Origin of the sequence: Thauera sp. K11, assembly GCF_002354895.1 — a bacterium.
GTDB lineage: Bacteria > Pseudomonadota > Gammaproteobacteria > Burkholderiales > Rhodocyclaceae > Thauera > Thauera sinica.
Genome location: NZ_CP023439.1, coordinates 2,751,700 through 2,867,042, shown reverse-complemented (window position 1 = coordinate 2,867,042; position 115,343 = coordinate 2,751,700). Strand labels below are relative to the sequence as shown.

At 63.9% G+C, this 115,343-nt stretch carries 88 protein-coding genes, 3 tRNA genes, 3 rRNA genes, 2 pseudogenes and 1 riboswitch (2 of these 97 only partly in view); of the genes and pseudogenes, 58 read left to right on the top strand and 38 right to left on the bottom strand.

Annotation, left to right across the window (positions count from 1 at the left end):
• From CCZ27_RS12360 to CCZ27_RS12345, 4 genes are all read right to left on the bottom strand, one after another.
• Positions 1–130, bottom strand: partial view of a pseudouridine synthase gene (locus CCZ27_RS12360; RefSeq protein WP_096448565.1) — the start only. The gene continues 647 nt to the left of window position 1, outside the view; only the first 130 of its 777 coding nucleotides appear in the window; the start codon lies at positions 128–130; its stop codon lies beyond the left edge, outside the window.
• A gap of 12 nt (positions 131–142) precedes the next feature.
• Positions 143–3,436: a bifunctional diguanylate cyclase/phosphodiesterase gene (locus tag CCZ27_RS12355; RefSeq protein WP_096448563.1), complete on the bottom strand. Its 3,294-nt coding sequence runs from the start codon at positions 3,434–3,436 to the stop codon at positions 143–145.
• 954 nt (positions 3,437–4,390) lie between these two features.
• A complete protein-coding gene (locus CCZ27_RS12350; RefSeq protein WP_096448561.1) occupies positions 4,391–5,023 on the bottom strand; it encodes a tyrosine-type recombinase/integrase in 633 nt (210 codons plus the stop codon).
• Between the two features lie 145 nt (positions 5,024–5,168).
• The gene (locus tag CCZ27_RS12345) at positions 5,169–6,065 is read right to left on the bottom strand and encodes a LysR family transcriptional regulator (protein ID WP_096448559.1); all 897 of its coding nucleotides are present in this window, start codon (positions 6,063–6,065) and stop codon (positions 5,169–5,171) included.
• 104 nt (positions 6,066–6,169) lie between these two features.
• Between CCZ27_RS12345 and CCZ27_RS12340 the strand changes: the two genes are divergently transcribed.
• Positions 6,170–7,240, top strand: a complete 1,071-nt coding sequence (locus tag CCZ27_RS12340) for an alkene reductase (protein WP_096452501.1) — start codon at positions 6,170–6,172, stop codon at positions 7,238–7,240.
• 65 nt (positions 7,241–7,305) lie between these two features.
• On the opposite strand, the pseudogene CCZ27_RS12330 reads toward CCZ27_RS12340, so the two are convergent.
• Positions 7,306–7,545 (bottom strand): annotated as a pseudogene (locus CCZ27_RS12330) (Tn3 family transposase); the annotation flags it as partial.
• Between the two features lie 143 nt (positions 7,546–7,688).
• The gene (locus CCZ27_RS12325; protein WP_003049965.1) at positions 7,689–10,604 is read right to left on the bottom strand and encodes a Tn3-like element IS1071 family transposase; all 2,916 of its coding nucleotides are present in this window, start codon (positions 10,602–10,604) and stop codon (positions 7,689–7,691) included.
• A gap of 163 nt (positions 10,605–10,767) precedes the next feature.
• On the opposite strand from CCZ27_RS12325, the gene CCZ27_RS12320 reads away from it, so the two are divergent.
• The 5 genes from CCZ27_RS12320 to CCZ27_RS12300 all read left to right on the top strand — a co-directional run bounded on the left by CCZ27_RS12320 (position 10,768) and on the right by CCZ27_RS12300 (position 14,633).
• The gene (locus CCZ27_RS12320; protein WP_443081559.1) at positions 10,768–11,076 is read left to right on the top strand and encodes a MerR family DNA-binding protein; all 309 of its coding nucleotides are present in this window, start codon (positions 10,768–10,770) and stop codon (positions 11,074–11,076) included.
• 44 nt (positions 11,077–11,120) lie between these two features.
• On the top strand, positions 11,121–11,921 hold the full coding sequence (locus CCZ27_RS12315) for a pirin family protein (protein WP_096448556.1): 801 nt from the start codon (positions 11,121–11,123) through the stop codon (positions 11,919–11,921).
• 69 nt (positions 11,922–11,990) lie between these two features.
• The gene (locus tag CCZ27_RS12310) at positions 11,991–12,575 is read left to right on the top strand and encodes an isochorismatase family protein (protein WP_096448554.1); all 585 of its coding nucleotides are present in this window, start codon (positions 11,991–11,993) and stop codon (positions 12,573–12,575) included.
• A gap of 27 nt (positions 12,576–12,602) precedes the next feature.
• Entirely contained in the window at positions 12,603–13,208 is a 606-nt protein-coding gene (locus tag CCZ27_RS12305; protein WP_096448552.1) for an antibiotic biosynthesis monooxygenase, read from the top strand.
• 690 nt (positions 13,209–13,898) lie between these two features.
• Entirely contained in the window at positions 13,899–14,633 is a 735-nt protein-coding gene (locus CCZ27_RS12300) for a tetratricopeptide repeat protein (RefSeq protein ID WP_232516367.1), read from the top strand.
• 209 nt (positions 14,634–14,842) lie between these two features.
• Here CCZ27_RS12300 and CCZ27_RS12295 read toward each other — a convergent pair whose 3' ends face one another.
• Positions 14,843–16,528, bottom strand: coding sequence for an IS1634 family transposase (locus tag CCZ27_RS12295; protein WP_096448550.1), 1,686 nt, complete (start codon positions 16,526–16,528; stop codon positions 14,843–14,845).
• 110 nt (positions 16,529–16,638) lie between these two features.
• Here CCZ27_RS12295 and CCZ27_RS12290 point away from each other — a divergent pair, with 110 nt between their 5' ends.
• The gene (locus CCZ27_RS12290; protein ID WP_232516365.1) at positions 16,639–16,908 is read left to right on the top strand and encodes a hypothetical protein; all 270 of its coding nucleotides are present in this window, start codon (positions 16,639–16,641) and stop codon (positions 16,906–16,908) included.
• 19 nt (positions 16,909–16,927) lie between these two features.
• Positions 16,928–17,458 carry a hypothetical protein gene (locus tag CCZ27_RS12285; RefSeq protein ID WP_096448548.1) on the top strand — a complete coding sequence of 177 codons (531 nt, stop codon included), beginning with the start codon at positions 16,928–16,930 and terminating at the stop codon, positions 17,456–17,458.
• Between the two features lie 146 nt (positions 17,459–17,604).
• Here the strand turns inward: CCZ27_RS12285 and CCZ27_RS12280 are convergent, their stop codons facing one another.
• Positions 17,605–18,204 carry a hypothetical protein gene (locus CCZ27_RS12280; protein WP_157748573.1) on the bottom strand — a complete coding sequence of 200 codons (600 nt, stop codon included), beginning with the start codon at positions 18,202–18,204 and terminating at the stop codon, positions 17,605–17,607.
• A gap of 721 nt (positions 18,205–18,925) precedes the next feature.
• Between CCZ27_RS12280 and CCZ27_RS12275 the strand changes: the two genes are divergently transcribed.
• The 19 genes from CCZ27_RS12275 to CCZ27_RS12185 all read left to right on the top strand — a co-directional run bounded on the left by CCZ27_RS12275 (position 18,926) and on the right by CCZ27_RS12185 (position 48,622).
• Positions 18,926–19,606: an SOS response-associated peptidase gene (locus CCZ27_RS12275; RefSeq protein ID WP_096448544.1), complete on the top strand. Its 681-nt coding sequence runs from the start codon at positions 18,926–18,928 to the stop codon at positions 19,604–19,606.
• 232 nt (positions 19,607–19,838) lie between these two features.
• Complete coding sequence (locus tag CCZ27_RS12270) at positions 19,839–20,051, top strand: type II toxin-antitoxin system antitoxin (RefSeq protein WP_096448542.1); 213 nt, start codon at positions 19,839–19,841, stop codon at positions 20,049–20,051.
• Positions 20,048–20,827, top strand: a complete 780-nt coding sequence (locus CCZ27_RS12265; protein ID WP_198363115.1) for a hypothetical protein — start codon at positions 20,048–20,050, stop codon at positions 20,825–20,827. Before CCZ27_RS12270 ends, CCZ27_RS12265 begins: the two co-directional genes overlap by 4 nt.
• Entirely contained in the window at positions 20,820–21,386 is a 567-nt protein-coding gene (locus tag CCZ27_RS12260) for a BREX protein BrxB domain-containing protein (RefSeq protein WP_043743643.1), read from the top strand. The genes CCZ27_RS12265 and CCZ27_RS12260 overlap by 8 nt, the downstream gene beginning before the upstream one ends.
• A gap of 42 nt (positions 21,387–21,428) precedes the next feature.
• Positions 21,429–24,890 carry a BREX system P-loop protein BrxC gene (gene brxC / locus CCZ27_RS12255; protein ID WP_096448538.1) on the top strand — a complete coding sequence of 1,154 codons (3,462 nt, stop codon included), beginning with the start codon at positions 21,429–21,431 and terminating at the stop codon, positions 24,888–24,890.
• Positions 24,887–25,582 (top strand): hypothetical protein, encoded by a 696-nt coding sequence (locus CCZ27_RS23555; RefSeq protein WP_157748572.1) that lies wholly within the window; start codon positions 24,887–24,889, stop codon positions 25,580–25,582. The genes brxC and CCZ27_RS23555 overlap by 4 nt, the downstream gene beginning before the upstream one ends.
• Positions 25,534–28,968, top strand: coding sequence for an Eco57I restriction-modification methylase domain-containing protein (locus CCZ27_RS12245; RefSeq protein WP_198363114.1), 3,435 nt, complete (start codon positions 25,534–25,536; stop codon positions 28,966–28,968). Before CCZ27_RS23555 ends, CCZ27_RS12245 begins: the two co-directional genes overlap by 49 nt.
• Before the next feature lie 2 nt (positions 28,969–28,970).
• Entirely contained in the window at positions 28,971–30,101 is a 1,131-nt protein-coding gene (locus CCZ27_RS12240) for a hypothetical protein (protein WP_157748571.1), read from the top strand.
• The gene (locus CCZ27_RS12235; RefSeq protein WP_096448530.1) at positions 30,094–31,365 is read left to right on the top strand and encodes a coiled-coil domain-containing protein; all 1,272 of its coding nucleotides are present in this window, start codon (positions 30,094–30,096) and stop codon (positions 31,363–31,365) included. Before CCZ27_RS12240 ends, CCZ27_RS12235 begins: the two co-directional genes overlap by 8 nt.
• Positions 31,366–31,368: 3 nt before the next feature.
• Positions 31,369–33,201: an Hsp70 family protein gene (locus CCZ27_RS12230; RefSeq protein WP_096448528.1), complete on the top strand. Its 1,833-nt coding sequence runs from the start codon at positions 31,369–31,371 to the stop codon at positions 33,199–33,201.
• Positions 33,202–33,236: 35 nt separating this feature from the next.
• Positions 33,237–35,564, top strand: a complete 2,328-nt coding sequence (locus tag CCZ27_RS12225) for an Eco57I restriction-modification methylase domain-containing protein (protein WP_096448526.1) — start codon at positions 33,237–33,239, stop codon at positions 35,562–35,564.
• A gap of 82 nt (positions 35,565–35,646) precedes the next feature.
• Positions 35,647–36,452, top strand: a protein-coding gene (locus tag CCZ27_RS12220) for an IS5 family transposase (RefSeq protein ID WP_096452499.1) whose coding sequence is annotated in 2 segments (ribosomal slippage) — positions 35,647–35,995 and positions 35,995–36,452 — 807 coding nt in all. Because the reading frame shifts where the segments join, the coding sequence is not laid out codon by codon here.
• Positions 36,453–36,645: 193 nt separating this feature from the next.
• Positions 36,646–37,389 (top strand): hypothetical protein, encoded by a 744-nt coding sequence (locus tag CCZ27_RS12215; protein ID WP_198363113.1) that lies wholly within the window; start codon positions 36,646–36,648, stop codon positions 37,387–37,389.
• 10 nt (positions 37,390–37,399) lie between these two features.
• Positions 37,400–40,252 (top strand): TrlF family AAA-like ATPase, encoded by a 2,853-nt coding sequence (locus CCZ27_RS12210; protein ID WP_385961716.1) that lies wholly within the window; start codon positions 37,400–37,402, stop codon positions 40,250–40,252.
• 34 nt (positions 40,253–40,286) lie between these two features.
• Positions 40,287–41,972 (top strand): DUF262 domain-containing protein, encoded by a 1,686-nt coding sequence (locus tag CCZ27_RS12205; protein WP_096448522.1) that lies wholly within the window; start codon positions 40,287–40,289, stop codon positions 41,970–41,972.
• 148 nt (positions 41,973–42,120) lie between these two features.
• Positions 42,121–44,430 (top strand): BREX-1 system phosphatase PglZ type B, encoded by a 2,310-nt coding sequence (gene pglZ, locus CCZ27_RS12200; RefSeq protein ID WP_198363112.1) that lies wholly within the window; start codon positions 42,121–42,123, stop codon positions 44,428–44,430.
• A gap of 57 nt (positions 44,431–44,487) precedes the next feature.
• Positions 44,488–46,533, top strand: coding sequence for a protease Lon-related BREX system protein BrxL (gene brxL / locus CCZ27_RS12195; RefSeq protein ID WP_096448520.1), 2,046 nt, complete (start codon positions 44,488–44,490; stop codon positions 46,531–46,533).
• Complete coding sequence (locus CCZ27_RS12190; protein WP_052484401.1) at positions 46,533–47,972, top strand: DUF6880 family protein; 1,440 nt, start codon at positions 46,533–46,535, stop codon at positions 47,970–47,972. The genes brxL and CCZ27_RS12190 overlap by 1 nt, the downstream gene beginning before the upstream one ends.
• Before the next feature lie 83 nt (positions 47,973–48,055).
• Positions 48,056–48,622, top strand: a complete 567-nt coding sequence (locus tag CCZ27_RS12185) for a plasmid pRiA4b ORF-3 family protein (protein ID WP_232516363.1) — start codon at positions 48,056–48,058, stop codon at positions 48,620–48,622.
• Positions 48,623–48,662: 40 nt separating this feature from the next.
• Here the strand turns inward: CCZ27_RS12185 and CCZ27_RS12180 are convergent, their stop codons facing one another.
• Positions 48,663–49,589 (bottom strand): DUF2726 domain-containing protein, encoded by a 927-nt coding sequence (locus tag CCZ27_RS12180; RefSeq protein ID WP_096448516.1) that lies wholly within the window; start codon positions 49,587–49,589, stop codon positions 48,663–48,665.
• Positions 49,590–49,721: 132 nt separating this feature from the next.
• Here CCZ27_RS12180 and CCZ27_RS12175 point away from each other — a divergent pair, with 132 nt between their 5' ends.
• Positions 49,722–49,976: a helix-turn-helix domain-containing protein gene (locus CCZ27_RS12175; RefSeq protein WP_082047735.1), complete on the top strand. Its 255-nt coding sequence runs from the start codon at positions 49,722–49,724 to the stop codon at positions 49,974–49,976.
• 83 nt (positions 49,977–50,059) lie between these two features.
• Here the strand turns inward: CCZ27_RS12175 and CCZ27_RS24755 are convergent, their stop codons facing one another.
• The 3 genes from CCZ27_RS24755 to CCZ27_RS12165 all read right to left on the bottom strand — a co-directional run bounded on the left by CCZ27_RS24755 (position 50,060) and on the right by CCZ27_RS12165 (position 51,533).
• Positions 50,060–50,272 (bottom strand): tyrosine-type recombinase/integrase, encoded by a 213-nt coding sequence (locus CCZ27_RS24755; protein ID WP_157748568.1) that lies wholly within the window; start codon positions 50,270–50,272, stop codon positions 50,060–50,062.
• A 169-nt stretch (positions 50,273–50,441) separates the two neighbouring features.
• Positions 50,442–50,609: a hypothetical protein gene (locus tag CCZ27_RS24005; RefSeq protein ID WP_197068762.1), complete on the bottom strand. Its 168-nt coding sequence runs from the start codon at positions 50,607–50,609 to the stop codon at positions 50,442–50,444.
• A gap of 405 nt (positions 50,610–51,014) precedes the next feature.
• Positions 51,015–51,533, bottom strand: coding sequence for a retropepsin-like aspartic protease family protein (locus tag CCZ27_RS12165; RefSeq protein WP_068803121.1), 519 nt, complete (start codon positions 51,531–51,533; stop codon positions 51,015–51,017).
• Between the two features lie 195 nt (positions 51,534–51,728).
• Between CCZ27_RS12165 and CCZ27_RS12160 the strand changes: the two genes are divergently transcribed.
• Genes CCZ27_RS12160 through CCZ27_RS12150 form a run of 3 tightly spaced genes read left to right on the top strand, consistent with a single transcriptional unit; the run spans position 51,729 to position 55,927 of the window.
• A complete protein-coding gene (locus tag CCZ27_RS12160; protein ID WP_096448512.1) occupies positions 51,729–52,205 on the top strand; it encodes a helix-turn-helix domain-containing protein in 477 nt (158 codons plus the stop codon).
• Positions 52,202–54,682, top strand: a complete 2,481-nt coding sequence (locus tag CCZ27_RS12155) for a VIT and vWA domain-containing protein (protein ID WP_198363111.1) — start codon at positions 52,202–52,204, stop codon at positions 54,680–54,682. The genes CCZ27_RS12160 and CCZ27_RS12155 overlap by 4 nt, the downstream gene beginning before the upstream one ends.
• 48 nt (positions 54,683–54,730) lie before the next feature.
• Positions 54,731–55,927, top strand: a complete 1,197-nt coding sequence (locus CCZ27_RS12150; protein WP_043743597.1) for an RtcB family protein — start codon at positions 54,731–54,733, stop codon at positions 55,925–55,927.
• Positions 55,928–56,170: 243 nt separating this feature from the next.
• On the opposite strand, the gene CCZ27_RS12145 is transcribed toward CCZ27_RS12150, so the two are convergent.
• The 6 genes from CCZ27_RS12145 to CCZ27_RS23535 form a co-directional block, all read right to left on the bottom strand.
• Positions 56,171–57,469, bottom strand: a complete 1,299-nt coding sequence (locus CCZ27_RS12145; protein WP_157748567.1) for a TniQ family protein — start codon at positions 57,467–57,469, stop codon at positions 56,171–56,173.
• Positions 57,466–57,759, bottom strand: coding sequence for a helix-turn-helix domain-containing protein (locus CCZ27_RS24830; protein ID WP_503660839.1), 294 nt, complete (start codon positions 57,757–57,759; stop codon positions 57,466–57,468). Before CCZ27_RS24830 ends, CCZ27_RS12145 begins: the two co-directional genes overlap by 4 nt.
• Before the next feature lie 455 nt (positions 57,760–58,214).
• Positions 58,215–60,008, bottom strand: a complete 1,794-nt coding sequence (locus CCZ27_RS12140) for a TnsD family Tn7-like transposition protein (RefSeq protein ID WP_083200207.1) — start codon at positions 60,006–60,008, stop codon at positions 58,215–58,217.
• Positions 59,941–61,464 carry an AAA family ATPase gene (locus CCZ27_RS23545; protein WP_157748565.1) on the bottom strand — a complete coding sequence of 508 codons (1,524 nt, stop codon included), beginning with the start codon at positions 61,462–61,464 and terminating at the stop codon, positions 59,941–59,943. The genes CCZ27_RS12140 and CCZ27_RS23545 overlap by 68 nt, the downstream gene beginning before the upstream one ends.
• Entirely contained in the window at positions 61,457–63,895 is a 2,439-nt protein-coding gene (locus CCZ27_RS23540) for a TnsB C-terminal domain-containing protein (protein WP_157748564.1), read from the bottom strand. Before CCZ27_RS23540 ends, CCZ27_RS23545 begins: the two co-directional genes overlap by 8 nt.
• Positions 63,892–64,755, bottom strand: a complete 864-nt coding sequence (locus CCZ27_RS23535) for a PDDEXK family nuclease (RefSeq protein ID WP_157748563.1) — start codon at positions 64,753–64,755, stop codon at positions 63,892–63,894. Before CCZ27_RS23535 ends, CCZ27_RS23540 begins: the two co-directional genes overlap by 4 nt.
• A 409-nt stretch (positions 64,756–65,164) precedes the next feature.
• On the opposite strand from CCZ27_RS23535, the gene CCZ27_RS12130 reads away from it, so the two are divergent.
• Positions 65,165–65,602, top strand: coding sequence for a helix-turn-helix domain-containing protein (locus tag CCZ27_RS12130; protein WP_157748562.1), 438 nt, complete (start codon positions 65,165–65,167; stop codon positions 65,600–65,602).
• Complete coding sequence (locus tag CCZ27_RS12125) at positions 65,599–66,198, top strand: hypothetical protein (protein ID WP_096448502.1); 600 nt, start codon at positions 65,599–65,601, stop codon at positions 66,196–66,198. The genes CCZ27_RS12130 and CCZ27_RS12125 overlap by 4 nt, the downstream gene beginning before the upstream one ends.
• 464 nt (positions 66,199–66,662) lie before the next feature.
• Here the strand turns inward: CCZ27_RS12125 and CCZ27_RS12120 are convergent, their stop codons facing one another.
• Positions 66,663–67,247, bottom strand: coding sequence for a superoxide dismutase (locus tag CCZ27_RS12120; protein WP_096448500.1), 585 nt, complete (start codon positions 67,245–67,247; stop codon positions 66,663–66,665).
• 159 nt (positions 67,248–67,406) lie between these two features.
• Positions 67,407–68,789 carry an exodeoxyribonuclease VII large subunit gene (xseA, locus tag CCZ27_RS12115; protein ID WP_096448498.1) on the bottom strand — a complete coding sequence of 461 codons (1,383 nt, stop codon included), beginning with the start codon at positions 68,787–68,789 and terminating at the stop codon, positions 67,407–67,409.
• A gap of 281 nt (positions 68,790–69,070) precedes the next feature.
• Between xseA and CCZ27_RS12110 the strand changes: the two genes are divergently transcribed.
• The 8 genes from CCZ27_RS12110 to CCZ27_RS12075 all read left to right on the top strand — a co-directional run bounded on the left by CCZ27_RS12110 (position 69,071) and on the right by CCZ27_RS12075 (position 76,007).
• On the top strand, positions 69,071–69,679 hold the full coding sequence (locus tag CCZ27_RS12110) for a MotA/TolQ/ExbB proton channel family protein (RefSeq protein WP_096448496.1): 609 nt from the start codon (positions 69,071–69,073) through the stop codon (positions 69,677–69,679).
• An 11-nt stretch (positions 69,680–69,690) separates the two neighbouring features.
• Positions 69,691–70,113 (top strand): ExbD/TolR family protein, encoded by a 423-nt coding sequence (locus tag CCZ27_RS12105; RefSeq protein ID WP_096452495.1) that lies wholly within the window; start codon positions 69,691–69,693, stop codon positions 70,111–70,113.
• A 10-nt stretch (positions 70,114–70,123) separates the two neighbouring features.
• Positions 70,124–71,137 (top strand): tetraacyldisaccharide 4'-kinase, encoded by a 1,014-nt coding sequence (gene lpxK, locus CCZ27_RS12100; protein WP_096448494.1) that lies wholly within the window; start codon positions 70,124–70,126, stop codon positions 71,135–71,137.
• Positions 71,118–71,312 (top strand): Trm112 family protein, encoded by a 195-nt coding sequence (locus CCZ27_RS12095; protein WP_096448492.1) that lies wholly within the window; start codon positions 71,118–71,120, stop codon positions 71,310–71,312. Before lpxK ends, CCZ27_RS12095 begins: the two co-directional genes overlap by 20 nt.
• A 2-nt stretch (positions 71,313–71,314) precedes the next feature.
• Entirely contained in the window at positions 71,315–72,094 is a 780-nt protein-coding gene (gene kdsB, locus CCZ27_RS12090; RefSeq protein WP_096448490.1) for a 3-deoxy-manno-octulosonate cytidylyltransferase, read from the top strand.
• Between the two features lie 113 nt (positions 72,095–72,207).
• The gene (gene adk / locus CCZ27_RS12085) at positions 72,208–72,861 is read left to right on the top strand and encodes an adenylate kinase (protein ID WP_096448488.1); all 654 of its coding nucleotides are present in this window, start codon (positions 72,208–72,210) and stop codon (positions 72,859–72,861) included.
• Positions 72,862–72,984: 123 nt separating this feature from the next.
• Complete coding sequence (locus tag CCZ27_RS12080; protein WP_096448486.1) at positions 72,985–74,235, top strand: 6-phosphofructokinase; 1,251 nt, start codon at positions 72,985–72,987, stop codon at positions 74,233–74,235.
• Complete coding sequence (locus tag CCZ27_RS12075; protein WP_096448484.1) at positions 74,232–76,007, top strand: gamma-glutamyltransferase family protein; 1,776 nt, start codon at positions 74,232–74,234, stop codon at positions 76,005–76,007. The genes CCZ27_RS12080 and CCZ27_RS12075 overlap by 4 nt, the downstream gene beginning before the upstream one ends.
• A gap of 134 nt (positions 76,008–76,141) precedes the next feature.
• Here the strand turns inward: CCZ27_RS12075 and CCZ27_RS12070 are convergent, their stop codons facing one another.
• The gene (locus CCZ27_RS12070; RefSeq protein ID WP_096448482.1) at positions 76,142–78,751 is read right to left on the bottom strand and encodes a glycosyltransferase; all 2,610 of its coding nucleotides are present in this window, start codon (positions 78,749–78,751) and stop codon (positions 76,142–76,144) included.
• Positions 78,752–79,014: 263 nt separating this feature from the next.
• Here CCZ27_RS12070 and CCZ27_RS12065 point away from each other — a divergent pair, with 263 nt between their 5' ends.
• Positions 79,015–79,395: a hypothetical protein gene (locus CCZ27_RS12065; RefSeq protein ID WP_232516360.1), complete on the top strand. Its 381-nt coding sequence runs from the start codon at positions 79,015–79,017 to the stop codon at positions 79,393–79,395.
• Here CCZ27_RS12065 and CCZ27_RS12060 read toward each other — a convergent pair.
• The 3 genes from CCZ27_RS12060 to gcvH all read right to left on the bottom strand — a co-directional run bounded on the left by CCZ27_RS12060 (position 79,348) and on the right by gcvH (position 84,502).
• Positions 79,348–80,961 (bottom strand): glycoside hydrolase family 17 protein, encoded by a 1,614-nt coding sequence (locus tag CCZ27_RS12060; protein WP_096448480.1) that lies wholly within the window; start codon positions 80,959–80,961, stop codon positions 79,348–79,350. The two genes, CCZ27_RS12065 and CCZ27_RS12060, sit on opposite strands and share 48 nt — an antisense overlap.
• Before the next feature lie 138 nt (positions 80,962–81,099).
• Positions 81,100–83,991 (bottom strand): aminomethyl-transferring glycine dehydrogenase, encoded by a 2,892-nt coding sequence (gcvP, locus tag CCZ27_RS12055; protein WP_096448479.1) that lies wholly within the window; start codon positions 83,989–83,991, stop codon positions 81,100–81,102.
• A gap of 130 nt (positions 83,992–84,121) precedes the next feature.
• Complete coding sequence (gene gcvH / locus CCZ27_RS12050; protein WP_096448477.1) at positions 84,122–84,502, bottom strand: glycine cleavage system protein GcvH; 381 nt, start codon at positions 84,500–84,502, stop codon at positions 84,122–84,124.
• 376 nt (positions 84,503–84,878) lie between these two features.
• Positions 84,879–84,964, bottom strand: a riboswitch (glycine riboswitch).
• A gap of 410 nt (positions 84,965–85,374) precedes the next feature.
• Here gcvH and CCZ27_RS12045 point away from each other — a divergent pair.
• From CCZ27_RS12045 to rrf, 5 genes are all read left to right on the top strand, one after another.
• Positions 85,375–86,909 (top strand): 16S ribosomal RNA (locus CCZ27_RS12045).
• A 77-nt stretch (positions 86,910–86,986) separates the two neighbouring features.
• Positions 86,987–87,063 (top strand) — tRNA-Ile (locus tag CCZ27_RS12040).
• Between the two features lie 21 nt (positions 87,064–87,084).
• Positions 87,085–87,160, top strand: a tRNA-Ala gene (locus tag CCZ27_RS12035).
• A 254-nt stretch (positions 87,161–87,414) separates the two neighbouring features.
• A 23S ribosomal RNA gene (locus CCZ27_RS12030) occupies positions 87,415–90,298 on the top strand.
• 119 nt (positions 90,299–90,417) lie between these two features.
• Positions 90,418–90,531 (top strand): 5S ribosomal RNA (rrf, locus tag CCZ27_RS12025).
• The 16S, 23S and 5S rRNA genes sit together here with 2 tRNA genes alongside, the layout of an rRNA operon.
• A 275-nt stretch (positions 90,532–90,806) precedes the next feature.
• On the opposite strand, the gene lpdA is transcribed toward rrf, so the two are convergent.
• From lpdA to aceE, 3 genes are read right to left on the bottom strand one after another with little or no spacing between them, the layout of a single operon-like run.
• Entirely contained in the window at positions 90,807–92,582 is a 1,776-nt protein-coding gene (lpdA, locus tag CCZ27_RS12020) for a dihydrolipoyl dehydrogenase (RefSeq protein ID WP_096448475.1), read from the bottom strand.
• A 10-nt stretch (positions 92,583–92,592) separates the two neighbouring features.
• Entirely contained in the window at positions 92,593–94,272 is a 1,680-nt protein-coding gene (gene aceF / locus CCZ27_RS12015; RefSeq protein WP_096448472.1) for a dihydrolipoyllysine-residue acetyltransferase, read from the bottom strand.
• 20 nt (positions 94,273–94,292) lie between these two features.
• The gene (gene aceE, locus CCZ27_RS12010; protein ID WP_096448470.1) at positions 94,293–96,974 is read right to left on the bottom strand and encodes a pyruvate dehydrogenase (acetyl-transferring), homodimeric type; all 2,682 of its coding nucleotides are present in this window, start codon (positions 96,972–96,974) and stop codon (positions 94,293–94,295) included.
• 426 nt (positions 96,975–97,400) lie between these two features.
• Between aceE and CCZ27_RS12005 the strand changes: the two are divergent.
• The 11 genes and pseudogenes from CCZ27_RS12005 to CCZ27_RS23525 all read left to right on the top strand — a co-directional run.
• A pseudogene (locus CCZ27_RS12005) lies at positions 97,401–99,356 on the top strand (PAS domain-containing sensor histidine kinase); the annotation flags it as partial.
• Positions 99,331–99,969: a response regulator transcription factor gene (locus tag CCZ27_RS12000; RefSeq protein WP_096448468.1), complete on the top strand. Its 639-nt coding sequence runs from the start codon at positions 99,331–99,333 to the stop codon at positions 99,967–99,969. The pseudogene CCZ27_RS12005 and the gene CCZ27_RS12000, both read left to right, overlap by 26 nt.
• 109 nt (positions 99,970–100,078) lie before the next feature.
• Positions 100,079–101,950: a thiamine pyrophosphate-dependent enzyme gene (locus CCZ27_RS11995; protein WP_096448466.1), complete on the top strand. Its 1,872-nt coding sequence runs from the start codon at positions 100,079–100,081 to the stop codon at positions 101,948–101,950.
• 9 nt (positions 101,951–101,959) lie between these two features.
• On the top strand, positions 101,960–102,574 hold the full coding sequence (locus CCZ27_RS11990) for an indolepyruvate oxidoreductase subunit beta (protein ID WP_096448464.1): 615 nt from the start codon (positions 101,960–101,962) through the stop codon (positions 102,572–102,574).
• A gap of 358 nt (positions 102,575–102,932) precedes the next feature.
• Positions 102,933–103,799 carry a bifunctional methylenetetrahydrofolate dehydrogenase/methenyltetrahydrofolate cyclohydrolase FolD gene (gene folD / locus CCZ27_RS11985; protein WP_096448462.1) on the top strand — a complete coding sequence of 289 codons (867 nt, stop codon included), beginning with the start codon at positions 102,933–102,935 and terminating at the stop codon, positions 103,797–103,799.
• A gap of 9 nt (positions 103,800–103,808) precedes the next feature.
• On the top strand, positions 103,809–104,300 hold the full coding sequence (purE, locus tag CCZ27_RS11980; RefSeq protein ID WP_096448460.1) for a 5-(carboxyamino)imidazole ribonucleotide mutase: 492 nt from the start codon (positions 103,809–103,811) through the stop codon (positions 104,298–104,300).
• 10 nt (positions 104,301–104,310) lie between these two features.
• A complete protein-coding gene (locus tag CCZ27_RS11975; protein ID WP_096448458.1) occupies positions 104,311–105,465 on the top strand; it encodes a 5-(carboxyamino)imidazole ribonucleotide synthase in 1,155 nt (384 codons plus the stop codon).
• Entirely contained in the window at positions 105,462–106,556 is a 1,095-nt protein-coding gene (locus CCZ27_RS11970; RefSeq protein WP_443081510.1) for an L-threonylcarbamoyladenylate synthase, read from the top strand. Before CCZ27_RS11975 ends, CCZ27_RS11970 begins: the two co-directional genes overlap by 4 nt.
• A gap of 51 nt (positions 106,557–106,607) precedes the next feature.
• Positions 106,608–106,683, top strand: a tRNA-Ala gene (locus CCZ27_RS11965).
• A 164-nt stretch (positions 106,684–106,847) separates the two neighbouring features.
• Positions 106,848–106,973, top strand: a complete 126-nt coding sequence (locus CCZ27_RS23530; protein WP_157748561.1) for an Arm DNA-binding domain-containing protein — start codon at positions 106,848–106,850, stop codon at positions 106,971–106,973.
• A gap of 3 nt (positions 106,974–106,976) precedes the next feature.
• A complete protein-coding gene (locus tag CCZ27_RS23525) occupies positions 106,977–107,480 on the top strand; it encodes a tyrosine-type recombinase/integrase (RefSeq protein ID WP_198363110.1) in 504 nt (167 codons plus the stop codon).
• A gap of 20 nt (positions 107,481–107,500) precedes the next feature.
• On the opposite strand, the gene CCZ27_RS11955 is transcribed toward CCZ27_RS23525, so the two are convergent.
• The 11 genes from CCZ27_RS11955 to CCZ27_RS11905 form a co-directional block, all read right to left on the bottom strand.
• Positions 107,501–107,905, bottom strand: a complete 405-nt coding sequence (locus CCZ27_RS11955; protein WP_096448454.1) for a nuclear transport factor 2 family protein — start codon at positions 107,903–107,905, stop codon at positions 107,501–107,503.
• A 135-nt stretch (positions 107,906–108,040) separates the two neighbouring features.
• Positions 108,041–108,367, bottom strand: coding sequence for a type II toxin-antitoxin system RelE/ParE family toxin (locus CCZ27_RS11950; protein WP_096448452.1), 327 nt, complete (start codon positions 108,365–108,367; stop codon positions 108,041–108,043).
• On the bottom strand, positions 108,367–108,639 hold the full coding sequence (locus CCZ27_RS11945) for a type II toxin-antitoxin system Phd/YefM family antitoxin (RefSeq protein ID WP_096448450.1): 273 nt from the start codon (positions 108,637–108,639) through the stop codon (positions 108,367–108,369). The genes CCZ27_RS11950 and CCZ27_RS11945 overlap by 1 nt, the downstream gene beginning before the upstream one ends.
• A 114-nt stretch (positions 108,640–108,753) precedes the next feature.
• Positions 108,754–109,815, bottom strand: a complete 1,062-nt coding sequence (locus CCZ27_RS11940) for an endonuclease/exonuclease/phosphatase family protein (protein WP_096448448.1) — start codon at positions 109,813–109,815, stop codon at positions 108,754–108,756.
• Positions 109,816–109,962: 147 nt separating this feature from the next.
• Positions 109,963–110,142 carry a transposase gene (locus tag CCZ27_RS24745; protein WP_157748560.1) on the bottom strand — a complete coding sequence of 60 codons (180 nt, stop codon included), beginning with the start codon at positions 110,140–110,142 and terminating at the stop codon, positions 109,963–109,965.
• Complete coding sequence (locus CCZ27_RS11930) at positions 110,123–110,476, bottom strand: carboxymuconolactone decarboxylase family protein (RefSeq protein ID WP_232516358.1); 354 nt, start codon at positions 110,474–110,476, stop codon at positions 110,123–110,125. Before CCZ27_RS11930 ends, CCZ27_RS24745 begins: the two co-directional genes overlap by 20 nt.
• 141 nt (positions 110,477–110,617) lie before the next feature.
• Positions 110,618–112,234 (bottom strand): MFS transporter, encoded by a 1,617-nt coding sequence (locus CCZ27_RS11925; protein ID WP_096448444.1) that lies wholly within the window; start codon positions 112,232–112,234, stop codon positions 110,618–110,620.
• Positions 112,231–112,671: a DoxX family protein gene (locus CCZ27_RS11920; RefSeq protein ID WP_096448442.1), complete on the bottom strand. Its 441-nt coding sequence runs from the start codon at positions 112,669–112,671 to the stop codon at positions 112,231–112,233. Before CCZ27_RS11920 ends, CCZ27_RS11925 begins: the two co-directional genes overlap by 4 nt.
• 13 nt (positions 112,672–112,684) lie before the next feature.
• Positions 112,685–114,580, bottom strand: a complete 1,896-nt coding sequence (locus CCZ27_RS11915) for an amidohydrolase (protein WP_232516357.1) — start codon at positions 114,578–114,580, stop codon at positions 112,685–112,687.
• A gap of 205 nt (positions 114,581–114,785) precedes the next feature.
• Positions 114,786–115,058 carry a XapX domain-containing protein gene (locus CCZ27_RS11910; RefSeq protein ID WP_096448439.1) on the bottom strand — a complete coding sequence of 91 codons (273 nt, stop codon included), beginning with the start codon at positions 115,056–115,058 and terminating at the stop codon, positions 114,786–114,788.
• A gap of 113 nt (positions 115,059–115,171) precedes the next feature.
• Positions 115,172–115,343 carry the 3' portion of a hydrolase gene (locus CCZ27_RS11905; RefSeq protein WP_096452489.1) on the bottom strand. 509 nt of this gene lie beyond the right edge of the window, so 172 of the gene's 681 nt are visible here — the last part of the coding sequence; its start codon lies off the right edge, out of view — the gene reads right to left on this strand; its stop codon occupies positions 115,172–115,174.

Here is a 115,343-nt window from a genome sequence, read left to right as displayed (position 1 = left end):
CGATCTGGTCGCGCAACAGTTGCACCGCGAAGCGTTCGTCGTGCGCGGCGATCAGGCTGCGATGGACGAGCAGCCCCGAGGGCTTGTGGATGGCGATCAGATGGTCGTCGCGGTAGAGGATGTCGAGCATGGACGGGCCGCTTCAGCGCCTTTCGGCGGAATCGAGCCGCAGGGGAAGTTGCCTGCCGTCGCGGAGCATCGCTTCGAGTTCCGCGGCCGTCACCGGTTTGCTGAAATAGTAGCCCTGGATCTCGTCGCACCCGTTCAGTTGCAGGAAGCGGCAGTGCTGCTCGGTTTCCACGCCCTCGGCGATCACCCTGAACTTGAGGTTGTGCGCAAGGGAGATGACTGCCAGGACGATGGTTTCGTCCTCGATGTCGGACAGCATGTTGCGCACGAAGGACTGATCGATCTTCAGCGTATCCACGCGGAAGCGTTTCAGGTAGCTCAGGCTCGAATACCCGGTGCCGAAATCGTCGATGGACAGTTTCACCCCCATGCTCTTGAGCTGGTTGGTGGTCGCCGTCACCTGCTCGATGTCCTCGGCGATCAGGCTCTCGGTGAGTTCGAGTTCCAGCCACGCCGGCGGCAGGCCCGTTTCCTGGAGCGTCCGCGCCACCCAGGCCACCACATCCTGCTGCAGGAACTGGCGCACCGAAATGTTGACCGCGACGCAGAGGGGCGGCAGCCCGGCATCCATCCAGGCCCTGGCCTGCATGCAGGCGGTGCGCAGCACCCAGTCGCCGATCGGCACGATCAGGCCGGAATCTTCCGCGATCGGAATGAACTGGCCGGGAGAGACGACCCCCAGCTCCGGATGATGCCAGCGCAGCAGTGCTTCGCAGCCGCTGATGCAGCCGTCCTTCAGGCTTACCTTGGGCTGGTAGGCGAGCTGCAGTTGTCCCGCCGACGCCGCGCCGCGAAGCTTGATCTCCAGGTCGACGCGGCGCTGGATCTCCTGGCTCATCTCGCGCGTGAAGAACTGGTAGGTATTGCGGCCAAGCTCCTTGGCCCGGTACATCGCCATGTCGGCGTTGTCGATCAGGGTGTCGGCGGCTTCGCCATCGAATGGGAACACGCTCACGCCGATGCTGCCGGACAGGTGGATCTTCCGGCCCTGCACGACGATCGGGCTGTCCAGGCTCTCGACGATCTTGCGGGCGACGACGTCGGCATCGGCCGGATGGTTCAGGTCGGCCAGGAGGATCAGGAACTCGTCGCCGCCCAGGCGAGCCACCGTGTCGCTGTCACGCACCGATTCCACCAGCCGGTGGCCGGTGGCCTTCAGCACGGCATCGCCGAACAGATGCCCGTAGCCGTCGTTGACGACCTTGAAACGATCCAGATCGAGGTAGAGCAATGCGAGCAGGCGGCCGGTACGGTGGGAATGCGCAATGGCCTGCGCGATGCGGTCCTGGATCAGGTTGCGGTTCGGCAGGTCGGTGAGATCGTCGTGCATCGCCAGATGGCGTATCCGCTTCTCGGCCTGCTTGCGTTCGGTGATGTCGTAGCCGACACCGACGAAACCGCGGCGGCCGTCGTACTCGAAGCGCACGCCGGTGAACAGATAGGGAATCCGGCGGCCGTCCTTGAGTACGTAATCCGCCTCGACCGAGGATTCGCCCTTCTCGAAGACCTCGCCGATCCGGTCCGCGACCAGCGCCTTCTCCTCGTCGGCAAAGAAGAGCATCGGGTCCGCACCCGCAAGCTCCTCCGCCGTATAGCCGGAGATGCGTTCGAGATTCCTGTTCCACCGCGTCAGGTGCACGTTTTCGTCGTAGTGATAGAAGACGCCCGGCAGGCTGTTGAGCACCGCGTCGGCGTAGTCGCGCTCCTGCCGCAATTGCCGCTCGATCTGCTTGCGCTCCGAGACGTCGTTGAGGATGAGCGTGCGGACCTCGCGGCCCTCCTGGATGAACGTCACCAGCCGCAGGTCCGCGTCGAACGGGCCATGGGCACCGAGGAACCGAAACGAGCCGGTTCCCGCCGTGCCCTGGATCGCGGCCCAGTCGGCGGAGCCGTCCGGGGTGGCCACCACGTCGCCGACGGCCCTGCCGAGCACCTCGTCCCGCTCCTTGCCGAACAGGCGCTCCGCGGCGGCATTCCACTCGATGACGTTCAATTGGCGGTCGAGGCTGAAGATCGCCGCGGAGCTGAAGTCGAAAATCGCGCCTTTCAGCGCGAGCGAGGCCACCTGCTGCTCCTTGGCAAGGGCCTGCTGGCTGATGGCGACCTCCATGCGATCGAGGGCTTCGCCCAGAAGCTGGGTCTCGCGGAAACCATCCGTGGTGGAAGCGGGGCTTGCCGCCGGCGTGCCCGGCTCATGCTGCCCGATGGCGGCGAGGCGCTGTTCCAGCTCGGCGAGCGGCCTGCCGAAACGGCGGGCTATGCGAACCGAAGCCAGTACCAGGCCCAGAGCGATCGCCAGGCCCATGCCCAGCACCTGGAGCAACTGGCGACGCAGCGGGGCCTCGATGAAGGTCGCGGTGCGCGAGGCGATGACCAGCCACGACAGGCCGCCCTTGAGATCCATGCGGCGCGCGGCAACCCATCGGCGCTCGCCTTCCAGTTCCATCCGGTCGACGAAGGTGTCGCCGGAGAGTCCGGCCAGCGGAGCGAGGTCCGCGGGGAGCGGAAGCGGTTCCCGGTCCACGCCGGGAGCGCCGATCAGGTGGGGGGATGCTCCCAGTTCCACGATGTGGAGCCGGACGCGGTATTCGGCGGCGAGGGACTGCAGGAAACCGTTCAGGGCCGGGACGTCGAAGTCGGCGTCGAGTACGCTCATCAATCTTCCGGCGTCGTCGCGCAGCGCCTTCACGTAGCTGAATCCCCAGAGAGGCGTCCCATCCGAGGAATGGAGGATCCACTGGTATGCCGGCATCCACGTGCCGCCGGGCGGGCCCTGCAACGCCGCCTGGTAGAACGGCCGGCTGCGCGGATCATAGCCGTCGGTGGGATACGCCTCGCGCTGGACGAAGCCTTCGTCCGTCAGGAGAAAACTGCGCACGATCGGATCGTCGGCCCGATTCCCGGGAAACAGCCAGAGCAGGGTTTTGCCCGCAGCGGTCCGTTCCAGGTTGCCATATTCGCCCGTCTCGGGCAGGACGATGCCCAGGTAGCTCAGTTCCGGCCGCTGTTCGAACGCGGCCAGCAGATTCTCCAGGGTCGGGCGTAGCGTGGGCCCCTTCACGTCGGTGGTGCGCGCGACGCGTTCGGCCGATTCCGCGGTCATCTCGGCGGCATGGACCAGGATCTGCAGCCGCCCCACCGCACGGTTGAGCGTCTCGCCGATCTCCTGCCGCGCCGCTTCCTCGGTACTGGCCGCGCTTTGCCAGATCATCGCAACCAGCAGGGCCAGCCCGAGAGCGATCACCAGCCCGGCGACATTGGAAACCAGGGCACGGGTAAACGAAGCAGGGCTACCGCAGCTACGCATATGTCGTCGACCTGTATTGCCTTGCGCGAGCGCCCGCGAGACCTGCCGCTCCACATGGGCCCGGACCTGCCCGTCGGGGCTCAGGTGGTCGAAAGCGAGGCGGCAGATGGCAGAGCCCGGGCCTCCCCCCGGGACGCTCGACGCAGGTCTTCACGAGTCCGGCCTTGCGGACCGGGCGTCCGTCGCCGGGCACGAAAACCGGCTTGCCGGCACCGGAAGCGCATCATCGCGAATGACGATCGATCGGACGAGCGTTCGCATTGCATCCGCGTATCGCTTTATGTTTAGACAATATCCTTCAAAAGGCCAGTGTCGTGACCCTGCGAGCCGTCGATTGCCCGCGATGGCGAAGGAAAAGATCCGGCTTGCGTCCGCCGGGAACGCAGAGGGCGCCCCGCAGGCGCCCTCCGTGTGTTACCGACAGGTCCGGAAGATCATGAATCCCGCTCTTCCGGAACATATCGCTGTTTCTGCACAATATATTCGTAACAGGCAACCCAGCATTCATGCGGCTTCTGCGACGCCACTTTTCCGGATTATCCTCGAAATTATCGTAACACAGGACCCCCGTTAGGCCTTCAATAGAACGCGAGTGGCAATATATTCGTAACACCACGTGCCGTGATTCCGAACTCCGATGGCACACGCAACGACAGCGAGGGACATGCTTCATCGGTTGGACTTTCGCTCTTGGCTTCACCTCTGACGTCGCGATGATGTGGGGCTCCTACTCGGCCGGTGCGCTCATCCGGCCCGCAGCACCATTACCCATATGGGATGACCGTTTCCGCGGGTTCCCGACTTCCGTTAGCGACCCACAAGAGACGTTCGTCATCTCGGTGGCCCTGCGGCAGGTTTCAAAGCTGACCGGTCGGTCGTTCGCGAACTTCGGTCTGTAGCGTCTGGCGGGTGAGCGACCGCCGGCTTGGCGGCCGTCACTCACCCATTACCGGATCACACCTCGGTGCGCTCCGCCATTTCCAGCGCGTCATCGACCTCGATCCCGAGGTATCGCACGGTACTCTCAATCTTCGTGTGACCAAGTAGCAACTGGACCGCACGGAGGTTCCCCGTGCGACGGTAGATCAACGAAGCCTTCGTCCGCCGCATCGAGTGGGTCCCGTAGGCGCTCGGGTCCAGACCGATTGACGTGACCCAGCCGTTGACGATTCTTCCGTACTGGCGGGTCGACAGATGTTCGGACTTATGCAGCCGGCTCGGAAACAGGAAGCTCTCGGAACGAAGCTTCGCCGCGCCGATCCAGTTCTTCAGCGCGCCTCGCGTCTGCTCGGTGATCTCGAACTGCACAGGACGCTGGGTCTTCTGCTGCATAACCATTGCCCGCGAGGCAACCTGCTCGCCATGAGCGACATCACGTACCCGCAGTTTGACCAGATCGCAGCCGCGCAGCTTGCTGTCGATTGCCAGGTCGAAGAGCGCGAGGTCGCGCAGGTTCTCTGACAGTTGCAGGCGGACGCGGATCGCCCAGATCTCCTTGAGCTTCAAGGGCGCCTTCTGGCCAACGAGCTTGCCCCGGTTCCAGGGTTCACGCGTCGCAGCCGGCGGTGTGTTCGTCGTGGTGTTCATGATGAACTCCTCTTCTCGGTTGAAGGGAGTTCCAGTGTGGAACGTAGAGCTTCTCCAGGAGAGTAGTCCGGTGTTGGTCGAGCGGTTGCTGAAAGACCCATAGCTGCCTGATGACCTTTCCTTGTGCGAAGGCGGCTTTCCGACCCTAACGCTGCCGCCCGTCAGAATCAGTCAGGCGTTCTCGCAGAAAATCGATGAAGCGTTGTGTCTTTGCCGGTATCAGGCGCGTTTCGGTCATCGCATAGACCGGGGTTGCCGGCCCCTCCCAATCTGGAAGAACGCGACGTAGCCGCCCCTGAGCCAGGTCCTCCGCAACGATTTCAGCGGGCAGGAGGGCGACTCCTTGATCAAGCGTGCTCAGCCGCCGGATCAAGCCAACGCTATTGAGTTGAAACCGTCCGCCGACAGCAATCTCCATCGACTGATCTGCCTTGTGCAAGGCCCACACATTGCCCTTAGCCGTGCGGAAACCGAGGCATTCGTGCTGCGCCAAGTCGGCAGGATCGGAGGGTTCGCCAAATTGCTCCAGATAGCGTGGCGAGGCGTAGAGGTAGCACGCCAAATTGGCTAACTGCCGCGCAATCAAATTCGAATTCGGTGGGTTACCCATCCGGATGGCAACATCGAAGGGCTCAGACACCAAATCGACCAGGCGCGGCGTTAGGTCAAGATCGAAGCTGATGCCGGGATAGCGACGCGCGAATTCCGCGATCAGGGGCGCCAGATAGATATTCGCAAAATCCACCGGCAATGAAGCGCGCAACACGCCACTCGGTTGCGCCAGCAACTCCCCAAGTTGCTCATGCGCCAATTTGGCCTCATCGACGATGCGTTTGCAGCGCTGGAAATAGATCTGGCCCGCCTCCGTCAGCTCGATCTTGCGCGTTGTCCGGTGCAGCAAACGCAGTCCGATGGCCTTTTCCAGCGAACTGATGCGGCGTGACACCGTGGAATTGGGTATCCCGACCGCCTCGGCCGCACGGCGGAAACCCCGCGCCTTGACCACTTCGACGAACAAGGCCATGTCATTCAAGAGTTCCATTCCAAGTGCTCCACCAATGGATCAATAATTTCCATCTTAGCGGCTTTATCTCGAATTCACGTTGGAAGAAGATGCTTGCACACCAAACCACCGAGGATCGCACCATGAGCCAACTCTTCACGCCCGTTCAAATCGGCCGCTACACCTTGCCCAATCGCCTGGTGATGGCGCCGATGACCCGTTCGCGCTCCGACGACGACGGCGTCCCGAGCGACCTCGTTGTCACCTACTACGCCCAGCGCGCCGGCGCCGGTCTGATCATCAGCGAAGGGGTCTTCCCGTCGGCGATGGGCAAGGGCTATGTGCGCACGCCGGGGATCGCGACCGATGCCCAGGTTGCCGTCTGGAAGAAGGTCACCGAGGCCGTCCATGCCAAGGGCGGCCGGATCTTTATGCAGGTCATGCACTGCGGTCGCATCTCGCATCCGTCGCTGCTGCCGAATGAAGCGCAACCGGTTGCTCCTTCCGCCATCAAGCCGGCCGGGCAGACGTGGACCGGCAGCGGCATGCAGGCGTTCGTCACGCCCCGCGCACTCAGCCTCGACGAGATCGCAGGCGTGATCGACGACTACCGTATGGCTACCCGCCGTGCCCTGGAAGCCGGTTTTGACGGCGTGGAACTGCACGCCGCCTCGGGTTATCTGCCGGAACAGTTCCTGTCCTCCGCCAGCAACCAGCGCCAGGATCAATATGGTGGCTCGGTGGAGAATCGCGCCCGCTTCGTATTGGAGGTGCTGGCAGCGATGGTTGCCGAGGCCGGCGGGGATCGTGTCGGGATCAAGATTTCCCCGGAAATGAACTTCAACGACATCGTCGATGCGAATCCGCAAGAAACCTACAGCTACCTGGTCGAGCAGTTGCATGGCTTCAATCTGGCTTATCTGCACGTCGCGCTGTTCGGCGCCAAGGTGGACTACCACGCGCTATTGCGCCCGCGTTTCAACGGTGCCTACCTGATGGGGAGCGGCCTTGACCAGCAGAGTGCCGAGGCTGCGCTGGCCAATGGTCGGGCCGATGCGACGGTATTCGGCGGCGCCTTCCTGGCCAACCCCGATCTGCCGGAACGTTTCCGCCAAGGTAGCCCGCTCAATACCCCGGACAAGAACACCTTCTATTCGCCGGGTCCCCAGGGCTATACCGACTATCCGTTGTTGAGCGGCCTGAGCGCCAACTGAGGTATAGAGTCATGAGCGATATCGCCCAGTTAGGGGTCGCCTCAGAAAACGGAAAATAAAGCACGCTAAGCCGGTTGCAGCGGTCGTAGCGGCCTGAACTTGCCCGCGCCGATCTTGGCGCTGCTGCGCCAGAGGTAATCGCCGGTGAGGTTGATGTGCTCCCAACCGAGCGGCGACAGGTACTGCAACAGCGCGTCATCAACGGCATGGCCGTTGCCACGCAGCGCGTGCGCAGCCCGTTCCAGATAGACCGTGTTCCACAACACGACGGCAGCCGTTACCAGATTGAGGCCGCTAGCCCGGTAGGGGTCTCCTCGTTTTCAGTGCAATAAGTGACGGTACGAAAAGCTAGCACTGGCGCGGAGGTGGTGTTGGTAGATCGTTGATTTCATTGACTTTCCTGTTCACTTTCAAATCTGCGATTCGTGGCGTCAAACCGTGGTCGGTTTCATCCATTGGTGCCAGTTATCGATGCATTTGGCCGCGAAGGCAGGATTTGGTCAGCATAGCGGTCAACCGGGAAGCGAAACACACCCCGCAAGTTGATGCTCTCCAGCCTGGTGGGCGCAATCTTCCCGATCAGTTCCGGTGGAATGACCTGGCGGCGGTTCGACCAGCGATCCAGGACCGCCTGCATCTGTGAGGTATTCCACGCCATCACGATGTTGGCCATCAGGCTCAACGCATCGGCCACAGCCTGCATTTCATCGACACGTTTGGCCTGCGCCGGGCTGATCCGGCCGGTATAAATGGCGCGCTTGAGGGCGTTAACAGCCTCGCCCCGATTGAGCACCCGGCGCAACTCGTTCCTGAAAGCGTCCTTGACAAAGTAGTCAGCCAAAAACGCCGTACGCAGCAACCGCCCCAATTGCACGCCAGCCTCATAGATTGGATCGCCCTGGGCGGCAGAACCGAACCGCGCAAGAGCTGCCACCGCACTGGCATGTCCGCTCATGACCGAGGCTGCCAGGTGCACCAGACTATCCCAATGCTTTTCGATCAAAGCGACGTCGACATTGGCTTCGCACACCGCAGCGATTTCTGCGGGCACTTTGGTGCCGCGTGGCACAAAGAGGTGGCGCTGTTTGAGTTCCTTCAACCGCGGGCAAAGATCAAAACCAAGCAAACGGGCATGTGACATGGCAAAGTCGGTGTAGCCATGGGTATCCACAGCAAGCTGGCTGGTCTCCAGCTTTTCTTGGCGGATGACACCTTCAATGGCCACGCCCGCCTGGCGCTCATTGAGCACAAAGGGCTGCGCATGGAAGATGCCCCACCGGTCTTTTACATGGGAGTAGATTCCAATGGAAGGTGTGTTGCGCCGAGGATCAAGCCGGGCTTGCCACACCCGTTTGGTGGTCTCCATGCTCATCATGTCAGAAGATGCCAAATCGGACCGCCCCCAGGTGGCGGCAATCGGGTGTCGCTGCATGAATTCCAGCACAGCCTGGCAGGCCTGGCTCAGACGCCGTTCGTCCCGCGCCCAGCGCATGGCCTGGCGAATGCTGGTGGCAGACAATTGCGGAATCATGCGCGCGCATTCGACCGCAGTCAGACTGGTGCCGTGGGCCATGATGCCGGCATAGACCATCAGCAGCTCGTCGGTAGAGCGCGGCTCACGTCCGAGCATGATCCAGCTAAAGCGCACCTGGGCGTCAACGGCCAGAATCACTTCCGGCAATTGAACCTCACCGATGCGGTGATCCAAAGCCGCGCGCAGCTTGGTCACTTCTGGGTCTTCGTCCTCTGCGGGCAATGGCGACAAATGGAGTTCATCATCCACGCGCAGTACGCCACTGCGGGCTGCAGCGGCCACCGCATCGACACCGGCAGTTACTCTGGCCAGCAAAGGCTTCAAGAAAGTGGCAGCCTTGCTGGGTAACGATAGACGGGCATAGTGTTTCTTGGACTCTGCCTGCCAACGCTCGTCCGTGAAGAACAAGCGCGCACGACCCCGAAAGCTCAGGCTGTGCTCAATCCAGACCGAGCCATTGCGCACCGCGCGGCGCAGGGCAAACAGGGTGGCCACCTCCAACGCCTGAAACGCCCGTTCCCGGTCTGGGCTGGAGATCGAAACCTGCCAGATCATTCCCAGACTTGGTGCCACCACTTCAACTGGCAGCTTTCTGGATCCTTTGAGATATAAAGCTTGCAGCTTGGCAAGGTACTCGATGGCAGGATGCTCGCCGGTGGCCTGCCAGGGCAGCTTTGCAATGGCGACGAGCAACGACCGCACGGGGCGAATTCCATCAATCAATCCCTCGCGGACCAGGGAGGCCCTGCTCGGTGGTTTGCGTTTCTGGGTTTCGGTGATCAAGGCTTCAAGACGGGCACGCAACTCAGCATCTGGCACCGCACCTTGCGCGCTCAAGGCAACAAGTTCGCCGAGCAGCGTTTTGTACATTGCGGCCCAATTGACGGTAGCGGGGACATCGGCGGCAGCCTGACGCCACAGATCGGCGATCCGGCGCTGCACCATAAGGATCAACTGGTCTGTGGTGGTGAACAGGCAATACCGAAGAAAGCATGCGACCTCCACGGTGCGCGCTGGCTCTTTGATCTTGGCTCCGGCTGAGGGCGGCCTGGAGACAAGTCGGCGCGCGTAGCGGCGCAAGATGAGATCGGGGATGTCTGCCAGGTGCTTATGAACGTCCAGCGTGTAAAGCAGGTCGATGCGCTCCAGTACCTCGCTGATTTGGCGGGTTGAGTGTTTCGCCGGTGCAGCCCATAGCCAACTCTGCTGGGTTTGTCCATCTGGGCGCAGCTCTGAAACTGAGGCTCGCCAGCGATCAAGTGTTGCTGGATCAACGCTGGCGGCGATGGCGGTGCCTGTTTCAACTTCAAGCTGGGCAAGTGCCGCCGCAATCAGTGTCCGAATTGCCCGCTCGTGCACGATCACCAGCTTGTTCTTGTACAGCCATTGACGCGCCCGCACGAGTAGCTGATCGCGGTCGGCGCAGCGCGCCACTTCGTCGCGCAGTTCACGTACCAGTGAGCGGCGCTGGTGCTCGCTCATCCACTGGAATCCAAGGACCGTGCAGGCTACTTGTTGGTGATCGAATAGCGTGCGCCCGCGTTCATACATGGCTCTCAGCGAGGCGACTTCTGGTGCTGCAATGCCAAGCTCGTTGCCAAGGTGGCGCCACAAGGCTACTGGAATTACCCGAAAGGCACCGAGCAAACGCCCACTCATGCGCAGGAAACCAATATGGAGCGCCAGACCAAGCTTGTGGGAATCACCTCGGCGTGCATTGATTGCGTCGCGCTCGGCACCATCGAAGGTGAAAAATGCCTTCATCTCGAAGTCGCTGATATCGCGGGGGAGCCCACGCATCCCCAAAAACGTTGTGTGCCAACCCTGCATCGTGAACCTCAAAAGTGGGAGGCCACCATACCCGTTTACAAAGCGAACAGGAAAGTCAATGAAATCAACGGTCTACCCAGACCACCCCCGCGCCAGTGCTAGCTTTGCGTACCGTCACTTATTGCACTGAAAACGAGGAGACCCCGACAAGCCCTATGGCAGCATCCGCCGCTATGGCGAGGCGGATGTAACGCGGGTGCGCTTCGTGAAATCAGCCCAGCGGCTGGGCTTCAGCCTGGATGAGATCGCCGAGCTGCTGCGGCTGGAGGATGGCACCCATTGCGAGGAAGCCAGCAGTCTGGCCGAGCACAAGCTCAAGGACGTGCGCGAGAAAATGGCTGACCTGGCGCGCATGGAGGCCGTGCTGTCTGAGTTGGTGTGCGCCTGCCATGCGCGAAGGGGGAACGTTTCCTGCCCGCTGATCGCGTCACTACAGGGTGGAGCAAGCTTGGCAGGTTCGGCTATGCCTTAGCGTGCTTTATTTTCCGTTTTCTGAGACGACCCCAGTTACACCGCATGAACATCGGCAGCGGCTTTCGCGCGTACTCCCTGCGGGGTGGCGAGATGGCCGCACCGATCGATCCTTTCCTCGGTGTCGATCATGCCTGGATGAGTGCGGCGACCTTCCCGACGCATCCGCATGCCGGGTTCTCGGCGGTGTCCTATCTCTTTCTCGATTCGGAAAGCGGCGTCAACAACCGGGATTCTCTCGGTACGCGCAACCTTATCCAGCCCGGGGGCCTGCACTGGACAGCTGCCGGTCGGGGCGTCGTGCACAGCGAGGTGCCGGCCGAAAGCGGCAAGACCGTGCATATGCTGCAAATCTTCGTGAATCTGGCGGTTGAACGGCAGGGTGCTGAAGCTTTTGCGCTCAGCCTTGAACCGCAGGATGTGCCGGTGGTGCATCTGCCGGGGATTAAGGTTCGCGTTCCCCTCGGCGCTTTTGGTGAAGCACGCTCCCCGCTGCGTCCGCCGACGGAGGTTTGCCTGCTCGATATCTCGCTGGATGAGGGCGCCAGTCTGTCCGTGCCGATTCCTGACGGTCACAGCGTTTTCATCATGCCGATCTTTGGCACGCTGGTGATTGATGGTCAAAGCTTTGCTGCCAATGAACCACGCTTGCCCGTGTTCCCGGCACAGGCCACGTTGCGTGAAATTGCGCTCCAGGCGAAGGACGGCAATGCCAAGGTGGTCGTATTTTCCGGAACGCCGCTACGTCAGCCGGTGCATTGGCAAGGGCCGATGGCGCTGGCGTCCGCTGAAACTCTCGCTGACCGGATTGCCGCTTACCAACGCGGTGAATTTGGCTCGATTTAAGTCATTGGGACTGCTTGCCAGTCCCGGTTGAAGGGGCGTACTGCCTCTAATTTCCCCAAGGAGAAAGCAATGAGCTACGAAAAATTTAGTGCCGACAACGCCGCCATGCTGCTGATCGATCATCAGGTTGGCACCATGAGCTGGGTCCATTCGATTTCGTTCGACGACATGAAAATGAATGCCTTGATGCTGGCGCAATCGGCCCGCATCCTGAAAATGCCGGTCGTGCTGACCTCCAGCATGGAAGAGTACGCCCAGGGGCCGTTGCTGAGCGAACTGGAAAGCATCCTGCCCGCTGAATTTGCTGCGCGCATCAAGCGCTTCGGCATTGTGAACGCCATGGACGACGGGAACTTCGCTGCAGCAGTCAAGGCGACTGGTCGCAAGAAGCTGATCATCGCGGGCGTCACCAATGACGTATGTACGGTCTATCCGGCACTGAGCCTGGTGCGTGATGGTTTCGAGGTGCAGGTCGTTGCCGATGCGGGCGGATCTCCCACCAAAATGGCTGACGATATCGCTTTGCGCCGAATGGAGCGCGCAGGCGTCACGCTGACCACGACCAACCAATTGATCGCCGAGCTTGCCGGTAGCTGGACAACGCCTGAAGGTGAGCAACTGATTCAGGTGCTGATACCTTCGCTCAAAGCTTGAATGCGCCAAGCCGAATAGATTTCGATCATGAGCGAACCGCAAACCCACCCCGTTCTGCTGCTGGTCAGCCGCCGTGCGAAACCCGGGCATGAGGCCGAGTTTGAATGGCTGATGGCCGAGTTCATTACTGCGGCAAAGGTCTTTCCCGGCTGCCTCGGCGCCCAACTGGTACACCCAGGCGACGACGAGGCGGTGGAGGATACGCTGTACCACGCCCTGATGGCGTTCAAGGACGCCGGCAGTCTTGAAGCTTGGCAGCAATCGGCTGAGCGGGCCGCCGGCACCGCCAGCATTGCCCCCTATATCGATGGCCCGGCAGTGGTGCGCGGCATTTCAGGACTGGCGCACTGGTTTCAGCCTCAGCCCGGCCCCAAACAGGGCCAGCCGCCGCGCTGGAAAGTGGCGGTCGTCACCTGGTTGGGAATATTTCCGACGGTGTATCTGCTCTTTCTGCTGCTAGGGGAAGTGCTCGCGCCCTGGTCTCTATTCGCCCGAATTTTTCTCTTGACGGTGCTGGTCGTGATCATCATGACTTGGGGGGTTGCGCCACAGTTGACCCGCTTGCTCAGGCCTTGGCTTTTTCCTTCAGCGACGCCCAAACTCAAAGGCGCTTCGGTTAACCGATCTCCTTAGAGTGTTTCAGCGTCTGCAATCTGCGCGGCACCCATCATTCAATTGAACCAGCATCATCGGCAGTTCAGACCGCGTTGTGTGAATTGCCCCTACGGCAGGTTTCGGAGTGCAGCCGCCGTTTCAATGGAAGCTATCTGTACGTGGTGAGTTTCCGCTCCTGGCCGAATGTGTGAGGTCGGGCTGAGTGTCCCAGAGCTGTCGTTGGCGATCAGGCGGAGGTCGCCCTGGGCGACCGTTCAGGCCGACGAGGTGCCGTCCATCCAAATCTGGGGTCAGACAGAACTACTGAACGGAGGAACTGATCTGGGAGCCTGACGATCCATCGCGCCAAGGCTCAGGGCCTCGACACGGACGATCTGCATTTGGCGATCAGGAGGGTGACTACAGGCACCCACCCCATGAGTAGCTGACCTCGGTTCAGAAGCCTGCACCCTGACCGCACCGGGCGCCAGGCACCGACTTCTTGATGGCCTGCTTGTCCCCAGTCGCTGGGGAAAGGGATGTGGGAGATCCTGTGGATAAGCGATGGCAGCCCAAGTGGCAAGCCAGATCTACATGCTTGCCTATTCCTGAGGCAGTTACCCTGTAGATGGAGGGCAGGGATTGCAGAAGGCCGGTCGGGCCGGAAGGCTTGGCCCTCCTGTGCGACAATCCGCCACCGAGTTCCCGTCGCCTGTTGATTGAATCGTCATGACCACCCGCCAAGCCCCCGAAATCTTCCAGATCCCGCTCGACGACCTCGACCCGGCGGGCCTGCCGCCGCGCGGCACGGCCGAGTTCGAGCAGGCGGTAATCGGGCGCTACGCGCTCGACTACGCGGCGCGCGGCTGGCAGGCCGTGGTGGCGGTCGATGACGCGTTCGTGCGCGTGGTCGCGGTCCCCGAGCGTGGGGTCGAACCCAAGGCCTACGTGCTGGGGCTGCTGCAAAACGGCTTCCTGGAGGATGCGCTGCCGGTGCTCGAGGCGCTCGACGGCATGCTGGACGACGCCGAGATTGCCTACAGCCACGGGCTGTGTTTGTCCGAACTGGGGCGACCGGCAGAGGCGGTCGCCCCGCTGCAGCGGGCGGTCGAGCTCGACCCCACGCACGCAAACGCGTTCATCGCGCTCGGAGTAGCGTTCGCGCGCACCGGGCGCGCCGATGAGGCGGCTAACGCGCTGCGCGACGCGGTCAAGCTCGAACCCGAGAACGCCTTCGCCAAGCGCAACCTGGCGGCGGTGCTGATGCGGTCCGGCCGGGCGGCCGAGGCGCTGCCGTTCTTCCGCCAGGCGGCGTGTCTGGCGCCGGCCGATCCCGGGGCGCAGCTCGGGCTCGCGCAGTGCCTGGAAGCGCTCGGGCCGTCGCACGTGAAGGAGGCGGCCGAGCAGTACAAGGCGGTGCTCAAGCGCTTCCCCGATTACCAGGCGGGCGAGATGGCCGAGTAGGCGGTCACGCGCATCGGTCACGACGAGCTGCGCGCGGCGGTCGACGGCAGCCTGCGCATGGACGTGGTGATGTACATGCAGGCGGCGTTCGATCGCTTCGCCAAGCCCGACTTTGACACCAGCGAGTAACACGCCCCGTCGCAAGGCGCACGGCGCATGGCCTCCGGCCGAGCGCCGGAAACGGCCGTGTATCTATGTGGGGATAGGTGTCAGTCGAGCCTGAGGACAGCCGGCGGCGGCTTGATCTTCAATGCTTTCAGTCGGTTGGCCGCTTCCGCCGTGGGTTCGGTGACCTGCCAGACGGTGCCGTTGGGGCTGGACAATTGCGCAAGCTGAATGCGCTTGAGGTCATCGCGCACGTTGCGCCAAGTATCTTGGCAGGCGTGCTCGATCACGCGTTCCAGTAACAGAGACAGCACGGTAATCGCGATGTGGGCGTGGATGCGGTGGGGCGCCCAGTGGAACACGGGGCGCATGCGCAGGCCGCCCTTCATCGTGCGCCAGGCTTCTTCGACGCGCTGCTGCTGCTTGTAGCCGAGCGCCATGTCCTCGGCGGTAAGGGTGTCATCGTTACTGTGGACGACGAACTTGCCGTCGAAACGTTCGAGTTCGGCGATGGCCTGCCGATCGATCGCCAGGCCCCGCTTGGTCTCCTTCAGGAACCGCCCGTAGCGGGCGCTGCTGCGCAGCGCGCACACGCGCTTGCTGTGCCCTCCCTCGTCCTGATCGGCCAGGCATGCAAGCTCGGCCTCGAGTTCGCGGATGCGCTCGTCACGATAGGCACGCTGGCGGTGTGCCTCCTGCGGGTTGAAGCACACCGCATAGCGGCGGCGGCGCTCGCCGTCGCCGACGACGACCTCCTTGACCTCGAGGTTGTCGGCGATCTTGCGGTAGCGCCCCGGGCGCGAGAGCACTGCTTCGGTCACCTCGTCGCCACGGCGCATCGGCATCGCCATCAGGTACTTGCCACCGCCTTTGGCGAGCGCCTGGAAGTTGGCCTGCGAGACCATGCCGGCGTCCCCGACGAACAAACAGCGGGTGAGCTGCCAGCCCTTGAGGTCTTCCTTGACCTGGGCCACCGTGGTGACATCGACCGTGTTGCCCGGAAACACCCAGTGGCGCACCGGGAAGCCGTCGCGGGTGACCGCCAGGCCCACCACGATCTGCGGCGCATCGCCCCGGCCGTTCTTGCTGTAGCCGCGCTTCCTGGGCGCCACGTAGCGCTTGGCGCCAGCGGCCACGCTGCCGCGCATCAGGCCGTCGGCGTCGCCGTTGTCCTCGTCGTCGATCTCGAAGTGCAACGAGGTGGTGTCGTAGAAGACGATCTCCACGTCCAGACTCAACAGGTCGGCGACCTGGAGGAAGATCGCCTGTTCGATCGCGGCCTTGTTTGCCTCGAGAAAGTCCATCGCGCGGTAGAGCTGGTGCAGCGCCAGGGCTTGCGTGCCTTCGATGTGCACGTCCTCCTTGAGCCACTGCTCGTGACAGTAAAGCTTGGAGGCAGGCGCGCACGCACGATTGGCCACCAGTGCGAACAGCGCCCGCTCCATCTCGAAGCCGAAGCGCCGGCCGTGCGCCTGCGCACGCACGATGGCATCGATCCCGAGTCGCTGCCATACCGCCTCGAGCGCGTGCACGTCGCCGTAGGGCCAGGCGCACACCAGGCGCCAGCCCGGATCGTCGGCCACGATGGCCTCGGGCGAGCAGCGACGCAGGATGCTCTTGGCCAGACGGCGAAGCCGTTCGATGACTTCCGGGTCGTCGGCACGGCCGCAGTTGAACACGATCTGCGCCTGTGAGCGCCCCTTCGTCGCGTCCCACACGTTCTCGGCCAGCTGCAGGTAGGTGACCTCCCGGCCGTCCGCCCGCTTCTGTTTGCTCTGTCTCAAGTACATGTGCAGCACAGTAGCGGCATCGAGGGCGATAAATCAACAATCCATGTATCTAGGATTCTGGCGGATCATCGCCCTGAAACCCGCGCCGTTACTGGAGGTGGGGCGGAAATGTGTCTCGGAACTGTCAAACTCGGGCCAAGCTCGACCAGGCGAAGGTCGGGCAGATCGTGATGGAGATCGCGCTGCTCGGTCGCAACGGGCTGGAAATCAACAAGCCGGTGGTCCGCTACACGCTCAAGAACCTCGAGGGCGAGTTCGCCGGCCTGGCGCTCCTGGCGTACATGCACGTGGGTTTTCGGATGTTCGACCCCAAGGGCGACGCCGGGACCGGGCTCGATCGCGAGTACGAGGCGGCGGTGAAGATGCGCCGCGAGCGCTGAACCCGGCGAGGACCCCGACATGAGCCAGCTCCCCGAACGCTACCGGACGGCGATCGCGCCGCTGATCGACAAGGCGCGCGAACTCCTCGAGCAGGGCGAGGAACTCGTGCCGATGGCCTTCGTCGGCAACTTCGCCACCGGGGCCACGATCCCCACGGCGCTCGTTATGCGCTCGCCTGCCGACAAGGACGCAGCGGCGCGCGCGGTGAAGCTGCTCGCCGAGCAGCTCGACGCCGACTTCGTCTTCGTGCTGATGGAGGCCTACAGCCTGCGCGCCGACAAGGTCGCCCGCTACGAGGAGATCCTCGACGAGTACGGCTCGCTGGCCGACTGCCCGGCGAGCTGGCGGATCGACGTGGTGAGCCTGTCGCTCGAGACCCGCCACGGCGTGTGGGTCGCCCAGGTGCCGGTCAGGCCCAAGGGGATCAGCAAGAAGAAGCGCACGATCGGGGCGCCGGAGTTCCGGCATTACACCGACGTGCAGGGGCGGTTCACGGATCTGCTGCCGGTGAAGGAAGGCGAGGGCGGGCCTTCCGGTACGCTGCACTGAGCTTGAGCGCACAATTCTTTCCATGTTCGGGGGCACAGGGAAAACCCCCGGCACCGGAATGCTACGCTTCAGCTTTGCATTTGAGGTGACCTTGATCTCGCGTAGCTCAACCGTGATCGTTAGCACGATCGCTTGCTTTACCCCAACTATCGAGTCGCACCGGAGCCGACTTGTTGCGCGGACGGCGATTGCTGAAGCAAGTTCACCGGCTTGATGCGGTAGACCTCGATGAGGAAGAGGTACAGGAAGGCAATCGACATGAAGAGCACCACCAGTCCAACGATCGACGAAGTGACCCGTACTTTGTTTGTGCTGATTTCAATCTCGTTTGCTGCCGGATCCTTGCCAAGCCTCGTTGCGTGGTAGAGCTGGTAGCCCGAAAAGCCCAAGCCGCAGAAGACGACGGCTAGGACGGTCCACATCAGCACCTCGGACGCGCGTTGCTGCCACCTGAAATTCTCGATCGCCACTTCGATCTGCTGCCCCAGAAAGGCGTAGTACTGCACTTGGTACTTGTCGAAGGCCGCTTGTACTTCAGGGGGCACCAGATGCGACTCCGCTCCCGGTGACCCGTTTTGCCCTTCGACGTACGGCACAAGCGGCTGACTGCTCGGCTCCCGTGGTGAGGATCTAATTTCCGGTACATCCGCCGGTGGCAAGGGCTCGGGTACTGCCACTTGAGCGACACACGGCCAAGCGAGCGCGAACATCAACAGTCCGAGCAGTCGGATTGCAAGCCAACTCACCGAGTCCTCCTTGGCCCCGCTTGGATCGTGCCACCGTGGATCTGGCCACCAGCGTCCTGGCAGGCACACGGGCCACCATAGCGACCCACTTGGGCAGTCCAGTCGCAGTATCCGATTGTCGTGTGGCAGATTACGACTCGCGATGGAAAGGGCGGAGTCGGCAAAGGCACCGGCGGCACGTTCGCCGGCGTAAGAATCATGGGCGCTTGGCGACCCATCGGGTGACCAAGGTCAGCCGGGCGTGGTGACACTATGGCCGGTGCAGGGATCACAGGTGACTCTGATGGGAGCTCCTTCGAACAGACACCATTCGCATCGCAGCGCGCGTTCTGTGCAAAGGCAGTCTGATCGACGGAGGGGCCGGCCAGGGCGGCTAAGAGAGCGAGTGCTGGCCTATTCATCGCGTGCCCTCCGGACAGGGATGCTTGCGGTATAGCAGTGGAGGTGAGTCGGGGCAAGGAGAGCGCACAGCAAGCGCAACCGGTCCACATGGTGTGGCGCGCCGTTGCCTGGCGGCTTCGTTCGGGATGTCGCCGGCACTCACGGTTAACTCATGCCAGGTTCCGCCAAGCAGGCCTCGTGCGATCGCCGCATCTCGGACACCGTCCACGTGGTGACACGGATGTGCATGATGGAACTATTGTGAAGAAATGCAGCCCATCGACCCTCAGGGTGCCCTGTTTGGGGCGGTGGTCGCTCCAAGGTCTTGAGGCAAACGCCAATGTGCGGACGCTATGCGCTCTACGGTCCGGTCTCGCGCCTGCGCGAGGCCTTCGACGCGGCGCCCGAAGGCTTCGACTTCGAGCCGCGCTGGAATGCGGCGCCGATGCAGTGGCTGCCCGTGGTGCGGCAGCGGCCGAACGGTGAGCGGGTGATCCATCGCCTGCGCTGGGGGCTGGTGCCGTCGTGGTCGAAGGACGAGGCGATCGCCACGAAGCTGATCAACGCGCGCGGCGAGTCGGTCGCCGAGAAACCTTCGTTCCGGGCGGCGTTCCGCCGCCGGCGCTGCATCGTGCCGGCCAACGGCTTCTACGAGTGGCAGCAGCTCAGTGACCAGCAGGGCGGCGGCAAGCAGCCGTTCTACATCCATCCGGTCGGGGGCGAATTCTTCGGCTTCGCCGGGCTATGGGAGCGCTGGACGCGTCCGGCCGACGGCGAGGTGCTCGACACGTTCACGATCGTCACCACCGAGGCCAACGCGGCGATGCGGCCGCTGCACGATCGGATGCCGGTGATCCTGGCGCCGGGGGATTACTGGGCGTGGTTGAACGGGGCGACGCCGGTCGAGCGCGTGCAGGCGCTGGTGCGGCCGTGCCCCGAGGCGGAGCTCGCGGTGCATCCAGTTGGGAAAGCGGTCGGCAACGTTCGCAACGAGGGGGCGAACCTGATCCAGCCGCTCTGAGTCTTGTCGCTCACCTCGGCGCACGACACGATCGTAGCCACTCGTCGTCCGACGATGTGCGGGCCGCTTGCTCAGACGCAAGCCCTCCAAGAACGGTTTTCCTGGAGAACTCGACTGGATTGCGTGACGTTCAGCTCACTGGCTGATCCGGTCGGCTTGTTAGTTTTACATCCAAGAGCAAGGCCTATAAAGTCTACACAATGTAAAGACAAGGCGTGTGGGGCGCAAACCGATGGCTCGACGCAAGACCGAGGCAATCAATCTCAGGATGTCTGCCGAGATTAAGGAGTTGCTACGCTTCGCTGCAGACCGCGAGCATCGCACGCTCAGCAACATGATTGAGTATCTGCTCATCGACTACTGCGAGCGTCATGCCATCTCGCCCCCCGCTCAAACCGAAGAGAAGCCGGCCTCCAGCCGTCGCAAGCCCGTCAAGACCCCGTGACTTCAAGCGAATCCCTCATCAAGCTGGGCTACCGACTTGGTCGCAGCGGCACGCATGCCGCCCGCACCATGATGTTCGACGAGCTGATGCTCCTTTTTGAACACACCACGTCGGAAACGACGCGAGACGGCTACCGTGACGAGGTGGTGGGTCTCAACGTTCTAGGCAAGCCGACACAGAAATCGCGTCTGCTCACGTTCGGCCACCTCGTCGAACTCTACGGCTTGGACCCTGCCATTCCGGTTTTCCGCATCTTTCGCAAGCTGTGGGCGCTTGATGAGGCTGCCAGGCCGTTGCTCGCCCTGACGCTTGCAATGGTGCGCGACCCGGTTCTTCGGCTCTCGGAGGCCTTCGTGCTCGCCAAGGGCGAAGGCGACGCCGTGCAGCGCGAAGAGGTCGAGGAACTCATTGCCGCAAACGAACCGGACCGCTTCAGTCCGGCGTCGCTCAAATCCATCGCCCAAAACATCAACGGAAGCTGGACCCAGGCGGGCTTCATGGTGGGGCGTCGGCGAAAGGTTCGCGCCGCGCCAAAAGTCACGCCGAGCAACATCACCTATGCATTATTCTTGGGGCATCTTGAGGGGCTCTCAGGGCAACGGCTGTTCTCATCCCACTGGATGACGTTGTTATGTAGCTCGCCTGATGAGCTAGAAGCCTTGGCAAACTCTGCCTCGCATCGGGGGCAAATCGTTTTTCTGAACGCCGGCGGCGTCAAAGAAGTCCGTTTCCCGGGCTTTCTAACTCCGGATGAGGAGCAATGGTTGCATGAGTAGCAAAGTCGCGAAGCTGGTCGGTGCCTACCGGGAGCACATCTCGGTACCGTGGGCAGGAGGCCTGGCGGCCATTCAACGCGTCATCTTCGCGGTGTACGACAAGACCGACGAACTGCGTCTGCGGGCGCACATCGACGAGTTTCGCCTGGCCACGCTGGAGGCAGGTCATCAGTGGCTGCTTGTGGACGTCACCAACGCCTTTCCCGAATGGATGGCTGCTCAGGAGTATCGCGACGCCTACTTCGAGTGCCCAGAGGACCTCACCGGCTATCAGGCCGGAGAGATCGTCGAGTTCGTCCATGGCCTGGTCGAGCGCATCAAGACGACGATTGTTACCGAGGCCACGCCCAACACGGTTGTGGCCCTGATGGGCGTGGGTAGCCTTTTCGGCCTGGCCCGCGTTTCTTCGATTGTGGAAGGTATCAAGGACACGGTGGGTGGGCGCCTGGTGGTGTTCTTCCCCGGCGAATACCACCCTGAGAACCACGCGTACCGCTTGCTCGACGCCCGAGACGGCTGGAACTACCTCGCAGTCCCGCTGCTGGCCAAGGAAGCCTGAGCAAACGCAGTTGCAGAACCAACAAGAACAAGGAAACACGCTGTGCTGAACCGCGACATTTACGTCAAACCCCCCGAACAGAACCGGCTGGCCAACAATGGTGTCGCTGAAGTCTCCGAGGACCACTCTGATGCCGCGCTCGAAGTGCTGCGCTACGAACTGGAGTCCTTCGTCTGCGACGGCCAGTATGCGAAGGGCACGGAGACCATTCTCGAGACGTTCCTGCGCAACCTCGGCGCAAAGTCCGAGCAGCCTGGTGTGTGGATTTCCGGCTTCTACGGTTCAGGTAAGTCGCACCTGGCGAAAATGCTGCGTGCGCTGTGGACCGATCAGCAGCTTCCGGGCGGCGCCTCTGCGCGCGGGCTTGCCGATCTGCCGGATGGAGTTGCCGACCAGTTCAAGGAGTTGAGCACCGAGGGCAAGCGCAATGGTGGCCTGCACGCCGCGGCCGGAAAGTTGGGCGCCGGGGCAGGGGACAACGTTCGCCTGGCATTGCTCGGCATCATCTTCAAGTCCAAGGGGCTGCCGGAGCAGTTCGCACAGGCGCGCTTCGTGATGTGGCTCAAGCATGAGGGGCTGCTCGAAGCGGTTCAGTCCAACTTGAAGGCCGCGGGCCGCAGTCTCGCGCAAGAGTTGCCCCATCTATATGTATCGAATCACCTGTCGAACGCACTGTTGCAGGCCAATCGCGGCCTTGCAGACAGTGAGGCAGCAGTTCGCCAACTCATCAAGGCGCAATTCCCGCAGGTGGGCGACGTCACTAACGACGAGATGGTCGCCGCCATCCAGAGCGCCCTTTCGGAAGGCGGTAAGTTCCCTCTCACCCTGGTCGTGCTAGACGAGGTCCAGCAATACATCGGTTCGGATGCCGAGAAAGCCTACAAGGTTCAGGAAGTCACCGAGTCCCTCTCCAAGCATTTCAACGGTCAGCTTCTGTTCGTGGGCACCGGCCAATCCGCATTGTCCGGCATGCCCAACCTGCAGCGTTTGATGGGACGCTTCCCCGTGCAGGTCACCCTGGGGGATTGGGACGTCGAGAACGTCACCCGCAAAATCATCCTCGCCAAAAAGTCGACTGCAGTACCGGAGGTTGACCGTGTCTGGCGCGACAACCTGGGTGAAATTTCCCGCCACCTGCGTGGCACCAAGCTCGAGCACGTCACCGACGACGAGGCGTTCATCACTGCGGACTACCCCATCCTGCCCGTGCGCCGCCGCTTCTGGGAAAACGTCCTTCGCACCATCGACGCCACCGGCACCGTCGCCCAGTTGCGCAGCCAACTCCGGGTCGTCCATGAGGCTGCGCTCGAAACCGCCGAACTGCCGCTTGGTCATGTCGTCTCCGGCGACTTTCTCTACGACCAGATTGCCGCCAACCTGGTCTCCACCGCCCAGCTCTCTCGCGAGATCTTCGATAGCGTGCAGCGGTTCGCTGCCGGCGATGGCCCGTCTCAGCTCAAGGCCCGACTGCTCAAGCTCATCTACCTCATCAACAAGCTGCCGCCCGAAAAGGCGATTGCAATTGGCCTCAAGCCCACCGAGGACGTCCTGGCCGACTTGCTGGTCACCGACCTCAAGAGCGGATCGTCTGAGCTTCGTAAGACCATCCCAACCTTGCTTGACGCGCTCCAGGAGAAAGACCACCTGGTGATGGCGCTCGACGGCCCCAATGGCGCTGAGTACCACCTGCAGACCCGCGAATCGAGCGCATGGTACGAGGAGTTTCGTGCGCAGGAGTCCCAGCTCAAGGCCTCCCCCCAGAACATCGAGGTCAAGCGGGCAGACTTGTTCAAAGCGCGTTTCCGCTCGGTGTTGACCAAGGTCCGTGCCGTCCAGGGCTTAGCCCCCGAGGTACGAACGCTGGCCGCATGCTTCGACGAGTCGCTGCCGAAGGACAACGACAAGGCGCTTTACCTGTGGATTCAGGACGGCTGGCAGACAGATGAGAAATCGGTAATTGCCGAAGCCCGCGCGAAGAGTGCCGAGAACCCGACGCTCTTTGCCTTCATGCCGGCCCAGAGCAAAACGGACCTCGCCAACGCGATCGTCACCCTCGAGGCAGCAAAAGCCACGCTAAGCCGCAAAGGCACGCCGAATACGGAGGAGGGGCGTAACGCGCAGCGCTCGATGGAAAGCCGTCAGCGCAATGCCGAGAAGGAAATCGAGACGCTGCTCAACACCCTGTTCGCGGGTGTCCGCGTGTTTCAGGCTGGCGGGCAGGAAGTCACCCAGGGCAACGACTTGGCCGATCGCCTCAACACCGCCGTCAAGTCCTCGGTCATTCGGCTGTATCGCGAGTTCGATGTCGCCGACCAGAAGGGCTGGGACAAAGTGCTGGACGAGGCGCGCAAGGGCAACGCCGAGGCCATGCGGGCAATCGGGCACCTCCAGGAGCCAAAATCACACGCGGTGTGCCAGAAGATTGTGAGCTTCCTCGGTGCGGGCAAGAAGGGCGCAGAGATTCGCGACAACTTCGAGTCGCCGCCCTACGGTTGGCCGCGCGACACCATCGACGGCGCGCTCTACATCCTGCTCACCACGGGCGAGCTCAAGGCGCGCGACATGGCCCACCGCCCGGTCGATGCCAAGTCGCTCGAACGCAGCAAGCTCACCCAAGCATTCTTCGAGCCTGAATCGGTCAATATCTCGCCGGTCCAGAAGATCAGGATTCGAGGTCTGTTCCAGAGCCTGGGAGTCGGCTGCCAGCCCAACGAAGAGCTGCTCAAGGCCCCAATCCTGATTGCCAAGCTCAAGGAGCTGGCGCTTTGTGCTGGTGGTCCTGCACCTCAACCCGAGCCCCCCAAGTCTGATGCCATTGTGGCGCTGGAACAGGCTTTGGGTAATGGTTTGCTCCTGGAGCTGTTCTCACGGGCAGAGGCGCTGATCGCGCTCGCCAAACAGTGGGAACAGACCGCCAAGCTCATCAAACAGCGCCTGCCGCTGTGGCACCAACTCGACGCGCTGCTGGAGCATGCCCGCGCGCTCGGCCCCTACCTCGAACTCAAGGCCGAGGTTGCGGCCATCACCGCGCAGCGTAGCCTGCTCGCCGAGCCTGACCCGGTCCGTCCGCTGCTGGAGCGCACCACCGACCTTCTGCGCCAAGCACTCAACGCCAAGCTCGACGCCTATCGCGCCGAGTATGAGCAGCAGATGGCCCAACTGGACGCCGACAGCAATTGGCAAAAGCTTGACGACGCTCAGCGTTCCGAGCTGATTCGCACACGTCACATCGACGCACCCGCAAGCCTCGACCTCTCCAATGCCGAAAAGCTTGCCGACGCGCTGGATGGCTGCGACCTGCAGCGCTGGATTGAACGCGCACAGGCACTCACGACCCGCTTCGGGGCCGTCCGTATGGATGCGGCCAAGCTGCTCAAGCCGAATGTGGTTCAGGTGAAGCTACCGCAGCGGACCCTGAATGACGCGGGCGAGGTGACGGCGTGGTTGATGGAGGTAGAGCGACTGCTACTCAAGGCGATTGAGAAGGGGCCTGTCGCACTATGACGGCGATGCCGTGGGATAAAGCGAAACTCTCCGAAAAGACCCTTGAGCTCAATTTCGCCAGCCAACTCAATCACGCTTGTGGTGGCAGGCTTCTGTGGTTCGGCCTCACTCAAATGCAAGAGGCAGAGCAGGGCTTTGACATCGCCACTCGTATTGGAAAGGGGCTTTTCATCGTACAGATGAAGGCTTCGACGCATGTGCTGAAATCAGGTGAGCGCCAGTTCAAGGCTCCGCATGAGCAGCTAGAGAACCTTCGCAAGCTTACAGTCAAAGGCGGAGGGGTAATACCAAAGGGCTGCATCTATTATTCATTCCCCGTCATTGGCACACCGGCCGAGCTGTCCAAGCACACGAGTGTTTTGGCCAATACTTGGTTGTGCGATGTCGCAGACATTCCGTCACTGGGAGCTCCAACCACTGCCAGAGGGAGTCTGCGGCAAGACGGAAATCATTACGTCAAGGTTTCGCCGGGAGTCGCTCCCTTGGATTCAAGCAAACCAGGGGTCGCCACTTTTCATTCGGACCCGGTAGACGTTGATGTCATCAATGGGGAGAAGCTCGTTTACGTCATTTCACGCGAAGGAGCCTCGTCCGGCCTCCTGGAAGCGATGACGCATAACCAGTTCCGTGATTTTTGGGACCTGTGTCAGCAGTTTCACCGCAAGGCCTTTGCGGTCGCTTTTCTGGGATAACCATGTCAGCTCTCGCCAAATCGCTGCGTACCCAACTCGAAAACACCGTCAAGTCCGCCCGCGACATCGCCGAGACCGCCGCCCGTGCCGCTCTCCAGCAGCTCGCGGTGGGCGAGGGCAGGCTGCCGGACTACCTGAACGACGCCCAGCGCGCCTTGCGCCGCCGCCTGCGCGCCCACGGCCGCAGCCTGGGCGATGCCAAGCACGGCGACGACACCCAGGAGCTGCGCCGGCTGGTGTGGGAGGTGGCCTACGAGCACTGGCACCGCATGCTGTTCGCCCGCTTCCTCGCCGAAAACGGCCTGCTGCTGTGGGAGCCGGGCGCTGCGGTGTCGCTGCAGGACTGCCGCGAGATGGTCGACCACCACCCCGAGATGGCGATGGGCGCGCGCAGCGAATGGGAGTTGGCCGGCAAGCTCGCGGCGCGGATGCTGCCGCAGGTGTTCAAGCCGCAGCATCCGGTGTTCGAGCTGGTGTTCGCGCCCGAGCATCAGCGCGAGCTGGAACGACTGCTTAGCGGCCTGCCGCCCGAGGTCTTCCAGGCCAGCGACAGCCTGGGTTGGGTGTATCAGTTCTGGCAGGCGCGGCGCAAGGACGAGGTCAACGCCTCCGAGGTGAAGATTGGCGCGGACGAGCTGCCCGCCGTCACCCAGCTGTTCACCGAGCCCTACATGGTGGACTTCCTGCTCCACAACTCGCTCGGCGCCTGGTGGCTCACCCGCCACCCGGACACGCCCGGCCCGGTGCCGCTCACCTATCTGCGCACGCTGGAGGACGGCACCCCTGCCGCCGGCAAGTTCGAAGGCTGGCCCGACACGCTCGCCGACTTCAAGCTGCTCGACCCCTGCTGCGGCTCGGGACACTTTCTGGTGGCGGCCTTCCTGATGCTGGTGCCGATGCGCATGACGGCGGAACGCCTCTCCGCCCGCGAGGCGGTGGATGCGGTGCTGCGCGACAACCTGCACGGCCTGGAGCTGGACCCGCGCTGCGTGGAAATCGCAGTGTTCGTGCTGGCGCTCGCCGCCTGGCGCTTCCCGGACGAGGTCGGCCAGCCGCTGGGCGTGCGCGCGGACATGCCGGCGCCCAACATCGCCTGCTGCGGGCTGAAGGTCGCTGCGCGGGCGGCGGACTGGATGGCGCTGGTCCCGGATGACTTGCCCAACGCCGCCTACCTGCGCCAGGAACTGCGCCTGCTACACGACAGCTTCTCGCAGGCGCCGCTGCTGGGTAGCCTGCTCGACCCGGCACGCAGCCTGAAGAACGACCTCGCCACCACCAGTTTCGACACGTTGCGCGCGCTGCTGGAGCGGGCGCTGTCCACCGAGCGCCCGGCCACGCTGTGGGGCGAGGGCAACGAGGTGCAGGATGAGGCGTGGGACCACGCCCTGACCGCCCGCGGCCTGCTCGAGGCGGCGCGGCTGCTGGATGCGCGTTACCACCTGGTGGTGACCAACGTGCCCTATCTCGCGCGCGGCAAGCAGTCCGATGCGCTGAAGGCGTTCTGCGAAAACCATTACGCGGACGCCAAGAACGACCTCGCCAACGTGTTTCTTGAGCGCTGCCTGGAACTGTCGCAGCGTGGCGCGGCCGGTGTGGTGCAGATTGTGATGCCGCAGAACTGGCTGTTCCTCACCAGCTACAAGAAGCAGCGCGAAAGCCTGCTGAAGCGGGTGCAGTGGAATCTGCTGGCGCGGCTGGGGCCGGGCGCCTTCGAGACCATCAGCGGCGAGGTCGTACAGGCCGTCCTGCTCACCCAGACCCATGCGCAGGCGGACGTGGCGTTTGACCTGCGCGGCGTGGATGCCAGCGGGCCGAGGGCAGCGCAGGAAAAGGCCGCCATGCTGCGCGGCGGCCGGGTGGTGGCCGTAAGCCAGAAGAGTCAGCTGTTCAATCCCGACGCGCGAGTGTCATTTGAGCAGCTCAGTTCCGGTAGCTTGTTGTCTGTGCATGCTGATGCGTATTGGGGTCAAGGCACTGGCGATTTTGTTCGATTTGGTCGTGTTTTTTGGGAAATTGCAGAGTCTGGCGACGACTGGGAATACGGACAAACGACGGTAGACGCCAACGTCGATTTCGGCGGGCGTATTCACCTAGTGTATTGGCAGAAAGGAAAAGGCGAGCTCATCGCGCTTGCCGAGGCACTGAGGCATCGCCTGAAGAACATTCACTACCGAGGTGCAGAGGCATGGTCAAAGCACGGAGTGTCTGTAACTCTTACAGGAGAGTTGCGCGTAACCCGTTATTGCGGAAATATTTTTGATGGAAACTGCGCAAGCATCATCCCTAAAGACCCAGCGCATCTGCCTGCTGTTTGGTGCTTCTGCGACGACGATGGGTTCAATTCAGTCGTGCGGGAAATCGACCAATCACTCAAGGTAACTAATGCAACTCTGCTCAAAGTCCCTTTCGACTTAGCCCATTGGCAACAAGTCGCTGCCGAGCGCTACCCCAACGGCCTGCCCAAACCCTATTCCGACGACCCCACCCAGTGGTTGTTCCACGGTCACCCGCAGCCCGCCACCGACCCGCTGCAGGTCGCCGTCGCCCGCCTGCTCGGCTACCGCTGGCCAGCCGAGACCGACGCCGGCATGGACCTCGCCGACGAGGCCCGTGCGTGGATTGCGCACACCGACAAGCTCGCCACCCACGCCGACGACGACGGCCTCGTCTGCCTGCCTGCCGTGCGCGGCGAAAAGCCCGCCCACGAGCGATTGCTGGCACTGCTCATCGACGCCTGGGAAACCGTCACCCCCGGCAGTTGGAAAGCCTCCACCCTCGACCGCCTGCTGGCCGAGGCCGACTGCGCCGGAAAGAGTCTGGAAGTGTGGCTGCGCGAGAAGTTCTTCGAACAGCACGCCAAGCGCTTTCACCACCGCCCCTTCATCTGGCATGTGTGGGACGGCCTCAAGGACGGCTTCGGCGCGCTAGTCAATTACCACAAGCTCAACGCCCGCAACCTGGAGCGCCTCATCCACACCTACCTGGGCGACTGGATTCGCATTCAGGAAGCGGGTGTCACCAGCGGCCTCGACGGCGCCCCGCAGCGGCTGGCCGCCGCGCAGGCGCTGAAGAAAAAGCTCGAAGCCATCCTCGAAGGCGAAGCGCCCTTCGACATTTTCGTGCGCTGGAAACCGCTCGCCGCGCAACCCATCGGGTGGAACCCCGACCTCAACGACGGCGTGCGCCTCAACATCCGCCCCTGGATGGCCGCCGGCGTGCTGCGCCACAACAAGGGCCCGAAGCTCAACATCAAGTGGGACAAGGACCGCGGCAAGGACGTGGAAAGCGCACCGTGGTTCGCTGTGTTCAAGGGCGACCGCATCAATGACCATCATCTGACGCTGGCGCAGAAGTGGGCCCCGCGGGATGCCGCGAGAGGGAGCTAAGAATGGGTTTTTGGCATACCGGTTACAGCGAGTTCCACGAACCGACGGGGTTTGGTGACTGGACTGGGCCCGACCTGACGATGCGGTTCGATTGCGAACGCTGCAGTGCAAGCTTCAACAGCCTTGAGGTGCTTCGGAAGCATCGATTCGAGGCTCATCCGCTTCGGCAGCCACGGGCATTCTTCCAAGGATTTGAGCTTGGCGCGCAAACCGTCAGGATTCGGTCGCCGTTTGCATCTGGTGACTTCGAGTTCGCGTTGGCTCAAGAGGTGCGTGTCAATGGGCGCGCCATGCCCGTCAGCCGTGTTGCACCCCACCTCGCGTTGCTTCGTGACGAATTCGTCAATCTCGACTTGATTGGGACGGGGGTCACGGTTTCCCACAGGGTGGATATACGCATTGCCCGTGATGAAGACTTGAAAGGCGTTGAGGCGGCCCTTCTTCGAATTGCCGGGTTGCGCCGCTTGACCGTCGAGACTATCCAGATCCTGATTCGGGAGTGCGAGGCGTTCGAGAGCGCGAAGGACTTCGTCCAAGGTCTGACGCGCTACCTATACGGCGTACTGGCTAAGGAGCGGGCGCCAAGCTCGAGTCTTCACTTTGACGAGTACCTCAGATATTTCAACGAAGCCGAACAGACGCTGGCGGGTTTCGACCGCCCGGTTGCTCGCTTGATTCGCGCGTTGGTGGCGTTTCACTTCAACCGCTTCGCTGATGCACGCCGTCTCGCGCCGACCAAACGCCTACGGACGGCGGCGGGTGCATTCGAGAGTCTGCTGGCGGCAAAGCAGGGGGGCTCAGGGGCTTTTGGCGCGCCGTTTTCAAGCAAGACTGACAGTGCCATCGAAGCGCTCCTCACTGACATCCATTCGGAATCAATACTGGCTTGGCTGGCGAGTGGGCTCGACGGAATGGCTGGGGCTTTGGGCAACCTGGAAGCGGCCCTCGAACATCCATGGGCCGAGTACGACAAGCTGAAAATCAGGCTGATGCTGGCTGAGAGCTGTCTCGTCAGAGGCGATGACCAGCGTGCGCGGCAGATTGCGCGCGAGCTGATTGGGTTGCCGGAAACCGAGACCTGGGCAGAAGGACTGCTCGGCAGGCTGCAGGCGAAGGACGTGAACAATGACTAAGCAAAAACGAATCCCGATTACCAGCAAGGCGACGGGGGAGGTTCGACTCTCCGAGCCCGTCCCGGGCCGCAAGTCGTGGCGGCAAGACTCTGCGAAGCCTGACGGGGCAAGCAACGCGGAGCCAACTTCGACATCGACACTTGCGGAACTGACCGGTGAGCCGAGTAGCGCCCGCGAACAGGGCGCTGACGAGAATGATTCCGCGCCAGCGAAGGCCAAGCGAGGTGAAAAGACGGGGACGAAGCAAGACAAGCCCGAATCACTCGCCGATTACATCGAGTATGCCTATGGAAGGAAAGGGCAGAAGCTGGCGGACTTAAAGGAGAAGGCTGGTTTCATTCGGAATCTGGCGACTAACTTCAGGCTTGGTGAGCGGGAACCTGAGCTCCTTGGAGTTGCTGAGAAAGATGTGACGTTGGCCGTACCGAGGCAACTCGTGTTTGTCAGTCGGGAGTTTCAGGGCTATCCGTCGCTTCGGAACGAACTGCTGGGGTTTGTGAAGAAGGCAATATTGCAGCACCCGCTCTTCCGTGAGCAGCCTGCATTGGCGCTGTTCATCAACCAAGGGGATTTCAGTCCATCTGCTCTTGAGGCCATGCGATTGATACAGGAGTTCGGGACGACAAAGGAGGCACAGGATTCCGACCTGAGTCGTGCCGACCTCGACGCGCTACACCGGAATGCCTCGTATCTGGTTGCGGTGTGGCTGAGGGAGATGCGTGGGCGCAGCCTGCATGACGTTGCGGAGATGCTGTTCCAGGGGGTGTGGAAGAAGGCGGCAGCTTCAATCGGGGACGATACCGACAAGCTGCGCGCGATAACCGATGTCTCGGAGCTTGCACCGGTTGCGACTGCATGCGCTGTATTTCAGCAACAGGCCGAAGAGCAGACAAAGCGAGCACATCAAAGTGCTGCTGAAACTCATCAGTTGCGTCAGGAACGCGACGGTTTGCTAGCCGAGAAGGAGAGCCTGAGTGCCGAACTCAGTGCGCTGAAGGCGCTGCGTGAGAAGGAAAGAAGCGAGACTCAGGAGCGGCTGGCAAAGCTGGAGAGCAGCCAGGATGTGAAGGTCACCCACCTTCGTGACGACAACCAGCAGGTGCGCCATCGCTTGGTGAAGCGCCTGGTCTCTGATGTTGAGCAACTCGAGATTGGCTTGAGCGCATTGCGCAACCCGAATCCACGGGTCGAAGTGATGATTCAGCGTGCCGAGAGAGTGGTCGACGCACTGCGTGCCGAGATAGCGAAGCTGAGGGAGGAGTAAGCGATGACGGTAGTCGGTTTCGATTTCGGTACGACCAACAGCTTGGTATCGGTGGTGGTCGGCGACCGGGTGATTCGCTTTGAGGATGAAGGGCAGCCTATTCCCTCGGTGGTCTCATACGAGGGCGGGCAGACGATTGTGGGTCGTGAGGCTCGCAAGCGGCTCGGCGTGGCAGGTCTGGGGGTGCATGGGAGCGTCGTTCGGTCCCCCAAGACGATGCTGGGTCGAGAGAGTGTTGATGTCGAGGGGGTGGCCCGCAGCCCTGTTGATATCGTTCGCGATGTCGTCGCATATCTCAGAAATGAGGCCATCGAATCGGACATCGTCCGAAATCTGAACTTCGACAGGGCGGTTGTCACCATTCCGGTCAACATGGAGGGGCGCAGGCGAGCTTTGCTGCGCGATGCCTTCAGGATGGCGGGCATCAGTATTGTGCAGTTTGTACATGAGCCGCTGGCTGCGCTATACGGACACTTTCGCGCACTGGATACGCTGGAGAACGAGCTGCGCCGTTATGACCGGCAGCTCATGCTGGTCTTCGATTGGGGCGGTGGAACGCTGGACTTGACGCTGTGCCGGCTCGTCGATGGGGTCTTCGTCCAGCTCGAAAACTACGGTACGGACGATGTGGGGGGTGACCACTTCGACCAGTCGGTTCGTCATGAGGTCGAACGGCGTGTTCGCGAATCACGGGGACTAGGAAGCGAGGTCGAGCGACTGCCAGGGGCGGACGTACGTCTGCTTCATGAATGTGAGGAAGCCAAAATTGCCCTAAGCGACCCCGCGGTCAGCAGTTGGACGATATACGTTGAACATTTCTTCAGCGGTGTCGACGATGCGGCGCTTGACCTTCGTCTTACCCGAGATGACCTTGAGGCCATCGTCGGGAGCCTGGTCAAGAAAGGTGTTGCCAGAATCACGGAGCTCCTCGAAAAGTACGAGGTTTCGCCCGCAGCGATTTCGCTATGCCTCGCGACTGGCGGCATGGCGAACATGCCACTCATCAAGTCGCGCTTGCATGAGATTTTTGGGCCGGCACGGGTCTTTCTATCCGAGCGCAGCGCGTCGCTCATCTCCGAAGGTGCTGCGTGGGTTGCACACGACCAGGCACGACTTCGACTCTCCAAGAACGTAGAGCTTTCGTTGGCACGCAACTCCTACATGGGGCTGCTTGATGCCGGCGTTGAGATGCCTGTCGAGGGTGAGCGCCGAACTGACGAGTTCAGCCTGTATTGCGTTGACCCGAGCGATGGGCATGCACGCTTCCAGATTGTTACGCCTCTGCGTGTTGGGCGGGATGTCCACCGGGACGACCCGCGGACCGTCTTGAGCACGATGCAAGTCAAGGTTGACTCGAAGGCTCAGCCGTTCATGGAGCGACTCAGCCTGAAGGTGGAAGTGGATGAGAACCTCATCCTTACCGGCGTGGTTCAGTCGCTGAATCAGCGTGATGCCGCGCGCTGCGAGGTCCACCATCTTGAGTTCGCCCTCGAAGTGCCTAAAAAAAAAGACTCCGCACGGCGGGTGAGCGCTGAGCGAGGCGTCGAGGGGGCGGAGCGTGATGTCGCGGAGAACATCCGTGTGGCCAGTTTGCGTGGTCCCGGAGATATCGTGCTCAGATCAAACGTGTCCTCCCGAAAGGACGAAAAGCTTGTGCCTGGCGAAGTAATGGCTAAGTTGAACCCCTATTACTTCGACGTTCGCCATAACCCTCCGCCGGTGCAGGTAGCCGAAAAGCTTTATTACCAGCCGTGCGCTTTGTGCGGTCGCCGCTCGAACGACCCCCTTTGCCGGTGCGCCAGCGGTGGGTACGCGCGTCATGGTGCGGAGCGGTAGCGTTTTCGCTTAGCAATTGAGTATCGAGGAAGAATATGACTGACCCGTCTCCCGGCCTGCGCGGCACCATCGGCCATACGTTGCCGAGCGATTTGCGTGGCCAGCTAGAGGCGGCTGTGCGCGCTGCCAGGGAGGCGGCAGAAGCGGGGGCGCAATCCGCCCTGTTCCAACTGGGCGTTGCGGAGGATGAGGCGCCCGCGCATTTGGACGAGCCGCAGCGAGCGCTTCGCCGTAGGTTACGTGCGCATGCGAGGGTGCTGGGTGACGCCTTGGGGGCGGATGGCATCCAGGGAGTGCAACGGCTGGTTTGGGAGACGGCTTACGAGCATTGGCACCGGATGCTGTTTGCCCGTTTTCTCGCCGAGCGGCACCTGCTGATTTGGGAAGGCGAGGTTTCGGTGACCTTGGACGAGTGCCACGAGCTGGCTGGCTCGTCTGGCTCGGCGCTCAGGGTCGGAAGTGGGTGGGAACTCGCAGGTCGCTTGGCTGAGCGAATGCTGCCGCAGCTCTTCCGCGCCGATTCGCCAGTGCTTGCTCTGCGATTTGCACCGGAATACCAGCAGGCTCTCGAACGCTTGCTGGCAGGTCTTCCGCGAACCGTGTTCCTGGCATCCGACAGCCTTGGCTGGGCCTACCAATTCTGGCAGGGTAAGCGCAAGGAAGAGGTGAATGCCTCACAGATGAAGGTGGGTGCTGACGAATTGCCGGCAGTGACCCAGCTCTTCACCGAGCCCTACATGGTGGAATACCTGCTTCACAACACCGTCGGCGCTTTGTGGCGCGCGAGTCATCCTGAGCTGGCCAAGCGTTTGGCGCTGCGCTACCTCGTTACCCCGAATGCGGGCGGTAGCGCGCAGCCTTCGAAGTCGACGATTGGGCGGTTCGGGAGCCTGAAGCTGATGGATCCGTGCTGCGGGTCGGGGCATTTCCTGGTGGCTGCGCTGCATTTGTTGGTGCCCATGCGGGTGTTGGCAGAGGGGCTGAGTGTTCGTAATGCCGTCGACTCGGTGTTGGCTCAGAACCTTTTCGGCGTGGAACTGGACGCGCGCTGTGTGGAGATTGCCGCCTTTGCGTTGGCGCTCGCGGCGTGGTCGTATCCCGATGAAGAGGGGTGCCCCCTAGGGTTTCGCCCTCTGCCTGAACTGAACCTGGCCTGTGCCGGACGTGCGCCGAGCCGGCGTCGTTCGGGTTCGGCGCCCTTGCGTGGCAGTCTGCTGCCAGTGCAGTTCGACTCTGCGCAATGGGAAGAGGCCCTGGCGAAAGAGGACTCGAGGGGCGCAGGGGATGCAGAGGGCGAGGAGCAGTTCATCGCCGCGCAGGGGTTTGCGCGTGCCGTCGCCTTGCTCCGGGAACGTTACGACGTCGTGGTGACTAATCCGCCCTTCTTGGGCCGCGGGCGGATGTGTGACGCGCTGCGTGAGTTTGTCGAGGCGCAGTTCTACGACGCGCGGCACGACCTGGGAGCGGTGTTTCTGGAGTATTGCCTCAAACTCGCCAAACCAGAAGGCCGAGTCGGTTGTGTGCTGCAGCAGTCCTGGCTGTTCGCTGGCAGCTATGGGGCGCACCGTCGCGCCATCCTCCAGCAGGCGGCACTGCGGAGTGTCGCCAATCTAGGCGAGGGGGCATTCCGTAGCGTGGACGCGGCAGGGGCGTTCCCGTCGCTGCTGGTGTTCGAGCGTCTCGTACCGGAAGTGGATAGCCACATCGCCGTTGTCGATGTCGCGATACATCGCACAGCGGAGGAGAAGGCTGCGGCCCTGGGGGCAGCCGTGCCCGATGCGCTTGCTTTCGCGCAGGTCAGCGGAAGCCCCGACTATCTGATTGCCCTGACCCAGGGTGGAAGCCTGCCGCCGCTCTCCGAGTTCGCCACGCCCTATGTGGGCTTGCAGACGAGCGACTACCCTCGTTACTGCCGCTTCTTCTGGGAACTTCCGTTGCGAACGCCGGATTGGGAGTACATGCAGGAGTCTCCGGAAGAGACCGGCAAGCTTACGGGTTTGAGTTCGCTGTTCTACTGGCAGCAGGGCAGCGGAGACCTGATGAGCAGCGGCCTCGCCTACATCCGTGGCCAGGCAGCGTGGGGTAAGAAGGGTGTGGCGGTGAGCCGGATGCGGCAGTTGGAAGCCGGCCCGTATCTCGGTAACTTCTATAACCAGACCACGGCTGCCATCATTCCCCGCGATGAGTCGCTACTGCCCGCAGTGATGGCGTTTTGCTCTTCGGACGAATACACCGAGGCGGTGCACGAAATCGACAGGCGAATCTGCGTGGCCAATGCAGCGCTGGGACGGGTGGGCTTTGACCTGCCGCGCTGGCAGGCTGAGGCCGAACGTCAATTCCCGAACGGTTTGCCAGCCACTTAGAAGCTCTAACAAAATGATGAAATGGGCTGTTCACCCTTGATTTCATTTGTTAACCTCTGCCTTGTTTGTCGAGGCAGAGGAGATGGCGAAACCGATACTGGATGACGAATTGTGGGCGTTGATCGAGCCGCTGTTGCCGCCACCGAAGCCGCGCCGGGAACGGTATCCCGGACGCAAGCCACTGGACGACCGCAAGGTGCTCACCGGCATCCTCTTCGTGCTGCAGTCGGGCATTCCTTGGGAGATGCTCCCCAAGGAGATGGGCTGCGGCTCAGGGATGAGCTGCTGGCGACGACTACGGAAGTGGCAGGAGGCCGGCGTGTGGGACCGCCTGCACGAAGTGCTGCTTGCACGGTTGCGCGCTGCCGGCCGCCTCGATTGGTCTCGCGCCATCGTCGATTCCTCGTCCATACGCGCTGTGGGGGCCGGTCAAAAACAGGACCGAACCCCACCGATCGCGCTCGTCCAGGCTCCAAGCACCATCTCATCACCGAAGCGCAAGGCATCCCGCTGGCGGTGATCCTCACCGGTGCCAACCGCAACGACGTCACCCAGCTTCTCCCTTTGGTCGAGGCGATCCCGCCGATCCGTGGCAAGCGCGGCCGACCGCTGTCGAAACCCCGACTCGTGCAGGCCGATCGCGGCTACGACCACGACAAGTACCGCCGACCGCTCCACGCTGCAGGCATCACCACCCAGATCGCCCGCCGGGGCCAACCGCATGGCAGCGGTCTGGGCAAGACCCGTTGGGTTGTGGAACGCACCTTGGGTTGGCTGCACAACTTTCGGCGATTGCGCATCCGTTTCGAGCGGCTGGCCATCATCCACGAAGCCTTTCTCGAGATAGCCTGCTGCATCATCTGCTGGCGGCAATTGCGAAAGGCATAGCATGCATTTTGTTAGCGCTTCTTATACCGAAGACCCGACGCAGTGGCTGTTCCATGGTCACCCGGCCGCCTCGTCAGACCCGCTTCAGGTCGCAGTGGCACGCCTCCTCGGCTATCGGTGGCCTACTGAACGCGATGACAGTCTTGAGCTGAGCGATGCCACGCGGAACTGGACGGAGAGGTGCAGGCACCTTGTGGGTCACGCCGACGACGACGGCCTTGTCTGCCTGCCCGCTGTGCGCGGTGAAAAGCCCGCCCACGAGCGCCTGCTGGCACTCCTCATCGACGCCTGGGAAACCGTCACCCCCGGCAGTTGGAAAGCCTCCACCCTCGACCGCCTGCTGGCCGAGGCTGACTGCGCCGGCAAGAGTCTGGAGGTGTGGTTGCGCGAGAAGTTCTTCGAACAGCACGCCAAGCGCTTCCAACACCGCCCCTTCATCTGGCATGTGTGGGACGGCCTCAAGGACGGCTTCGGCGCGCTGGTCAATTACCACAAGCTCGACGCCCGCAACCTGGAGCGCCTCATCCATACCTACCTGGGCGACTGGATTCGCATCCAGGAGGCGGGTGTGGCCAGCGGCCTCGACGGGGCCCCGCAGCGGCTGGCCGCCGCGCAGGCGCTGAAGAAAAAGCTCGAAGCCATCCTCGAAGGCGAAGCGCCCTACGACATTTTCGTGCGCTGGAAACTGCTTGCCGAGCAGCCCATCGGCTGGAACCCCGACCTCAAAGACGGCGTGCGCCTCAACATCCGCCCCTGGATGACCGCCAGCGTGCTGCGCCACAACAAGGGCCCGAAGCTCAACATCAAGTGGGACAAAGACCGCGGCAAGGACGTGGAGAGCGCGCCGCGGTTCGCGGTGTTCAAGGGTGACCGCATCAATGACCATCATCTGACGGTTGCCGAGAAGAAAGCAGCACGGGAGGCATACGGTGGCTGACTATGAAGGGATGCGTTGGGTCAAGTGTGACTTTCAGGTTCAAACCCCTGAGGACGGTGCGCACTGGGGTGATGGGGATACTCGACTAGGGGACCCACGGCGCCCCTTGCGCACACCAGCGCCAGATGCAAATGGCGTGGTAGGGCCAGCGAGACCTGACGAGCAGAGATTGCAGGAGGTGGCTCGTGCATATTTGAGACGTTGCCACGAAGTTGGCCTGGAGCTGATTGGTGTCACCGACCACAATTTTTCTCAGAAAACTGACCCGCGAGACTGGTTCCTCACGCATTTGGTGGAACAGAACAAGTCGGTTGCAGCCGAGCTAGGACGTGAGCCTCTGTACATCTTGCCGGGCTTCGAAGTTGATGTCGGCTACCACGTGCTGTGTCTATTCGAGCCGGCGAAGAAGGTGAGTCACGTCTGGCGGGTTAACAAGCTGCTGTGCAAGCTGGGGCTGGATGAAAACGAGAGATTTCGCCAGGGACGTCCAATGCCCTTGCGGAGAAATGGTGCCAATGTCAGCTTAAAGGAGCTGATTGAATTGGTGCAGGGCGAGCACAACGGAATAGTCATCGCTGCTCACGCGGATCAAAACGATGGCATCCTCAGTGACTCGCGCCATATTGAGGACTACAAGAATCAGAAGTTGTTGGCGCTGGAGGTCACCTCAAACCCGCCGTCGAAGCGCATCCTCGACATCTTAGAAGGGCGCGATAAGGCGTGGGCGCGGTCGGCATGCCACCCAGCTTATGTGATGTCGTCGGACGCCAAGTCCCTTAGGTGCGACAAAAACGGCGCTCCAGGCCCGAATGCGATTGGCTACCGCCACACGTGGCTGAAGATGTCTAAGCCATCTGTCGAGGCCCTTCGCCAAGCGTTTCTGGACCCGCAATCTCGTATTCGGCTCATGGGCGAATGCCCGAGCGATGCCCTCACGCATCCCCGCATCACCAAGGTAGAGGTCAAGGGTGCCAGATTCCTCGACGACCAGGAGGTGTACTTCTCTGAGAGCTTCAATTGTGTCATCGGGGGACGGGGTAGCGGCAAGTCGTCACTGTTGGAATACATCCGCTTTGCGATTGGTTATGAGGACCCCGCAGCAAAGTCGGACGAAGACGACCATGCATTGCAGCGCAAGCGAAAGGTGCTGAGGGAATCGCTGACAGTCGGCTCCCAGGTTCGGGTGACCTTCGAAGTTGGCAATGGTGTGTCGGACACTCTTGTGTATGAACCCGGGCGCGCAGTGGGGCCAGAGCGCTGGCTCGACGGTCGCGAAGTGGCAGACCTAAAGACAGTCTTGCGGCAGCTGCAACTGCAGTTCTTCAGCCAGGGGGAACTCAGCCGGATGACTAGCGGTTCGCAGGGGCAAGCTCAGGTGCTTTCGCTGATCGATGCGGCGGTGGGCGCCCCCCTGCTGCAGCTAAATGCGCGTGAGCGCGAACTCAAGGCGAGGTTGAAGACCCTGTTTCAGAGCATGCGGGACGCCGCCCGCATTCAGTCGGAACTGGATGAGGCGAAACAGGAATCCGTCGAATTGGAGCGCCAGCTAAAGGCTCGCGAGGCGGTCAAAGATGACTCTGCGCAGAGCCAGCTTGCTCTTGAGGCGCGAAGGCATTTGACGCGGTTGCAGGAAGATGATGCGCCTATTGTTGGAACCATAGAGCAAGTATTGGCTGACCTAGCTGACGCGCCAGTCGCGTTGCCTGCCACGGCGAGTCAATGGCCGAATGCTGAGTGGTTTCAGACAACAGCATCTCAGTTAGAGGAAGGACGAGCGCAACTCGCCGCATTAATCGGACAGGCCTTGAGTGACTATCGGCAAGCCAAGGCAAGCGTTTTGTGCGGAGATGGCGCGAGAGCGACTCTTATCGCAATCAACGCAGTCCAAGAACGTTTCAGGGAGGCCTGCACTGCACGGGGTATTCGTGAAGATGATATTGCGCGTATGCAGGAGCTTGAGGAAAAACGACAGGCGAAGCTTCGCTTGGTCGAAGAGCTTCAGAAGCGTCTGGCGGACGTGCAGAAGGAGGCTAATAAGTTTCCTGTGGTTCTCGGTGAACTGCACCAAGTTTGGAGGGCACAGTTCGATGCCCGGTGCACGACAGCCTCCGACATTCAGGCGTCTGTAGCATCGCAAACAGTGCGGTTAACAACCGCATACATGGGAGACGAGTCTTCTTTTAGGGCTGCTTGGGGACGTCTCGCACCGCCCGACAAACGTGGGAAGCTCGCTAAGCGCTGGGACGACATCGGAGAAGACCTCTTCCGCAGGTGGCAACAGCGGGCAGATGCTTCTGCATGGGAGACCATTGAGCTTGCTCGATTGGAGCCTACGCTGCTCGATACGGCCTTTCGCGAAAATCTCCATGTGCCGCTGCTGGCTCACCTTGGCAGCGAAGACGTGCGTCCGATATGGGAGGACGTACGCGTCTCACGTGTGAGTGATGGCATCGACGTCGAACTGCTGCGTGAGGATGGGTCCGTGGCCGGTGCGATGAGTGGTGCGCTGTCAGAAGGCCAACGCAACACGGTCTTGCTGAACATGATGCTCGCACGTGGTGAGGGCCCCATTGTGATTGACCAACCCGAGGACGAGTTGGACTCGAGCTTCATCTATCGGACGTTGGTCCGGGACCTTCGGGCCGCAAAGACCAAGCGCCAACTGATTGTCGCGACACATAACGCGAACCTACCGGTAAATGCAGATGCCGAGCAAATTCTTGCGCTCGAAGCACGCGATGGTCGTGGCAAGCCACGCGCAAAAGGTGGGCTGGACCGCGGTGACGTAGCTCAGGCAGTGCTAGATATCATGGAGGGCTCTGAGCAGGCCTTCAAGCGGCGCAGCGAGAAATATCACTTCTAACGGTTGCGTCGAAGAAAGGAAATCGAAGACAGAAATGAGCAAGAAAATTACCGGGGCTGAGTATCCCCTTTCAAAGATATTCAGTTCAGATTTCGACTATGCGATTCCCACGTACCAACGGCCCTATGCTTGGACGCATGTTCAGGCAGGGGAACTGTTTTCGGACCTGCACGACTTCTTCCTCAACGAGCCAGACGACACCTACTTTCTCGGCAGCATCGTCCTCATCAAGGAGGAGGGACGCCCACATTCAGAGGTGATTGATGGGCAGCAGCGGCTGACCACCCTAACCATTTTGTTAGCGGCGCTGACCTCGCAGTTCTCAGGCGAGCTGCGAAGCGATTTTGAAAGCTACTTGCGCGAGCCGGGGCGGGCGTCGCAGGGCTTGATGCCTAAGCCCCGCCTGGCTTTGCGTGAGCGTGACCGCCAGTTTTTTGCGGATTACGTCCAGGGCCTGAAGCTATCCGATCTGGTTGCACTCGACCCCGCTCAACTAGACAACGAGTCGAAGCGAAACATCCGCCGAAACGCGCTGACGATGCTCGAGCGGCTGGATGCAGCCTTCGGTAGTGATGAACAGCGGCTGTGCGCGTTCGGTGCCTTCCTGGTTCAGCGCTGCTTTCTGGTCGCTGTTTCCACTCCCAGCCAGCAGTCCGCGTTTCGGGTGTTCTCGGTTCTCAACAGCCGGGGCCTGGATTTGTTGCCAACCGACATTATCAAGTCGGACGTTATCGGCAAAATTCCTTCCTCGAAGCAGGATGAGTTCAACGACATCTGGGAGGAGCTGGAGGTCGAGACTGGCCGCGACGGTTTCGCCGAGGTGTTTGCCCACATCCGAATGATTTACGCCAAGGAGAAGGCTCGCAAAGCGTTACTCGACGAGTTCCGCGACAAGGTGCTGCCGAAGGCAGAGACGGCTGAGGTTCTCATTTCCAGCATCATCGAGCCCTACACAGATGCCTACCTCATCGCCAAGCACATGCGATACACCTCGACGTCGAATGCGGAGGACGTCAATGTGCTGCTGGGCTGGTTGAACCGTATCGACAACTCAGATTGGTTGCCGCCCGCGATGCGCTTTCTTGCCGACAAGGGAAGCGACGCTGGGTATGTGTTGTGGTTCTTCCGCAAGCTCGAACGCTTGGCGGCCTACATGCATGTGTGCGGGTTGGATGTGAATCAGCGTATCGAACGCTATGCCGAAGTGCTGAGGGAACTGGAGGGTGAGCACTCGTTGGCCGCACCAGTGACGAGTCTCGAATTGAAGGATAGTGAGTGCAGGCGCATGATTTCTGTCCTCGACGGCCCGGTCTATGAGATGAGCGCACGGCGCCGCAACTATCTCATCCTGCGTTTGGATTCCTTCGTATCAGACAATGCGGCTCGGTACGACGACCGCCTTCTCACCATCGAGCACGTCTTGCCACAAACGGTAGCAGCGAATTCGCAGTGGGCCGGATGGTGGGGGGACGGCGAAGAGCGTGTGGAGTGGGTGCATCGCCTGGCTAACCTCGTGCCGCTGAACCAAAGGCGAAATTCGGCCGCCCAGAACTATGACTTCGAGCGCAAGAAGGTCGCGTATTTTGCGGGACGCAGCGGAGTGTCGTCTTTTGCGCTCACGACACAGGTTCTTCATCAATCGACTTGGCGGCCCGAGGACGTGAAGCGGCGGCAGCAAGCATTGCTGGCGCTGTTGCAGGACAAGTGGGCGCTTTGTTGATGCAGTGACCGTGCGCCGTGCGGATGACGCTTAGAAAATTCAATACGTGCTGAATTTGCCGTCTACGCCACGTTAACTTTCACACTTTGGCACGTTGGGACCACGTTAGAGCCGAGTTCCAACTGCATTGGCTTGCGGGAAAGGGTTGATGAATCTTCGCGAAGCGGTTTCACGGGCACTGAAGGAAGCTGGCAAGTTCAATAGGTCGGTTCAGGCTCAGCCTGAGGCGATTCTTTGGACGGATGCCGAGCGTCAATGGGAGCCTGTAGTTAGGGCTTTGCAGGCTTCGGGGCGGTCGGTTCTGAGGCTTGGAGATTATGCGCCCGAGGTGCTTCAAGGTCCGGCCATCTGGCTGAAATGTGCTTTGGCCGGCAAGCTCGATGGTGTGGCGCTGGATGGCGTGCCGGTGGTGTACCTGCCGGGCGTCTCGCGGGCCGACCTCCGTGCTATTGAGTCCTGCCCACGACACCTCCAACCCCTCGCTGAGTTGCAATATCGCGGTGTGTTCTGGACCCAGGTCAATGCCAAGGACTGGACGCTGAACGCTTTCCTGACGTCGAAGAACGGTAGTTTGGGATTAGACGTCGCTCAAGACCAAGCGACACAGAAGGCTTTGCTACGCGCCCTGTCGTCGGGCGAGCTCATGGGCAAGGCGGTCGAGGAACTGCGAGGTCGACTGATTGACGCGGCCTGGCTGGACAGCTTGCTGGCACCGAATCCGACGCGGGACATCCTTGTCTGGATGAACGATGCCAAGGCCACCGAAGATGCCTGGAAGGGGGGGCGCTGGGAGGTGTTCGTCAGCCGTTGCCGCAAGGACTTCGGCTTCGACCCGGCCAAGGATGGCGAGCTGACCGCGGCAGAGAAGCTGGCAGCCAGGGCGGGCTCGTGGGGTGCGGTCTGGGAGTTCTACAAGGACGCCTATTCGAGCTTCCCAGCGGTCGTCGAGCTGCTCTCGAGAGTTCAGTACAGCATGGGCGACCTGTTCGCTGACACCTCGGCCTACCCCAAGGCGAACGACGAAGGTGAGTCTGACCTGCGCTACCGGCTCAATGCATTGAGCGCGATGACGGCGGTTCAGGCGCGCGCTGCGATTCTGGATGCGGAGAAGCAGCATGGCGAGCGCCGTTCATGGCTATGGGCTCAGATGGGGAAGGCACCGCTCGCGCGCGCGCTCGGGCATCTCGCGTTCGTAGCGCAACACTCCCAGGCGGCTGCGTTCGGAAATTCGCTGGAGGTGCTGGCGGAGCGCTACCGAGAAGAGGCTTGGCGGGTCGATGCTGAAGCGCTGCAGGCTTTGGCTCAAGCGCATACCAAGGCGGACCAGGATGCTGTAACGGCCGCATTGCGCGCGGTATATCTGCCTTGGTTGGAAGCCTCGAGTGTCGCGTTCCAGAAGGCAGTGGTCGAGTCTGGTGGGCTCAATCCGGGCGGCGTCTCGAAAGTGAGTGACCCCGGGGGCACGTGCGTGGTGTTTGTTGACGGTTTGCGCTTCGACGTTGCACAGATGCTGGCGAGTCGTTTGGGGGCGCTGGGGCAGGTCACGCTGAATTCGGGCTGGACTTCGCTGCCCTCGGTCACCGCATCGGGCAAGGCCTGGGTGTCCCCCGTTGCGAGTCTGATTGCAGGTAAGGCGGACGATGCGGATTTCGAGCCCAACGTTGCCGCAACCATGAAGCCGCTGAACACGTACAACTTCCGCAAGCTGCTGGCAGACGCGGGATACGAGCCGCTGTCCGGTAGCGCGACAGGCGACCCGACGGGCAAGGCTTGGGTGGAGTGCGGCGACCTCGACCACTTCGGGCATGAGCATGGCCTGCGCCTAGCTCGCGACATCGACGGCCAACTGGCCGAGATTGTCGAACGCATGCAGGCGCTGGCCGATGCAGGCTGGCGGCGGTTTCGCATCGTGACCGACCACGGCTGGCTGCTGGTGCCAGGGGGCATGCCCAAGGCGGAGTTGGCCAAGTCGCAGGCCGAGACCCGCTGGGGGCGCTGCGCGGTGTTGAAGGACAGTGCGACGGCGACGCCGCTGACCTTTGGCTGGGATTGGTGCCCGCAGGTGCAGATTGCCTTTGCGCCCGGCATTGCGAGCTTTGTGGCCGGCGCCGAGTACGCCCATGGCGGACTGAGCTTGCAGGAATGCCTGGTGCCCGAGTTGACGCTCGAACTGGAGGGCGGGGCGCCGGAGACCAACGTCTCTATCTCCAAGCTCGCCTGGCGCGGACTGCGCTGCAACGTCGAGGTGTTACCGCCGTTACCCGGATTGAAGGTGGACATCCGCACAAAGGCTGCAGCGGAAGATTCCTCCATCGCTGCGGCGGTCAAGGACCTGGTTGAGGGGAAGGCTTCGCTGGCGGTGGCGGACGACTCGAATGAGGGGGCCGCGGCGGTGCTGGTGGTGCTCGACAGCCAGGGTAAGTTGCTGGCCAAGATGAACACGACGGTCGGCGAGTAGGTCGCCCGCGAGACGAACACGTACAGAGCGGAACAAGAACAGAGCGTGCAGAACACGATGAATCTCGATGACCTCGACCGCAAGGCGGCTTCCGCCTTCGATGGCTTTATCGTCCGTAAGGACCTGGTGCGAACCTTCAGCCGCCAGTTTCCCGTGCCGACCTATGTCGTCGAGTTTCTACTCGGCCGCTACTGCGCGACAACCGACGAGGCTGAGATTCAGGAAGGCCTGGAAATCGTTCAGCGACAGCTCCAGTCGCGCACGGTGAAGGCCGGCGAAGAGGAGCTCTTCAAGGCGCGCGCGCGCGAGACGGGTGCGGTGAAAATCATCGACATCATCACTGCGCGACTTGATGCGAAGAGCGACTCGTATGTTGCGTCCTTGCCCAGCTTGAGGCTGAACGACGTGCGTATCTCGCCCGAGCTCATCAAGGAGCACGAGCGCATGCTCACTGGTGGCTTCTACGCCGAAATCACGCTCGGCTACGATGCGGCAATTGCCCAGGAAAAGGGCGGGCGACCGTTCGGCATCGACGCGCTGCGTGCGATTCAACTCTCCAAGCGGGATGTGCTGACCTCTCTTGCCGAGGGACGCAAAGAGCTGACCACGGCCGAGTGGCGCGACTTCCTGCTACGCAGCGTTGGCTTCGAGCCCGATGGGCTGAACGACCGTGCGAAGGATGCGTTGCTGCTGCGCATGGTTCCTTTCGTCGAGCGCAACTACAACCTGGTGGAACTCGGGCCGCGCGGCACCGGCAAGTCGCACCTATTCCAGCAGGTGTCGCCTTATGCCCACCTGATTTCCGGCGGCAAGGCGACTGTGGCGCGGATGTTCGTGAATAACTCGAACGGGCAGCGCGGCTTGGTCTGCCAGTACGACGTGGTCTGCTTCGATGAGGTGTCAGGCGTGTCCTTCGACCAGAAGGATGGCGTCAACATCATGAAGGGCTACATGGAGTCGGGCGAATTCTCGCGCGGTAAGGAGAGCATCCGTGCCGATGGCTCCATCGTGCTGGTCGGCAACTTCGACGTAGACGTCGAGCATCAACAGCGCATCGGTCATCTGCTCGGCCCGCTGCCTCCCGAGATGCGTGACGACACCGCCTTCATGGACCGGATTCACGGCTTCCTGCCTGGGTGGGACGTGCCGAAGATGAACCCGGCGTTGTTTACCCAGCACTTTGGCTTGGTGAGCGACTTTCTGTCCGAGTGCTTCACGCAACTGCGCAACCAGAGCCGGGTGTCGACGATGCAGGGCAGGGTGTTCCTCGGTGGCGCCTTGTCCGGCCGGGACATCAATGCGGTAAACAAGACTGTGAGCGGCTTGCTGAAGCTGCTGCATCCGGACGCAGAGGAAGCGGTCAGCGATGAGGACCTCGAGTGGGCGGTGCGACTGGCGCTCGAGGTACGTCGACGGGTGAAGGAGCAGCAAAAGCGCATCGGCGCGGCCGAATTCCGCAACACCCACTTTAGCTACACCCTGGGCGCAGAAGGGGTGGAGAAGTTCGTGACCACACCGGAGCTGCGCAGCCAGGAGGGCATCGGCGATGAACCGCTGGAGTCGGGCCAAATCTGGACGCTCAGTCCCGGTGGTGCGGACGAGCACCCGGGCCTGTTCCGGCTGGAGGTGACCGAGGGCCCTGGAAGCGGTGTTCGCGTGCTGAATAAGCCCGTGCCGCCAGCGTTTCAGGAGTCCGTGCGCTGCGCGGAGCAGAACCTCTACACCCGCGCAGCGCAGTTGGTCGGCGACCGTGACCCGCGCTCGCACGAGTTCTCGGTGCAGCTTCGGGGGTTCGACGCAGCCAAGAGTGGGGCCAAGACCGGAGTCGCCTGCCTGATTGCCTTGTCGAGCGCCTTGCTGAGGAAGTCGGTCCGCGGTGGATTGATTGTGGTTGGTGAGGTGACCATCGGGGGCACCATCGAGCCCGTTCACAACGCTGTGACCATCGCCGAGATGGCGGTCGAGAAGGGCGCCAAATCGCTGCTCATGCCAGTTAGCTGCCGGCGGCAGTTGTTCGACCTGTCGGATGATATGGCGACCAAGCTGGACATCGAGTTCTACCAGGATGCGCGGGATGCGCTGTTGAAGGCACTGGTGGATTGATGGCAGCGAAAAATGACTGGCAGTCCGACGAAGGGCGCATAGAGGCCTACCTGCAGGGGTTGGATGTTGCAGCACTGCGCAAGCTCATCGTCGAAGCATCCTGGCGTGATGACGCCCTGCGCCAAAAGTTGTTGATGGCAGCGACCGTGGCGGATAGCACCGGTCTTTCCGACTTGCGTAAGGTGGTCAAGCAGGCCACCCGCACGAACGGCTTCATTGAGTATCGGGAAGCTGGAGCTTACGCAATCCGATTGGAAGACCTCGGGGAACTGCTGTCACAGCGCATTGCGGACGGCCAGGAGGAACTCATCGAGGTCATCGAGGAAGCCATCGCGCTCGCGGAAGAGGCCTTGCAGCACATCGACGATTCCGGCGGCGAGGTGATGCCGGCGGTTGTTGAACTGCGAAGAGTGCATCTGGCGGCCTGTAACGCCCTGCATCCCGACCCCGTTGCGCTGGCCGAGCGCCTGTACGGTTTCCAGATGAATGGTCAATGGGACACCTTTCATGAGGTGCTCCCCGACTACGCCGAGGCGCTGGGCGAGGAAGGGCTGGCCGCATATCGGCAGCGGGTCGAGCGCGACTGGCTGGCCCTGCCGACCCTGGGTCCCGAGCACTATCGTAGCGACTGGAGCACGCGACGCTTCCAGGTGGAGTCGGCGATGAAGGATATTGCTCGCTGCACGGATGACTTCGAGTTGCTGGTCGCCATCCAGGCGAAGAATCTGTCGTCCCCGTCGTGCTTCCTGACGCTGGTCGGATTGTTTCGTGACCGAGGCCGTAAGGAGGAGGCGCTGTGCTGGGTGGAGCAGGGGATTGCGGCGTTTCCGAATGAGCGCAATGACGACCTGCTGAGCCTTGCCATCGAGCTGCAGCTGGCGCTTGGGCGGCATGCGGAGGTAGAGCGACTCGCCTGGCAGCGCTTCGAGCAGGCCCCTGGCTGCGGTTCATTCTTCAAGTTGATGGAAGTCGCCGGTCTGATTGGCTGCGAGGCCGCGCTGCGCAAGCGGGCGCTCGATTTCCTGTGGCAGAAGGTCGCGGAGGAAGAAGCCGCCGATAGCCGCGTTCGCCGCAGTCCATGGGACAAACCCTGCCGGGGCGACATCGTGTCCATCTTTCTGCGCGAGGGTGAGGCCGAGACCATGTGGGATGCATTCAGCGGGGGCAAGGTCGATGTTGGCCTGTGGGAGTCGGTGGCCGAAGCGCGGGGCACGACGCACCACGAGGAGGCAATCGCGCTCTACAAGCGCCTGCTGCCGCATCGGGTTGAAGGCGGCTCGCGCGGTTCCCACTACGGGGAGGCCTTTGCAATCGTCAAGAAGATCCGCGCACTGCGGGTGGCGCACCAGCAGTTGGGCATGTTCGGCGACGAACTGGCGGAAATCCGGCTGGAGTGGAAGCGCAAGCGGAACTTCATGAAGCTGCTGGACGCGCTGTGACCCCCGAACTGCTCGAGTTGCGCCTGCCGTTGTAATTGCTGGTAGTGAGGAAACAGGGAGGTTGGATGTCGCGAAAATCCGTCGTGAAGGCCTACACCCTTCGCATCGAGCTCCAGGAGGTTGAACCGCTTATCTGGCGGCGACTGCTTGTCGATGGCGATACGACGCTGGGCAAGCTTCATCACTACGTTCAAGCCGCAATGGGCTGGACGGACGCGCATCTGCATGAGTTCGAGATTGGCGGCAAGACCTATGCAACTCCGCATCCCGAAGACGACCCGGAGCGGGAAATCCTCGATGAGCGCCGAGTCAGACTGGACCGCGTAGTGACAGTCGGAGACCATTTCTCCTATCTCTACGATTTTGGCGATAGCTGGCAGCATCGCGTTGTGGTCGAGCGTGTTGAGTCGCTTGACGGCGAGCAGCGGGGCTACGCCTATGTGTCGGCGGGCGAGAGAGCCTGTCCGCCTGAGGATGTGGGCGGTGTAGCGGCTTACATGGACTTCATGGAGCAGATTTCACAGCGGCCGGTGGATGATGAAGGTCGTCGGCTGCTTCGATGGGCTGGTGAGGATTTCGACCCGGCGCGCTTTGACCGGCATGCTGCCAATGCGGCCTTGCTGCGGATGGCCTGGAATCGGTGGGGGTGAGGCTGGTCAGGTGATGACTGTGAAGGGCAGCGGTTACGCCTCAGACAGGGACAAACTTGGTTGCGCTGGATCGCGTTCGCAAGCGCCGTCCGACATCGATGTTTGGAGCCACTTCGTCAGTCAGGAATGCGTACCAGTCATCCGCTGTCATCGTCTCTGGGGATTCGGCGCGCAGACGAAAAAAGGGGAGCCCAACGAGACCGAAAATCGCGTTCTTCATCTCATCACGGGACTTGATCTCGGGCCGATCGTGATATGAACTATCGAGTTCGAACGCGGCAACGGGGTCTCCTTCATCCGGCACGACCAGCACTGCATCGACTCTGCAGTTCTTAGCGTAGGCCCAGGTCGACTTGCCGACGAGTTCGCGCAGACGACTGAACTCGATCATCTGGTCAAGTGGATAATTCGGCAGCGCAAGTAGCGCGGGAAATCTCAATGACAAGGCCTTGAGAAACGACCTCTCCTGGCTACTCCTGAAAACCGATCGTCGGATTCCCATTGCGTCGGACGCGTTCGGATCACCGAAGCGCATGAGCGTGCTACTGACGACGCGTCGCACCTCGATAACGGGCTCGGAAAGGGCCTTGGCTGGTTCCTGCTGCTTTCGATTGCGATGTTGGCGTCGTGCGGGCCAACGTCGATCCTCATCGCGAAGTGTCCTCGCGATAGCGTGCAGCGAGTTTGAACTCAAACGCTCTGCCAGGCTGAGGACCGTCGAGTAAGGAGCGGATATCTCTGTCCCGAGAAGGAGCCGTTCGTACTCCCTCAGCAGCTCTTCGGCGGCTTGCGGTGCTTCCAGGAGGAGACACAAGGCCTCGCCGGCAAGGGCCTTCAAGTAGTCGTCGTTCTCCCGGAAAGCCTGAACCTCACCGTCGAGAAACACAGTGACAAAGGCGGCGTGCTCGCGCCGATGCAGATGCCCACGCAACGTCCGAATGACGCTTGCCTTATCCCTTAACTGCACGAAGTCTCGTCGTCTAAGTCGTCAGAATCGAGTGGCAATGGTACGTGTCGGCGCGCCCATTGTCACTCATAGAGCGTCGCCTCATAGTGGCCTCACCCCTAGCATCAGTCGAAAATTCATTTCCGACTGCGTGTGGCTACCTCAGACCCCAGGGTTCTCTTCGGTAAGCGCCTTGCCGAGCTTCGCCGAAGCCGCGGTTGGTCGCAGGAATACCTCGCGCTTGAGAGCGGTCTCGCGCGAAGTTACCTCGGGGGCGTCGAGCGCGGGCAAAGAAACGTCGCGCTTCTGAACATCGTTCGGCTGGCGCAGGCGCTGGGACTCCCTCCTTCAAAATTGCTCGAGTTCGACGATCGGAACGCCGTGGCTGCTGAGTCGGTCGCGAGCTAGAAGTCGGTCAACTCACCGCGCTCCGAGTCAAGACCAGTCGGTACGGGGGGCCGCGTTCTGTGGCCTTGTGTCGCTCGTCATCATCAACTTTGCAAGTACAAGCTCGTGGCCAAGATGAACTCGTGCCCCAAGTTGTCGCTGACGAACCGAGGATCGACCTCGGCGCCGGGCATGTTCGAACCGGCCGTGTGACGAAGCCAGTGCGCGGAGGCAGTGCTAAGGATGTTTGTGCGCGATCTGAGTTCGTCATCAAGAGCCTCCCCTCGCTTCGCAACACGCTCGAAGACCTCTTGCACGATTTTATGCACCGCCCTGCGCGTCAAGGCTCGACGCTACCCGCCTACTGGAGGGAGGAAGCGAGTCGCCTGGCCAGATAGGTTAGGGTGTCAATCCACACTCCCGACGGTAGGGCTCCGACTCCACGATCAGTTCGTCAAGTACATGAAGGCTCTCGTGTTCCCCGGCTCAACGCCAGCCCAGCCAACTTGGGCGGATCGGCAGGGGCTCGCTCGACGGCTGGCGCACCGGCGTGCTCGCATGCGCGAGCGGAAAGGGATGGGGGACGAACTTGCCCAGTGCCTCGCGCTGGCTGGGGGTCAGGCGCCGGTCGCCCGTGGATTGCGTGCTGATCATGGTGATGCTCCTCGCCCCCTGTTGAGCCGGCGTGACCGGCCTCGCGGGGGCGAAGAGGCGGTGACGCTTTAGCCGGTATTTTTCATCCGCCCCGGCAAGTTGTCGTTAATGCCGGCGGTTGGGCGCTGGGCGCCCGTGAGGTGCTGCAAAAAGCAAAAGACCCGATGGCCATGCAGGCTCAGCGGGTCTTGTGTGGCCGCTTTAGCTGCATTTATTAGGCGCCCGCAAGCTGTGTTCTCAAATCGGCGCGATGGATTGATTAAAACGGAGGCGGGCGTGGGCTGTCAACCCAGGGGTGGATCGGCGGGATCCAGTGCTTCGTCTTCGTGCTGTGGGCCATCAACGTACAACCACGCCCCCGGGCCGATGAACATAGCAGGGGCGGCATCGACACACCTGGAATGACTATCCAGCGGGTTTTCTGAGCACGAGCACATCGCCGCGCTGGGTGAACTCGAGGTGCTTGAGGACGCTCATGCCGAGCAGCACATCATCATCGCGCATCCCGGGGTTCAAATGCGCCGGCGCACCCGCGAAGCGAAATGGCCCGATATCCAGGGCGTCAATTCTGGTTGCGCGAACCGTCACCGCTCCGTTGGCCGTCGAGACCGTCGACGGGGCGCCTGGGCGCAGGCCGAGGCGTTGGGCCAGGTGCGCCGGCACGGAGGTGTGCGTCGCGCCCGTGTCGAGCAGGAAGCGCACCGGCTGACCGTTGATGAGGCCGGGGGAGAAGTAATGTCCGCTGCGATTGCGGCGGAGCACCCACTCGTCGACGCCGGGCGCGACGGTCAGCGCGTGGTTGGGGTCCTCGCGCTTCATGATCGCGCCATCGAACGTCACCCAGCCGAATCCGAGGAAAGCCAGGGTCGCCAGGAAGCCCATGCGCCGTCCGAGTCTGCGGGTGGCTTGATCAGGATTGCTCATCGTTCTTCGTCAGGGATACTCGAGTGTCGTTCACTCGCCTTCGTTCGTCGGGACGTTCGAAATGTTCCGCGCCTCGATCCGGACGACAGGATAGCAAGCGTCCGTCGGTTCGTCCTCGCACGGGGTCTATTATCGCAGTTGTATAGGAACACCGATGGTGTATAAACTGACTGCATGAATACGGCTCGCACAGTGATGCCCGACAACCCCGCGCCGAGCTACCCGCTCGCCGATCTCTGCGTCCTGGCCGACTTGCCGCCCCGCACGGTGCGTTACTACGTGCAGATCGGCCTGGTCGACCGCCCGCAGGGCGAGACCCGGGCGGCCCGTTACGGGAGCAAGCATCTCGAGCAACTGCTGCTGATCAAGAAGTGGACGGCGGCAGGGGTGTCCCTCGAGCGCGTCCGCGAGTTGCTGCACGGTGGCCCGCCGCCGGTTCCCGCTCGCGAACGCGCCATCGGCAGCGTGTCGGTGTGCAGCCATCTCACCGTCGCCGAGGGCATCGAGGTGGTCATCGATCCGCAGCGGGCTGGGCTGAGTCCCGAGGCGGTGAGGCAGTTCATCCAGGGCGTGATGACTGCCTTCAAGGCGGCGCAGGGTGAAGAAGACGGTGCTTCGCCGGCGGATCCGGCGAACACGAACAAAAGCGAACGACAGGCGAGAGAATCATGATGAAGCAGCAATCGGCACGGCTTGAGACGCGCGCGGGTGAGGCAATGACGCTCAAGGGCGTGCGCTTCGAGGGCACGCTGCGCGGCACGCTTTTTGAAGCGAACCTCGAGCAGCGCTTTGCCAACCCGTTCGACCGTCATGTCGAGCTCGTGTACACCTTCCCGCTACCCTGGGCGGCCGTTTTGCTCGGGGTCGAGGTCCAGATCGGCGATCGCCGCCTGTCCGGCGCGGTGGTCGAGAAGAAGCAGGCTGAGCAGGGCTACGAGGACGCAATTGCCGAAGGCAACACCGCCATCCTGCTCGAGCAGAATTTCGATGACAGCTACACGCTGAACCTGGGCAACCTCGCACCCGGGGAGACCTGTGTGGTGCGGCTACGCTACGCCCAGGTGCTCCAGTTCGAGCAACATGGCCTGCGCCTGGTGGTGCCCACGGTAATCGCCCCGCGTTATGGCGATCCGGTGGCCGATGCCGGCTTGAAGCCGCACCAGGTGGTCGAGCATGATCTGATGGTCGTGCATCCGTTCGAGCTCAGCCTGCGCGTCGAGGGCGCCCTCGCACGCGCCCGCATCGGCTCGCCGAGCCATCCGCTGTCGATGCGCCTGGAAGGTGAGGGCGAGACGACGGCGATGGTCGTGTCGCTTGCACGCGGTGGCTGTCTTGATCGTGACTTCATCCTCGTACTCGATGAGGTCGTGCAGGATTCGCTCGCCCTGTGCGCGCAGGACACGCAGCACGCGGGCGCGGTCAGCGTGCTGGCGAGCTTCTGCCCGCGTGTGCCGGCGTCGGCCCATCCGCTCGCAGTGAAGATCCTGGTGGACTGCTCGGGCTCGATGCAGGGCGACAGCATCGCCGCCGCGCGACGTGCGCTGCAGGCCATCCTCGCCGGCCTGCGCGAGGGTGAGCGGTTCTCGCTGTCACGCTTCGGCAGCACCGTCGAGCACCGCTCGCGTGCCTTGTGGCGAACGAGCCCCGCGACCCGGTTGGCCGGGCAGCGCTGGGCGGCACAGTTGCAAGCTGACCTCGGCGGCACCGAGATGGAGAAGGCGCTGGATTCCACGCTGGCCCTGGCCGGCGCTGCAGCGGCAAACCTCGGTGCTGAGGAGGGGGCTGCGCCGATCGATCTGCTGCTCATCACCGATGGCCAGATCCACGCCATCGACCGAACGGTGGCGAAGGCGCGCGCGCTGGGTCACCGGGTGTTCGTCGTCGGTATCGGCAGCGCACCGGCCGAGGGCGTGCTGCGTCGCCTGGCCGAGGAGACCGGCGGGGCCTGTGACTTCGTCGCATCCGGAGAGGCTGTGGAACCGGCCGTGCTGCGCATGTTTGCGCGCCTGCGCTCGCAGCGCATGGCGTCCCTGGAGCTTGTGTGGCCGGCCGGTGCGAAGCCCATGTGGATGAGCGCGCTACCCGGCTCGGTGTTCGATGGTGACGCGGTGACCGTGTGGGCACGCTTTGCACAGGTGCCGGATGGGACGGTGCGTCTGGTCGGGACGCGCCCGCACGCCGTGGCGCCCGAGTCACTGGGCGAGGCCAGCCTGATTGCTGCGGAGCATGATGCGACGCTCAGCCGCATGGCAGTGGCCGCGCAGATCGAAGGCCTGCTCACCGCCGAGGGCGCCCACTCGCGTGAGGCGCTCGAACTGGCCGTCGCCTATCAGTTGGTCAGCCCGCTGACGCATCTCTTGCTCGTCGAGACGCGTGCCGGAGCCGACAAGCCGGCGGACATGCCCGATCTCGTGAAGGTGCCCTCGATGCTGCCCGCCGGCTTTGGCGGGCTCGGCAGTCTCGACTTCTGCATCGACCCCTGCATGGCGCCGCTCACCGTGAATGAGGCGCCGCAGCACTATGGCTCACCGGCTACGGTAAGCGGTGCGTATTTCGACTTCGAAGATGCCTTCGATGCGCCCGTGGTGCTGCGCTCGGGACGACGGTCGGATCGCCGCGATACGCTCAAGAAAGCAGGGAACTATGACATCCCGGCGTTCCTGCGCCGAGGCTCGAACCAGGACGCTAGGCAGCCACCCCGGGACGATCCGCGTTACTGGCGTGCCGAACCGCATTACACAGGTCTTACCCCGCTGGGCCTGACACAGTGGCTGCACAGTCACCCGCAGGCCGAATGGCCGCAAAGTTATGCTGAGCTGAGCCGAATCGGTGTCGGTCCGGCGGTGCTCGACTGGCTCAAGTTCGTGCTCGCTGAAGGGGAGGGCGAGGCCTTGGTGGTCGCGAGCTTCATCCAGGCGATGGCGCAGCGCGATCTGCACGAAGCGCTGCTGTCGGACACCGGTACGCTGGGTCGGCTCAAGGCCTTGGCGAAACGCGTGGCACCGGGCGCGACGCTGAAGGTCATGCAGGACGATCCTGCAGCCGAGCCGATCGTCGCTCGCCTGCAGGTGTTTGTAAGCACGCTCCGGGCAGAGCGCTGGCCCAACTGCGTGTTTGACCTTCGGGACGAGGTGACGGCGCTTGGTTAGCCGATTGCAGGTGTCACGCGTAGAAAAGGAATTGCGAGGAACGCCCCCATGCCTGTGAAGACCGTCCTCGACGGCAGCGCCGTACCGGTCAGGATCTGGACCGACGACATCGACGAAGGCTCGAAGGCGCAACTCGCCAACATCGCGAGCCTGCCGTTCATCCACCACCATGTCGCCGCGATGCCCGACGTGCATCTGGGCATCGGCGCGACCATCGGCTCGGTCATCGCAACCCACCAGGCCATCATCCCGGCGGCGGTGGGTGTCGATATCGGCTGTGGCATGGTCGCCGCGCGGCTGTCGCTCACCGCCAACGACATCGACGAGAGGCGGCTGAAAAAGGTGTTCGATCAGATCAGCCGCGATGTGCCGGTCGGCCGCGACCAGCATGCGGACGGCCGGGTACTGGTCGACGCAGTGCGCCCCTTCGAGCCAGGCCTCAAGGCCCTGACCGAGCGCCACCCGCAACTACTCAAGGCCTTCGGCAAGTTCTCCAAGTGGGCGAACCAGATGGGCACGCTCGGGGGCGGCAACCACTTCATCGAGGTCTGCCTGGACGAGCACGAGCGCGTCTGGGTGATGCTGCACTCGGGCAGCCGGGGCATCGGCAACGCGATCGCGACGTACTTCATCGAGCTTGCGAGAAAGGACATGGCGCGCCACATGATCCACCTGCCCGACCGTGACCTGGCCTACTTCGCCGAGGGCAGCGCACACTTCGCCGATTACGTCGAGGCGGTGCATTGGGCGCAGGAATACGCGATGGCCAACCGCCAGGCGATGCTCGATCTCGTGCTCTTGGGGCTGGCGCGCCACCTGCCGCCGTTTACGGTCACTACCGAGGCGGTGAACTGCCACCACAACTACGTCGCCCGCGAGCACCACTACGGCGCCGACGTGTGGGTGACGCGCAAGGGCGCGATCCGTGCGGGGCAGGGCGAGTTCGGCATCGTCCCTGGCAGCATGGGCGCGCGCAGCTACATCGTGCGCGGGAAGGGCAACCCGGAGAGTTTCTGTTCCAGCGCGCACGGTGCCGGCCGGCGCATGAGCCGCACGGCCGCGACCAAGCGCTTCACCGAAGCCGATCTCGCACGCCAGACCAAAGGGGTGATCTGCCGCAAGGACAAGGGCGTGGTCGACGAGATTCCCGGGGCGTACAAGGACATCGATGAAGTGATGGCCAACCAGCGCGACCTGACCGAGATCCTGCATACCTTGAAGCAGGTGGTGTGCGTGAAGGGGTAGACGTGGTGACCAAGGACGGGTGGGCTCGGCGCTTTGCGAGGTGCGCAACCCTGATTGAGCAGGCAGACGGCGTGCTGAATGCTCATCAAATGCAGCGTCTGGATGGCTGCATGGGCGATGTGTGACCTGCAGGTTCGTGGGCGCCAGGGGTCGATGAGCGCCGCCTGCATGCTGTTGAACGACCTGCGGTCCGGTGTAGAACTCCACAGAAGTTCGAGTGGCAGCGATATGCGAACGGTTAGCTTAGCCCCGGCGAATCAAGGGCACGAGGAGGTCAAGGTCAAACCGGAGCAGATCTACGAGGTCTGTGACCGACGCGCCAGCCGAAGTGCAAGCCGAGTCGATGTTCGCGCCAGCTTTGAAAGACATTAAAGCCGCTCGGTTGCGTGCCTTTCCAATGAGGCTCGCCGGTGGAAGATTCAGCCGCACCAAGAGTGATCTTATCCAGGTGCACGAGCCCCCCAGTAGCTTTGCCATCGCCGCGTTACTGAAATTCGAACGGAAATAGGCCTCGGCGACTTCAGTGGCCGTGTGAGCCCCGGCCGGTTTGCTCCCACTGGGACGCGAGCGCTTTGCGCGAACTTTCAGCGACTCTGGTGCCTCCTGCGCGTTGGTCAAGTCCGAGAGCGCCTCGTCCGCGTCACTGTAAAGAGCCGCCAGTGCGACGGCGTAGGCCTCGGGTCGGCAGATGGTCGCAGGCTTCATCACGCCGTCCAGGGACGCGGCAAAGACTCCTGGCCTTGTTTTCTGGCTGAGAAAGGACGGGAGAAGGCGAGCGATCCAGTCCCTCGGCGCTGTCTCGAGTACCAAGTCAGAAAGAATCTTCCGTTTTCCTGTTAACGCCCTCCGCAGCCCTTGCTGTTTCGCACGGGCCGCAATTATGCCGCTGGCTTGTCTCACGGGCATACTCTCGCATCTCGCCATCAGGGCCGTTGAGATGGCAGCGTACCGTTCTACGACCTCGTTCTGCGGGCCAGGCCATTCCGTTGAATCTGATGGAGCAGCCGTCCAAGAGAATCTCTGGATTCGGGAGATGTGGCGTGTGTCGAAACCCGTGGAGATCAGTGGTTGCGCATGCTTCTCGCACCATTCGACCCCAGGGATGTGGTGACTTACCCGTATGATCGGAAATCCCCAATATGCCAGGTCTTCTTGCTTGCAAGCATCGCAGATCCTGAAGGATGGCACTTTGACCCGGAGTGCTTCATAACGTAGATGGCTCTCCCGATTTTCGCCATGGGAATGGGGTGTCGCGCCGCACGTGAAGGCCTGCTGAAAGGGGGCGAGTGTGTGAAACCGTAAAAACTCCGAAACGTCCACATCGGCGACCCATGCGAGAAACTGCGCCTTGGGGACTTTGGGATCAACTACACCATCGGCGGATACGGCAGCGATCAACGACTCGAGAGAGTCGGCTTCATTCAGCACCAGGACGCGCAGTGCGTAGCTGTGTGCCAGTTCGTCGGGCAGGATGGTTGGACGCTGCAGCCATCGCGGATGTAAGGTCCTCCCGACGAGGCGGACGGCATCCTCGACAATCATTTCGGATCGCCAGTCTTGTAGAGCGTAAGCAACGGCGCCAATGATCGGATGACGGCCCCAAGCGCCCGCGCCTGTTCTTCCGAACCATCCCAGATAGATGCGATCGCGCTGACCAGCTCCTGGTTCTGTGCCACTCGGAGTGTCGAGATGGGGCTCTTCCGGCTGACCACATATGCGCATATACGCCGATAAGCTTTTGCGGTCGGAGAAACCCCTCCCGACAACACGCGGCTGACATGAGGTTGTGTCACGCCCGTCGCCAAGGCGATCTCGTCCTGATGTATGCCCATTGACCTGACGAGTCGAGAGAGTTCCTCGATGGGCAAGGTAGATTCAGTCCCGTGCATGACCACAAAATACATAAAAGTATATGCGGATGCAAGGGGAATCTATCTCTCCGTGAGCCTGCTATCGATCACCAAGGATCGATCCATTCCAAGAACCGCGTATAGAGCATGGACATGGTTATGCTTTGGTCGGGCGATCGGAGAGCGATACGGATCAACTGAGCCGTGGCGCTCTGGGCGAATTTCGGATTCGGGCATCCTTCGCAAGGAATCGGTTAGCCAACATTGCCTGGACCACTCAAGGAGTGGGGTTCCGGTTGGGCCCGCGATTGTATTTTGGCTGCCGACCTTCAGAGCCTGACGTTTGGCGAAGCGGGGGAGGGCCTTCCCGGTACCGGTGGTTTCCACAGACGCTGACTTGGGCTACGAGAACGATAATGCACGCCGACGCGCGCTCTTCAGTTAGCGGCTCTGAGGTCGCGTAGGTCGTCTAGAAGGCTTTCGATGTATTTCCGGGATTCGGGGAGGCGCTCAAGGCGTGGCTTAAATGGCAGCTTGGGCAGTCGCCGGAGGATTGCAGGCGCCTTTAGAATCTCATTGGCGGACAATTCCAGGCTCTCGGCGACGATCTGCAAGGCCGCCAGGCATTGTGCGTCGCGTCCGGACCAATCGACCCGAGGGACACGCTTGTGTTCAGCCATGCCAGTGCGTACGGATTTTCGAACTCGACTGCGCAGCCATAGTCGGTCATGGCGAAGGAGCCAACTGTATCCGATTCCAGTGGTCGCCCGGACGACTGGCATCGTTGCCTCGGGGTTCAGCGCGAGAAAGTCATCGAGGCGATCTCGCTCGATCTTTCGACGACGTTCCAAAGCGCTTGCCTTCCAGGTTGCACGCAGCGTGCTGTTGTCGTTGAGAATTCGGTCGACGGTCGACTTCGACAGGGAGGTCTGGGCGCAAACGTCACGCAGTGGGTGTCCTGCCTCCAGTAAGGAGACTACCAATCTCCTAACCGTATTGGTTACCACTCGCGGCCGGCGTGAGATATCGGCCAGACCCAGGCGCCCGATCCAGCGCATCGCGGTGTTGATGTCGACACCCTCAGCGGTGCACAACGCCCGAAGGGAACCTTGGTTCGTCCGGTAGCCGTCGGCTATACGATTCAGCGCTGAAGCGAAGTCAGTTGGGGGTAATTCGTCGTCGCGCGACGTAAGGAGGTCGGTGCAGTTGAAGGAGAGCGACAACTGACTCTCCCACCGATAAGCCGAGACAAATCTTTCCCAGTCCCCGAACAGGAATTCAATTAGCACCAAGTGGGTCAACGTCGGTATGCCGTTTCGTGGCTTCCTGATGAGCCTTAACAAACTGCTTGAACAGGACGTGGAGACGACCCGATGGAAGGGTGAGAGCGACGAGATTGGCCGGAAGTGTGCAGTCACTGCGCTAACGAAGTCGTTGGCACGGATGAAACCTGCTGGAGTCAGCAATCCCAGTTGCGTGAGGCCAAATCGATAGCATGCCTGCAGTGAAGCCTCGTTAAATCCGCCCGGCAGCGACTTGGTGAGTGTCGCGGCGCTGAGAGCAGAGAAGCGGCGAAGGATGGGTAAGGCATCAGGTGTCAGCTCCAATGCCGTTGCCCGCACATTCAGATCCTGATCACCGGGCAAGAAAAGCTGGCTCCGGCCGAGGCCATTGAGCCTCACTTCTGAGGTGAGGAGGAGTTCGTGATGAATCGGACACAGATAAGATGCAGGAAGTTGATGAATGCGATGCCAATGGGCGCGACCATCGCGATTGATATCTACGTCAGTGCAGGTCTTGCAGAAACTAAGTGGGTAATTGGCGCCAGCCGGACTTGCCGGTAAACCGAGTATGAATTTAAGGCGATTTACCGTGTTTCCTGCCATTGCAATGATCGCGCGATCAACAACGTCCTGATTGCGAAATGCCGTGAAGTAGGGAAGCACGGAGTGCTGCATCGCGAGCACCTCAGGTGTCCCGAAAACGCCGCGAGTTCGTCGGGAGAACTCGTCCAGATGGCTCGGGAAGTCATGCCGCAGTCCGGCGACTGGACTTCCAAACAAGGTGGCGCAGGTTACTTCGGCCCTTGAATCGGCGCGCAAGCGCTGCGTGGCGGTGAGCAGCGAATATAGTGTCTCTCCCTCGTACAGTGCTGGAAGCATGTCACGACGTTTTTTCAGAGCTCTCACGAAGCTCTGCGAGGCCTTCAAGCGCGTGCTGGACCAGTCCATTCTTGCGCATGTCTTCTTCCTTGAGCGTCTTTTCGAGGCGTTCGCGCTCCTTGGCAGTGTTGGCTTCGCGGGTCTCTTCTGCAGCAAACTTCGACTTGCCTGATTTCTTGCGAGGCCTCGGTTGCTTCGGGGGGTGCGTCGGTTGCCGCGCCGAAGCGGTAGCGGAAGCGCTCTCGTCGGCCGGGAAGCCCCAGATCTTTCTGTAAAACGCTGATGCGACATCCGGATAATGCGCAAACAACTCGGGTTTGCGGTAATTGAAGCCGTCGGCTAACGGCCGCAGAGCGTCGAAGTCCGTCGAGTTGTAAGCCGATTTAATATCCTCGGGGGTCACATATTCGCGACCGTGCAGGAGAAGTGCCTGCAACTGGGCGCTTGTCCAGAGCGTAAGGCCGAGGCGCGCGATGCTGCCACTGCGCTGAAGCAAAGTCTGGATGCACTCCTCAGGCCGCTGCGGTGACTCCTTCAGGAGGTAGTAAGACATGATCCCGTCGACAAGCGTCTGCGCATCGGCATCGGCAAGAAGCTTGGCGTGCTGGGTACTCGGTGATCGGGGGTCACCGGGAATCAGCGACCCCGGGGGCGAAAACCGTGCACCTGGAATCAACTTCAGGCGCGAAAGGTCCTGACTGTACTCGACCCAGTCAAATGCTCGCTCATTGCCCACGAAGACGGTCGGGATTCCACTATTCATCAGTTGCAGCAGGAACAGTTGGATAAGGTCGGCGTGCCCGCATTGCACGAGGTTTCTCAGTTGCCCCTCGTCTATAAATAGGATGCCCGTGTGGTGCGCTATGAGTCTCGCAATCAGTGCAACCGTCAGCTGTTCAACGGTGCGAAATTGTTTCTTAAGGGACGCCGCGTAGTTTGTTCCCAAGGCGCGGTCCATTTGCAGCAGGGTTCCAGTAATAAATCCGCCGCGCGTGCCGTCCGCGCTCATGTCGACTTGCAGGTAGATCAATTGTAGCAAGTGTTTGAAGCCAGCAGCTTCGCACCCGGCACGCTCAACAGCCTGCTGCGGATAAAGTGCGCAAAACCGATCCGCTGTGACGGATTTTCCGGTCCCGGTGGGGCCCTTGACAACGTGGATGGCCATGCCCTTGCTCGGCAGCTTGGGTGGCTGGGAAACCGAACGTCCCGGATTCATTAACGTCTGCCAATAATCGAGGCGTGCGGCGTTATTGAGTGGATTTCGCCGATCAAGCCCGGTCAGCAGCATGCCTTGCCAGGCGAGCGCGCACTGGACACTGACAGATGTAGGTTGGAGAGGAGACTTCTCCGAATTGAGAAGACCAATTCGAGTTGCTATATCAAGTGACTTGACGTCGATTCCGGCAAGTGGATCGAAGGCGAGTGCCGCCGCGATGCTGTCGAGGTCGGGGAAACGCGGGAGACCGTCGGTAAGGGGATTTCTTTGCCTTATCCAAGTGCTGCTAGCTTCGGTACTGTCAGGCATTGCGGCTCCTTTCTGCGATACGTCTCAAGATGCTCTGGACCAGAGGCGATGCGCTGGTCGTCGGGCTCGGCGGCAGCGCCTGAGTCGCGACGCTCGGAGGTTCGGCCTCAGGAGCGCGGCCTTCGGTGTCATCAGCCGAAGGAGGTTGGGCGGGCTCGTCGGTTGGCTGGGAGTCAGCCTGGATAGGGTCAGTAGCTGGCAGTACGGGCATTCCAAAGACTAATGCCGCCTTCTCAGTTTCCCGGTTAGCTCTCTTGTCACGCTTCATCCCCGCCTTGGAGGGCTTCTTCGGCGCTTCGTCGAGGTCCCGCTGGTAGGCTGCCTTGGATTCTTGATTGGTATGGTCCTGGGCGTCCTCCAGGGCGCTCATGGCATCATCGCGGCCGACGCGAGCGTTGAAGCGGTCGAGGCTGCAGGTGTCTATCAGGTCCAACATGTCGGGCAGGGAACACTCAACGAGGCGCTCCGAGTCGTCGCTGTTTACTTTGGCGTCCAACTCCATCAGTTGGCCGCTGACTGGGTCCCGGTAGTAAATGTGAGAGGGGTGGTACGGGTCGTGCAGGAAATCGTCGTCCCAACTCTCGGGGGTGACGCGGCCGCGCATGACCCTCGCGCGGATGGTGCGCTGCACGAAATCCTTATCGCGGGCAATGTAACGTACGGGTTCGACGAATTCGCGCCTGTCGCCGCGGTCCGGGCGTAGCAACTTGACGCCATTCTTGGTGAATGTTCCGCGAATGGGCATAAGCAACTTCATGCGCGCCTCTTGGATGCCGATCAAGCTGATTGCCACTTTGCCGCGAGAGATATCCCATCGCGTTAGATTCAGGCGGGTGAGTGGGATACCCTGGGTGACCAGCTCGCGATGTTCAGCAAGCGTCGGAATCATGTCGAGCGGCATCGTGTTGTGGGCGTGGATGGCGCGCGCTGTTTCGCGAATCGCTTCAATGATCGTGTGGCAGGCGTCCTCGTCGGGTGATGCTTCCCCGCGCTCTTTTTTCTTTCCGTGCGTCGTTCCATGCATGTTGTGGTCGGACGCGCGATGGACAGTGTGGTGAGCGCTCTCGACAGTGGAGTTCATGTCTGATCGAGCAACCGGGACGAATTGGACACCACAGCTGATTGCCTCGAGGCATTCCTCTACGGCCGTGCAGCGCAGGTCGGTGTTGTCTGCAACCAGGCAGGCAAACTGTATCTTCAACCAGTCATCAGGGTTCTGTTCCTCCAGCCCAAGCCACGCGAGCCACTCAGTCTTGTCAGAGATTGCATGTAGCATTGCAAGCCGCACTGTTGTGGCGCTGGGTGCATCGAGGCCCAGATAAAATCCCGGGATGTAGCCATATTTGGAGTCAATGATCAGGATGCGATGTGCGCCGCCAATTCGCTTGATGCGGTTGAGGACGCTCACAAAGTTGATGTCGACGCCCGTGGAGTCCATGGCGCCGCGCTGGCCGACCGCGGTGACGTTGTCATTTGCGGAACCCAGCAGCGCGCGATCGATTCGCGCCATTGTGAATTTGGTGAGCTGGGTTTTCCAGGACTCGTGGCCGGGCGAGCGCTGGCGTCCCCATGTACAAAATTGCTTTCGGGTTGGCCGCTGATTTGCCGGGTAAAGCGTGTGGACAGCCTGGCCGCGCTTGTTGGTCGTGATATCTGAATAAAATTCCCGCCAGGTACGGCGCAGTGCCTTGGCGACGGTCTTGCCGCGGATGTAGTAGTTGCGCCAGCCGAACCCGCAGATGTCTTTGTCGTGCTCGGATAGCAGGAAGCCTTCCTGCCCACTATTTCCGGCTTTCGTCGGCGCGTTGCGGCGCCCAAGTTTTTTTCGTTGCGTACGCTCTTCTCCGCGTGCCCCGCGGGCATCATCGAACGGCGTTAGCGCACCCCTAGTGCTCCCTCCGGCCCAGTACTGATTCAGTAGGTCGTTGATCTGACGGGTCAGCCTCTTAGCAGGTAGATCGTTTTTCTTTGACAACTCGGCGGCACGGGCTGCGATTGTCGCCACGCGGAACTGTCGGTCGAGTAGCCGAGTGCGGCTGTCAAAGTCACGGACCAGCGGCTCGATCAGGGCCCAGCGCTGCTCGCGCTTTCGGCGGGTTCCTGACTTTTCCTGCCCAGCCCTGCAGTACTTTCGATCAAGCTCTTCATCACTTGCAGTCGAGTCTGGACGGGGTGCTACTCCACCTTCGACGATTCGGCAACGCTTTCGAGCGAGGTCCATTTCAACATCTGAAAGCCGCAAAGTGATCGGGCCTTGAAAATACTTCCTGCCCCGCGAGGTGATCGGTTCCAGTGCAATTAGAACGATTCGGTCACGTTCCCCTTGTTCTACCAGCAGTACCCGCATGGTCTTTGCGATCAGCACCTTGGGCTGGGTGGGCGTGAGGATCTCGCCGGGAATGGGAACTCGTTGAGATGTTTCTGTCATCATGACCTCCCAAGAGCGTGTCGGGTGAGGACGTCCCGGACAGCTTGGCGCAGGCGTCGGCCGCCCTGAGGTGGTGGCTTCGCGGGATGGATATCGCGCGACAAGTCGCAGTCGATGGCCTGATTCCAAAGGCAGTGATGGACTAGGGCGGTTGCGTCTGCATGGCTTATGCGGCACGCATCGGCGGCCAACCTGATGCTGTCGGCAACGGGCTGTGCTTGTAGGTCTTGTGCATGCCGAGCCAGTAGGTTGTCCCGTGCCAATGCGAGGGGACCGTTGGGGGGCAGCGTTGCCGCGCGCCGGTAAAGATCTAGGTTCGCGAACAACTGCCCGACATACTGAGTTCTATCGGCAACGATGTAGCCGACGCCGAGTTGTCGCGCGTAACGGCGCTCCCCTTCAAGTTTTTCCGGGCCACGGTCCAGCGGGTCAACGTGCTGGTATCTATCGGAATCTAGTGGCTTGATGCTGGCCAGCACCGTACGTTGGGCCGGCACCTCGATCCAAGGTAGGGTGAGGCAGAGGTCAATTGACCATATGTAGGGGATGTCAGTACCAACAAAAGTCCCATGGCCGATGCCCGCGTCGCGGCAAATCTTGATCATTCCAGGTGACCGTGCAAGCAACGCGTCATCCTCGAAGTTACGCCCGTGTTCAGGGTGAAAATGCGGCCAGGGCCAGGCTGGGAACTGCTCACGAATCAAGGCACCGGCCCAGCTAAACAGCAGGGCCATGTGGTATTCGGAGTAAGAAAAGAAGTGGCAGCGGCGTCGGAACGGGGGGAGCGTTTCTACCACCTGCACCGACACCGGTGAGGTGTTCCAGCGCTTGATCTGCAGGATTGGCTGGTAGAACTCGTCCAAACCGCTTCCGTGGCCGGCGGCGATCAGGGTTGCGACACGATCCCAAGTTACCTTCGGCGCGCGAGCCATTTAAGTGGCCCAGTGACGGTCATGTTGGCGCTGACGCTTGTCGCAGCGCATCGGCACGCAGACTTGATTCCTCGTTGAGCAGGTCATCAGTCATCTCCTCTACGTGATGGCAATCCCGAACGACTAGCAGGCAGTCGAGGCGGGGGGCCGTGCGACCCGTAAAGAGTCGTTCAGCACATCGCCGTGCGGCTTCTTCTTTGGCTGCCATCCTTCCCGCGGCTGCGTGAGTCATGCGAGAAGTATTAACAAGTTAATACGATTATGGCTCAGGTAGCAGAAAGTTGAAGTTCTTTCTCGGCGGTCCGGTAGAATTTTTTCGAGAGGGACGGATGAGGCTTAAATGAACCAACCAATCGAACAAGCCGGCAACCCGAGCGATGGCCGCCCGACGTTTCAAGAACGGCTTCGCGTCGAGCGTGAGCGGCTCGGGATGTCACAAGAGGCCTTTGGCATGCTGGGTGGCGTCAGCAAGGCCTCCCAGTGGATGTATGAACAAGGACGTCACTGGCCAACCACTGAGTATCTGGAGTCCCTGCGGCAGCACCGGGTCGACGTTGGATACTTGGCTACCGGCATCAGGCAAGACACGGAAACACTGCGCCACGCGCTCGGCTTCGTGCTCAAGCTCGCCCGGCAGGAAGGCAGGAGTTTCTCTGATGAGCAACTCGTTAGCGTCTTTCTGGCGGTAATCGAGGCTGCCAGCGGCGTCACGCGTCCCGACCTCGGGGACCGTAATGCCGCATCGGGGACAGAAGTCACTCAGGGAGGGGGGCGATGAGCGCCGAAGATGAGGATCTCCGGTGGATCAGGTCGGAACTGGCGAAGCTCTCTCGCGGAGCTAAAGGCCCCGAGAACTTGGGGGCCGCGATGATCGACCGTCTGGCCGCGGGCTACGAAGATCGGATTGCCGCCGAGCGGGTCGTCGAAATTTTCGCGCGTCGAAACTGGAAGCAGCGGCTTTGGGGTGTGCTTCGCCGTGAGCCAGTCCCAGACGCCCGTGTTGCGCTTTGTTCCACCTTTGTTGATGCCCTGTTCGCTCGTGGCGAGATCACCAAGCAGGAGCAGCGGGTGATCAATGTCTTCCGTGTCGTACGTTTTGCTAACGACGGAAGAACCGAGGTCGCTCTGCCCTCATGGACCGCGTATCGTCGAGCAAAGGTAATGATGACGGTATTGTCCGCAACGTCATTGGTTGCCCTCTGGCTCGCGTGGGACGTTTTTTCGACCAGCGTCGTTGGGATCGCGATTAGCTCGACCCTGGGATCCCTGCTGGGGTGGATTGCGCGCGAAATCTATGACTCGGCCTGGGGTAGGGCACGGGTTGCAAAGGTTCTGGCGTCGCGCTATCCCTGGCTGGTCCTAAGGGCTGAGTGATTGACCACAGGGCAGCTTCTTGGGAGGAAAGTCGACGGAGAAGCGCCGCGCTTGCTCTGCTCAAAGTCTTTGATTGGCGAGAGCGCACTTGCCGATTTCTGGCGGAAGGAAAAGACTCGCTCCCAGCCACCAAATGCAGACTAGTCTTGCTCCCGCGCGCCACGGACGGCAGTACTTTCAGCGTCAATCGAGATGGGTGATCACCGCAGAGCACCACCCTTTCAACGAGGACTTGTTCGCGAGTGCTGCCACCACAGCCTTGTCTGAAGCCGCTATGTCCGGGTCGAGTACGGAGCCAATCCCTATCAGCTAAGCCACATACAGCGGTGTCGAATGCAGTAGTAAAACAAGCGGGCGTCTATGACGCCCGCTTGTTTTACGAATATATTGCCAACGCTTCTGGAAAAGTTACGAATATATTGTCCATGTTACGAATATATTGTCCAGAAACAATCGCGCGGGGATCAGGCGAAGTTCTTCGCGGCGAAATCCCAGTTGGCCAGCTTGTCGAGGAAGGTCGCGACGAAGTCCGGACGGCGGTTGCGGTAGTCGATGTAGTAGGCGTGTTCCCACACGTCGATACAGAGCAGGGCCTTGTCGCCGGTCGTCAGCGGGGTGCCGGCGGCGCCCATGTTGACGATATCGACCGAGCCGTCGGCCTTCTTGACCAGCCACGTCCAGCCGGAACCGAAGTTGCCCACGGCCGAAGCCTGGAAAGCCTTCTTGAAGTCGTCGAACGAGCCCCACTTGGCCTTGATCGCATCGGCCAGCGCGCCGCCGGGCTCGCCGCCGCCGTTCGGCGTCAGGCTGTTCCAGAAGAAGGTGTGGTTCCAGACCTGGGCGGAGTTGTTGTAGACGCCGCCGGCCGGGGCCTTCTTGATGATGGCTTCGAGGTCGAGGTTCTCGTACTCGGTGCCCTTGATCAGGTTGTTCAGGTTGGTGATGTAGGCTTGATGGTGCTTGCCGTAGTGGAACTCGAGCGTTTCGGCGGAAATGTGCGGCGCCAGGGCATCCTTGGCGTAGGGCAGGGGCGGAAGGGTGTGTTCCATGCTTGTCTCTCCTTGTGCAGGGTCGTCGGGTTCGTGGGGAAAGCCCGACGATTCTAGTCGGGAATGCTCGCGGGTGACAATTCTGAACCGATATGCCTGATTCGCCAATCCCGCTTGCGCGGCCCGGCCGGCCGTGCTCCGGCGCGTCCGGCAAGTGGGTCAGCGCGTGATCGTGGCGACCCGCGTGTCCAGGCGGCCGTCGGCCAGTTGCACGCTGACTGCGTCGCCTTCCTCGACCCCGGCGGTGCTGTGCAGGATGCGGCCGTCGGCATCGCGCGCGATCGCATAGCCGCGCGCCAGCACCGCCTGCGGTGCCAGATGCTGCAGGTGCGACGACAGGCGGGCGAGGCGCAGATGTTCGCGCTGCAGCCGCTCGGCGGCGGCGCGCTCGAGACGTCTGGCGAGCGCCGACACATTCTCTTCCGCGCGCGCGATGGGCGGGCGGCCGCCGCGCAGCCGCAGCGCCAGCCGGGCCACGCCATGGCCGGCCCGCTCCAGGCGCCGCGAGAGCGCGCCGCGCAGCCTTTCCTGCTGAGTTTCCACCTGCATCGCGGCCTGCCGCAGCCGTTCGCGCGGATGCACTAGGCGCAGCGCAGCGCGGTCCACGCGCTGGCCGGCGGCGTCGAGCCGCCGCTGCAGGGCGCGCTGCAGCCGCGGGGCAAGACCGGCGAGTTCGAGATGGGCCGCGTGGAAGCCGGCGCTGGCGAGTTCGGCGGCCCCCGTCGGCGTGGCGGCGCGCAGGTCGGCGGCAAAGTCGGCGATGGTGAAATCGGTCTCGTGGCCGACGCCGCTGACGACGGGCAGCGGGCAGGCGCGGATCGCACGTGCGAGCGCTTCGTCGTTGAAGGCCCACAGATCCTCGATGCTGCCGCCGCCACGGACGAGCAGCACGACGTCGATGCCGTCGCCGTCGGCGCGCCGTCCGGCATGGCGCAGGGCTTCCGCCAGGCGGGCGGGCGCATCGCCGCCCTGCACCGGGGTCGGGTACAGGACGACCGGCAGATGGGACGCGCGCCGCTTCAGGGCACTCAGCACGTCGCGCAGCGCCGCGGCCGAGGGCGAGGTGACGATGCCCACGCCGCGCGGAAAGCGCGGCAGCGGCCGGCGCGCGGCCGGATCGAACAGCCCTTCGGCGGCGAGCCTTTCCTTGAGGCGGTTGAAAGCCTCGAACAGGTTGCCGATGCCCGCGGGGCGCAGCGCTTCGATGTTGAGCTGATAGTCCCCCCGCGCCTCGTAGAGCGTCACCAGCGCACGCGCCTCCACCCGCATCCCGTTTTCCGGACGGAACGCCAGCAGTTGCGCGCGGTTGCGCCACATCGCGCAGCGCACCTGGGCGCCGGCGTCCTTGAGCGTGAAATAGACATGGCCCGAGGGCGCGCGCACGAGGTTGGAGATCTCGCCGCCGACCCACAGAAGCGGCAGCGCCGATTCCAGCGCCTCGCGCGCCAGGCGGTTCAGCGCCGAGACGGTGAGGACCGCGAACGCTGGGGCGGGCAACTCCGCGGACGGGGTGCCATGGGGGTTCCGATGGTTGGCTGGCATGGGGCGGGATTGTAGCGGAATCCACAGCGCCGGCCGCCTGTCAAGCCCTGGCTGCAAGTCCTTGATGAATCAGGAGTGTTTTGTAATCCATTGTTTTTGAACAAGAAAAATATTGCACAATTTTGCATCGGAGTGTCGGATTGCCCGTCGCCACCGGGTTTTCTCCGGACATTCCGAAAAAGCCCACAAACTTATCCACAGGTTTTGTGGATTGCCGCGCCCTTGCTCCCGACGCACGCCGGCGCTAGAGTTCCGCCTTTCCCCGAAGGAGGTTCACCGGCGTGTTCGCGATCATTCAGACCGTCGGCTGGCCCATCTGGCCACTGCTGCTGGCATCGGTCATCGCCGTCGCGCTGATCATCGAACGTTCCGCCTCCCTGCGCCGCTCGCGGGTGGTGCCGGACGGGCTGCTGGAGAACGTACTCAACGACCTGCGCACGCAGGGCGCGTCCGCCGCGATGACCGAGCGGGTCGATGCGCATTCACCGCTCGGCCGCGTGCTCGCCGCGGGCCTGCGCAATGTGAGCAGTACGCGCGAGGTGATGAAGGAAGCCATCGAGGAAACGGGCCGCGCCGTGGTGCACGAACTCGAGCGCTATCTCACGACGCTCGGCACGATCGCGTCGATCAGTCCGCTGCTGGGCCTCTTCGGCACCATCGTCGGCATGATCGACATCTTCGGTTCGCAGAGCGCCGCCGGCACCAACGCGGTGCAGCTCGCGCAGGGGATTTCCACCGCGCTGTATACGACGGGCCTGGGGCTCATCATCGCCATTCCGTCGATGATCTTCTGGCGCCATTTCCGCGCCCTGATCGACGGCTTCGTGATCGACATGGAGCAGCAGGCGATCAAGCTCGTCGAAGTCGCCCACGGCGACCGCCGCGGCTGAGGGCGATGGAGATGAACTTTCGCCGCGGGGCCCGCAGCGAGGAACCGGAGATCAACCTGATCCCGCTCATCGACGTGGTGCTGGTGATCATCATCTTCCTGATGCTGACGACGACCTTCTCCAAGGTAGCGGGGCTCGAGATCAACCTGCCGACCGGAGAGGCCGCCGAAACCGAAACGGTGGCCAACGAGATCGACGTCGTGATCAACGCCGCCGGCGACGTGCTCGTCGCCCGCCAGGCGGTGGGCGACCGCAGCATCGAGGCGATCGCCGCCGCGCTCGGCAAGGCGGTGCCGGCCGGCAGCAGCGATCCGGTGATCGTCATCAGCGCCGACGCGAAGGCCGCGCACCAGAGCGTGGTGAACGTGATGCAGGCGGCGCAGCGCGCGGGCCTGGGGCACATCACCTTCGCCACCCAGACACCGGCCCGCTGAGGCGCCGCGCATGGGCTCCCGGGCTCCCGCCTTCTGGCAGGGCCGCGGCCCGGCCGCCGTCCTGCTGTCCCCCCTCTCCCTGTTGTTCGGCGCCGTCGCCTGGCTGCGCCGCCGCCTCTATCGCGCCGGCCTGCTGCGGGTCGAGCGCCTGCCGGCGGCGGTGGTGGTGGTCGGCAACATCGCGGTGGGCGGCAGCGGCAAGACGCCGGTGGTGGCGTGGCTGGCGGAGCGGCTGCGCGCCGCCGGGCATCGTCCCGGCATCGTCAGCCGCGGCTACGGTGGCAGCATCGCCGGCGTCGCCGTGCTGCCGCAGCAGGGCGATCCGGACACCTACGGCGACGAGCCGGTACTGCTGGCGCGGCTGACGGGATGCCCGGTCGCGGTCGGGCGCGACCGGCCAGCGGCGGCGCGGGAACTGCTGCGGGTCCATCCCGAGTGCGACGTCATCATCGCCGACGACGGCATGCAGCACTACCGCCTCGGCCGCGACGTGGAAGTGGCGGTGGTCGACGAGGCGGTCCTCGGCAACCGCTGCCTGCTGCCCGCCGGTCCGCTGCGCGAACCCCTGTCCCGCCTGAAGACGGTGGATCTCGTCATCGCCCACGGGGCGTTTTCCGCGCCGCTGCAGGAGGCCCTGCGCGGCCTGCCGCTGTTCTCGATGCGGCTCGAGGGCGACAGCCTGCGCGCGCTGCGCGACCCGTCGTGCGAACGGGAGCCCGCCGGACTGCGCGGCCGCCCGGTGCATGCGGTGGCGGGCATCGGCCGGCCGCAGCGCTTCTTCGACCAGATGGCGGCGCTCGGGCTCGACGTGATTCCGCATCCCTTCCCCGACCATCATCGCTACGTCGCCTCCGATCTCGACTTCACGCCGGGCGGACCCATCGTGATGACGAGCAAGGATGCGGTAAAATGCGCGCCTTTCGCGCCCGACGACTGCTGGGAATTCCCGGTACGCGCGCGCATCGGTTCGGGCGCCGCCGAACGCATCGTGGAGAAGCTCAAGAATGGATCCCAGGCTGCTTGAAATCCTCGTCTGCCCGCTGTGCAAGGGCCCGCTGGAACACCTGAAGGACAAGCAGGAACTGGTGTGCAAGGCCGACCGCCTCGCGTTCCCGATCCGCGACGGCATCCCCGTCATGCTGGAGGACGATGCACGCGCGATGAGCGCAGAGGAAGTCGACGCGCTGCGCAAGGCGTGACGATGTCGAGCCCGGCGCCGTTTCGCATCGTCATCCCCGCCCGTTACGCATCGACCCGCCTGCCGGCCAAGCCGCTCGCCGACATCGGCGGCAAGCCGATGATCGTGCGCGTGCTCGAAAGGGTGCGCGCTGCCGGCGCCGATGAGGTCTGGGTGGCGACCGATCACGAGGCGGTCCGCGCGGCGGTGGAGGCCGCGGGCGGCAGTGCGGTGATGACGCGCGCCGACCATCCGAGCGGCACCGACCGCCTGGCCGAGGTCGCCGGCGCGCTGGGATGGCGGGACGACGACATCGTCGTGAATGTGCAGGGCGACGAACCCCTGATCGACCCTGGCGTCGTGCGCGAGGTTGCGCAGGCGCTCGCCGCCGACGGCGAGGCCGCGATCGCGACTGCCGCGCATCCGCTGCGGGACGCCGCCGATGCCTTCAATCCCAACGTGGTCAAGGTGGTGTGCGATGCCGCGCAGCGCGCGCTGTACTTTTCCCGTGCGCCCATTCCCTGGGCGCGCGATGCCTGGGCACAGGCGCGCGACGCGCTGCCCGCCGGGCTGCCGATGCTGCGCCATGTCGGCCTCTATGCCTACAGGGTCGCCTTCCTGCGCCGCTACGCCGGCCTCGCGCCGTCGCCGCTGGAACGCTGGGAAGCGCTGGAGCAGTTGCGCGCCTTGTGGCATGGCCATCGCATCCGCGTGCTGGAGCTTGCGCATGCGCCGGCCGCCGGCGTGGATACCGCCGAAGATCTCGAACGCGTGAGGGCCGCATTCGCCACGGGTGGCGCGTGACGGTGCGCTGACGAGGGGTTTACCGGCCGAAACTTGTCAGTTAAGTTTCGGCCGTTGCTGCAGATGACAATGTGGACCACGAAAGTGGCCGATGATCCGTGAGGGGGTAGGGTATGCGATTGATTCTTCTGGGGCCGCCGGGTGCGGGCAAGGGTACGCAAGCGAACTTCATCAAGGAGAAGTTCGGCATCCCGCAGATCTCGACCGGCGACATGCTGCGCGCCGCGGTGAAGGCCGGTACCCCGCTCGGCATCGAGGCGAAGAAGGTCATGGATGCCGGCGGCCTGGTGTCCGACGACATCATCATCGGCCTCGTCAAGGATCGCCTGCGGCAGGACGATTGCAAGGGCGGCTACATGTTCGACGGTTTCCCGCGCACCATCCCCCAGGCCGATGCGATGAAGGACGCCGGCGTGCCGATCGATTTCGTGCTGGAGATCGACGTCCCCGACAGCGAGATCGTCGAGCGCATGAGCGGCCGCCGCGCCCACCTGCCGTCGGGCCGGACCTATCACGTCAAGTACAACCCGCCCAAGATCGAAGGCAAGGACGACATCACGAGCGAAGACCTGATCCAGCGCGACGACGACAAGGAAGAGACGGTCAAGAAGCGCCTCGAGGTCTATCACGCGCAGACCAAGCCGCTGGTCGAGTACTACGCGACGTGGGCGGCGTCGGGCGATCCGAAGGCGCCGAAGGTGCGCAAGATCTCCGGCCTGGGGCCGGTCGATAGCATCACCGAACAGGCTTTTGCGGCGCTGAAGTAAGCCAGCTCGGGCGGATCGGCGCGGCCGGCACCCGTACGAGGGGCCGGCCGCGTTCGTTTTTGGCGGCGGCAAGCCGTTTCGCCCGCAGCGCGCGAAACGGCCTTCCGCAGCGCGGGGAGTGCGATGAATCTGCTCTATGCACAGTCCGGCGGGGTCACCGCCGTCATCAACGCGACGGCGTCGGCGGTGATCGCCGCCGCCCGCGAGCATCCGGAGCGGATCGGCACGGTGTTCGCCGCGCGGGGCGGGATTCTCGGGGCGCTGGCCGAAGACCTCATCGATACCCGCGCGCTCGACGAGGAAGACCTGGCGCGGCTCGCGCGCACGCCGGGCGGCGCCTTCGGCTCCTGCCGCTTCGACCTGCCGGACGAGGCCGCGAATCCGCGCCTGTACGATCGCCTGTTCGCGGTCCTGGCGGCACACGGCATCGGCGGCGTGCTGTACAACGGCGGCAATGGATCGATGGATCTCGTCGTGCGGCTGTCGGCCGCCGCCCGCAGGCGCGGCTACGCGCTGGTGACCGTCGGCGTGCCCAAGACCGTCGACAACGACATCGTCGGCACCGACTGCTGCCCGGGCTTCGGTTCGGCAGCCAAGTACCTGGCGACCTCGATGCGCGAGGCGGGGCTCGACATCGCGTCGATGGCGGGCCGCAAGGGCAGCGTCTTCGTGCTCGAAGTCATGGGGCGCAACACCGGCTGGCTGGCGGCCGCGACCGCGCTGGCCGCCGGGGACGATCCCGACATGCCGCCGCACATCGTGCTGGTACCCGAGGTGCCCTTCATCGAAGAGGATTTCCTCGCGCGCGTGCGTGACGTGGTGGAGCGCCTGGGCTACTGCACCGTCACCGTTTCCGAGGGCATCCGCGGCCCCGACGGCATCATCCTGATGGAGAAGTCCCACGACGAGGCGGGGCACGTGCAGCTTGGCGGGGCAGGGCTGGCCGTCGCACGGATGATCAACGGCCGGCTCGGCTACAAGTTCCACTGGGCGATCCCGGACTACCTGCAGCGGGCCGCCGCGCACTGGGTGTCGGCGACCGACCATGCGCAGGCGATGGCGCTGGGGCGGGCCGCGGTGGCCTATGTGCTCGACGGACGGGACGGCATGATGCCCGCCGTGCGCCGCCTGGCGGACGAACCGTATTCCTGGGACGTGGTGCCGGTCGGCGCGGCGGCGATCGCCAATCTCGAACGCAGCCTGCCGGCCGGTTTCATCGCCGCGGACGGACTGCACGTCACCGCCGCGGCACGCCATTATCTGCAGCCGCTGATCGAAGGCGAGCTGCCGGTCGCGACCGTCGGCGGCCTGCCGGACCACCGCCCCCTGCGCGTGCCGCTGACCGGGAAGCGCCTGCCGCCGTGGGAGGCATGAGCGGCGGCGACCTGCGGTCCGCCGGACGCCCTGCCCGGACGAGCCGGGCAGCACGGTTGCTGTTCGTCGCGCTGTGGCTGGGCGCGGCGCAGGCGCCGGCCCAGGTGCCGGACGAGCCCGAGCGCGCATCCGGTTTCGTCCCGAAGCCGGCCGTGCATGCGCCGCGGGCGATGGCCGTCACCGCCAATCCGCATGCCACCGAGGCCGCGCGCTCGATACTGGAGGCGGGCGGCTCGGCCGCCGACGCGGCGATCGCCGCGGCGCTGGTGCTGGGCGTGGTCGAGCCCCAGTCGTCCGGCCTCGGCGGCGGCGGCTTCGCACTGTACTTCGACAGGGTGGCCGGGCGCGTCGAGGCGTGGGACGGACGCGAGACGGCGCCGCAGGCGGTCGACGCATCGTTGTTCCTCGAGCCGGGCGGCGCGCCGATGGCGTTCCACGATGCGGTGATCGGCGGCCGGGCGGTGGGCGTGCCCGGCGTGCCCCGCCTGCTCGCGGAATTGCATGCGCGCCATGGCCGGCTGCCGTGGGCGCGGCTGTTCGACTCCGCGATCCGGCTCGCGGAGCAAGGTTTCGAGGTGTCGCCGCGGCTGCACGCGCTCGTCGCCGCCGATCCCCATCTGCATCGCGACGCGGCAGCCCGTGCGCTGTTCTTCGACGGGTCGGGGCGGCCGCTGGCCGTCGGCGAGCGCCTGGTGAATTCCGCGCTCGCCCGGACGCTGCGCGTGCTTGCGCGGGACGGCGCCGGCGCCTTCTACGGCGGCGAAATTGCGGTGGCTGTGGCAGCGGCCGCGCAGGCCGGGCCGAACCCGGGCAGGCTCGGCGTCGACGACATGCGCCGCTACCGGGTCGTGCGCCGCCAGGCGCTGTGCGCGCCCTATCGCAACTGGCGCGTGTGCGGAATGCCGCCGCCCAGTTCGGGCGGCGGCACGCTGCTGGCGATGCTCGGCATGCTCGAACGCTTTCCGCTCGACCGGCTCGATCCGGATTCGGCCTTTCCCCTGCACCTGTTCGCCGAAGCGGGCCGCCTCGCCTATGCCGACCGCGATGCCTGGTATGGCGATCCGGCCACGATGGCGGTATCGCCCGCGCAACTGCTCGACCGCCGCTATCTCGGCGGGCGCGCGGCGCAGATCGGGCTGGATGCCAGTCTCGGACGCGCCGCGCCCGGCGAGCCCGCCGCCGGCCTTCGTCCGGCCAGGGCGGTCGAAGCCGAGCGCCCGGCGACTTCGCATCTTTCCGTCGTCGATGCGCAGGGCAATGCCGTGGCGCTCACCGCATCCATCGAGGATGCCTTCGGCAGCCGGCGCATGGCTGCCGGTTTCCTGCTCAACAATCAGCTCACTGATTTCAGCTTCCTGCCCAGGGACGCGCGCGGCGCACATCCCAACCGCGTCGCGCCGGGTCGGCGTCCCCGCAGCTCGATGGCGCCGACCCTCGTCCTGGCTGCCGATGGCGGGTTGCATGCCGTGCTGGGTTCGGCCGGTGGCAGCTCCATCATCAACTACGTGGCGGCGGCGGTGGTCGGGCTGACCGACTGGCGCCTGCCGCCCGATGCGGTGCTGCAGCGGCCCCACGTCGGCAGCCGCAATGGCCCCACCGAGGTGGAGAACAGGCCGGAAGGGCGGCAACTGGCCGGGCGGCTGCGTCTCTTCGGCCATCAGGTGGTCCTGCGCGATCTGACCAGCGGCAGCAGCGTGATCGTCCGTGCCGGCGACGGCGGATGGATCGGGGCGGCCGACCCGCGGCGCGAGGGGAGTGCGGCGGGATTCTGATGTGGCTCGGCCCGCGGGGCGGCACGCCCGGCAACTGCGCCTGAAAGGACGACGCCATGCCGCACGGGGTGCGGGCATGGCGTTTGAGGGGGATGGGTGATCCGGACGGCGCGGGGACCCGCGCCTTCCGGCGCTCAGGCCGGCGCCGCGTGCGGCGTGCCTGGCTGCGCCGCCTTGTCCGGCATGTACGCCGCCACCTGGCAGGCGATCGCCGCGAGGTACGGAATGCACTGCAGGCCGAGGATGCCCACCCACAACTGGGTTTCGATGTTGTCCGCACCGCGCATCACGATCAGCGCGACGGCGCCTAGAACGAGTGCGATCAGCATGCCGATCTCCTCGCGGATCGGCCCGAAGAAGGCCAGGGCGCCCTGCGCCCGCCAGCCCTTCGGCGTGCGCACGAAGACCCCTTTCTTCTTCACGATGCCGGTGAACACGCCGCGCGCGATGGCATGCGCCAGGCCCACCGAGAGGATGGAGGCGCCCAGGATGTCCTTCCACGGGCACTCCATCGTGCGCCGGTAGAGGATGGGGCCGAGCGCCGCCTTGAACGCCATGAAGCCGAGGATGGGCAGCGCGAGCGCGACCACCGGCAGGCCGAAGGCTTTCGGGAACAGCAGGATGCCCAGCGTCCAGAACAGGCTGCCGAAGGCGAACACCAGTTGCAGCGCATCGCCCAGCCAGGCGAACCAGCCGGTCAGGAAGTGGTAGCGCTGCGCCATGGTCAGGTTGCTCCTGCCCAGCATCTGCGGCAGGTGCGCCTTTAGGATCTGCATTGCGCCGAAGGCCCAGCGGAAGCGCTGGCTCTTGATCGAGGCGAAGTCCGACGGCGTGAGGCCGCGGCCCAGGATGTGGTCGACATAGCGGGTGTCGTAGCCCTTTTCGATCAGCCGCAGGCCGAGTTCGGTGTCCTCGCAGATGCACCATTCCGACCAGCCGCCGACTTCTTCGAGCGCCAGCCGGCGCACCAGCGTCATGGTGCCGTGCTGGATCAGCGCATTGCGTTCGTTGCGGTGGTGCATGCCGATGCGGAAGAAGCCGTCGAACTCCCAGTTGCACATGCGGCGGAAGGGCTGGGTTTCCCAGTCGCGGTGGGCCTGCGGCGCCTGCACGACGGCGACGTCGGTCTGGTCGAAGTGCGGGATGAGGCTGGAGAGCCATTCCGGATCGACGACGTAGTCGGCATCGACCACGCCTACCACCTCGGCGCGCGGGTCGGTGACCTTCAGGCCGTAGTTCAGCGCGCCGGCCTTGAAGCCCGGCCAGTTCTCGAGGTGGAAGAAGCGGAAGCGCGGGCCGAGTTCGGCGCAGCGCTTCTCGAGCGGCTTCCACAGTTCTTCTTCCTTGGTGTTGTTGTCCAGCACCAGGACTTCGAAGTTCTTGTAGTTCATCGCCGCGAGGCTGTCGATCGTGGCGATCACCATCTCGGGCGGTTCGCTGTAGCAGGCCAGGTGGATGGACACGAAGGGCTGGTCTTCCTCCAGGTGCGGGCGCATCGGCATGAAGCGGCGCTGCCACTGCTTCTTGAAGAGGATTTCGCCGAACTCGAAGCCGTGCGACAGCAGCACCGCCGCGGTCAGACAGGTGGCGGCGATGAGCATCGCCAGGCCGATGAGGTCGCGCTGGGTCAGGTAGTAGTCCACCGGCACGTTCAGGCCGATGATCAGCGTCGATACGCAAGCCTGGATCAGGCCGGCGAGGAAGATGCGGCCGAAGACGCTCCAGTCGCTCAGGAAGAAGGCGATCAGGAACATCGGCAGCAGCGCGAACACCGCGGCATTGCTGGCCTTCTTCGACCAGTGCGGGTCGCGCTCGACCAGGCCCTCGAGCGCGAACTTCTGCTCGCGGTCGGCGTTGTACATGCCCCAGTAGGCGCCGGCCCAGCCTTCCACCTCGACCTTCCACGGCTGGTCGATGGCCTCCATCAGGAAGTAGTCGAGGCGCGGCGTGCGCGGATGGGCGAGGAATTCGCGGATGAAGCGGGCCTCGTTGTCGAGCGAGGGAACGGCAGCGCCGATGACCGGCCCCTTGCTCGGCCAGCCGACCTCGCCGATGACGATCTTCTTCTTCGGAAAGGTCTTCGCCAGTTCGTCGTAGCGCTGGAGCGCGTATTCCACCGCGGCCTCGACCGGCACGCCCTCGTGATAGGGGAGCAGGTGCACGGTGATGTAATCGACGTGCTTGACCAGTTCGGGATACTTCAGCCACACGTGCCATGGCTCGGCGGTCGATACCGGCTTGCGCTGGGCCTTGCGCACGCGGTCGAGATAGACGATCAACTGGTCGGGCGTCAGGTCGCCGCGGAGGATGGATTCGTTGCCCACCATCAGGCGCTCGACGTGGCGCATGCCGCGCGTCTTTTCGATCAGCGCGGCGATTTCCTTGTCGTTCTTGTCCGCATCCCTGTCGAGCCAGGCGCCCGCGGTCACCAGCAGGTCACGCTCGCCCGCCACCGAGAGCAGTTCGGGCATGTCATTGACGCCGTAGGTCCGCAGCGAGTCGGAGTTGCGCGCCAGCAGGTCGAGGTCGGATGCGATCTCGGCGCGCGAGGGATAGCTGCCTTTCAGGGGACTCTGGTCGCGCTGGAAGCCGTTGTAGGCGTACCCCTTGATGCTCTGGTTGGTGCCGATGAATTCGGCACCGCGGTTGAAGTGCTGCCACAGCCAGTATTGGGCGATCGCGACCAGGCTGGCGATGGCGGCGGCGACGACCAGGCGGTAGGCGAACGAAGCTGCGTGTTTCATCTGGAATGTAGTCCGATGGAGACGGGGTCAGCCGTGGGAGGAGCGGTGCGGGGCCTGGATGCGGGCCATGGCGGAGGCGATGTGCGGGCACCTTGCGAAATTCACTTCGATCCGGCGCTGTGACACAATCCCGGCCTTTGTCACCGATCCTGACGGCGGGCATTCTAGGCGCTATCTCAGGCCGTTACGAGCCCACCCGAAAGCGATTTTGCAACAGTGCATGTTGCACTGCGGGAACGCCCGATTCGCAAGGAAGACGTCGATTGGAAGGGAATGATCTGCAACGGGATGGCGTGGCGCGGGTGCTGCTGTGGGGAGCGGTATTGCTCGCCGTGGCGGCAGGGATGCGCTACGGGCTGCTCGAGAACGGTCTGCTGCCGCGCGACTGTCTGGCGCCCGGCAGCCCGGTTGCGCCGTGCGCATTCAAGACCGCGCTGGTGCAGTCCTTCCTGCACCAGCGCCTCGGCTGGGTCAGTCTGGTGCTGGGCGGGCTCGCCTTTGCGACGGCCGGTCGCAGGCTGGCGTGGGCGGGCTGGCTCAGCGGCCTGTCGGGGCTCATCCTCTACAGCTACGAACCCGCTGCGGTCGGGGCCATGCTAGCGCTGCTCGTGCTGGCGCGGCCGCGCGGCGAGCAGCGGCACTGACAGCGCCAGGCCGGCGGCCAGCCAGCCGATGGCCTGGGGGTTGGACGGCTCGGGCAGCCAGCGTCCGATCACCGAGATCAGCATCACCCAGGCGAAGATGTTCTCGGCGCGGCCGCCCTTGCCCTGCCACCAGCCGACGACGCCGAAGACCAGGGCCGGCGTGAGGTAGAGCAGGGTGGGGAAATCGCGGTAGCGCGAGTCCGCGAACAGGAGCAGCGCCGCGATCGCCGCGGCGAACATCAGTACGGCGCGCAGCAGGCCGAGCATCTGCGCGGACGATGGCCGCTGGCGCGCGCGCAGCCGTGCCCACGCCTCTTCGCCCGCCGGCAGCGCCTCGCCGTTCCACCGCGCGAGCACCGCCGGCAGCAGGGCGGCGAGCAGTGCGACGCCGCCGAGGACGGTCCATTCGAGGGCGTCGCGGTAGGCGATCCGCGCATGCTCCCAGTGCAGCACGGCGATCAGGCCGGTGGTCGCTCCGGCGGCGGCCAGGGCCGTCGTGCGCAGTGCGGTGGTGCCGCGGCTCGTCGCCGCCAGCAGCAGGCCGAGCAGCGCGCCCACGCCTGCGCCGACGACGGGCGGCAGCACGCCGGCGCGTTCGGACACGGGGCCGGCGAGGGGGAATTTCGGCTTCAGCGTCCGTGCCTCGAGCATGCCCCAATAGCCGCCCACCGTGCCTTCGAGCCGGCGCTTCCACGGCTGGTCGAGTGCCTCGATGAGGTTGTAGTTCCAGCCGCGGGCGTGGGCCTGATGCACGAACTCGCGGATGTATCGCGCCTGGTTGACGCGCGAGGGTTTCGATGCCTCGCGCTGGCGCCCTTCGCTCGGCCAGCCCGTCTCGCCGATCAGGATGGCCTTGCCGGCGAAATGCGTGCCGACCCTGGCGTGGATCCGGGCCACGTGGGCGAGGGCATGCTCGATGTCCACCGGTTCGTCCTCCCAGAACGGCAGGATGTGGACGGTGACGAAATCCACTTCGCTGGCAAGACTGTCATGCTTGGTCCAGAACTCCCACACGTCGGCATAGGTGACGGGCACCGTGGTCCTGGACTTGGCCTCGCGGATCAGCGCCCGCATCTCGTCCTCGCTGCGCTCGCGCCGCAGCAGCACTTCGTTGCCGACGATGAGCGCGCGGACGATGTCGGGATTGGCGTTCGCCAGGGCGATGGCACGTTCGAGTTCGATGGCGTTCTTCTTGCGGTCGAAGCCGATCCAGGCGCCCAGCAGAACCTTGAGCCCCGCCTCGCGCGCGACGTCCACGACCTGGTCGAGCCCCTGGTCGATCGAATACAGCCGCACGCATTCGGTGATCTTCGACAGCGCCGCCAGGTCGGCGGAGATCTGTTCGCGCGATACGTGCGCCTTCTTGTCGAAGGGCGTCTGGCCGGGGAGGTGGTAAGGCGCGTAGGACACGCACTTCAGCTTCTCGCCCTCGGCAAGATGCAGGTCGTACATCGCCACCGGACGGATCTGGGCCCAGACCAGGGCGAGCAGGCCGGCGAGGGCGGCGAGGTGGGCGACGAGCAGCGCGAGCCACAGCGGGCGGTGGGCGGTTCGGGAGGCAGGCATGTCCTGGCGTGATGCGATCGGGATCGGTCGGTTGCGGGCGTCGGGTCCGGCGGGCGGCATCGCACAAAAAAGCCACGCCCGGAGCGGGCGTGGCTTCGCGACGAAGCGCGCGGATTCTACCGCAGCCGCGTGCCGGCCTCAGGCATGGTCGCTCATCGGCACGCAGGCGCAGAAGAGGTTGCGGTCTCCGTACACGTCGTCGATGCGATTGACGCTGGGCCAGAACTTGTTCTCGGCCACCCAGGGCAGCGGGAACACCGCCTGTTCCCGGGAATAGGGCCGGTTCCAGTCGCCGGCGATGTCGGCCTGGGTGTGGGGCGCGTTCCTCAGCGGGTTGTCTTCCGCCGGCCAGGTGCCGGCCTCGATCCGGCGGATCTCGTCGCGGATGGCGATCATCGCCGCGATGAAGCGCTCGAGTTCGGCCGGGTCCTCGGATTCGGTCGGCTCGACCATGATGGTGCCCGCCACCGGGAAGGACATCGTCGGCGCATGGAAGCCGTAGTCCATCAGGCGCTTGGCGATGTCGACCTCGCTGATGCCGGTGGCCGCCTTGATCGGCCGGACGTCGAGGATGCATTCGTGCGCGACGCGGCCCCGGCTGCCGGTGTAGAGGACCGGGTAGTGCGGGCCGAGCCGTGCGGCGAGGTAGTTGGCATTGAGGATCGCGACCTCGGTCGCCCGCCTGAGCCCTTCGCCGCCCATCATCGTGATGTACATCCACGAGATCGGCAGGATGCTCGCCGAGCCGAACGGCGCGGCGGAGACCGCGCCCTGGCCCTTGTTCGGCCTGTCTTGCCCGCCGGTCGGCACCACCACGTGGTCCGCCATGAACGGGGCGAGGTGCGCCGCCAGGCCGATCGGCCCCATGCCCGGGCCGCCGCCGCCGTGCGGAATGCAGAAGGTCTTGTGCAGGTTCATGTGCGACACGTCGGCGCCGATGGCCGCGGGCGACGTCAGGCCGACCTGCGCATTGAGGTTGGCGCCGTCCATATAGACCTGGCCGCCGTACCGATGCACGACTTCGCAGATCTCGCGCACCGCTTCCTCGAACACGCCGTGGGTGGAGGGGTAGGTGATCATCAGCGCGGCCAGCCTGTCGGCGTGCAGGGCGGCCTTGGCCCGCAGGTCGGCGACATCGACGTTGCCGCCGTCGTCGCACTCGACCACGACCACCTGCATGCCGCACATCTGCGCGGTGGCGGGGTTGGTGCCGTGCGCCGATTTCGGGATCAGGCACACGTTGCGGTGTGCCTCGCCCCGGCTGGCGTGGTAGCGCGAGATCGCGACCAGGCCGGTGTATTCGCCCTGGGCGCCGGAGTTGGGCTGCATGCAGATCGCCGGGAAGCCGGTGACCGCGCGCAGGTAGGCGGCAAGGCCCTCGATCATCTCGAGATAGCCGGCGGCCTGTTCGCGGGGGGCGAATGGGTGCAGGTCGGCGAACTCCGGCCAGGTGACCGGGATCATCTCGCTGGTGGCGTTGAGCTTCATCGTGCATGAGCCGAGCGAGATCATCGAATGGTCGAGCGCGAGGTCGCGGTTCTGCAGCTTCTTCAGATAGCGCAGCATCTCGTGCTCGGTGTGGTGCGAATTGAACACCGGGTGGGCGAGGATCGCGTCGGTGCGCAGCAGCGCCGGCGGGATGGCGCCGCCGGCGGCCACGACGCGCGCGTCCAGCGCCGCGAGGTCGGCCTCAATGCCGAAGCAGCGCAGTACCGCGGCGACGTCCGCGGCGGTGGTGGCCTCGTCCACCGACAGGCCGATGCGGCCGGCGGACACGGGTCGCAGGTTGTAGCCGGCTGCGTCCGCGGCGGCACGGATGTCGGCCGAGCGCGCGCCCGCTTCCACTTCGACGGTGTCGAAGAACGGGGCCTCCGCCAGTTCGAAGCCGCCGCTGCGCAGGCCCTCGGCCAGCATCGCGGCGAGCCGGTGCACGCGGGCGGCGATCGTCCGCAGACCGTCCGGGCCGTGATAGACGGCATAGAAGCCGGCCATGTTCGCCAGCAGCACCTGCGAGGTGCAGATGTTCGAGTTGGCCTTCTCGCGCCGGATGTGCTGCTCGCGTGTCTGCAGCGTCATGCGCAGCGCCGTCTTGCCGCGGGTATCCCTGGACACGCCGATGATGCGCCCCGGCATTGAGCGGACATAGGCTTCGCGGGTTGCGAAGAAGGCCGCGTGCGGGCCGCCGAAGCCCATCGGCACGCCGAAGCGCTGGGCCGAGCCGAGCGCGATGTCCGCCCCCATCGCGCCGGGACTCTTCAGCAGCACGAGGGCGAGCAGGTCGGTCGCCACCGCGGTGACCGCGCCGCCGGCCTTGAGTGCGGCAATGGTCGCCGTCAGATCGGCGATCCCGCCGTGCAGGTCCGGATACTGCAGCAGCGCGCCGAAGACGTCGCGGCTCGCGGCATCCTCGGCCCTGCCGAAGACGAGCTCGAAGCCGAAGTAATGCGCGCGCGTCCTGACGACGTCGATCGTCTGCGGATAGCAGGACTGGTCGACGAAGAACGCGTTCGACCGGGATTTCGACACCCTGCGCGCCATCGTCATCGCTTCGGCCGCGGCGGTCGCCTCGTCGAGCAGCGATGCGTTGGCGAGTTCCAGGCCGGTGAGGTCGATGACCGCCTGCTGGTAGTTGAGCAGGGCCTCGAGGCGTCCCTGGGCGATTTCCGCCTGATAGGGCGTGTAGGCGGTGTACCAGCCCGGGTTCTCCATCACGTTGCGGAGAATGACGGCCGGTGTGAGCGTGCCGAAGTAGCCCATGCCGATCATCGACTTCCGCATCACGTTCTTCGCGGCAATCGCTTCGAGCGCCGCGAGCGCCTCATGCTCCGGCTGCGCCGCCGCGAGGGGCAAGGCTCCCTGCAGGCGGATCGAGGCGGGCACCGTCTGATCGATCAGGGCGTCGATGTCGGGCACGCCGAGCGCGGCGCACATGCGGGCGATCTCGCCGGCATTCGGTCCGAGGTGGCGATGAATGAAGGCGTCCCGCTGTTCGAGCTGGACGAGCGGCGCGGAGAGAAGGCTTGAAGTCATGATCCTTGCTGCATGGATTGAGGCGTGCACGACCGCCCGGAAGGGATCGATCGTGCGTCGCGAATGGTGCGCACCGGCCGGCCCCCTGGTGTGGCGGGAGCAACGGCGGGTGCGCGACGGCGCCGTATCGTCAGGCGATCTCCGCGGCATAGGCCGCAGCGTCGAGCAGCGACGCGAGGTCGGCGGCATCGTCGGGCTTGAGCTTGAACAGCCAGGCCGCGTAGGCGTCGGCATTGACGCTCTCGGGCGCATCGGCCGCCTCCTGGTTGGAAGCGACGACCTCGCCGGCCACCGGTGCGTAGATGTCAGAAGCGGCCTTGACCGACTCGATCACGGCACAAGCCTCGCCGGCCCCGAGCTTGCGGCCCGCCTCCGGCAACTCGAGGAACACCACGTCGCCCAGTGCTTCCTGCGCATGGTCGGTGATGCCCACGGTCAGCGTGCCGTCGTCCTCGACGCGGACCCATTCGTGGGACTTGGCATATTTCAGATCTGCGGGAATGTTGCTCATGGAGTTCTCCAGTCAAGAAATGTGAAGCAGGCGCCGGTCAGCGCAGCACCGGGCGATCGGTCGGGAGATGGGGCACCGGGCCCCGGAGCGGCATGCTCGGGCGGCCGGGCAGGACGGCGCATCGGTGCTGACGGAGCGACGGGCGGACCGGCGCCGTCGAATCGAAAACCGTGGTATCGGGAGGCGGAGTCGGGGTGGGAGGTTCATGGGAGGTCCAGTTGGCCACTAGATATGACGGGGACGAACCGTCATCGGGTTCGATGTCCCCGTCTGTCCCTTGTACCTGAGAGATTACGTTCGCGCGCGAACTCGCGGAACGGCTGCCCCTTCGGTGGATACCAGGGCACCGGGTGCCCGTATCGCTCTCCAGACTTGTACTACGCGCGCGGTCCCTTGTGCCTGAGCGATTCCGGGGGTTACGCCTTCGGCGACTCGCATGGAGTTCTCTCCCGCGCGACGCGCGGACAATAGCATTGCAGTCGCGCCCGCGGCAACCGGCAATCCGGCGCCACCGTTCGTGCCGGCTTCTTCTTGACGTGCTTTATCGGATGCTTATACTGCGCGGCTCTCTTTCGTCGGCGCGGTTCCCTGCGTGAGCGTTGGCGCGTTGAGGCGGGCGGGGGAAGCGGGAAGCGCGGCGTGGTGGTTTCGGTTTTCTCGGAAACGTCCGTCGCGCTGGGGGTTGACGGGTTGTGTGGAGTTAGCCATAATTTCGTTTCTCTGCTGCAGCGATGCAGCGGTTCTTTAAAAAGTCGAACAACCGATAAGTGTGGGTGCCAGGTCGTTGTGGCGGGCAGCGAGAGCTGCCTGGTTTCGCAATGATTGGGTACTCGCATTACAGTCAGTAATGATTTTGAGTACCTTGTAGGATTGAACTTAAGAGTTTGATCCTGGCTCAGATTGAACGCTGGCGGCATGCTTTACACATGCAAGTCGAACGGCAGCGGGGGCTTCGGCCCGCCGGCGAGTGGCGAACGGGTGAGTAATGCATCGGAACGTGCCCATTCGTGGGGATAACGTATCGAAAGGTACGCTAATACCGCATACGCCCTGAGGGGGAAAGCGGGGGATCTTCGGACCTCGCGCGATTGGAGCGGCCGATGTCGGATTAGCTTGTTGGTGAGGTAAAGGCTCACCAAGGCGACGATCCGTAGCGGGTCTGAGAGGATGATCCGCCACACTGGGACTGAGACACGGCCCAGACTCCTACGGGAGGCAGCAGTGGGGAATTTTGGACAATGGGGGCAACCCTGATCCAGCCATGCCGCGTGAGTGAAGAAGGCCTTCGGGTTGTAAAGCTCTTTCGGCCGGGAAGAAATCGGACGCTCTAACATAGCGTTCGGATGACGGTACCGGACTAAGAAGCACCGGCTAACTACGTGCCAGCAGCCGCGGTAATACGTAGGGTGCGAGCGTTAATCGGAATTACTGGGCGTAAAGCGTGCGCAGGCGGTTTGGTAAGACAGGTGTGAAATCCCCGGGCTTAACCTGGGAACTGCGCTTGTGACTGCCAAGCTGGAGTACGGCAGAGGGGGGTGGAATTCCACGTGTAGCAGTGAAATGCGTAGAGATGTGGAGGAACACCGATGGCGAAGGCAGCCCCCTGGGCCTGTACTGACGCTCATGCACGAAAGCGTGGGGAGCAAACAGGATTAGATACCCTGGTAGTCCACGCCCTAAACGATGTCGACTAGTTGTTCGGTGCAGCAATGCGCTGAGTAACGCAGCTAACGCGTGAAGTCGACCGCCTGGGGAGTACGGCCGCAAGGTTAAAACTCAAAGGAATTGACGGGGACCCGCACAAGCGGTGGATGATGTGGATTAATTCGATGCAACGCGAAAAACCTTACCTACCCTTGACATGCCAGGAACCTTGGTGAGAGCCGAGGGTGCCTTCGGGAGCCTGGACACAGGTGCTGCATGGCTGTCGTCAGCTCGTGTCGTGAGATGTTGGGTTAAGTCCCGCAACGAGCGCAACCCTTGTCACTAGTTGCCATCATTTGGTTGGGCACTCTAGTGAGACTGCCGGTGACAAACCGGAGGAAGGTGGGGATGACGTCAAGTCCTCATGGCCCTTATGGGTAGGGCTTCACACGTCATACAATGGTCGGTACAGAGGGTTGCCAAGCCGCGAGGTGGAGCCAATCCCTTAAAGCCGATCGTAGTCCGGATCGTAGTCTGCAACTCGACTGCGTGAAGTCGGAATCGCTAGTAATCGCAGATCAGCATGCTGCGGTGAATACGTTCCCGGGTCTTGTACACACCGCCCGTCACACCATGGGAGTGGGTTTCACCAGAAGTAGGTAGCTTAACCTTCGGGAGGGCGCTTACCACGGTGAGATTCATGACTGGGGTGAAGTCGTAACAAGGTAGCCGTATCGGAAGGTGCGGCTGGATCACCTCCTTTCAAGAGAAGACGCCACGACCGGCCGTGGCATCCACAGCTTATCGGTTGTTCAGACCAAGAGCCTCGAAGGCGTTTGAGGGTCTGTAGCTCAGTCGGTTAGAGCACCGTCTTGATAAGGCGGGGGTCGTTGGTTCGAATCCAACCAGACCCACCAAACTCAAGCGGTCTGTCGGGAGGGGCTGTAGCTCAGCTGGGAGAGCGGCGGCTTTGCAAGCCGTAGGTCGTCGGTTCGATCCCGACCAGCTCCACCAGCGCTTCGAGAAGCCAGACCTGGCGATGGGTGCCGTCGTCATGTCTGGCTTCTTGGACGATAGCGATATCGGCCGGAAGGTTCGTTCTTTAACAAAGTGGAAGAAGTGCAGTGCGCATCGAGCCGGTGCGCGCTGCAAGTTGTGTGATTGCATCGGTTCGGGCTGCGTGGTCAGCACAGCCCGGACCGCACAAGCGAGTTCGCCTATGGCCGGCTCTTCGAGCGCGTGAGCGCGAGGAGGAGCCAAGGTTATAGGATCAAGCGACGAAGTGCATGTGGTGGATGCCTTGGCGATCACAGGCGATGAAGGACGTGTAAGCCTGCGAAAAGCTTCGGGGAGCTGGCAATAGAGCTTTGATCCGGAGATGTCCGAATGGGGAAACCCACCCCGCAAGGGGTATCCCAGACCGAATCCATAGGTCTGAGGAGGCGAACGCGGCGAACTGAAACATCTAAGTAGCCGCAGGAACAGAAATCAACCGAGATTCCGTAAGTAGTGGCGAGCGAACACGGAAGAGCCTGCACGACAAAACCATCAGCTTAGCAAAACGGTCTGGAAAGTCCGACGATACAGGGTGAGAGTCCCGTATGCGAAAAGCCGGTGGCGGGTCTGAGCGTGCGACAAGTAGGGCGGGACACGTGTAATCCTGTCTGAAGATGGGGGACCATCCTCCAAGGCTAAATACTCGTGATCGACCGATAGTGAACCAGTACCGTGAGGGAAAGGCGAAAAGAACCCCGGGAGGGGAGTGAAATAGATCCTGAAACCGCATGCATACAAACAGTGGGAGCCTCGAAAGGGGTGACTGCGTACCTTTTGTATAATGGGTCAGCGACTTACGTTCTGTAGCGAGCTTAACCGAGTAGGGGAGGCGTAGCGAAAGCGAGTCTGATAAGGGCGTCGTAGTTGCAGGGCGTAGACCCGAAACCGGATGATCTATCCATGGCCAGGATGAAGGTGCCGTAACAGGTACTGGAGGTCCGAACCCACTAACGTTGAAAAGTTAGGGGATGAGCTGTGGATAGGGGTGAAAGGCTAAACAAATCCGGAAATAGCTGGTTCTCCCCGAAAACTATTTAGGTAGTGCGTCGTACGGACACTTGCGGGGGTAGAGCACTGTAATCGTTGGGGGGGTCATTGCGATCTACCCCGCGATAGCAAACTCCGAATACCGCAAAGTGATATACGGCAGACAGACATCGGGTGCTAACGTCCGGTGTCAAGAGGGAAACAACCCAGACCGCCAGCTAAGGTCCCAAATGCATGGCTAAGTGGCAAACGAGGTGGGAAGGCCCAGACAGCTAGGAGGTTGGCTTAGAAGCAGCCACCCTTTAAAGAAAGCGTAATAGCTCACTAGTCGAGTCGTCCTGCGCGGAAGATGTAACGGGGCTCAAGCCATGAACCGAAGCTGCGGATGTGTCTTTGACACGTGGTAGGGGAGCGTTCCGTAAGCCTGCGAAGGTGTCTCGTAAGGGATGCTGGAGGTATCGGAAGTGCGAATGCTGACATGAGTAGCGATAAAGGGTGTGAAAAGCACCCTCGCCGTAAGCCCAAGGTTTCCTGCGCAACGTTCATCGGCGCAGGGTGAGTCGGCCCCTAAGGCGAGGCAGAAATGCGTAGTCGATGGGAAACAGGTCAATATTCCTGTACCGCTCTATGATGCGATGGGGGGACGGAGAAGGTTAGGTTGGCCGGGTGTTGGACGTCCCGGTTTAAGTGTGTAGGCGTGCCGCGTAGGCAAATCCGCGCGGCTGAGCCAAGGCATGATGACGAGGATCCTCGGATCCGAAGCAACGGATACCCCGCTTCCAGGAAAAGCCTCTAAGCTTCAGTCATAGAGTGACCGTACCGCAAACCGACACAGGTGGGCTGGTAGAGCATACCAAGGCGCTTGAGAGAACTCAGGAGAAGGAACTCGGCAAATTGATACCGTAACTTCGGGAGAAGGTATGCCCCGTTAGCTTGTAGGCGAACAGCCGAAGGGCGAAGGGGCCGCAGAGAATCGGTGGCTGCGACTGTTTATTAAAAACACAGCACTCTGCAAACACGAAAGTGGACGTATAGGGTGTGACGCCTGCCCGGTGCCGGAAGGTTAAGTGATGGGGTGCAAGCTCTTGATCGAAGCCCCGGTAAACGGCGGCCGTAACTATAACGGTCCTAAGGTAGCGAAATTCCTTGTCGGGTAAGTTCCGACCTGCACGAATGGCGTAACGATGGCCACACTGTCTCCTCCTGAGACTCAGCGAAGTTGAAATGTTTGTGAAGATGCAATCTCCCCGCGGCTAGACGGAAAGACCCCATGAACCTTTACTGTAGCTTTGCATTGGACTTTGACGGGACTTGTGTAGGATAGGTGGGAGGCTAGGAAGCCGGAACGCTAGTTCCGGTGGAGCCATCCTTGAAATACCACCCTGGTGTCGTCGAGGTTCTAACCCAGACCCGTGAATCCGGGTCGGGGACCGTGCATGGTGGGCAGTTTGACTGGGGCGGTCTCCTCCCAAAAGGTAACGGAGGAGTACGAAGGTCACCTAGGTACGGTCGGACATCGTACTGATAGTGCAATGGCAAAAGGTGGCTTGACTGCGAGACCCACACGTCGAGCAGGTGCGAAAGCAGGTCATAGTGATCCGGTGGTTCTGTATGGAAGGGCCATCGCTCAACGGATAAAAGGTACTCTGGGGATAACAGGCTGATTCCGCCCAAGAGTTCACATCGACGGCGGAGTTTGGCACCTCGATGTCGGCTCATCACATCCTGGGGCTGTAGCCGGTCCCAAGGGTATGGCTGTTCGCCATTTAAAGTGGTACGTGAGCTGGGTTTAAAACGTCGTGAGACAGTTTGGTCCCTATCTGCCGTGGGCGCTGGAAGTTTGAGAGGGCCTGCTCCTAGTACGAGAGGACCGGAGTGGACGCACCCCTGGTGTACCGGTTGTGACGCCAGTCGCATCGCCGGGTAGCTATGTGCGGAAGAGATAACCGCTGAAAGCATCTAAGCGGGAAACTCGCCTCAAGATGAGACTTCCCCGGGGCCCAGAGCCCCCTGAAGGGTCGTGGAAGACCACCACGTTGATAGGTCGGGTGTGGAAGCGTGGCAACACGTTAAGCTAACCGATACTAATTGCCCGTGCGGCTTGATCCTATAACCTTGGACAACCGCGATACTCGCACACGTGTCACACCCACACGTGTCACACCAATCACACAACGCTTCTTCGACACTTTGGCTTCGCGCCACACCGCGCAAAGCAACAGTCACAGTCTGACGACCATAGCGTCTTGGAACCACCCCTGCCCATCCCGAACAGGACCGTGAAACAAGACCGCGCCGATGATAGTGAGGTCCGCCCTCGTGAAAGTAGGTCATCGTCAGACTACCCTACACCAACGACAACGCCCGATACCTCTACGCAGAGGATCGGGCGTTGGCGTGTCTACGCCACGCAAGCGCCCCCCACTCGCGTAGCAGCGAAAGACTGACTGACCGGAACGCCCGGCGCAGCACGCCAGGCACCAGCGGCCAGGCGCGCCCGCGCACCGGCTTCTTCAGTCCCGCGACGGCACCAGAATCTCCGCCTCCCCCTCCAGCACCACCGACTCGCCGAAAAAAAAGCCCGCATGACGCGGGCTTTGTCGTGTCGCCGCGGCGCCTACTTCTTTTTCATCGGCGGCAGGTCGGTGCAGCTTCCGTGCGCGACTTCGGCGGCCATGCCGACCGTTTCGCCCAGCGTCGGGTGCGGGTGGATGGTCTTGCCGATGTCGACCGCGTCGGCGCCCATCTCGATCGCCAGGCAGACCTCGCCGATCATGTCGCCGGCGGAGGGGCCGACGATGGTGCCGCCGATCACGCGGTGCGTCTCGGCGTCGAAGATCAGCTTGGTGAAGCCGTAATCGGCGCCGTTGGCGATGGCACGGCCGCTGGCGGCCCAGGGGAACTTGGCGGTGTCGACCTTCTTGCCTTCGGCCTTGGCCTGCGCTTCGGTGTAGCCGACCCAGGCCACCTCGGGGTGGGTATAGGCCACGCCGGGGATCACGGTGGCGTCGAAGGCGGCCTTGTGGCCGGCGGCGACTTCGGCGGCGACGTGGGCTTCATGCACTGCCTTGTGGGCGAGCATGGGTTGGCCGACGATGTCGCCGATGGCGAAGATGTGGGGCACGTTTGTACGCATCTGCGCGTCGACCGGGATGAAACCGCGCTCGCCGACGACGACGCCCGCCTTGTCGGCGCCGATCTTGTTGCCGTTGGGTGAGCGGCCCGCCGACTGCAGGATCATGTCGTAGCGCACCGGTTCGGCCGGCGCGCCTTCGCCCTCGAAGGTGACGTAAAGGCCGTCTTCCCTGGCCTCGACGGCAACGGTCTTGGTCTTGAGCATGATCTTGTCGAAGCGGTGGGCGTTCTGCTTTTCCCACACCTTCACGGCATCGCGGTCCGGGCCCTGCATCAGGCCGTCGAGCATTTCGACGACGTCGAGGCGCGCGCCCAGCGTCGAATACACCGTCGCCATTTCCAGGCCGATGATGCCGCCACCGATCACCAGCATCTTGCCCGGCACCTGGCGCAGTTCGAGCGCACCCGTCGAGTCGACGATGCGCGGGTCGCGCGGGATGAAGGGCAGGTGCACCGCGGCCGAGCCGGCGGCGATGATGCACTGCTTGAACTTCACCACCTTCTTGGCGCCGGTCTTGTCCTGACCGCTGCCGGAGGTTTCCTCGACCTCGATGTGATGCGGGTCGAGGAAGCTGCCGTAGCCGCGGATGATGTCGACCTTGCGCGCCTTGGCCATGCCGGCGAGGCCGCCGGTGAGCTTGCCGATCACGCCGTCCTTGTGCTTGCGCAGCGCATCGATGTCGACCGAAGGCTTGGCGAAGCCGATGCCGGCTGTGCCGACGTGCTCGGCTTCCTCGATCACCGCGGCGACGTGCAGCAGCGCCTTGGACGGGATGCAGCCGACGTTCAGGCATACGCCGCCGAGGGTGGCATAGCGTTCGACGATCGCGGTCTTGAGGCCGAGGTCGGCGGCACGGAAGGCAGCGGAGTAGCCGCCGGGGCCGGCGCCGAGCACGACCATGTCGTATTCGGCATCGGCTCCGCCGCCGTGTGCGGCGGCGACCGGGGCGGCAGCGGGTGCCGCCGCCGCGGGAGCCGTGGCGGCGGGGGCTGCTGGCGCAGTACCGGCGCCGGCCGAGGCGGCCGCCTCGACCCTTAACAGCACTGCGCCTTCGCCGACCTTGTCGCCGACGGCGACCAGCACTTCCTTCACCACGCCGGCGGCGGAAGATGGCACGTCCATCGTCGCCTTGTCGGACTCCAGCGTGCAGATGGCGTCGTCCACGTTGATGCTGTCGCCGGCCTTCACGAACAGCTCGATGATCGGCACCGCGTCGAAATCGCCGATGTCAGGGACCTTGACTTCCACGAGACTCATGGCGATCTCCTTACAGCATCACGCGGCGGAAGTCCGCCAGCAGTTGCGCGAGGTACACGTTGAAGCGGGTGGCGAGCGCGCCGTCGATGACGCGGTGGTCCGCGGTCAGCGACATCGGCAGGATCAGGCGCGGCACGAACTGCTTGCCGTCCCACACCGGCTTCATGGCCGACTTGTTGACGCCGAGGATGGCGACTTCCGGCGCGTTGATGATCGGCGCGAAGTAGGTGCCGCCGATGCCGCCGAGCGAGCTGATCGTGAAGCAGGCGCCGGACATGTCGGCCGGGCCGAGCTTGCCGTCGCGCGCCTTCTTGGCCAACTCGCCGGTTTCGGCGGCGATCTCGAACACGCTCTTCTTGTCGGCGTTCTTCACCACCGGCACGACGAGGCCGTTCGGAGTGTCGGCGGCGAAGCCGATGTTGAAGTACTTCTTGTAGACCAGGCTGTCGCCGTCGAGGCTGGTGTTGAACTCGGGGAACTGCTGCAGCGCACGCACTGATGCCTTGATGATGAAGGCCAGCATGGTGAGCTTCTTGCCCGACTTCTCGTTTTCCTTGTTGACCTGGACGCGGAAGGCTTCGAGATCGGTGATGTCGGCGTCTTCGTGGAAGGTCACCGCCGGGATCATCACCCAGTTGCGGGCGAGGTTCTGGCCGGAGATCTTCTTGATGCGCGACAGCGGCTTGACCTCGATCTCGCCGAACTTCGAGAAGTCGACCTTCGGCCACGGCAGCAGGTCCAGGCCGCCGCCGAGCGAGGCGGCAGCCGCCGCGGCCGGAGTCCTGCCGGGAACGATGCCGGTGGTCATCGCGCCCTTGATGAAGGCGGCGACATCTTCTTTCAGGATGCGGTTCTTCGGGCCGGTGGCCTTGACCTGGGCGAGATCGACGCCCAGTTCGCGCGCGAAGGCCCGCACCGAGGGGCTGGCGTGCACCTTGCCGCCCAGCGTGACCGCGGACGGAGCGACCGGCGACGCGGCGGGCATCGCGGCCGGTGCGCTGGCGGCGGGGCTGCCGTCGGCCAGCGGTGCGGGAGAGGGTGCGGAAGCCGGTGCAGGCGCCGCGACGGCCGGTGCGACCGGCACGGCGGCAACGGTACCGCCCGAGGTTTCCACCTTCAGCAGCACGCTGCCCTGGCCGACCTTGTCGCCGACCTTGACCAGCACTTCCTTGACGACGCCGGCGGAGGAGGAGGGCACGTCCATCGTCGCCTTGTCGGATTCCAGCGTGGCGATCGCGTCGTCGACCTTGATGGTGTCGCCGGCCTTCACGAACAGTTCGATGACCGGCACGTCGGAGAAGTCGCCGATGTCCGGCACCACGACCTCGACCACGCCGCCGGCCGCTGCCGGGGCCGCGCTGGCGGCCGGTGCGGCCGCAGGGGCGGGAGCGGGCGCCGGGGCAGGCGCCGGCGCGGTGGCCGCGGGCGCCGGGGCCGCGACTGCGGCTCCCGCCGCCTCGACCTTGATCAGCACGCTGCCTTCCGACACCTTGTCGCCGACCTTGACCAGGATTTCCTTCACCACGCCGGCGTGCGACGAGGGCACGTCCATGGTGGCCTTGTCGGACTCGAGCGTGGCGATCGCATCATCGACGGCGACGGTGTCGCCGACCTTCACGAACAGCTCGATGACCGGCACGTCGGAGAAATCGCCGATGTCCGGAACCTTCACTTCGATGAGTTGGCTCATGTTGTTGTCTCCTTGCGCGCTCAAACCGACATCGGGTTCGGCTTGTTCGGATCGAGGTTGTACTTGACCAGCGCGGCGGCGACCTTGTCGCGGCCGATCACGCCGTCATCGGCCAGCGCCTTCAGCGCGGCCAGCGCCACCCAGTGGCGGTCGACCTCGAAGAAGTGGCGCAACTGCTCGCGCGTGTCCGAGCGGCCGAAGCCGTCGGTGCCCAGCGTGACGTAGGTGCGCTTGACGAATGCGCGGATCTGCTCGGGGAACATGCGGATGTAGTCGGTCGCGGCGACGATCGGGCCTTCGCTGCCGGCCAGCTTCTGCTCCACGTGCGACAGCTTCGGCGTTTCCAGCGGGTGCATCATGTTCCAGCGCTCGGCGGCCTGGCCGTCGCGGGCCAGTTCGTTGAAGCTCGGCGCGCCCCAGATGTCGGCCTCGACGCCCCAGTCGTTCTTCAGCAGGTCGGCGGCGGCGATCACTTCGCGGAAGATCGTGCCCGAGCCGACCAACTGCACGCGCGGGCCCTTGGCGTCGCTGCCCTTGCGGAAGGCATAGAGCCCCTTGAGGATGTCGGCCTCGGCGCCGGCGGGCATCTCGGGATGTTCGTAGTTCTCGTTCATCACCGTGACGTAGTAGTAGACGTCCTCCTGCTCGGCGAACATCCGGCGCATGCCGTCCTGCACGATGACCGCGACCTCGTACTGGAAGGTCGGGTCGTAGCTGACGCAGTTCGGGATCATGTTGGCCATCGGCAGGCTGTGGCCATCCTCGTGCTGCAGGCCCTCGCCGTTCAGCGTAGTGCGGCCGGCGGTGCCGCCGATCAGGAAGCCGCGGGTGCGCTGGTCTGCGGCGGCCCAGCACAGGTCCATCGTGCGCTGCAGGCCGAACATCGAATAGAAGATGTAGAAGGGCACCATCTGCACGCCGTGCACGCTGTAGGACGTGCCGGCGGCGATCCAGTCGGCCATCGCACCGGCCTCGTTGATGCCTTCCTGCAGCACCTGGCCGGTCTGGCTTTCCTTGTAGAACATCAACTGGTCGTGGTCTTCCGGCACGTACTTCTGGCCTTCCTGATTCCAGATGCCGTACTGGCGGAACATGCCTTCCATGCCGAAGGTGCGGCTCTCGTCAGGGACGATGGGCACGATGTGGCGGCCGAGCTGCTTATCCTTGAGCAGCGTGTTCATGATGCGGACGATCGCCATCGTGGTCGACAGCTCGCGGCCTTCGCCCGACGCCTTCAGCAGTGCGGCGAAGGCGTCCAGCGCCGGCACCGCCAGCGGGTCGGCCTTGGTGCGGCGCTGCGGCAGGAAGCCGCCGAGGTCCATGCGGTGCTGCAGCAGGTATTTGTACTCGGGCGAGCCCTCCTCGAACTTCAGGTAGGGCAGCTCGTGAAGCTTGTCGTCCGGCACCGGCAGGCCGAAGCGGTCGCGGAAGCGGCGGATCGCGTCGATGTCCATCTTCTTCTGCTGGTGCGAGATGTTCATCGCCTCGCCGGCCTGGCCCATGCCGAAGCCCTTGATGGTCTTGGCCAGGATCAGCGTCGGCTGGCCCTTGTGTTCGGAGGCGGCCCTGTAGGCGGCGAAGATCTTGAAGATGTCGTGGCCGCCGCGGTTCAGTTGCCACACCTGGTCGTCGGTCCAGTCGGCCACCAGCGCCTTCAGTTCCGGCGTGTTGAAGAAGTGCTCGCGCACGTAGGCGCCGTCCTTGGCCTTGAAGGTCTGGTACTCGCCGTCGCAGGCTTCCATCATGCGCTGCTTCAGGATGCCCTTCTTGTCGCGGGCGAAGAGCGCGTCCCAGGCCGTGCCCCAGATCACCTTCAGGACGTTCCAGCCCGCGCCGCGGAATTCGGACTCGAGTTCCTGGATGATCTTGCCGTTGCCGCGCACCGGGCCGTCGAGGCGCTGCAGGTTGCAGTTGATGACGAAGACCAGGTTGTCGAGCTTTTCACGCGCGGCCATGCCGATCGCGCCCAGCGACTCGACCTCGTCGGTCTCGCCGTCGCCGAGGAAGGCCCACACCTTGCGCTGTTCGGCACGGGCGGCGTCGATCATGCCGCGGCTGGCCATGTACTTCATGAAGCGCGCCTGATAGATGGCGCACAGCGGGCCGAGGCCCATCGACACCGTCGGGAACTGCCAGAAATCCGGCATCAGCCACGGATGCGGGTAGGACGAGATGCCCTTGCCGCCGACTTCCTGGCGGAAGTTGTCCATCTGCTCCTCGGTCAGGCGGCCGAGCATGAATGCGCGGGCGTAGATGCCCGGGACCGAGTGGCCCTGGAAGTAGATCATGTCGCCGTCGTGGTCGGCGGAGGGCGCATGCCAGAAGTGCGAGAAGCCGACGTCGTAGAGCGCCGCGGCCGACGCGAACGAGGCGATGTGGCCGCCCACGTTGGTGTTCTTGTTCGCACGCACCACCATCGCCATCGCGTTCCAGCGGATGTACGAGTGGAGCTTGATCTCCATGTCCGGGTCGCCGGGGTAGGGCGGCTGCTGCTCGGCCGGAATCGTGTTGATGTATTCGGTGGTGGCCGAGTAGGGGATGTTCACCCCCTCCTGACGGGCGGTTGCGATCAGGGTCTCGATCAGAAAATGGGCTCTTTCAGGCCCCTCGTTCTCGATGACCGAGGCGATCGCCTCGAGCCATTCCTGCGTCTCCTGGGTGTCCGTGTCGGCTTTCAGAAGAACGTTGGTGTTCCCGGTCATGTCTGTCTCCTCATGACGTACGGTTGGCGGATTCCACCCGGCAGGGCGGGACGGGTTCTTTCTCGAATGGTGCGCTCGCACATCCTGGATCGCAGGATAAGCGCGTTTCAAACTATAAAACGAGATTTCGGAATGTGCAATAAGAAGATTCGTGCAATGTGCGCGTCCTAGGGCTTGCCCGAATGCCATGGGCAGCGATCGATGGACAGAATCGCACTGCATTCCATCGGCCTGCCGCCCCACCACGCGTCGTCACGATACGCCAACTTTCGACTCCTTTTCCTCATGCGTGAGCGTCCTTCCGCCGCCTGCGCCCGATCGGGGCAGCGTCGCAGCGTGCCTGTCCGAACACTCGGGGCGGTCCTGCCGCCGGCCGCCGTCCTGCTCTGGTGCCGCACGGCGCAAGCCATGACACCGGGGACGGACCTGCCCTTCTTGCTGCCCGCCTTGCTGATCGCCGGCCTGCTGGTCGTCGTCGCCGGCACGCTGCTGATGCTGCGCATCCACGTGCAGCGCCGCGTGCAGGCCGAACGTGAGCGCGACCGCCTCTACCGGCTGTCGCTCGACATGCTGTGCGTGCTCGGTTTCGACGGCGCCTTCCGGCGCTGCAATCCGGCCTTCGAGAACACGCTCGGCTATTCGCCGGAGCAGATCGCGGGGCACATGCTGATCGACATCGTGCATGCCGACGACGTCGCCGGCACGATCGAGCAGCTGCGCCGGCTCGCGTCCGGCGAGGCGGCCAAGTTCGAGAACCGCTGCCGCTGCAGCGACGGCAGCTACAAGTGGCTGGTGTGGAGCGTGAATCCCGAGATCCAGGAAAAGCTGGTCTACGCGGTCGCGCACGACATCACCGGCCGGAAGGCGACCGAGGATGCCCTGCGGGCGGAGTCGACCTTCCGCAAGGCGATGGAGGATTCGGTCATCACTGGCATGCGCGCCATCGACCTGAGCGGTCGCATCATCTATGTGAACAGCGCCTTCTGCCGCATGGTCGGCTTCGACGAATCCGAACTGGTCGGCGTGGCGCCGCCCTTTCCCTATTGGCCGGAAGAGTCGCTCGATGCATGCCATCGCGCGCTGGAGCGGACCCTGGACGGGAGGGCGCCGGCCGGCGGCTTCGAGATACCCATCCGGCGCAAGAACGGCGAGCGGCTCGATGCCCGCTTCTACCTGTCGCCGCTGATCGATCGCGAAGGGCGGCAGACCGGCTGGATGGCCTCCATCACCGACATCACCGAGCCCAAGCGGGTGCGTGCCGCGCTGGAGGCCGCGCACGAGCGTTTCGAGGCCGTCATCGACGGCCTGGATGCCGCGGTCTTCGTCGCCGATGCGCGTACCGACGAGATCCTGTTCGCCAATCGCGCCTTCAAGGCCATCCACGGCTTCGACGCCGTCGGCCGCACGGTGCGCGGCGTCGCCGTGCTGCAGCCCGAGCGCGGCGACTACACGGTCGATCCGCGCGGGCTCAATCCGGGCGACCTGCCGCGCGAACTGTTCGACGGCGAACTGCAGCACCCCCTGTCGGGGCGCTGGTACCACGTGCGCGAGCACGCCACGCGCTGGGTGGACGGCCGGGTGGTGCGCATGGGCATCGCCACCGACGTCACCGACCGCAAGCAGACGGCCGAGATCTCGCGGCAGCAGGAAGAGCGCCTGCAGCGCACCTCGCGCCTGATAACGATGGGCGAGATGGCCTCGACCCTCGCGCACGAACTCAACCAGCCGCTGTCGGCGATCGCCAACTACTGCGCCGGCTGCGTGACGCGCATGCAGGGCGGGCAGTGGAAGCAGGAGGAGATCCTGGCCGCGATGCAGAAGGCGAGCTTCCAGGCCGAGCGCGCCGGCAAGATCATCCGCCGCATCCGCGAGTTCGTGAAGAAGAGCGAGCCGCGCCGCGGCGCCGTGCGCATCGACGACGTGGTGGAGGATGCGATCGGCTTCGCCGACATCGAGGCGCGCAGGCTGGGCATCCGCATCGTCGCGCAGGTGGCGCCCGACCTGCCCGCCGTCTATGCCGACCGGATCATGATCGAGCAGGTCGTGCTCAACCTGATCCGCAACGGCTTCGACGCCATGGCCGACACCCTGCCCGATGAGCGCGTGCTGGTGGTGCGGGCCCAGGCCTCGGGTCTGCGCGCGGTCGAGGTCGCGGTGATCGACCGCGGCCACGGCATCAGCGAGGAAGTCAGGCAGCGGCTGTTCACGCCGTTCTACACCACCAAGACGGAAGGCATGGGCATGGGCCTCAACATCTGCCGTTCCATCGTCGAATTCCACGATGGACGGCTGATCGTCGACGCCAATCCCGAAGGGGGTACCATATTCTCCTTCACACTTCCGACCGAGGTGGCCGGTGAGCGACCTGCCCGCAGCATCTGACCAGTTCATCCACGTCGTCGACGACGACGAAGCCCTGCGCGATTCCCTGGTGTGGATGCTCGAATCCAGCGGCTATGCGGTGCGCGCCTTCGACAGCGCCGAATCCTTCCTCGACGCCTACACCGAGGACATGACGGGCTGCATCGTGCTCGACGTGCGCATGCCGGGCATGAGCGGGCTCGAGATGTTCGACGAGCTGGGGCGGCGGCGCTGTGCGCTGCCGGTGATCTTCATCACCGGCCACGGCGACGTGCCGATGGCCGTGTCGGCGCTGAAGAAGGGCGCGGCGGATTTCATCGAGAAACCCTTCGGTGAGCGCGACATGCTGCGCCTGGTCGAACAGTGCCTCGAACAGGAACGCGCCAACCGCGGCAAGCGCATGCTGGAGGCCGACACCGCGCGCCGCCTCGAACACCTGACGCAGCGCGAGCGCGAGGTGCTCGACCTCATCATCGCCGGCAAGCTCAACAAGCAGATCGCCGACGTGCTCGGGATCAGCATCAAGACGGTCGAAGTCCACCGCGCCCGCGTCATGGAAAAGATGGGTGCCAACTCGCTCGCCGAACTGGTCCAGAACGTCGTCACCGTGGAGCCCGGCGTAGCGGCGCGGTGAGCGTGCCGCGAGGCTGCGCCGGGCGCCGTTGATCTGCATCAACGGCGTCCCCGCCGCCCGGCGGTAAGGTTCGGGGCTCGTCCTTTCGCCCGTTCGAGGAGTCCCGTCCATGGGTGCATCCCTGCCCGGCAGTGCCGCTGCGAACCGTCTGTTCCTTTCCGGCAACGAAGCCGTTGCCCTCGCGGTGCGGGATGCCGGCTGCCGCGTGGCCGCTGCCTACCCAGGGACGCCGTCCACGGAAATCCTCGAAGAACTGGCCACCTGCCCCGAGTTGTACACCGAGTGGTCGGTGAATGAAAAAGTCTCGCTGGAAGTGGCGCTGGGCGCCTCGATGGTCGGCGCGCGCGCCTTCTGCGCGATGAAGCACGTCGGCCTCAACGTCGCTTCCGACGCGCTGATGACGATGACGGTGACCGGCACCGAAGGCGGCCTCGTCATCGCCGTGGCCGACGACGTCGGCATGTCCTCGTCGCAGAACGAGCAGGATTCGCGCTACTGGGGCCGCTTCGCGCACGTGCCGGTGTTCGAGCCGGCCGACGCGCAGGAAGCCTACGACATGACCCGCGCCGCCTTCGCCCTGTCGGAAGCGCATCGCTGCCCGGTGATCCTGCGTCTGACCACCCGCATCTGCCATGTGAAGGGACGGGTGCAGCCGGGCGAGCGCGAGGCGCACGAGCCGGCGGGCTTCGTCAAGGACGGGCGCCGCTGGGTGATGGTGCCGGGCAACGCCAAACCGCGCCTGCCGCTGATGCACGGCCGGGACGAAGCGCTGCGCGCCGGCTCGGAAGTCAGCGAATGGAACACGCTCTACGAGGGCAGCGACCGCCGCATCGGCTTCGTCGCTTCCGGGCCTGCCTTCATGCACGTGCGCGAAGCCTTTCCCGATGCGCCGGTGCTCAAGCTCGGCCTGTCGCATCCGCTGCCGTTGGAGCGTGCGCGCGAACTGGCGCGGCAGGTGGACGCAGTGCTGGTGGTCGAGGAAACCGAGCCCCTCGTCGAGACCGAACTGCGCGCGGCAGGCATCGCCTGCCGCGGCAAGGACGTGCTGCCGCGCATCGGCGAACTGGCCCCCGACGTGCTTCGCCCGGCGGTGGCGGGGCTGCTCGGCGAACCCGTGCCGCAGGCCGCCCATGCCGCGCTGCAGACGGTATTCCCGCGTCCGCCGACGATGTGCGTGGCCTGTCCCCACCTCGGCATCTATTACACGCTGGCACAACTGCGCAACATCAACATCTCCGGCGACATCGGCTGCTACACGCTGGGCGCGGGCCAGCCCTGGAACGCGCTCGACACCTGCATCTCGATGGGCGCGTCGATGGGCGTCGCGCTGGGCATGGACAAGGGGCGCGGCGAGGCCGATGCGAAGACGAGCGTGGTCGCGGTGATCGGCGACTCCACCTTCCTGCACATGGGCATGCAGGGCCTGCTCGACATCACGTGGAACCGCGGCAACGTCACCGTCCTGCTGCTCGACAACCGCGCCGTCGGCATGACCGGCGGCCAGGACAACCCCGGCACCGGCCGCGACATCCATGGCGGCGAGGCGCCGCGCGTGGATTTCGCCAGGCTGTGCGAGGCGCTCGGCGTCAGGAAGGAGCGCATCCGCGTGCTCGACCCCTACCAGTTGCCGGCGCTGTTCAAGGCGCTGCGCGAAGAGACGAAGATCCCCGAACCCTCGGTGATCATCACCGACCGGCCCTGCGTGCTGATCGACGACTACCGGGCGACGCCGCCCTACAAGGTCATCGCCGACAAATGCACCGGCTGCGGCAACTGCATCGACGTCGGCTGTCCGGCCATCCACGTGACCCGGCGCGCGACCGAAGTGAAGCCCTCGGGCAAGGAAGTGGAGCTTGCCTTCGTGCGCATCGAGACCTCCGCCTGCACCGGCTGCGGCCTGTGCGTGCAGCCCTGTGCGCCGCAGGCGATCGTGCATGCGGCGCCCGAGCACCCGGTCAATTTCCTGCACAAGAAGATCTGAGGGGCGGCGATGACCATCACCAACATCCTCGTATGCGGCATCGGTGGCCAGGGCGTGATGACCGCCACCGAGATCCTCGCCGAGGCGGCCCTGTCGCTCGGCTGCGACGCGAAGAAGACCGAGGTCGCAGGGATGAGCCAGCGCGGCGGGGTGGTGACCTCGCACCTGCGCTTCGGTCCGCAGGTCCTGTCGCCGCAGATCATGCCGGGCGAAGCCGACCTGCTGGTCGGCTTCGAGGCCGCCGAAGCCCTGCGCTGGGCGCACATGCTCAAACCCGGCGGCGTGGCGCTGGTGAACCTCGGGCGCATCGTGCCGCCGGTGGTCACCATCGGCCTGTACGAATACCCGGAAGACCCGGTCGGCCAGATGCGCGCGCTCGGCATCGAGGTCCATGCCTTCGACGCCAGCGCGATGGCGCTCGAACTGGGCAACATCCGCCTCGGCAACACGGTGATGCTGGGCGCGATGGCGGACCGCCTGCCGTTTCCGGCCGGCGTGCTGCTGGCGGCCGTGCTCGCGCGCTTTGGCGCCCGCAAGCCGCAACTGGTCGACAGCAACCGCCGGGCCTTCGAGCGCGGCCGGCAGGCGGTCGACACCCGGCAGGCGGTGCTGGCGGCGAACTGATCCGCAGCAGGATGGTTTTCCCTGCGCCCGGATAACGCGACGCGGCAGGTCCGGCGCCGGGGGATGCGTGGAGCGGGCGAGGACTGTCCGAGCACCGAGCGCAGCGAGGGCGAGTTCCGCAGCCCGACGGAACGCATCCCCCGACGCCAGACCGGATTCGAGAGACGCATGGAGCGGGCCGAGACTGTCCAACCACCGGGCAAAGCGAGGCCGAACTGCGCAGCCCGACGCAACGCATCCCTCGACGCCGGACCGGACTTCAGAGAATTGTCCGGCTGCCCTGGAAAGCGCGGGCCAGGATTCTCGCCGCCGCGCGGAAGCTGTTAAAATTGCGAGCTTTTTCCTCGAGGCCTTCCCGATGACGGCTCGCATCATTGACGGCAATGCCCTTTCCGCACGCGTGCGCGGCGAGATCGCCGACCGCGCCGCCGCGCTCGCCGCGCGCGGCGTCCAGCCCTGTCTTGCGGTGCTGCTGGTCGGCGCCGATCCGGCCTCCGCCGTATACGTGCGCAACAAGGTCGCCGCCTGCGAAAAGGCCGGCATCCGCTCGCTGCGCTTCGACTACCCGCAGGATGCCGATCCCGCCGACGTCATGGCCAGGCTCGGCGCGCTCAATGCCGACCCCGCGGTGCACGGCATCCTCGTCCAGTTGCCGCTGCCGCCGCAGTTCGACGAGACCGCGGTGCTCGAAGCCATCGACATCCGCAAAGACGTCGACGGCTTCCATGCCGAAAACGTCGGGCGGCTGTCGCAGAACCGCGAAGCCTTCATCCCCTGCACCCCGCACGGCGTCATGAAGATGCTGGAAGCGGCCGACGTGAAGGTGGCCGGCGCCGAGGCGGTCGTCATCGGCCGCTCCAACATCGTCGGCAAGCCGATGGCGATGCTGCTGACCAATGCCGGCGCCACCGTCACCGTGTGCCACTCCAGGACCCGCGACCTTGCCTTCCACACCCGCCGCGCCGACATCCTGGTGGCGGCGGTCGGCAAGCCGCGCTTCGTCACCGGCGACATGGTCAAGCCCGGCGCCACCGTCATCGACGTCGGCATCAACCGCCTGCAGGACGGCCCGGAGGCCGGCAAGCTGTGCGGCGACGTGGATTTCGAATCGGCGAAGGCCGTGGCCGGCGCCATCACCCCGGTGCCGGGCGGCGTGGGTCCGATGACGATCACCATGCTGCTCGAGAACACCGTGATCTCGGCCGCGCGCGCGGCCGGCAGGTAAGGAGGCCGCATGAACGCGAACGCTCCCGTGGTCGGCATCATCATGGGCTCGAACTCCGACTGGCCGACGATGAAGGCCGCCGCCAAGGTGCTCGAAGAGTTCGGCGTGCCGTTCGAGGCGAGGGTCGTCTCCGCCCACCGCACCCCCGACCTGATGTTCGAATACGCCGAAACCGCGCGCGGCCGCGGGCTCAAGGCGATCATCGCCGGCGCCGGCGGTGCCGCCCACCTGCCGGGCATGGTCGCGGCCAAGACCACGCTGCCGGTGCTGGGCGTACCGGTGCAGTCGAAGGCCCTGTCCGGCCAGGACTCGCTGCTGTCCATCGTGCAGATGCCCAAGGGCATCCCGGTCGCCACCTTCGCCATCGGCGAGGCGGGCGCGGCCAACGCCGGCCTGTTCGCGGTGGCGCTGCTCGCCAACGAGGACGCGTCGCTGGCCGGCAGGCTGGCCGACTTCCGTGCCCGCCAGACCCGGGCGGTGCTCGACATGACCCTCGATTGAGAGCCGCATCATGATCCTTCCGCCTGCCGCCCTGGGCATGCTCGGCGGCGGCCAACTCGGCCGCTTTTTCGTTTCCGCCGCGCACGAGATGGGCTACAGGGTCTGGGTGCTCGACCCCGACCCGCACAGCCCCGCCGGCCTCATCGCCGACCGCCACCTGGTCGCCGCCTACGACGACTACGCCGCGCTCGACACCATGGGGGCCGGCTGTGCCGCGGTCACGACCGAATTCGAGAACGTCCCGGCCGGCACGCTGGACTATCTCGCCAAGTTCATGCCGGTGCATCCGGCGGCCAGCGCGGTGGCCGTGTGCCAGGACCGCATCGCCGAAAAGACCTTCCTCGCCGACAACGGCCTGCCGCACGGCCCCTGCGCCATGATCCGCAGCGAGGACGACGTCCGCAACGCCAACGCCGGCCTGTTCCCGGCGGTGCTCAAGGTGGCGCGCTTCGGCTACGACGGCAAGGGCCAGGCACGGGTCGCCGACCGCGACGCGGCGGTGGCCGCCTTCCAGCACTTCAAGGGCGAGCCCTGCGTGCTGGAGAAGCTGCTGACGCTGGACTACGAAGTGTCGGTCGTGCTCGCCCGCGGCGATGCCGGCGAGGTGCGCTGCTTTCCGACCGGCGAGAACCGGCACCGCAACGGCATCCTCGACATCACCCTCGCGCCGGCGCGGGCCTCGGCCTGCCTGCGGGGCGACGCCCAGCAGGTCGCCGAGCGCATCGCCGAAAAGCTCGGCTACGTCGGCACGCTGGGCGTGGAATTCTTCGTCTGCCGCGGCGAACTGTTCGTCAACGAGATGGCGCCGCGCCCGCACAACAGCGGCCACCACACCATCGACGCCTGCGATGCCAGCCAGTACGAGCAGCAGGTGAGGGCGCTGTGCGGCCTGCCGCTCGCCGTGCCGCGCCAGCATTCGGCTGCGGTGATGGTCAATCTGCTCGGCGAACTGTGGTACGAGGACGGCAAGGGCCACGGCGCCTACCGCGAGCCGGACTGGTCCGCCCTTCATGCCGTGCCCGGCCTGCGCCTGCACCTGTACGGCAAGCATCACGCCCGTCCGGGGCGCAAGATGGGCCACTTCACCGTCACCGGCGACGATGCCGACGCGGTGCTGCGGCGCGCGCTGCAGGCGCGCGCCGCCATCGGCATCCGGGACGAATGATGGCCGGCGATCCACAGCAAGCCGCCGCCGGCGGGCAGCCGCGCGGCGTCATCGAGCCGGCCACGCTGGTGGCCATCCAGCGCGCCACCGGCCTTTTGCGCGCCGGTGAACTGGTGGGCATGCCCACCGAAACGGTATATGGCCTCGCCGCCGACGCGCTGAACCCCGAGGCGGTACGGCGGATCTTCGCCGCCAAGGGGCGCCCGGCGGACCATCCGGTGATCGTGCATCTGCCCGGCGCGGACCATCTCCCGCGCTGGGCGGCCAGCATCCCCAGGGATGCGCTCGCGCTGGCCAATGCCTTCTGGCCGGGTCCGCTGACCTTGATCCTGAAGCGCGCGCCCGGCGTGCCCGACGAAGTCACCGGCGGCCAGGATACCGTCGGCGTGCGCGTGCCCGCGCACTCGGTGGCGCTGGCGCTGCTGCAGGTCTTCGGCTCCGGCATCGCGGCGCCGAGCGCCAACCGCTTCGGCCGCATCAGCCCGACCACGGCGGCCCACGTGCAGGAAGAACTCGGCGGGCAGGTGGCCATGATCCTCGACGGCGGCGCCTGCCCGCTCGGCATCGAATCCACCATCGTCGATTTCTCGCGCGACGTGCCCGAGATCCTGCGCCCGGGCGCCGTCACCGCCGACGACATCGCCCGCATCATCGGACGGCGTCCCCGTGTGCGCGGCGAAGCGGCGCAGGGCGTTCCGTCGCACGAGGTCACGGCGAGCACCGCGGATGCATCCGGCACGCCGAGAGTCTCCGGCGCGCTCGCCGCCCATTACGCGCCGCGGACGCCGCTGCGCCTGATCGATCCTGCCCTGCTGGCGGCCGAAGCCGCCGGACTCGCCGCCGCCGGCAGCCGCGTCGCGGTGCTGGCAATCGCGGTGGACGATCCCGGCGATGCGCGGCTGACATGGCTCGGCGCCTCCGCGCAGCCGAGCGAATACGCCCACGACCTGTATGCCAGCCTGCGCGCGCTCGACGCGCTGGGCGCGGATTTCATCCTCGTCGAAACGCCGCCCCCGGCCCCCGCCTGGACCGCCGTCGCCGACCGCCTCGGCCGTGCCGCCGCGGGATCGGGAGAGGATGATGAAACCTGATTTCCGGGGGTTCACATCGAGAGCGCACTTGCCTATAATGCGCCCTCTTTCGGGCCGATAGCTCAGCTGGGAGAGCGCTGCGTTCGCAATGCAGAGGTCGGGAGTTCGATCCTCCTTCGGTCCACCACGAACAATTCCGGGATGTTCCGGAGAAAGCCGGGAAAGCCAAGAGATACAAGGCTTCCCGGCTTTTTTTCGTCCGCGGTGTTCCGAAGAGGGCCGTTGCAAGCCAGGGGCAAGTGGGGGCAACTGTCCGACCTGCCCCCGAGCGGCGAAGGAGTTGCCCCCGAAATGCCCCTGACAGACACGCAAATCAAGGCAATCAAGCCTGAAGCCAAGGCGCGCAAGTACGCCGACGAAAGGGGGCTCTACCTGGAAGTTGCCCCCAGCGGTGGCAAGTGGTGGCGGCTCAAGTAGTCCGTGGCGATCCTGCGCGATCTGCAGCCACTCACTGGCAAGCGGCAGCATGTGTTCGTCGGCCGAGATCCGAAGAAGCCCATGTCTGATGCCGCTGTCAATGCCGCGCTGCGCCGGATGGGCTACGACACCAGAACTGAGATCACTGGCCACGGTTTCCGGGCGATGGTGCGCACCATCCTCCACGAAGAATTCGGCGTCGACCACGACGTGATCGAGCACCAACCTGCGCACCGTGTGCCGGATGCCCTCGGGGAAACCTACAGCCGCACCAGGTTCTTGAAGGAGCGCAGGGTGATGATGCAACGGCGGCCTCCGCGACTTCCTGCGTCCGCAGCATCGGGGGAGCCACCCGGTGCCCGCCGCCAGCCGCTCGGCTTCGCTCGCCAAGTCCGCCTTCTTGAGCTTGCCCAAGCGGGGCACTTCCTGGTGATCTTCGTCATGGAGCTCTGGCGTGCTCAGCAACCGGGCACGTCGTTCCAGCGGATGATCATCAACGAACGATGAATGCCGCGCGCGGCGCGGCCTTAAGCGTCAGTGTCTTCGATGCCCGCCCACTTGAGGGCCTCCGCCCGTTCCCCGAATGAGAGATATTGGGCGATCTTGCCGTTGCGAAACACGAAACCATCGGCGAATCGTCCGCCGATCCAATCGGTCGAATCCTTTAGGCGGACCCAGGCATGGAGGTACACGACGACCTTGTCTCCATTCACCAAGAACTTCTCGGGTTCGCAGGTCCCTTCGGCCCAGGTCCCACGTCCTTTCCTGACGTGCTCTTGCACTTCCGTGATACCACGATAGGTGCCGGCAGTTGGAAAGCCCTCGGGCTCGATGCGCACGATCTGCGGATCGAAATCCTTGGTGATGGCCTGCATGTCATTGCGATTGATCGCCGCGAAGAATTGTATGAGTGCTTCAGTTTCGGCGCTCATGGGCCTCACTCCAGCTTCCAGCACATTCGTGCTCGGCACCTACATGGCGATACGCGCGCGTGCAGCCTTCCCACATGAGGCTACGTGTGCCAATTTCAGCAGTCATGAATTTCCCTTGATTCAACCAGGGAACGCTCAGCCGCCGAGCAGGCGGCGTGACAGCAGCGACTGCATGTCCCGCCGGCCATCCGCGATGAGATAGATGAGGACCTGCCTGCCGATCACGCGATAGATGAGCCGATACGGCTTGAAAAACGTCTGACGATACTCGCGAATGCCCAGCGCCAGCAGTTCCTTCGGATGCGGACCGCGCTCCGGGAAGGTGGCGAGCTGCTCGGCCACTTCGGTCACGCGCCTCAACACGTAATCCGCTTTCCCCGGCGAATCGGATTGCTCGACGTAGTCGTAGATGTCCTCCAGGTCGCGCTCGGCGCCCTCGGTGATCAGGACCTCGTACTGCATCAATCGGCGTTCGACTTCGCCCGCAGCCGGCGCACTACGTCAGCGACCGGCTTGACCTTGCCCGCGTCGATCTCGCGGTTGCCCAGGGCCAGGATCTTGAGCAGGGCGAGCGTTTCCTGGGTCTCCTCGTACGAGGCGATGTCCTGTATCACGGCACGCGCTTCGCCGTTCTGCGTGATCAGCATCGGCTCGCGGTTTTCCGCGAGCCTGTCCAGGACCTCCGCGGCGTTGGCTTTGAGATAGCTGATGGGCTTGATCTGCGAAGCGCGCACGGGACGGACTCCATCGAAACGATAGGACCAAATATAGTCCTTTATCGGTCTGACGGCAATGATGCACCCGACCGCCGGCGTTGCCGCGCCGGTCGCAAGCGACGGATTTTCAGCTCAGCCGGCATCCCCGGCGATCTCTTCGGCCTCCTTCTTCATCGGCTTGTACTTGAAGGTCGCGCGGATGATGCCGTGGTCGTTGGTGCCGTCGGCCTTGTGGTCCTCGAAGTTCAAGTGGTCGTTGTTGATCACCAGCCCGCCGAAGAGCCACACGCGCTTCCTGCTGTTGTCGTAGAACTCCTGGCTTACGAGGATGTGATCGAGGGACTCGCGCATGTCCTGGTGGACGTGGGTGTAGTAGACGTCGCGCGTGTCGCGGTATTCCTGCAGCGTCTGCGCGGTGTAGAGCGCCGTGTCGCCGCCGCCCACCGAATCGCCCACCAGGTAACGTGGTTGGCCCGTCAGCACGTTGGCGGTGTTGCTCAGTTGTCCGTCGTTGATGTCGCCCAGCACGATGACCGGCGTGTCGTTGCCCTTCATCTGCTCGGTCAGCAGAAAGCGCAGCGCCCCGGCCTCGGCGGTACGGCGGATGGTGGAGAGCGCCGCGCCGAGCCCCGTCGCGTGCTTGCCGTAAGTCGGCTTGTCGGCGTTGAACCACGGCTCCCTGAACACCTGGGTGGGCGCCTTGGACTTGAAGTGGCAGACGTAGACGTGAATCGCTGGGTCGGCCTTGCGCGGCTTGATGGTGAAGTGGAGCACCGGACGTGAGAAGCCGCGTATGCTTACGTTGATGTCCGGGGTCTGCGGATCGTCGCCGCTCGACCGCAGCACGAACTTCTCCGGGAACGTCTCGATCCAGTCGGGCTCGCCCGCGAGCAGCCCCTTGCGCACGATGGCCGCGCACACGATCTTCGTCCCCGTGGCATCGGGCGGCACCAGCACGTCGTAGGCATCCGTCATGTCCGCCCGTGCGAGGCCATTCGCGAGTGAATCCCGATGCCACAGCTCCTGGAAGCCGCACACGTCGGGCTTCAGTATCCTCAACTGGCGCGCCACCCACTCGAGCTTGAGCCGATACTGCTCGAGGGTCCAGCCGGCCGCGTCCGAATACATCGGCAGCCCCGGCTCGTTCAAGTTGTAGAGATTGAACGTGGCGATGCTGAGTTCCCTGAGATTCATGGTGTCCTCCTCCGATAATGAAATCATGCTATTAAACCGGCAATCAATCAGGAAATATGGACATACGAGACGGCCGGGTGCTTGAAGTAGGAAACGACTCGCCCCGGGACGGCCTGCAACTGGCGCATGAGCCGGTGGCGAGCTTGATCAGTTGATCGGTTGTCGGGCCACCGGTCCCTGCCGCAGGTTCGTCTTCAAGTCGCGGTTGAGGTATTCATCGGGATTGGCTTCGGGCGAGTACGCGGGCAGATAGACGAGTTCGATTCTGTCAGCGCGCTCGGCTCCCAGGCCTTGACCGGCTTGCCAATCAGGCTTGGTTCCCGGCAAACTCCCCCAGCGCGTCGAGCGCGCGCAGCGAATAGACGTAGGCCGCGCCGGCGTTGAGGGCGATGGCGGTGCCCAGCGCTTCGCTCAGTTCCTGTTCCGTCACGCCGGCCTTGCGCGCCGCTGCGGCATGGGCCGCGATGCAGCCGTCGCAGCGCGTGGTCACGGCTACCGCCAGCGCGATCAGTTCGCGGGTCTTGGCGTCGAGTACGCCGGGCGTGGCATGGGCCAGGTTGACCTGCTTGAAAGCCTCCATCATCTGCGGGTTGTTCTTCGCAAACCCGGCCGAAGCCTTCTTGTTGTTGGTGAGGGACTGGGTCCAGTTGTTGAGCAGCATGCGTTTCTCCGATGGAGGAAGTTGAAGTCCCGGGTTGCGTCCGGGCGAGCGGCGAGCATTCATTCTGCACCGGCCCAGCCCGGCCGCGTTCCGTCGCGGCGAATCGTCATGGTCCGAAGCTGGCGCCTGCCATGGCCTTCCTCATGCCCGTCCTTCGTGCGGACGATTGAAGGCCAGGAAATGGCGCACGACCGGACGTTCTCCCTGGTGGAAGCGCAGCACGTCGTCCTGGACGTCGGCGTCGGCCCTGGAGACCCGTTTGTGCTGGCGCAGGTGCTCGGCCCAGGATTCGACGTGGAACCATTCGAGCATCAGGCCGGGATCGGCGGAATCCTCGGCGATCCCCCAGGCATAGGCGCCGTCGCGCCGCCGCTCCCCCGACAGCCGGGCGAGCGCCTTCAGGAACGCGGGGCGGTCTTCCGGCGCGATGCGGTATTCGATCTGGATCAGCACCGGTCCCCGGTCGTGCTCGACCGGCGCAGCCGTCAGCGGCTCGGGCCAGTGGTTGGACGGCACCAGGTCGGCTTCGCCCCTGGGCAGCTTGACCCGGTGCGCGGCGAGGCCGACCAGCACCAGCCCGGCCGCGCCGGCCAGCAGCGTCAGCGGCACGCCGATCCCTTCGGCAATGGCGCCCCAGCTCAGGCTGCCCGCGGTCATGGCGCCGTTGAACACGGTCAGGTACACCGCCAGGGAACGGCCGCGCACCCAGTTGGGCAGGATGGCCTGCGCCACGCCGTTGAGCGTGGTCAGCGCGGTGATCCAGGCCGCGCCCAGCAGCAGCAGCGCGGCCACCGCCGCCCACTGCGGCGGCGCGGAGGACAGAAAGGCCATGACTGCCGCCGACACCAGCGCGGAGAGCAGCAACAGGCCGTCTGCGCTCAGGCGCTCGCGCAGCTGGGGCATGAAGATCGCCCCGCCGATCGCGCCCAGGCCGACCGCGCCGAGCAGGACGCCGTAGAAGCCGGCACCGCCGCCGAGCAACTGGCGCGCCACCAGCGGCAGCAGTGCCCAGACCGAACTGGCCAGGGCGAAGAACAGGAAGGCACGCAGCAGCACGACGTGCAGCTCGCGGCTGGCGCGGGCATAGCGCAGCCCGGCGCGGAACGCGCCCACGAAGCGCTCGGACAGGACGTCCTGCGCGGCCGCCGGCCGCCGCCACCACAGCAGCGCCGCGACGACGAACACGTAGCTCATGACATCCACGCCGTAGGTGAATGCCGCGCCCAGCCCGGCCAGGATCAGCCCGCCCAGCGCCGGGCCGATGGCGCGGGCGATGTTGATCCCCAGCGAATTCAGTGCCACGGCGCTCTTGAGGTCCTTCTTCTCGACCAGCTCGGGCACGACCGCCTGCCAGGTCGGCCCCATCAGGGCCGCGCCGATGCCGCCGAGGAAGGTCAGCGCGACCAGCGACGTCACCGATTGCAGGCCCGAGGCCGACAGCAGCATCAGGCAGATGCTGACGCTGGCCAGCAGGAGCTGGATGCCGATGAGGAATTTGCGCCGGTCCAGGATGTCGGCCAGCACGCCGGCCGGAATCGCCAGCAGGAACACCGGCAGCGTCGCCGCAGCCTGCACCAGGGCCACGGCCGCGGGCGAGGAAGAAAGGTCGGTCATCAGCCACGAACTGGCCACGTCGCGGATGAAGCTGCCGGTGTTGCCGATGACCGTGGCCACCCAGAGCACGGCAAACAGCGTTTGCCGCAGGGGTGCGAAGCCGCTCGTCGGGGCTTCGGCCGAAGGGGCGGACTTGTGCGTCATGTCCGTTTCTCCTGCAGGTCCAGCCAGGCGACCAGCAGGAAGCCGCCGGCCAGGCCGAGATGCTCGAAGAACGAATTGGCGGCCATGAAGCGCTCCTGCCCCGCCGGCAATTCCCAGAACCGCAGGGCGATGCCGGTGGCCAGCAGGGTGAAGCCTGCCAGCCCCAGCGCCCCGAGCCAACGCAGCCGGCCTGCCAGGATCATCGCCGAGGCGCCCAGTTCGAGCACGATCACCAGCACCGCGAACAGCGGCGCCGGCGACAGTCCGAAGTGGTTCATCTCGCCAAGGGCCCCCGGAAAGTCGGTGAGCTTGACCAGCCCGCCTTGCAGGTACGCCGCGCACAGGCCCAGATAGGCGATGAAGCGCGCGGCACGGCTTCCGAGTACCGGCCGCACGGCGGCGGCCAGCTTGTCTGCGAACGAGTCGTGCGTCGGCATGGGGCGCTCTCCTTTACACGGCCCAGCAGGAGCAGCCGAGGGCGCCGAAGAAGCCCTGCAGGTCCGAGGCCGGAACCCTGGAGGCCCAGGCGCGTGCATGGTCGTGGCCATGCAGGCCGCAGGCGCTGGCGCAGCCGCAGGAGGCGATCGCCTGGTAGCGGGCCGGCTGCAGGGAGTTCCTGCCCGCGCCCTTGGGGTCGCCCCAGGCGGCGTAGCCCTTGAAGGTACGGGTGGGCGACCAGTCGGGCATGGCCGGCGGCAGCGGGCTGTCGTCCAGCGGAGCGAAATCGCCCGCGCCGTAGACGATGCGGCCGCCCACCACGGTCAGGTCCGACGTGAGGAAGGAGATTTCATCCTCGGGGATGCTGAAGTAGTCCTTGTCCGGCACGATCAGGTCGGCGAACTGACCCACCTGGATGCGGCCGCGCTTGCCTTCCTCGTTGGAGAACCAGGCGACGTTCTCCGTCCACATGCGCAGCGCCGTCTCGCGGTCGAGCAGGTTGCGCTGCGGGTACAGGCGCAGGCCGCCGAGCGTCTTGCCCGTGATCATCCACGACAGCGACACCCAGGGGTTGTACGAGGCCACGCGGGTGGCGTCGGTGCCGGCCGAGACCTTCACGCCCTTCTCCAGCATGCGCGCGACCGGCGGCGTCGCCTCGGCGGCGCGGGCGCCGTAGCGCTCGACGAAGTATTCGCCCTGGTAGGCCATGCGATGCTGCACGGCGATGCCGCCGCCCAGCGCCGCGATGCGGTCGATGGACTTGTCCGAGATGGTCTCGGCGTGGTCGAAGAACCAGTTGATGCCGCCCAGCGGGATGTCCCGGTTGACCTTCTCGAACACGTCCAGCGCGCGCGAGATCGTCTCGTCGTAGGTGGCATGCAGGCGCCAAGGCCACTTGTTCTGCGCCAGGATGCGCACGACGCCTTCCAGCTCGCCTTCCATCTCCGGCGGCATGTCCGGGCGCGGCTGGCGGAAGTCCTCGAAGTCGGCGGCCGAGAACACCAGCATCTCGCCGGCGCCGTTGTGGCGGAAGTAGTCGGTGCCCTGCTGGTACTTCACGCTGGAGGTCCATTTGAGGAAGTCTTCCTTTTCTTCCTTGGGCTTCTGCGTGAACAGGTTGTAGGCCAGGCGCACGGTGAGCTGGTTCTCGTCGGCCAGCTTCTGGATCACGGCATAGTCTTCCGGGTAGTTCTGGAAGCCGCCGCCGGCGTCGATCACGCCGGTCACGCCCAGGCGGTTGAGTTCGCGCATGAAGTGGCGCGTGGAATTGACCTGGTAGTCGAACGGCAGCTTCGGTCCCTTGGCCAGCGTGGCGTAGAGGATCAGCGCGTTGGGCTTGGCCAGCAGCAGGCCGGTGGGGTTGCCCTTGGCGTCGCGGGTGATCTCGCCGCCCAGAGGCTGGGGCGTTTCCCTGGTGTAGCCCACGGCGCGCAGCGCGGCGCCGTTGAGCAGCGCGCGGTCGTACAGGTGCAGCAGGAACACCGGGGTGTCGGGGGCGATGGCGTTGATCTCGTCGATGGTCGGGAGGCGCTTCTCGACGAACTGGTGCTCGGTGAAGCCGCCGACCACGCGCACCCATTGCGGCGCCGGGGTGACGGCGACCTGGCGGCGCAGCATGTCCAGCGCGTCGGCCAGCGAGCGCACGCCGTCCCAGCGCAGTTCCAGGTTGTAGTTCAGGCCGCCGCGCACCACGTGGGTGTGGTTGTCGAACAGGCCGGGCAGGGCGCGCCTGCGCTGGAGGTTGACGATCCGGGTGCCGGTGCCGGCCAGGGCCAGGACGTCCTGATCCGGGCCCACGGCCACGAAGCGGCCGTCCTTGACCGCCACGGCGCTGGCAACGGGATTGGCGCGATCGAGCGTCGTGATCTGGCCATTGTGGAAAATGATGTCGGGAGTGGAATCGGCCACGGCGGATGCTCCTTTGCTAATGACTTCGGCGACTGCGTTGCGGCCCAGCAGGCTGTTTACTGCCAGCGCGGATGCCAGCGTCGTCGCAGCACCAAGGACTTTTCGGCGGGATGTCATACGTTTGCCTTCAGCTTACGGTTTCGACTGCACCCGAGCGGCCGGCCTCCGGCCTCCGTGTCCGGGCGCCACGGATCCTTGCGATGCTCTACGTCTGCGCTTCCTTGGACGCCTGTTCCGCCGCATGCCGGCCGGGCAACTGGCCGAGCACGTGGTCGGTGGCCTGCGTCTTGTCGCAGGCGGTGCTGAAAGCGGTGCCGCCGAGCAACTGCTTGCCGACCGGGATGACCTGCTCGCCGACCAGGATGCCGAGCAGGCCGACCAGCGCCACCAGCGGCGGCGCCGGCGAGCGCACGCTCAGCAGGCTGTAGATGATGCCGACCAGCAGACCGGCGCCCAGGGACAAGACATAGAGTTTCACGGTTCACCTCGATGCGGAGATGGTGGTTTCGCGCCGCCTCGCGGCCGGCGCATGCGTGCCGCTGCGCGGGTGCCGGGCGGCTGCGGCATCCGCCCGGCGGTTGCGCGTACGCCTTACTTGGCCGGGTTGGGGCCGATGCGTTCGCCGTGCTGAACGCGCTCGGGCTGCTTGTGCACCATGGTGTAGGCGTAGTCGACACCCATGCCGTAGGCACCGGAATGTTCCTTCACGATCCCCATCACGGCGTCGTAGGAATCCTTGCGCGCCCAGTCGCGCTGCCACTCC

Bases quoted from the DNA above. Each gene is read 5' to 3' on its own strand.
- CCZ27_RS12060 (WP_096448480.1), bottom strand. From the start codon at position 80,961: ATGCCTGCCTCCCGAACCGCCCACCGCCCGCTGTGGCTCGCGCTGCTC.
- CCZ27_RS12340 (WP_096452501.1), top strand. From the start codon at position 6,170: ATGAGCCAACTCTTCACGCCCGTTCAAATCGGCCGCTACACCTTGCCC.
- CCZ27_RS12240 (WP_157748571.1), top strand. From the start codon at position 28,971: ATGGGTTTTTGGCATACCGGTTACAGCGAGTTCCACGAACCGACGGGG.
- CCZ27_RS12075 (WP_096448484.1), top strand. From the start codon at position 74,232: ATGAGCGGCGGCGACCTGCGGTCCGCCGGACGCCCTGCCCGGACGAGC.
- CCZ27_RS12300 (WP_232516367.1), top strand. From the start codon at position 13,899: ATGACCACCCGCCAAGCCCCCGAAATCTTCCAGATCCCGCTCGACGAC.
- CCZ27_RS12305 (WP_096448552.1), top strand. From the start codon at position 12,603: ATGAGCGAACCGCAAACCCACCCCGTTCTGCTGCTGGTCAGCCGCCGT.
- CCZ27_RS12275 (WP_096448544.1), top strand. From the start codon at position 18,926: ATGTGCGGACGCTATGCGCTCTACGGTCCGGTCTCGCGCCTGCGCGAG.
- CCZ27_RS12070 (WP_096448482.1), bottom strand. From the start codon at position 78,751: ATGAAACACGCAGCTTCGTTCGCCTACCGCCTGGTCGTCGCCGCCGCC.
- CCZ27_RS11955 (WP_096448454.1), bottom strand. From the start codon at position 107,905: ATGAGCGCCGAAACTGAAGCACTCATACAATTCTTCGCGGCGATCAAT.
- CCZ27_RS11995 (WP_096448466.1), top strand. From the start codon at position 100,079: ATGGGTGCATCCCTGCCCGGCAGTGCCGCTGCGAACCGTCTGTTCCTT.
- CCZ27_RS11920 (WP_096448442.1), bottom strand. From the start codon at position 112,671: ATGCCGACGCACGACTCGTTCGCAGACAAGCTGGCCGCCGCCGTGCGG.
- CCZ27_RS11970 (WP_443081510.1), top strand. From the start codon at position 105,462: ATGATGGCCGGCGATCCACAGCAAGCCGCCGCCGGCGGGCAGCCGCGC.
- CCZ27_RS12155 (WP_198363111.1), top strand. From the start codon at position 52,202: ATGATGAAGCAGCAATCGGCACGGCTTGAGACGCGCGCGGGTGAGGCA.
- CCZ27_RS12210 (WP_385961716.1), top strand. From the start codon at position 37,400: ATGCGTTGGGTCAAGTGTGACTTTCAGGTTCAAACCCCTGAGGACGGT.
- CCZ27_RS12190 (WP_052484401.1), top strand. From the start codon at position 46,533: ATGGCAGCGAAAAATGACTGGCAGTCCGACGAAGGGCGCATAGAGGCC.
- CCZ27_RS24830 (WP_503660839.1), bottom strand. From the start codon at position 57,759: ATGGGCATACATCAGGACGAGATCGCCTTGGCGACGGGCGTGACACAA.
- CCZ27_RS12230 (WP_096448528.1), top strand. From the start codon at position 31,369: ATGACGGTAGTCGGTTTCGATTTCGGTACGACCAACAGCTTGGTATCG.
- CCZ27_RS12140 (WP_083200207.1), bottom strand. From the start codon at position 60,008: ATGGACTGGTCCAGCACGCGCTTGAAGGCCTCGCAGAGCTTCGTGAGA.
- CCZ27_RS23530 (WP_157748561.1), top strand. From the start codon at position 106,848: ATGCCCCTGACAGACACGCAAATCAAGGCAATCAAGCCTGAAGCCAAG.
- pglZ (WP_198363112.1), top strand. From the start codon at position 42,121: ATGAATCTTCGCGAAGCGGTTTCACGGGCACTGAAGGAAGCTGGCAAG.
- adk (WP_096448488.1), top strand. From the start codon at position 72,208: ATGCGATTGATTCTTCTGGGGCCGCCGGGTGCGGGCAAGGGTACGCAA.
- CCZ27_RS11925 (WP_096448444.1), bottom strand. From the start codon at position 112,234: ATGACGCACAAGTCCGCCCCTTCGGCCGAAGCCCCGACGAGCGGCTTC.
- CCZ27_RS24005 (WP_197068762.1), bottom strand. From the start codon at position 50,609: ATGATCAGCACGCAATCCACGGGCGACCGGCGCCTGACCCCCAGCCAG.
- CCZ27_RS12270 (WP_096448542.1), top strand. From the start codon at position 19,839: ATGGCTCGACGCAAGACCGAGGCAATCAATCTCAGGATGTCTGCCGAG.
- CCZ27_RS12260 (WP_043743643.1), top strand. From the start codon at position 20,820: ATGAGTAGCAAAGTCGCGAAGCTGGTCGGTGCCTACCGGGAGCACATC.
- CCZ27_RS23555 (WP_157748572.1), top strand. From the start codon at position 24,887: ATGACGGCGATGCCGTGGGATAAAGCGAAACTCTCCGAAAAGACCCTT.
- CCZ27_RS12125 (WP_096448502.1), top strand. From the start codon at position 65,599: ATGAGCGCCGAAGATGAGGATCTCCGGTGGATCAGGTCGGAACTGGCG.
- gcvP (WP_096448479.1), bottom strand. From the start codon at position 83,991: ATGACTTCAAGCCTTCTCTCCGCGCCGCTCGTCCAGCTCGAACAGCGG.
- aceE (WP_096448470.1), bottom strand. From the start codon at position 96,974: ATGACCGGGAACACCAACGTTCTTCTGAAAGCCGACACGGACACCCAG.
- CCZ27_RS11930 (WP_232516358.1), bottom strand. From the start codon at position 110,476: ATGCTGCTCAACAACTGGACCCAGTCCCTCACCAACAACAAGAAGGCT.
- CCZ27_RS12165 (WP_068803121.1), bottom strand. From the start codon at position 51,533: ATGAGCAATCCTGATCAAGCCACCCGCAGACTCGGACGGCGCATGGGC.
- CCZ27_RS12315 (WP_096448556.1), top strand. From the start codon at position 11,121: ATGAACATCGGCAGCGGCTTTCGCGCGTACTCCCTGCGGGGTGGCGAG.
- CCZ27_RS12355 (WP_096448563.1), bottom strand. From the start codon at position 3,436: ATGCGTAGCTGCGGTAGCCCTGCTTCGTTTACCCGTGCCCTGGTTTCC.
- brxL (WP_096448520.1), top strand. From the start codon at position 44,488: ATGAATCTCGATGACCTCGACCGCAAGGCGGCTTCCGCCTTCGATGGC.
- CCZ27_RS12310 (WP_096448554.1), top strand. From the start codon at position 11,991: ATGAGCTACGAAAAATTTAGTGCCGACAACGCCGCCATGCTGCTGATC.
- CCZ27_RS12225 (WP_096448526.1), top strand. From the start codon at position 33,237: ATGACTGACCCGTCTCCCGGCCTGCGCGGCACCATCGGCCATACGTTG.
- CCZ27_RS12160 (WP_096448512.1), top strand. From the start codon at position 51,729: ATGCCCGACAACCCCGCGCCGAGCTACCCGCTCGCCGATCTCTGCGTC.
- CCZ27_RS12095 (WP_096448492.1), top strand. From the start codon at position 71,118: ATGGATCCCAGGCTGCTTGAAATCCTCGTCTGCCCGCTGTGCAAGGGC.
- CCZ27_RS11975 (WP_096448458.1), top strand. From the start codon at position 104,311: ATGATCCTTCCGCCTGCCGCCCTGGGCATGCTCGGCGGCGGCCAACTC.
- CCZ27_RS11940 (WP_096448448.1), bottom strand. From the start codon at position 109,815: ATGAATCTCAGGGAACTCAGCATCGCCACGTTCAATCTCTACAACTTG.
- aceF (WP_096448472.1), bottom strand. From the start codon at position 94,272: ATGAGCCAACTCATCGAAGTGAAGGTTCCGGACATCGGCGATTTCTCC.
- CCZ27_RS12235 (WP_096448530.1), top strand. From the start codon at position 30,094: ATGACTAAGCAAAAACGAATCCCGATTACCAGCAAGGCGACGGGGGAG.
- xseA (WP_096448498.1), bottom strand. From the start codon at position 68,789: ATGCCAGCCAACCATCGGAACCCCCATGGCACCCCGTCCGCGGAGTTG.
- CCZ27_RS12120 (WP_096448500.1), bottom strand. From the start codon at position 67,247: ATGGAACACACCCTTCCGCCCCTGCCCTACGCCAAGGATGCCCTGGCG.
- lpdA (WP_096448475.1), bottom strand. From the start codon at position 92,582: ATGAGTCTCGTGGAAGTCAAGGTCCCTGACATCGGCGATTTCGACGCG.
- CCZ27_RS12325 (WP_003049965.1), bottom strand. From the start codon at position 10,604: ATGCAGGGTTGGCACACAACGTTTTTGGGGATGCGTGGGCTCCCCCGC.
- purE (WP_096448460.1), top strand. From the start codon at position 103,809: ATGAACGCGAACGCTCCCGTGGTCGGCATCATCATGGGCTCGAACTCC.
- CCZ27_RS23545 (WP_157748565.1), bottom strand. From the start codon at position 61,464: ATGCCTGACAGTACCGAAGCTAGCAGCACTTGGATAAGGCAAAGAAAT.
- CCZ27_RS12295 (WP_096448550.1), bottom strand. From the start codon at position 16,528: ATGTACTTGAGACAGAGCAAACAGAAGCGGGCGGACGGCCGGGAGGTC.
- CCZ27_RS12350 (WP_096448561.1), bottom strand. From the start codon at position 5,023: ATGAACACCACGACGAACACACCGCCGGCTGCGACGCGTGAACCCTGG.
- folD (WP_096448462.1), top strand. From the start codon at position 102,933: ATGACGGCTCGCATCATTGACGGCAATGCCCTTTCCGCACGCGTGCGC.
- CCZ27_RS11950 (WP_096448452.1), bottom strand. From the start codon at position 108,367: ATGCAGTACGAGGTCCTGATCACCGAGGGCGCCGAGCGCGACCTGGAG.
- lpxK (WP_096448494.1), top strand. From the start codon at position 70,124: ATGGGCTCCCGGGCTCCCGCCTTCTGGCAGGGCCGCGGCCCGGCCGCC.
- CCZ27_RS23540 (WP_157748564.1), bottom strand. From the start codon at position 63,895: ATGATGACAGAAACATCTCAACGAGTTCCCATTCCCGGCGAGATCCTC.
- CCZ27_RS12130 (WP_157748562.1), top strand. From the start codon at position 65,165: ATGAACCAACCAATCGAACAAGCCGGCAACCCGAGCGATGGCCGCCCG.
- CCZ27_RS12080 (WP_096448486.1), top strand. From the start codon at position 72,985: ATGAATCTGCTCTATGCACAGTCCGGCGGGGTCACCGCCGTCATCAAC.
- gcvH (WP_096448477.1), bottom strand. From the start codon at position 84,502: ATGAGCAACATTCCCGCAGATCTGAAATATGCCAAGTCCCACGAATGG.
- CCZ27_RS12145 (WP_157748567.1), bottom strand. From the start codon at position 57,469: ATGATTGTCGAGGATGCCGTCCGCCTCGTCGGGAGGACCTTACATCCG.
- CCZ27_RS11990 (WP_096448464.1), top strand. From the start codon at position 101,960: ATGACCATCACCAACATCCTCGTATGCGGCATCGGTGGCCAGGGCGTG.
- CCZ27_RS12105 (WP_096452495.1), top strand. From the start codon at position 69,691: ATGAACTTTCGCCGCGGGGCCCGCAGCGAGGAACCGGAGATCAACCTG.
- CCZ27_RS12285 (WP_096448548.1), top strand. From the start codon at position 16,928: ATGAGCCAGCTCCCCGAACGCTACCGGACGGCGATCGCGCCGCTGATC.
- CCZ27_RS12205 (WP_096448522.1), top strand. From the start codon at position 40,287: ATGAGCAAGAAAATTACCGGGGCTGAGTATCCCCTTTCAAAGATATTC.
- CCZ27_RS12150 (WP_043743597.1), top strand. From the start codon at position 54,731: ATGCCTGTGAAGACCGTCCTCGACGGCAGCGCCGTACCGGTCAGGATC.
- CCZ27_RS12345 (WP_096448559.1), bottom strand. From the start codon at position 6,065: ATGGAACTCTTGAATGACATGGCCTTGTTCGTCGAAGTGGTCAAGGCG.
- kdsB (WP_096448490.1), top strand. From the start codon at position 71,315: ATGTCGAGCCCGGCGCCGTTTCGCATCGTCATCCCCGCCCGTTACGCA.